Origin of the sequence: Embleya sp. NPDC056575, assembly GCF_042793325.1 — a bacterium.
Classification (GTDB): Bacteria; Actinomycetota; Actinomycetes; order Streptomycetales; family Streptomycetaceae; genus Embleya.
In genome coordinates, this window is record NZ_JBHTVA010000020.1 from 8,393 (window position 1) to 123,735 (window position 115,343).

The window sequence follows — 115,343 nt, forward strand, 5'->3', positions numbered from 1 at the left end:
GGGATGCACCCTTGCCGGCGCGGCGCTGGTCAAGATGGCGCGTTGGCGCTCGCTGCCGGTCGAGGTGCGGTGCTGCCTGTCGGTAGGCGCCGTGGCCTCGGGCGTGGCGGCGGGCGGCGCGTCTTTCGGCTCGGGATGCACCCTTGCCGGCGCGGCGCTGGTCAAGATGGCGCGTTGGCGCTCGCTGCCGGTCGAGGTGCGGTGCTGCCTGTCGGTAGGCGCCGTGGGCTCGGGCGTGGCGGCGGGCGGCGCGCGTGTTTCGGTTTGGGATGCGCCGTCGACGGCTGGGACGCGGCGTTGGTGGTCGCTGCGGGGCGCGGTGTGGCGTTGGCCGCATGTGCGGGTCGGGGCGCTTTGTTTCCGGTCGGCGCTCGCCGGGATGCTCCCCTGCCGGCCCTGGTTGTGTGCCTCGTAGGCTCGGGCGTTCGACACTGTATGAGGAGGTCGTCGTGTCCGATGAGACGTGGGGCTTTCCCGCCGTGGGGCGGCGGGTGTTGGTCAGTGGGGCCGCGCGGGGGCTGGGTCGGGCCGTCGCCCGGGCGTTCGCCGCACACGGGGACCGGGTGGTGGTGCACTACGGGTCGCGGCGGGACGAGGCCGAGGAGACGCTGGGCGGCCTGGTCGGTCGGGGACACGTACTGATCGGCGCGGACCTCGCCGAGCCGGACGCGGTCGAGCGGCTGGTGGCCGAGGCGGAGGAGGCCCTGGGCGGCATCGACGTACTGGTCAACAACGCCGCCGTCAACACCCCGCATCCGCCCGCCACGACCGACTACGCCGAGTGGGTGACCGCCTGGCAGCGGCACGTCGCGGTCAACCTCGTCGGCGCCGCCGGACTGAGCCACCTCGTCGCCCGGGGCATGATCGCGCGCGGCACCGGCGGCCGCATCGTCAACGTCGGCTCGCGCGGCGCGTTCCGGGGTGAGCCGGACCACCCCGCCTACGGCGCCACCAAGGCCGGACTGCACGCACTGGGCCAATCCCTGGCGGTGGCGCTCGCTCCGCACCGGATCGCGGTCGCCTCCGTAGCCCCGGGCTTCATCGACACCGACCGGGTGGCCCACCGCCTGTCCGGCGCCGAGGGTGCCGCCATCCGCGACCAGAGCCCGTTCGGCCGGGTCGCCGATCCGGCCGAAATCGCCGCCGCCGTCCTGTGGTTGACCTCCCCGGAGGCCGAATGGGCATCCGGCACGATCCTCGACCTCAACGGCGCCTCCCACCTGCGCACCTGAACCGACTCCGGATCGCGCGGCCCGGATCCCGGTGCCCGGGGACTCGCGTCCCGGAGAGTGGGCCCCGCCACGTCGGACACCGACGTCACCGCCGACGCGCCGGGCCGGATCCGCGAGACCCACACCGAGCCGGCGGGCGGGATCAAGGCGGTGTGGCCGGGCAAGCAGGTGGTCGTGGTGGATCCGGCCGAACAGCTGATGCCCGGCTTCCGGCCCGAGCCGCGCCGCGTACGCCCTGCGGCCCCGTCACCCCCGGGTGGGAGTGACGGGACCGTCCGGTGTACGCGCGTGCCGTGCGGCCGGCGCGGTCAGCGGCCCTGGAGGGCCTTGACGTTGTTGCCGAAAGTCCAGTTGCGCGAGCCGTCCCAGTTCAGCGACCAGGTCATCAGACCCTTGAGTGCGCCGCCGTACTTGTTCCACGCCTGGGAGACCAGGCCGGTCGACATGTAGCCGCCGCCCGCGCCCGGTTGCGCGGGAAGACCGGGGACCTGCTTGTCGTAGGGAACCTTGATCGTGGTGCCCTGGACGACCAGGCCACGGTTCAGGCAGTCGGTCTGCGCGGTGAAGCCGGCGACGGTGCCGGCGGAGTAGGAATCGCCGTTGCAGCCGTACATGTTGCCGTTGTAGTACTGCATGTTCAGCCACCACAACCGGCCGTTGTCCGCGTACTTCTTCACGATCGGCAGATACGCGCCCCAGATCGAGCCGTAGGTGACGCTACCGCCGGTGACGTAGGCCGTTTCGGGGGCCATCGTCAGCCCGAACTGCGGTGGCATCTGGGCCAGTACGCCGTCGATGATGTGCATCAGGTTGGCCTGCGAGGTGGACGGGGTGTTGATGTTGCCGCCGCCGACCAGGCCGGTCTCGATGTCGATGTCGATGCCGTCGAATTGGTACTTCTTCAGGATCGGCACCACGGTCGCGATGAACCGGTCCGCCACGGCACGGGAGTTGAGGTCGATGCCGGCTGCGGCGCCGCCGATGGACATCAGGATCGTGGCGCCGGCCGCCTTGGCCTGGCACATCTCGGCCGGGGTGGCCACCTTCACCGTGGAGTCCATGCCGTCCTCCCACAGGACGGTGCCGTCGCCGAGGATGACCGGGAACGCCGCGTTGAGCACGTTGTATCCGTGCGCGGCGATGCGCGCGTCGGTGATCGGGATCCAGCCGAGGGGTGGGTGTACGCCGTTGATCGCGCCGTCCCAGTTCTCCCAGTAGCCCTGGATCACCTTGCCCAAGGGCTTCGGCTTGCGCGGACAGAGATCGTCCGGCGGGTCGGCGGTGGTGGCGGTGGCCTTCGCCAGGTGCGGACGGCCGCTGCCCTGAATGCCGTCCGGGGTGGACGCGGCGACGGAGCCGCCCACCGCGAAGGCGACCGCCAGGGCGACCCCAAGCAGGCGTGAGGTCCTGCGCTTCATGCTCGATATCCTTCCGGCCGTTCGAGCGCGGCCGGGCACGGAAGGAACGTCCTGCGTGGCACGCCTACCTCCCGGGCGGGGACGGGCCCGGAAACTCACGTGGTGCAACACCAAAACGCTAAAGTGGTCCAGACCTCCAGGTCAACAGGTCCAGACCACAGTCAAACTCCGTCAAACAAACCGCACCGGGAACGTAGACCGCGGCGCGGACGCGGAACGCGGAGCCGACGCGCGAGGTGGGGTGCGGCGGGGTCAGTGGGGTGGGGTCGGGGGGTGGTAGATGGCGGTCAGCCAGATGTGGAGCAGCGTCGTTACCGCTTCCGGTTCGGATAGGGAGGGTTGGTCGGCGGCGAGCGTGGCCAGTAGGACTCGTTCGTTCATCGAGGTGAGTGCGATGGCCAGGTCGCGGGCCGGGGGGCCTTCGGGGGCGGCGCCTCGGGTGCGTTCGGCGGTGATGGCCGCCGTGGCCCGGCGGATCCAGTTCTCCATGACGCGGGCCCACAACTCCTGTACCTCGCGGTTGGTGCCGTGGGCTCGGGCCGCGGCCAGGGTGACCGCGCGGTGGGCCCGAAACGTCGCGAAGAAGGCGTCGATCGCCGATCGCCAATGGGCCGTCGGGTCCGCCGGCAGGTCTTCGAGCATGCCCTCCGAGCCGGCGTCGGCCTCGGCCACCACCCGGTCGATCAGGCTGAGCAGGACCGCCTCCTTGGAGGCGAAGTAGAAGTAGAAGGTGGGTCGCGAGATGCCCGCCCCGCGGGCCAGGTCGTCGATGGAGATCTCGTCCAGACCGCGCCCGCCGAGCAGTCGCTCCGCGGTGGCCAGGATGGCCCGCTCCCGATCGTCGCCCGAGGGACGCGAGTCGCGCCGACCCCGACGCGGGCGGATGCTGTCCTTGGCGGGGGTCTCGGTCACCCCCGAACCCTATCGCCCGTCGAACGTCTCGACACTGTGTTGACTGGCTCGACGCCGCGTCGATACCGTTGCCTACGCTACCGCCCGGTAGCCGTGCGCCGCACCGGCGTTCGCTCGGGTGTCGCACCCGTCGCCCACTGTCGGGCGCCCCTCGCGGAATGGGGAACGGCATGGCCAGGGAACACGTCGACGTACTGATCGTCGGGGCGGGCCTGTCCGGCATCGGCGCCGCCTGCCACCTGCGCCGACACTCCCCGGGCAAGTCCGTATCGATCCTGGAGGGCCGCGACGCGATCGGCGGCACGTGGGACATCTTCCGCTACCCCGGGATCCGTTCCGACTCGGACATGCACACCCTCGGCTACTCCTTCCGGCCGTGGACCGCGCACAAGGCGATCGCCGACGGCGCGGCGATCCGCGACTACATCCGCGACACGGCGCGCGAACACGGCGTGGATCGGCTGGTGCGCTTCGGGCATCGGGTGCTGGGCGCGGAGTGGTCGAGCGACCAGGCCCGGTGGACAGTGCGCGCCGCCCGGCGGCCGGTCGCACCCCCGACGCAGGCGCCCTCGGCGACGCCATCGCCGGACCCCGCCGACGAGGCCGCATCCGCACCGGGCGACGAGGCACGTCCCACCGAAGTCGTCGAGTTGACCTGCTCGTTCCTGTTCGTGTGCACCGGCTACTACCGCTACGACCAGGGCTACACCCCCGACTTCCCCGGCATCGAGAACTTCGCCGGACCCGTCGTCCACCCCCAGGCGTGGCCCGAGGACCTGGATTACACCGACAAGCGCGTGGTGGTCATCGGCAGCGGCGCCACCGCCGTCACCCTGGTCCCCTCGATGGCCGACACCGCCGCGCACGTGACCATGCTCCAGCGCTCGCCCACCTACGTGATGGCGCTGCCCGCACGCGACGCAGTGGGCCGACGGCTGCGTCGAGTGTTGCCGAACCGCGTCGCGCTGCCGCTGATCCGGGCCAAGAACATCGGCCTCACCATGCTCGCGTTCCACCTCTCGCGCGGCGCGCCGAGGCTGATGAAGTCCGTGCTGCGCAGGGGCGCCATCCGGCAACTGCCCGAGGGCTACGACGTGGACACCCACTTCGCGCCCCGCTACGACCCGTGGGACCAGCGCATGTGCTTCGTGCCCGACGGCGACCTGTTCGCCGCACTGCGCGGCGGCCGGGCGTCGATCGTCACCGACACCATCGCCGGTTTCACCGGGACCGGACTGCGTCTGGACTCGGGCGCCGAACTGTCCGCCGATATCGTGGTCACCGCGACCGGCCTGAACATGCTGGCCATCGGCGGTATGACGTTGACCGTCGACGGGACCGCGATCGAACTGTCCGAGACGGTCGCCTACGAGGGCATGATGCTCTCCGGCGTGCCCAACTTCGCCCTGACCCTCGGCTACACCAACGCCTCGTGGACGCTCAAGTGCGACCTGGTCAGCCGCTACGTATGCCGGCTGCTCAACCACATGGACGCGCACGGCTACCAGGTGTGCGTGCCACAGGCTCCGCCCGCCGACACGCCGCTCGCACTGTTGTTCGATCTGAAGTCCGGCTATGTACTGCGCGGCACCGCGACGTTTCCCAGGCAGGGCCCGACCACGCCGTGGCGGCTGCACCAGAACTACCCGCGCGACGTACTGCTGCTCAGGCACGGTTCGCTCCGGGACCGGGGGATACGCTTCGGCCGCGCCACCGCCCGGCCCCGCCCGGCCGAGATCACCACGCCCCGCTGAACGTCCCCCGCACGGCGGGCGGTTTCGGGACCGGTACGGGAGAACCGACCCCGGAAACGGGTCGTTCGCTCAGCCGTTCGCCGGCCGCACGGCACCCGGTCCGGGATCCTCGCACGGATCCTCCCGGATCGTGTCGATCGGCACAGGCCTCGCCGCCGTGACGCGGCTCGCGCGCCGGATGTGACCGATCGGCGCGAGAACCCTCCGACCCGACTCGTGCTCGCCCCGGGCCCGTGGGCGGCCCGGCGGCGAGTGTTTGGGGTGTGTGCGCTCAGCCGCGCGGTGTGCTGCGGCTCGCGCGCCGCAGGATCCACGGGACGGTCAGGTGGTGGATCGGCGCGATCGCGCCCCACACCACACGGCCGACGCGCCGCTCGTGGCGCACCCGGGTGATCCACACGACGGCGTCGTCCCGGACAAGCAGCGTGTTGTGCGCCGTGACCAGGCGCGAACTCGCCGTCACGGTGCACGAGTCGGCGTCGGACGTCGCGATCGACCAGCCCAGCACGTGCGTCGGCGACGGTCGCGGTCCCAGCCGCAACCCGAGCACGAGGGTCCATCCGATCAGCAACATCCCGCGAAACACGGCCGGCGACCCCTCGAACGCCGCCCGGGCCCACTGCTCGGGGGTACGCGCGCGAGCCGTCGCCGTCCCGAGCTCGAACGCCGAGGCGTATTCGGCCCCCGGCAACTCCGCGCCGGGCGCCGCCACGTCCGGCACCACGATCCGCCGCACCCGCGCGCCACCCACGAAGCATCCTCCCGATACCGACATGCCGATCCGATCGATCCTAGGGCGTGCCCGACCCGGATCCGGCGCGGCCCGCCGTTCATTCGCCCTCGTCACACCTCTTCTCCCGGGCGGGTGCTCGCTTATCGTGGGTTTCATGGACAGTCTGTCGGAGCCCATCGCCGAGAATGTCGATCCGCTGCGCGCGCTCACGTTGGAGACGCTGCGTCGGCGCACCAGCATGAAGTGGCACGCCTACCCGGAGGATGTACTTCCGCTGTGGGTGGCCGAGTTGGACGTCCCCCTGGCCGAGCCGATCATCCAGGCCGTGACCGACGCCGTCCGGCTCGGCGACACGGGGTATGCGGCCGGCACCGAATACGCCACCGCCCTGGCCGGCTTCGCCGCCAAGCGGTGGGGCTGGCACTCGCTCGCGGTCGAGCGTACGGCGATCGTGCCGGACGTGATGCAGGGCGTCGTCGAGATGCTCAAACTGGTCACCGGTCCGGGTGATCGGGTCGTGGTCAACTCGCCCGTGTATCCACCGTTCTACATGTTCCTGAAGAACATGGACCGACAGGCGGTGGAGGCCCCGCTCGGCGCGGACCACCGGATCGATCTCGACGTACTGGCCGACACCTTCCGTACCGCGACGGCCGCCGGCGGACGGGTCGCCTATCTGCTGTGCAGCCCGCACAACCCGACCGGAACGGTGCACACCGAGGCGGAACTGGCCGCCGTGGCCCGGCTGTCCGCCGAGCACGGGGTGCGCGTCGTGGCGGACGAGATCCACGCGCCGCTGGCGCCACCGGACCGGTACGTGCCGTACCTGAGCGTCCCGGGCAGCGCCGACGGCCTGTCTCTGATGTCCGCGTCCAAGGGTTGGAACCTGGCCGGGCTCAAGGCAGCGCTCGCCATCGCCGGCCCGGCCGCCGCCGAGGAACTGGCCGCGCTGCCCGAGGAGGTGAGCCACGGCCCCAGCCACGTCGGCGTGATCGCGCACACCGCCGCGCTGCGCGACGGTGTCGGCTGGCTGGACGCCCTCCTGGCCGGACTCGCGGCGAACCGGCGGCTCCTGGCGGACCTGCTCGCCGAACACCTGCCGGCCGTGCGCTACACCCCCGCCGAGAGCACCTACCTGGCCTGGCTCGACTGCCGCGAACTCGGCCTGGGCGACCACCCGGCGGCGTACTTCCTCGACCGGGCCAAAGTCGCGCTGACCTGCGGCGTCGACTTCGGCACCGGCGGCGCGGGACACGCCCGGCTCAACCTGGGCACGCACCCGGACATCATTACCGACGCGATCCGCCGGATGGCCGCCGCGCTCTGACCACCACGCCCACCGCCGGGACGGCCGATCCGCGCGGACGCGGCCCTCCCGGCGGGCGCTCAGTCCGCCCGGTTCGGGCCGGCCAGATACTCCAGCGCGTGCAGCAGGTACGCGGCGGAGGGGTCGGTACGGTCGGTGCGCAGCGCCCACAGCGTGACCTCGGTCGGGAACTGTACGTCGGCGAACGCGATCACCACCCCGCTGCCGTCCAGGAACAGCCGACTGCGGGCGCTGCCGAGGTCGATCCAGGTCTCGGCGACCGCGAGGGCCGCGGCCTCGTCCGCGCAGGGCAGGTAGGCGAAGCGGCCGTCCACCAGGTCGGGCGGCAGGATCCGGGCGGCGCGGCGTACCCGGGCGAGGTGGGTCTCGAAGGCGTCCGTATGCTCCCGAGCGGTCCAGGGCAGCCGCGAACGCCACAGCAGGCAGGTGCACCACGCGGTCACCAATGCCGCGTCCGGGTCGACGGCGGACACCGCGTCGGGGCGGCCGGCGGCGTCGGGGTGCGGGCCGGTGCGCATCAGGTGTCCGGCCGCGACCCGCTCGACCACGGCGTCGGGCTGTTCCTCGCTCAACGATCCGATCCCGTTCTCGATACACACGCGCCGGAGTCGCCGACGCCCGTCAGGTCACGCTGCACAGCACGGTAGACCACCGGGGCCACCGGACCACCCACGCCCCTCCGGGGCGGGTGGGCGGGTGCGGAGCGGCTTGGGCTCCGGCCTGCTCAGCGTCCGGCTCAGGCCGGTGCGCCGACCACCCGATCGGCGGTCGACCGGCCGTGCGGGTGATGGCGGGGGCGGCCGAAGTCGACGGACATACAGCTTGGTTCGTCCGGGTGGGACCGGGCTCCCACCGGGGCGCGCCAGAGGATCTCGACCATGATCCCGTCCGGGTCGCGACCATGGACGGAAAAGCGCATGCCCTGGTCCACGCCGCCGAGCGCGTCGGCCGCGGCCAACCGGCGGTGAGCGCGTCGGAGGTCGGCGATCGTGTCGACCTCGAAGGCGACGTGGTACGGCCCTCGGCCGACGACCGCTCCCGGGCCGGTGTTGGCGATCAGGCCCAGATCGTGGCGGATATTCGACTCCGGCGCGGAACGCAGCAGGGCCATGGCCGGCCAGTGCGCGGTGGCGGGCAGGCGGCTGACCACCTCCAGGCCCACGACATCACGGTAGAACCGGGTGGAGCGATCGAGGTCGCGGACGGACATGACGACGTGGTTGATCCGACGGATCGTCACCGTGCCTCCCTGGGTGACTTGTTCGAGGCGAGCCGCACGCAACGGGGAGTGCGACGCGGGTCGTTCGACGTGGACCGCGCGACGGGGGACGCGCGTTCGGCGCAGGGGTGTGCGTTCGGCGAAGCGGAGTCGAGCGAACTCCGCCCACAGCGTAGAGTAGTCACAACGTGACCGACGGGTCACGTGTCGGATTCGAAAGCTCGCAAACACCACTGATGCAACAACTGTCACATCGGCACCCCAACCAGACTTCGGGGCGGGGTGTTTGGCGCGTTTCAATCTGCCGGCACCGCCTTCCGCTCTCCTAGGGTGACTCTCTGGATGGGCAGTACAACCATCTCCCCCGCCCATTCGTCGCCCGACCGACATCGACCCTCCGGCCACACCGGATCCCGATGTCGACCCGCGCCGGGAGAGCGCTCCACAAGAGCCCCAGGGCCTTCGGAACCCGGACGGGCCACCTCACCCGGGGTACGTCCGGGCAGTGCCGACAGTTTCCACATAGGAAAGGTTCGGTCCCTTGCAGCAGGTGAACATGGACGATCACACCGTGTCGTTCGGCGCCGCCCTGCGCCATCATCGTCGACAACAGGGCCTGTCTCTGCGGCAGTTGGCCGGGCTCGTGGCCTACAGTCCGGGCTGGCTGAGCAAGATAGAGAACGGCATGTCGACACCGACCATGCAGTTGGCCCGATTGTGCGACCGTGAGCTGGCCGCCGAGGGTGTACTGGCCGCGTTGGCCGGCTCCGCGGCCGACGACCTCCCGCCCCGCTTGCGTCCGGCCCAACTCCCGCCCTCGACCGCTGGATTCGTCGGTCGTGAACGCGAACTCCGGGATCTCGACGCGCTCCTGGCACACAGCACGGAGACCGGGCTGCCGTTGACGGTCGCCATCGACGGGCCGGCCGGCGTGGGCAAGAGCGCGCTGATGATCCGCTGGGCCGGACAGGTCTCCGAGTCGTTTCCCGGCGGCGTGCTCTACCGCGACCTGCGCGGCTCCTCCCCCGATGCCGAACCGGTGCGTCCGACCGAGGTGTTGGCCGACTTCCTGATCGCGCTGCGGGTGTGTCCGCCCGCCGTCCCGGCCGACCTGGAACAGCGCGCCGCGATGTTCCGCAGCCTGCTGGCCGGTCTGCGCATGCTGGTGATCCTGGACAACGCGGCGGACTCCCGGCAGGTCACGCCCCTGCTGCCGGGAACCGCCGGTTGTGCCGCCGTGGTGACCAGTCGCCGCCGACTGACCGGGATCGCGGTGCGCGCCGGCGCGTCCAAGATCCCGCTCGGACCGATGTCGCCGGCCGAGTCGGTGGCGCTGCTGTGCGCGGTGGTCGGCCCCGATCGGGTGCTCGCCGAGGCGGACGCCGCCCGGAAGCTGGCCCGACACTGTGCCCATCTGCCGCTGGCCCTGCGAATCGCCGCCGAACGCCTGGCCACCCGACCGCACCGCTCGCTCGCGCTGCTCGCCGAGGAACTCGACGACGAGAAAAGCCGGTTGGACCTGCTGGCCGATGCCGACGACCCGCATCTCGCGCTGCGCTCCGCGTTCTTCGGGTCCTATCGCGACCTCGACCCGGAGGCCGCTCGGGCCTTTCGCCTGCTCGGCCTGCATCCGGACGGGCGCCTGGAGGCGTCCGTCGCCGCCGGGTTGATCGGCCGCCCGCTCGGACACACCCGCCGACTGCTGGAAAGCCTGGTCAGCGTGCACCTGTTGGAGGAGACCGGCCCGGACCGGTACCGCCTCGCCACCCTGCTGCGCGCGTACGCGGCCGAACGCGCCGGCGACGAGGAGGCCCGGGTCGGCGCCGACGACCCCGGGCCGACCGCCCGCTGACGGACCCGACGGCGCCGGGCCGGCCCTGCTCACCCGGCGCCCTCGGTCAACAACGCCACCAGGCGCGGCACGGTGGCGTGCCGGTAGAACTGCCGCACCGTGATCCGCGGCAGACCGGCCGCCCGCAACTCGGCGAGCAGTCGGGTCGCCAACAGCGAGTTGCCGCCGACCTCGAAGAAGCCCTCGTCCGGCCCGGCGTCGGAACCCAACACCCGCCGCCAGATCGCCCACACCGTCGCGGCCGTCGCGGACTCGGCGGGCGTACCGGATCCGGCGGGTGTATCGGCCGCCATCGGGCCCGGACCGGTCGAGGCCGGCACCGCGTCTTCGTCCGAAGCGGACAGTGCGGCGAGCCGGTCGGTGTCGACCTTCCCGTTGACCGTCAGCGGCAGGGCCGGCACCACGACCGCCCGGCCCGGCACCATGTACTCGGGCAACACCGCCCGCGCCGCGCGCAACACCTGCGCCGGGTCGCCGCCGTCGACCAGCACCAGATACGCGTCGATCCGGGCCTCCGCGCCGTCGCCGGGGCTCGCCCCGCGGACCACCGCCGCCGCCTCGATCACGCTCGCGTGTTCCAGCAACACCGTTTCGATCTCACCCAGTTCGATGCGGTAGCCGCGCAGCTTCACCTGGGTGTCCAGGCGGCCCAGATGATCGATCCGGCCGTCCACGCGCAGCCGCCCGCGATCGCCGCTGCGGTAGACCCGCTGCCCGGTGTGCGGATCCAGCACGAATCGTTCGGCCGTCTGCTCGGGGCGGCCCAGGTAGCCGATGGCCACGCCGGCCCCGCCCACCCACAACTCGCCCGCCACCCCGGGCGGCAGCACCCGTCCCCTCGCGTCGCGCACCGACACCCACCAGCCCGGCAGCGGCGCGCCCACGGACCGCGCCTCGTTGGCCGCCCGGGTCGGGGTCAGCGGCTGGGCGGTGACGTGCACGGTCGTCTCGGTGATGCCGTACATGTTCACCAATCGGCATTCCGAGTACGAGTGCCGCTCGAACCAGGGACGCACCATCGGTGGGTGCAGCGGCTCGCCGCCGAAGACCACCAGGCGCAGCGCCAGGTCCTCGGCCCGTCTGCGGTCCACCTCGACGAGTTGGGCGAAGGCCGACGGCGTCTGGTTGAGCACGGTCACACGCCGCTCGACCAGCAGGTCGTAGAAGTCCTCGACCGAGCGGGCCGTCCAGTAGGAGACCACCACGAGGTGGCCGCCGCCGAGCAGACAGCCCCAGATCTCCCAGACCGAGAAGTCGAAGGCGGTGGAGTGGAACAGGGTCCAGACGTCGTCGACTCCCGGGGCGAGCAGGTCGCGGGTCGCGTCGAGCAGCGCGAGAACGTTGCCGTGCGGCACCTCGACGCCCTTCGGGCGTCCGGTGGAGCCGGAGGTGTAGATCACGTAGGCGGGATGCGCCGCGCCGACGGCGGGTGGGGTGAACTCGGGGTGCTCCGTCGCGCGTTGGCGGATCGTCGCGGGGTCGAGGACGGTGACGGTCCGGTCGGTCTCATCGGTCTCGTCGGTCTCGTCGGTCTCGTCGGTCTGGTCGGTCGGGAAGGTCTTCGGGTCGCCGATCACCAGGCGCAGGCCGGCGTCCGTCGCGGTGTGCCGTAGTCGTGCGTGTGGATGGCGTACGTCGAGCGGCACATAGGTGCAGCCGGCGGTGAGTACGGCCAGGAGGACCACCACGGTCTCGGCATCCGGCTCCAGGAACACGCCCACGCGGTCGCCGGGTTCGGCGCCGGCTGCTCGGAGGCCGCGGGCCGTCAGGGCGGCGCGGGCGGCCAACTCCCGGTAGGTGTACGTGCCGTCGTCGTCGGAGAGGGCGATCGCATCGGGTCGGGCGGCGGCCGTCGCGGCGAAGCGGGCGTGGATCGTGTCCGCCCGGTCGGGGGCGGGGTCGAGCCGCCGGTCCACGCCGCCCAGGCGCAGCGTGTCCCGGGTCTCGGCCGGGCTCAGCCAGGTGATCGTGGCCAGTGGCGCGGTGTCGGCGGCGGCGTGCAACTCGCTGACGACACGCGCGATGTGCCGGCAGATCCGCTCGGCGACCGAGGCGTCGACCAGTCCGGCGTCGTGTCGGCAGGTCAGCGTCGGGGTGCCGGCCGGGTCCGCCGCGGCGTAGAGCGTGAGCGGCACGATCGGGGCCAGGGACGGGCGGTAGTCGGCCCACCCGTCCGCGCCGTCGGCGGCGGTGATCAGTACCGTCCGCGGCGCGGTGCCCGGTTCCGCGGGCGCGACCGCGATCGACGCGGCGGCGGGGCAACTCGCCGCGATCAGATGCAGGTAGCGGCCGACCGTGTCGTCCTCGTCCACCCGCACGTCGTGCACATGCGACCCCAGTCGGCGGCATCGGCCGTACGGCGTCGCGGCGGCCACGGTCTCGGCGGCGACGTCCAGAACGGCGAAGCGCTGCCACGGCTCGCCCGCGTGCCGGGACGACACGAGCGCCACTGCCGCCGGAAGCAGCCGCTCGTACAGCCCGGGCAGCGCGGGCAGCGGCACCGACGCCCACCCGATCCGCCCGACCTCGCTCGGCTCCCCCAGCGCCCAGACGGGCGCGGCCTCGGGGCGGTTCGCCCGGAACTCCGGCAGTTCGGTGGCGAGCGTCGGCACAGAGGGTACGGTCACCGGGTCGGCCGGGATCGGGCCGCCGCACAACACCGCGGCCAGCCGGTGCAGCCCGTGGGGCGACACGGCCGCCCGCTGCGCGACCAGGACGAGGTCGGCGACGCCGTCGGCATACCCCAGCACCAACACCCGCAGCGACCCGGCAGCCGGATGCACCGGCCGCTCGGCCTCACGCTCCCGCCGCCGTCGGGCGAGCGGATGATCCGAGCCCACGGCCAACACCTGCCGCCACGCGACCCCGAACGTTACTCCCGGCCAAGCCTCGGCAACGCGCCGCAACCCGAGGCGCACGGTCTCCTCATCCACCCCCACCGGTAACCGCCGCACAAGACTGTGACAGTCCCGCCCCAGCTGCAATTCCCGCACAGAACGCCCCCGGCGGCGACCGGTCGACACCAAAACGCCGGTCTCGCGCTGCACTTCCGACGTATCAACCCCGCCGAACGCCACCCCGCCGGCAGGACCGGAAGCCACCCCCATGGGGCTTGAACCGGGAGTCACGTCGACAACAGCGGACGCGGTCGCCACGCCCAAGGCAGTCGAACCGGCAGCCGAGCCAGGGGCGGCCGACACAACGGCGCCATCCCCGACCGTGGACCCGGAAGCCGCATCGACGGCCCCTGACCCGATGCCCGTGTCCGACGCCATCGACCCGGCGCCCGCGCCCGCGCCCGCCGTAGCCGTTCCCGCCACGGCCATCCTCGGCTTGGGGCGAAAGCCGCCCACACTGCCCACACCGCCCGCGTCGCCCGCCGCGTTCGTGTTCGTCGCCTCGCTCTTTCGCATCCGAGCCTCGTTCTTCATCGGACCGTGAACCCCCCGTCCACCGCGAGCAGGCTCCCCGTGACCTGGCGGGCCTCGTCGCCGGCCAGCCACAGGGCCGCGCCGGCCACATCGGCCGGTTCGACGAGGGAGTTGGTCGGTTGGGCCTGGACGAAGGCCGCCTCGTGTTCGTCGGCCGGGACGTCCAGGGAGCGGGCGATCTCGCCGAGCATGCGGCCCTCCAGGAGCGGGTCGTCGCGTACCGACCCCGGGCACAGCGCGTTGACCCGCACCCCGTAGGGCGCGTAGTCGAGCGCCGCCGCGCGGGTGAGGCCGATCAGGCCGTGCTTGGCCGCGACGTAGGCGGCGAAGTTGCGGTAGCCGACCATGCCGGCGGTCGAGGAGACGTTCACGATGCTGCCGCCGCGCTGTTCGACCATCACCGGCGCCACCGCCTTCATCAGCCGCCACGCGCCGCTCAGGTCGACGTCGAGCATCAACTGCCACTCGTCCTCGCGGATTTCGTGGATTGGCTTGCCGGAGGGCGCGGCGATACCCGCGTTGTTGAGCAGCACATCGATGCCGCCGAACCGGTCCAGGGCCAGGTCGATCGCCCGGTCCACCGTCGACGCGTCGGTGATGTCCGCGACCGAGGTGACCACCTCGACACCGAACTCCGAGCACTGGCGGGCGGTTTCCGCCAGTTGGGCGGGAGAGGCCAGCGGATACGGCACACCGGGGTGGTCCGAGGCGACGTCGAGCAACAACAGGTCGGCGCCCGCCTCCGCATAGCGCACCGCGCAGGCCCGACCCAGCCCCCGACCCGCCCCGGTGATCACGGCGGTCCTGTCCGCGAGTCGCGGTGCGCCGTCCTCGTGCCGGCCCCGGATCGGTGCCGCGCTCATCGGCTCGGACCCACCGGTTGGCCCACCGTGGCCGCGATCAACCGCAGCAGCGCGTCGGCCTGTTCGGTGGGATACATGTGTCCGCCCGGGAGTTCGGCGGTGAGCAGCGGCGCGGTGGTGACCGCCTGCCACTGCCCGACCTCTCGCGCCGAGACCATGTCGTCCGCACTGCCGCGCACGGTGAGGATGGGTGCCGGCAGCGGCCTGTCGACGGTCGGCCGGTAGCCCTCGTGCATCTCGGCGTCCGCGCGCAGCACGGGCAGCAGCAGTTCGCGGAACTCCGGGTCGTCCAGCGCGGCCGGTCGATATCCGACGAACTCGGCGATCCCGTCCAGGAATTGTTCGTCGGACAGGCCGGTGACCTGCCGCCGGCGCGATTGGTGCGGGCCGTGCGAGCCGCTGACCACCAGGACCGCGACGCGGATGTCGGCGGTGTCGATCAGGCGATGCGCCAACTCGTATCCCAGGAAGGCGCCCATGCTGTGTCCGAACACGGCGATCTCGGTACGACCCCGCAGCGCGGCCAGCACGCGCGGGGCGAGTTCGTCGATCGCGGCGCCGATGTCCCGGTGCGGCGCGTCGTCGATCAGCTCCTCTCGGCCCGGCAGTTGCACCGGCACGATGCTCAGGCCGTGCCCTTCGCGCCCCCACCAGGTACGGAAGATCGAGGCGCCGGCACCGGCGAAGGGCAGGCACACCAGCGGCAGGGGTTTCATCTCGGCTCCGTTTCGCATCCGCGTGTTCTCCGTTGCCACCCGCACGGCGGGCGTCCTGCTCTCGGACCCGGGCCTCGCGGTCCCGGGTCCGGACCGTTCACCCGCGTCTGCGGGCGGCGGCCAGGTCGGCCAGGCCCTCGCGCAGGGCCGGTTCGGACTCGGGGGGAGGCGGGCGGCGGCTCGCGTAGATCGTGTTCAGATACGCCGCGCCCAGGTCCGGGCAGATCACGCCGATCTCGCGCAGTTCCGGATCGCCTCGGGCGGCGACCACCGCGCCCAGGAGCGCGGCGCCGGAGGAGCCGCCCAGGGTCAGGCCGGTGGCCGCGCGCACGACCCGGCACGCCGGCGCGGCGTATTCGTCGTCGACGCGCACGCATACGTCCCAGTCGCCCGGGCGCAGGAACGACGAGTGTCGTCCGGAGCCGAAGCCGGGGATCTTGGCCGGCCGCGCGCCGCGTTCGCCGCCGGTCGCCACCGAACCGACCGCATCCACGCCGACGATCGTGGTGTTCGGGTGGGCGCGCCGGAAGTAGGCGGACAGGCCCGCGAGGGTGCCGCCGGTGGAGATCGCCGCGACCACCGCGTCCGGGCCGACGGCACCGATGGCGCGACCGATGCCTCGGGCGAGTTCGGGTCCGGTCCAGCGTTCGTGCACGTTCGGGTTGGCGGGGCTGGCGTACTGGTCGGTCCAGCGCATGCGCCGATCGGCGGCGAGGATCCGGCGCACCATGCGCAGCCGTTCGGCGACCGGGTTGCCGGCGGCCGTCGGCTCGACCAGGACCACGTCGGCGTCCGCGTCCGCCATCAGGGTGATGCTCCGGCGCGGGGTGTCGCGGTCCACCACGAGGGTGCACCGATAGCCTCGGGCGCGGCAGATGCCGGCCAGCGCGACGCCCAGGTTGCCGGAGGTGGACTCGACGATCGATCCGCCCGGCTCCAGACCGCCGCCGTGTTCCAGGTGCTCGATCAGGGCGTGCGCGGTACGGGCCTTGATCGATCCGTACGCGTTGGCCCCTTCGAGCTTGAGCCACAACCGGCGGCCGATGCCGCACACGGGCAGTACCAGCGGCACGAGCGGGGTGCCGCCGATCCCGAGTCGGCCGGCACCGGCGGTCGGCAGGGGGAACTCCGTTCCCAGGCAGGGTGGTCCGGTCGGTCCGCGATTCATCCGCTCCGCTCCCCCGCCCGTGCCCGGTAGTAGCCGAACCGGAGTTCGGCGGTGTGTCGACCCGCGTGGTCGCGCAACCACAGGTCGGCCGGTCCCGGCAACATCTCCGAGACCACGATCGGGCCGTGCGCCCGGTCGTAGTGGCGCGAGAACAGGTCGGCCAGCACCGGTACCCCGAAGTCCACGAAGATCGGCTTGGGTTCGCCGGCGAAGCGCACATACACCTGGTCGGGGAACCCGTACCGGTCGCGCAACCGGAGCATCCGGGTGCGGTTGGCCGGGTGCAGGCCGCTCCAGGATCGCGGCGCGGGTGCGGGGATCCGCCAGGTCTCGCGGTGCACGACGGTGCGGCCGATGGTCAGCCGGGGCAGGTGCGGGACGTCGTCGAGGGCGCGGAACATGTCCTCGGCGCCGATCAGTCGGGCGCCGGTGAACGGCGTGAAGATCGACTCGACCTCGTCGCCCCAGGACGGCAGCGGCGGTCTGGTCAGCAACACCCGACCCAATGTCGGGCACTCGAGGACGAGTTCGCCGTCGTCGAGGCGCACTCGCAGGTCGGCCGCGCGGCCGACTCGTCCCGGCGGGCGGGGGCTGGTGCCCAGGAACTCCACCTCGGGCAGGACCTCGGCGCGGGCCAGCGTCTTGCGTCCGTGCGCCAGGACCGGATCGCAGATCCGCGCGTCGGTCAGCCCCTCGATCAGGCCGCCGATCTCGGCCTCGAATCCGGCCCGGTCCGGATGCAGCGCCGGCCACAGGCCCTGAAGCAACTGGTCGTGCAGGCCGTGTACCTCGCCGACCACGACGGTGAACGCGTCGGCGTTGATCGCCGCCTCGTCCGGCGCGGCGACGAACAGGTCGGCGCCCGCCACGCACCATGTGTCGAAGTCGACCTCGGCCGCGGCCCGTTTCGCCCAGTCCATGTCGAGTCGCACCCGGGGCCGGTCGGCGTTGGCGCGCAGCCGGTCGGTGAGCGCCGAGGGCCCGTCCATCCGGGTCCGGTCGTCGAGCTTGCGCAGCCGCTCGCCGAGCCCGGCCGCGTCGGCGGCGGCCAACACCCGTTCCAGCGGCACGCTTTGCCCGCCGAACGTGTCGGCGAACCACTCGGTGATCTCGGCGACCAGCCGTCGCCGCCGGGCCAGCGACAGTTCGAACAGCAGGTCCAGGAGCACCGGTGCCTCGTCGGTGAGATACCGGTGCAGCGGGCGGCCGAGGTCGAAGCGCGGCCAGGGGAAGCGTCCGTCCTCGACCAGGATCGACCGGTCGGCGTAGTGCCGACCCGCGTCCTTGTCCGCCGCGGCCCCGGTCACCTCGGTGAACGTGCGCCCGACGGCGGACAGTGCCTCGCGGCGCGCGGCCAGGGACGGCGCCTCGTGGAACCGGCGTCGGCGCAGCTCCAGTTCGGCCAGCACGCCCCGCCACCGCCGGCCCGCCGGGCCGGACAGGCGTGCGGCGAACTCGGTGAGCGGGCGCAGCGGATCGATCAGGCCGACCGGGACGGTCAGCCCGAAGCGCACCGAGCCGCGCCGGTCCAGGCCGCGCAGCAGATCGAGCGTGCCGTCGAGGTCCAGGTCCTCGGCGGCGGCCAGTTCGGCGGCGGTGGTCCGTCCGTCGCAGCGCGCGAACAACGCCCGCTCGGCCGCCGTCCGGGGCGGCTCGACCCGTTCGTCCAGGGTGATCGGCCACCGGTCGTAGCGGACCGCGAACTGCCGTCCGTCCCGCTCGACCAGATTCGGCGGCACGCGCGGCGCCACTTCGGCGAGCACGTCGGGATCGGCGCTCATCACGTCGGCGATCGCCTGCGCGGCCCAGTGGGTCCAGGCGGTCGCCAGGCGCACCGGGGCCGGCTCCCCGAGGTCGAGCCGGAACGGCTCGTCGGGGCGTACCCGGGCCCAGGCGACCGGGCCGAAGAAGCTGGTGCTCTCGTTCTTGGCGCACATGCGCTGGAGGTACATCGCGGCCAGCAACACCCGTCGCCGGTCGGCCGAGCGCGGCCGGTTCGGGTCCGGGTCGGTCCGCAGCCAGTGGTGCAGGCGTTCGTAGGCTCCCCGGCTGGAGAGCAGGACGGCCTCCAGGAAGCGCGGATCCGCGCAGGTGTGCAGCAGGCGGCGCACACACTCGGCGATCGGGTCCGCGTCGGCCTGCCCGCCCGCGACGGCGGCCTTCCCGCCCGCGTGGGGATCGGCCGGGTCCGGGACGCGCAGGTCCTCCAGCAACTCGTAGGGAAACCCGGTGGATTTGACCAGCGCCCACCCGGACAACCGCCAGGGCCCCGCGGTCGCCGGCGCGGACGCGGGCACCGATCCCGCCTCCGGCCTCCGCACCGCCGGGACGTCCGTCTCGTCGCCCATCCCTAGTCGTCCTCGTACAGGAAGTTCTTCCAAACGGTCATCATGTACGCCAGCGCGCGTTTTTCGATCGTGGTCAACTCCGGGTGCCAGACGTCGAAGAGCAGCACCGCGCGGCCCGACTCGGCCTCGTTCCACACCTCGTGCTCGAACGAGTCGTCGAAGACGATGGCCCGGCCCTCGCTCCAGGTCCGGGTCTCGTCGGCGACCCGCATCCGCCCGCCGTCGGGCACCACCAGGCCCAGATGACAGCGCACCCGGGCGTTGATGAAGCCGCAGTGCGGCGCGACATGGGTGCGCGGGCCCATGATGGAGAAGTAGCACATGCCCGAATCGGCCACCCCGTCCGGCTCGGACAGCACCTTCATGGTGCGCGGGCAGCGGGCGATGTGCTCCGGGTAGGAGCGGCCGAGCAGGTGGAAGTAGTACGCGTTCCAGTCGCCCGCCTCGGCCAGGTTCCCGGAGTTGGGGTGTCGGACGGCGTCGGCGGGGACCAGCCCGCCGACCGTCTCGAACTCCTCCCGGATCGCGGCGTATCCCGCCTCCAGGTCGGCGATCCAGGGGAACTGACGCCGGTCCCACCACGGTTGCGTGGTGAGGCCGGGCAGCAGGACTTCCGGGCGCTGCACCGCGTCCTCGTCGGCCGGCTCGCGCCACGAACTGACCTCCAGGCCGTCCAGGATCCGGGTCAACCGGGACCGGTCCAGGTGCTGTTCGTCGATCCACCGGTCCAGGAACGGCCGACTGTCGTTGACCCACGCGGGCATCCCGCGCTCCTTTCTTCCGTGCCCACCAGGGGCGTTCGGGTGTGCTCAGGACCGACGCGAGGGACGTTCCGGCCGGGACGACGGACGTTCCGGCCGGGGCGCGGCGAGGTCGGCGGCTCCCGGGTCGACGTCGGCATCGCCGGTGCGCGGCAGCCTGGTCGGGACGTCGAACCGGGCGCCGACCGCGATCAGGTCGGCCACGGTCGCGCGCGGCAGCGGGATCCCGGTCGCGCGGGCCTGTCGGCTGCGATGTTCGGGGGCGCCGGGGACGGTCGCGTGTGCCCCGGCCGCCTCGGCGTCGGCGATCAGCGCGGCGGTGTCCGCGATCATCGCCCGATACGGTTCCAGGCCGCCGAACGCCTCGGGGTCGATCGCGATCAGACAGACGCCGGCGATCTCGCCCGCGCCGGTGGAGTCGGGCGGGCGCTGCGAGCCGGCCAGGGTCGGCGTACCGTCGCCGATCGCGGCCAGGCCGCCGAGCAGGGCCGCGCCGAGGGCCAGGCCGAAGCCCTTGTGCGCGGCCACCGGGCTGCCCAGCGGCAACAGCGCGCCGCCCGCCAGGTAGTCGGCCGGGTCCCGGCTCGGACGCCGTCCCGCGTCCACGACACACCCCTCGGGCAGTGCCTCGCCGCGCGCCGCGGCGGCGGTGATCTTGCCTTCGGCGAGCAGCGCCATCGACACGTCCACCACCACCGGGTGATCGGTGCCGGGCACGCCCAGCGCCCAGGGGTTGGCCGCGAGGAACCGCCCCGAGCCGCCGGGCGGCGCCATCACGCCGACGCCCGGGCCGGCCGCTCCCACGGTGAGCATCCCGACCAGACCGGCGTTCGCGAGCAGTTCGCAGTAGTGCCCGAGCCGACCGATGTGGCCACAGTGTCGGACGGCCACCACCCCGACGCCGTGTTCGATGGCCAGGGAGGCCACCAACTCGCAGGCCATCCGGGCCGAGTAGTGCCCGAACCCGCGGCGCGCGTCGAGCAGTACGCTCGCCCGGCGCCGGCGCAGCACGTGCGGCCGGGCACCGGGTATCAGGTCGCCGCGCTCCGCCTCGGCGACGTATTGCGGCAGCCGCAACACGCCGTGCGAGTCGTGTCCGGCCAGGTTCGCGCCGACCAGGTGTTCCGCGACCTCGCCGGCCACCTGTCCGCCGGCGCCCATGCGACGGCAGACCGAGTCGACGAACAGGGTCAACTCGGCGGGCGGTACCCGGATCGCGTCCGCGTCGGTGGACGCCGGGCGGGTCGGCGGCAGCGGCGGCGCGGTCGACGGTGCGGGGCCGGGCGCCCTCGGGTCAGTCCACATCGGACGTCCACATCCGCATCACGAACTCCATCGCCCTGCGCTCGACATCGGTCAGATCGGGGTGCCAGGTGTCCACCAGCAACACCGCCCGGGGGCGGTCCGAGTCGTTGGCCACCTCGTGCTCGAACGAGTCGTCGAAGACCGAGCATCGGCCCTCCCGCCAGGACCGGGTCTCGGTGCCCACCCGCATGCGACAGTCCGGCGGCACGATCAGGCCGAGATGGCAGCGGATCCGGGTGTTCACGAAACCGCAGTGCGGCTTGACCCGGGTTCGCGGCGCCAGCACCGAGAAGTAGCAGATCCCGGCGTCGGCCACCCCGGGCACCGCCGCCAACGCCTCGGCCGTGGCCGGGCATTGCGCCAGATGCTCGGGGAAGGTGGTGCCCATGGTGTGGAAGTGGTACGCGTTCCATCCGCCGGTCGCGGCCAGTTCGCGCTCCTCGGGGTGACGGTCGATCCCGTCGCTCGCGAACCGCTTCTCGAACTCGTCGCGGATGCGCGGGTATCGGCTCTCCAACGCGTCGACCCACGGATACCGGTCGGGGTCGTGCCAGGGCGAGGCGGCAAGTCCGGGCACCAGGATCGCGGGGGATTGCAAATGTCCGGCCCGGGATCGCACCGGGTCGTCGGGATCGAGGCCGCGGTGGATGCGTTCCAACTCGCTCGGGTCGATGCCCTGTTCGGCCGCCCAGCCGGCCAGGGCCCGGGCGCTGTCCTGCGGCGTGGGCTCACGCATCGTGTTCGTCGCCTTCCGCTCAGCTCGCCGACGGGCGCGCGGCGGACTGCCGCGCCTCGGCCTCGGCCCGCCGGGCGAGCCGGTCACGCAGGCTCTTGGGACGCATGTCGGTCCACACCCGTTCGATGTGGGCGAGGCAGTCCTCCCGGGACCCCTCGACATCTACGCCGTCCACCCGCACGATCCGCCAACCGACCGGCACATCGCGGCCGACCGCCCAGATCGAGTACTGCTCCTCGTCGTTGATCACGACCGACCAACGGGTGTCCTCAACCGTCATGGTTGTTCTCCACTCATCACGTTGTGGTGCGTTTCCGATGAAGTGGCGGCCGGTCGCACCGGTCGCGAGGGGGTGTCCGCGGGGGCGAGGATCGCCCGCGCCAACACGTCGGTCACGTCCACGACCGGGACGCGGCCCGCCCGGGCCGGGGCGATCACCGACAGTTCGGTACAGGCCAGCACGATGCAGTCCGGATCACCCGTCCGGCGCGGCAGCAGGCCCTCGATCCAGCGGGCGAACTCCCCGCGCAGCGCCTCGACCGGGTCGCCGCGCTTGACCCGCTCGATGAAGTCGTCGGTCTCCGCCTGCCGTGCCGCGTCCGGGTAGCGGGCGATCGTGTCGGGCGCCAGGTGCGGCTCGTACAGACGCAGTTCGGCCGTCGCCTCGGTGGCCAGCAGCAGGGGCCGACGCAGCCGGCGGCGGCGCAGCGCGACACCGGTCTCGGCGAGCAGGTCGAAGACGGGTACGCCGACCGCGTCGCACAGTTCGGTCCGATAGGCGTGTGTGGTCGCCGACGGAATCGCGATCGCGTCCGCACCGGCGCGTTCCAACTGCTTCACGGTATGGAGGAGTTGCGGCAGCGGACTCTCGCCCCGTCCGAGCAGGTGCTCGATCCGGCTGGGCATCGGTTCGGAGACCAGCACCGCCGCGGGGTAGTCGGCGTCGTCGCTCGCGCCGGACAGGCGCAGCAGACGTTCGTAGAAGTACACGGACGCGAGCGGGCCGACGCCGCCGACGATGCCGATGCGTTTCATCAAGGCCGAGCCTCCTCGGGGAGCGATGCCGATCCGGCGGATCCGTCGGGACACAGCGCGCTGTCCACGCCGATGCGCAGCAGCCGGGCGAACTCGGGCACGTGTGGCGGGTTGGCCAGGTCGTGGTGGGTGCCCGGCACCGGCACCACGTGCAGCGCGGCGTGCGTACGGCGTCCCCAACTCGCGGGCACCACGGCGGGGTTGGTCAGCGTCGGGTGCCGCTCGCTCGCGGTGAACAGGTGCAGCGGGGCGCGTACCCGGGTGGTGGAGCGATGGCCGTCGGCGGCGCGCCCGTTCGCGGTGAACACGTCGATCATCCGGCGCAGCGTGCCGGTGTCGGCGTAGCGGGACAGCCGGTCCCGCGCGGTGAGGTGTCCGGCCAGCAGGGTGAGCACCGCGTCGTCGTCGGCCCGGCTCAGGCCGGAGCGGGTCAGGCCCTGGGTGATGCCGAATCGGGCCAGTTCGCCGGTGTTCGCGTACCACTCCTCGACCTCGTCCTCGCCGAACGCGCGCGCGTCGATCACCCCGACGAACGCGACCTCCTTGCCGGCGGCCTCCAGGAGCGCGGCCATCTCCACCACGACATTGCCGCCGAACGACCAACCCGCGAGCAGGTAGGGGCCGTTCGGGGCGACCTTGCGAATCTGCTCGACGTAGCGCCGTGCCATCTCACCCAGGTCGGTCAGCGGGGCGGTGTCGCTGCTGTATCCGATCGCCTCGATCCCGTAGACCGGGCGCCAGTCACCGAGTTCGCGCACCAGGTGCACGTAGCAGCACACGTCGCCGGACTGCGGGTGCACCAGGAACAGCGGCGGTCCGGGCAGGTGCTCGTCGCCGAGTGGGACCACCAGGTCGGGTCCGTCGGGCGAGGGCTCGGCCAGGGCGGTGGCGGCGGCGGCCAGCCGTTCGACGGTGGGGTTGCGGAAGAGGGTGTGCAGCGGTAGGTCCAGGCCGGTCCGGCGGCGGATCGTCTCGACCAGTTCGACCGCCTTGAGCGAATGGCCGCCGAGTTCGAAGAAGTCCTGGTGCACGCCGATCGGGGCCCGACCGAGCACCTCCTCCCAAACGCCCAGGAGCCGCATCTCGACCCGGTTGCGCGGCATCACCACCGCCTCGCCGGAATCCGGCTCGGGCGCCGGCGGGCGGGCGGCCAGGGCCCGGCGGTCGAGTTTGCCGTGCGCGGTGGTGGGCAGCGCGTCGAGTGCGGTGTAGTGGCCGGGGCGCAGGTGCTCGGGCAGTACGTCGGCGATCGCCCGGCGCAACGCGCGCAGGTCGGGCGGGCCGGCGGCGCCGACCACGTATGCCACCAACTCGACGCCGGCCGGCCCCCGGTGCGCCACCACGGCCGCCGCGCGCACCTCGGGCCGGGCCAGCAACGCGGCCTCCACCTCGCCGGGTTCCACCCGCACACCGCGCACCTTGACCTGGTCGTCGCGGCGGCCGTGGAAGATCAGCCGGCCGTGGAAGTCGACCCGGGCCAGGTCCCCGGTGCGGTACCACCGGCTGCCGGGCGGCCCGTACGGGTCCGGCACGAAACGCTCCGCGGTGGCCGCGGGCGCGCCCGGGTAGCCGATCGAGACCCCCGGTCCGCCCAGGTGGAGCTCGCCGATCGCGCCGGTGGGCAGCGGCCGACCGGCGGCGTCCAGGACCAGTGCCCGGGTGCCGGGCAGCGGTGCGCCGATCGGGATCGACCCGGCGTCGAGGTCGGCGTCGGTGACGCGCCGGAACGTGGACGTCATGGTGCACTCGGTGGGCCCGTACTGGTTGACCACCACGATCCCGGTGCCCAATCGGCGCACCCGGCGCAACACCTCCACGCTCGGCTCCTCGCCGCTGAGCAGGATCAGTCGCAACCGGCTCACGGCCGGCGCCGCGTCGGCATCGCCGTCGGCGACCGCGGTCAACACCCCCAGCAGCGAGGGCACCACGGACAGCAGCGCCGTCACCGCGTACCGGTCGATCGTGGCCAGGATCGCCCTCGGGTCGCGTGCGTGTTCGTCGGCCGGCAGCACCAGACGGGCGCCGGCGGCGAGCGTGCCGAAGATGTCCCGGATCGCCGCGTCGAAGGAGACGGCGGCCACCTGGAGCACGGTGTCCTCGGCGCCGATCCCGAACTCGGCGGCGAGCAGGCGCAGATACCGGCTCGCGGCCGCGTGGGTGGTGGGCACCGCCTTGGGCAGGCCGGTGGAGCCGGAGGTGAAGGTCACGTAGGCGAGGTCCGCCGGGCCGGCGGGGGAATCCGGAGGGTTGTCGGCCTCGATGGTCGACGCGGACACCACCGCCGACCCGGCGAACCGGTCCGTCGCGCCGCCGGTCGGTGGCGCCTCGTCGGTCAACACCAGGGACGCACCCGCGTGGGTCAACAACAGCCGGACGCGCTCCGCGGGTTGGCTCGGGTCGAGCGGTACGGCGGCGGCGCCGGTCCGGAACACCGCGAGCAGGCCCACGACCAGCTCGATCGACCTGGGCAGGAGCACGCCGACGAACACGCCCGGCCGGGCGCCGGCCGCCCGCAGCCGCCGGGCCAGGCCATTCGCGCGCCGGTCCAACCGGGCGTAGGTGAGCACCTGTTCGCCGAACTCCAGGGCCGGGGCCGTAGGCCGTTCGGCGGCGCGGGCGGCGACCAGGGTGTGCAGGCACTCGTCCTCGGACCCGGTGGGCGCCTCGATCGGCGACAGGCGTTGTTCGGCGGCCGGATCGAGCAGTTCGGGTCCCGCCGCCGGGCGGAACGGGCTGGCGAGGGCCGCGGTGAGCACACGCCGGAAGGTGTCCGCGATGCCGTGCGCGGTCGTGGGGTCGTAGAGCGCCGTGGCGTAGGCCAGCGAACCGGTCAACGTGCCGTCGGGGCGTTCGGTGAGGGTCAGGCCGAGGTCGAACTTCGCGCTGTGGTGCGGGATCCGTACGGATTCGGTCCGCACCCCGGGCAGGTCGAGCGCATCGGCCTCGTCCCGGTCGAGCGCGAACATGATCTGGAACAGCGGGTGTCGGCTCAGTTCGCGCTCCGGCCGCAGCTCCTCCACCAGCCGCTCGAACGGCAGGTCCTGATGCGTGGTCGCGTCCAGGACGGTGGTGCGCACCTCTCGCACCAGGTCCGCGAACGCGCGATCCTCCCCGGCGGGCATCCGCAGGACCAGGGTGTTGACGAACGGGCCTATCAGCTCGCCGAGTTCTGGATACTGACGGCCGCGCCCCGCGGTGGGGGACCCGAGCACGACGTCCGTACTCCCGGAGAGCCGGGCCGCGGTGACCGCGAACGCGGCGCACAGGATGACATACGGCGTGGCCCCCAGCTCGTGCGCCACCTCGACCGTACGCCGCGCCAGGGTCCGCGGCAGCTCGAAGTCGACCGAGGCGCCTTCCTCGTCGAACATCGCCGGCCGGCGTCGGTCGCCGGGGATCTCGGTAGCGCTCGCTCCGGCCAACTTCGCGCGCCAATAGGCGAGATCGGCCGCCCCCGAGGCGGTATCGGCACGCTCCCACGCGGCGAAGTCGGCATACTGCAGCGGCGGTCGGGCAGGCTCGGGCGGCATCGATACCGGCGCCGATCCGGACCCGGACCCGGACCCGGCGAGCGCCCGATACCCGGCACCGACCTCCGCCCAGAACAGCGGCAACGACCAACCGTCGACCACCGCGTGGTGCATGACCACGACCAACAGGTGGTCCTCGGCGCCGATCCGGATCGGGGTGGCCCGGAACAGCGGCCCCCGCGCCAGGTCGAACGGCTCGGCGCAGCGCCGCCGCGCCTCGGCGAGCGCCGCCGCTTCCGCCTCGACCGGATCCGCCGCGCCCGGGTCGTACACCTCGTCCCACGGCGCCCACACCGGGTCGGTCACCTGCACGGGGCCGTCGGGGCCGGCCGTGAACCGCCCGCGCAGCACGTCGTGTCGAGCCAGGACGCCCTGGACGGCCCGGCGCAGCAGGGCCGGATCCACCCCGCCGCGCAGCCGCAGGACCGACGCCACGTTGTAGTCGGCACGTTCCGGGCGCAGCCGGTCCAGGAACCACAGTCGCCGCTGGAGGAACGACAGTGGCGCCGGGCCCGGTTCGGCGCGCCGCGGGATGCGCTCGACGGGCCGATCCGGGTCGAGCGCGGCGGCGAACTCGCGCACCGTGGGCCGGTCGAACACCAGTCGCACGGGCGCCTCCACCGCCAACTCCTCGCGCAGCGCGGCGACCAGGCGCGCCGCGCGCAGCGAGTGCCCGCCCAGTGCGAAGAAGTCGTCGTGCGCGCCGACCCGTGCCACGTCCAGGACCCGCGCCCACACCTCGGCGATTCGCGACTCCCGGTCGCCGACGGGCGCGACATACGCGGCGCTCGTTCGGGATGAGGGCGGGTCGGGCAGCGCGCGGCGGTCGAGTTTGCCGTTCGGCGTCAGCGGCAGCGCGTCGAGTTCGACGATCAGCGCCGGCACCAGGTATTCCGGCAGGCTCTCCCGCAACCACTCCCGGGCGAGCACGCCGGGGTCGCGGTCGTCGTGCCCGGCGCGGCGCACCAGGTAGCCGACGAGTACCCGGTCCAGCCCCTCGCCGTGCACCCGCACCGCCGCTCGGGCGATGTCGGGGTGGGCCAGCAGGCGGGCCTCGATCTCGCCGGGCTCGATGCGATGGCCTCGGATCTTGACCTGGTGGTCGGCCCGGCCGAGGAAGTCCAGCCGGCCGTCCGCGCGGTAGCGGACCAGGTCGCCGGTGCGGTACATCCGGGCCCCGGCGCGGCCGACGCTCGCCGCGAAGGGGTCGGGCAGCAGCCGCTCGGCGGTCCGGCCGGGGTCGGCGGCGTAACCGCGCGCCAGGCCGAGGCCGCCGATGTACAGCTCGCCGACCACGCCGATGGGCACGACGGCGAGGCGGTTGTCGAGTACGTACAGCGACGTGTTCGGCAGCGGGCGGCCGAGCGGTGGGGCGGCCGGGTCGGGGGTGCCCGGCCCGGGCGTGGCGGGGGTGAACTCCACGGGGTGCGCGGCGGACCAGATGGTGGTTTCGGTCGGGCCGTACACGTTCCACAGGCGCGCCACCCGTGCACGGATGCGCTCGGCGAGCGGTCCCGGCAGTGCCTCGCCGCCGCACAGTGCCCGGATCTCGCCGCCGGGCCAGCCCGCGTCCAGCAACATCGCCCAGCCGGCGGGGGTGGCCTGGACCACCGTGGCGCCGGCGTCGGTCAGCGCGGCGCCGAGCCGGCCGCCGTCCGCGAGCACCGCCTGCGGGAGCACCTGGACCCGGGCGCCGGCCGCGAGCGGGACGAGCAGTTCCAGCACCGCGATGTCGAACGAGACGGTGGTCAGCGCGCCGACCACGGACGAGCCGTCCAGGGCCAGGCGTTCGATCATGTCCCGGGCGAGGTTGGCCACACCCCGGTGGGTGACCATGACGCCCTTGGGCCGGCCGGTGGAGCCGGAGGTGTGGATCAGGTAGGCCACCTGGTCCGGGTCGGGTGCGGGGGCGGTCGGACGCGGGGCCGTCGCGTGGGTGGGGACGGTGTCGAGGTCGAGCACCGGCACCCCGAGGTCGGCCCAGGGCATGGTCCGCGCGGTCGCGGCGTGGGTGAGTACCAGCCGGGTCTCGCTGTCCGCGAGGAGGGCGCCGATTCGGGCCGTGGCGTGGCTCGGGTCGATCGGCAGGTAGCTTCCGCCGGCGCGCAGGACTCCGAGCAGCGCGATCACCAGGTCGACGGAGCGGTCGAGGCACACCGCGACCACACCCTCGGGCGGAAGGCCCAGGGTTTCGAGCCGGGCGGCCAACCGGTCGGCTCGCTCGATCAATTCGGCGTAGCTCACCGTACGCTCGCCGCAGCCGAGCGCGATCGCCCCGGGGGTGCGCAGGGCCTGCGCGGCGATCAGTTCGGGCAGCGTGGCGCCGTCCGGGTCGCGGAAGTCGCCGCGTCCCCAGTCGTGGACGAGGGTGGCCGACTCGGCCGGGTCGGCGAGCGGGAGCCGGGCGGGGGGCAGGTCCGGGTAGGCGGTGGCGGCGTGCAGGAGGCGGACGTATCCGGCGGCCAGGCGATGGATGGTCGCGGACTCGAAGAGGTCCGGGTCGAAGACGATCGATCCGGTGATCGGGGCTTCGGGGCCGGCCTCGGTCAGGGTGAGCGCGAGGTCGAACTTCGAGGTGGTGACGGGCAGCGGGACGGGACGAAGGCGGACGCCGGGCCGGGTTCGCGCATCCGGCGCCGATTCGTGCTGGTGTGCGAACAGCACCTGGAACAGCGGGTTTCGGCTCAGGTCGCGGCGGGGGTGGAGGTGTTCGACCAGGTGCGCGAACGGCAGGCGCTGGTGGGCGTACGCGCCGAGCGCGGTCTCGCGCACCCGGCCGATCAGGTCGATGAAGCTCGGCGAGTCGGCCAGTTCGGTGCGCAGCACCACGGTGTTCACGAACGTGCCCAGCATCGCTTCGAGTTCGGGGCGATCCCGACCGGCGACCGGGGTGCCGACCGCGATGTCGGTCTGCCCGCCGAGCAGGGCGAGTTGTGCCTTGAAGCCGGCGAGCAGGGTCATGAACGGCGTCGCGCCGTGTCGGACGGACAACGCGCGCACCCGGTCGGCGGTCGCGGTGGGCAGGGTGAAGCGCACCTCGGCTCCGGCGCGCTCGCTCGCGGAGGGCCGGGGATGGTCGGTGGGCAGCGTGAGTTCGGGCAGCCCGGCCAGTCGTTCGGCCCAGTAGCGCAGGTCGGCGGCCTCGGTCTCGGCGGCTCGGGCACGCTGCCAGGCGGCGAAGTCGCAGTACTGCCGGGCCGGCGCATCCGTGGACAGCGGCCGGCCGGTGTGGGCGGCGGCGTAAAGGCGCGCCAGTTCGTCCCAGGTCCGGGCCATGCCCTGCCCGTCGGTGGCGATGTGATGCACCGTCAGCAGCACCAGCGCGGAGCCGTCGACGCAGCGCACCACGGCCGCGCGCAGGGGCGGCTCCCCGGCCAGGTCGAACGGGCGGTCGGCGAGGCCGGCGACCCTTCGGGCGAGGCGGCGCAGGGCGTCGGGGTCGGCCGGGTCGCCCAGTTCGGTGCCGTCGACCGTCTCGATCGACACCGGGCCCGCGGGCCGGAGCACGGGCCGGGGCAGGCCGCCGACCTCGGTGAAGACGGTACGCAACACCTCGTGCCGGGCAACCAGCACGGTGAGTGCGCGGCCGAACGCGTCCGGGTCGAACTCGTCCCGGAACCACATGCATTGCGGCACGTTGTATTCCGGGGCCCGGCCCAGGATGCGGTCCACCAGCCAGACCCGCTCCTGCTCGAACGAGGCCACGATCGGAGCATCGGCCGGACGCCGGGGCAACGATCCCGAGTACGCGTCCGAGGAGTCGGGCCCGGGGTCGGCCAGCCGCGCCCGGGCCGCGCGCAGTCGTTCCGCCAGGCGCGGGTCACGCGCGCCGGTGCGCTCAGTCATCGCAGTCCCCGGCGGGTGTGGCGTCGTCGGTCGGTTCGCCGAGCAGTTCGGCCTCGACGGCGGCGGCGAGCCCGGCGATCGTCGGATGTTCGAAGAGCAGCACCAGTGGCAGTTCGGCGTCCAGGGCGCGGCGCAGTCGGGAGACGATCCGGGTGGCCAGAAGCGAATGGCCGCCCAGGGCGAAGAAGTTGGCGTCGGCGTCGTCGGCGGCCAGGAATTGCGCCCAGACCTGGGCGACGAGGAGTTCCGCGTCGGTCTCGGGGGCGCGGATCGGGCCGCGTGTCGGGGCCGATTCGGCGTCCCGTTCCGGTACGGGCAGTCGTCCGCGGTCGACCTTGCCGTTCGGGCTCAGCGGCAGTGCGTCGAGCAGGGTCAGGCGGGTGGGCACCAGATACGGCGGCAGCCGTTCGCCCAGGTAGGCGCGCACGTGTTCGGGCTCGGGGCCGGTGCCGGCGGCGGCCACGAGGTAGGCGAGCAGGCGGTGGTCGCCGGGGGTGGGCTCCCACTTGATGACCACGGCGTCGGCGACGTCCGGGTGCGCGACCAACATGGCCTCGATCTCCCCGAGTTCCACCCGGATGCCGCGAATCTTCACCTGGTGGTCGACCCGGCCCAGGAACAGCAGTTCGCCGTCCGGGCGGCGGATCGCCCGGTCGCCGGTCCGGTACAGCCGCTCCCCCGGGGTGTCCGGATCGGGCACGAACGCCTCGGCGGTGCGCCGCGGGTCGTTCCAGTAGCCGCGCGCCAGACCCGGTCCGCCGACGTGCAGTTCCCCCTCGACGCCGACCGGCACCGGCCGCAGGTCGCCGTCCAGGACGTGCACCCGGTAGTTGTCCAGGGGCAGGCCGATCGGCACCGTGTCGGCTTGCGCGTCCTCGGGGCCGCAGACGTGGTGGGTGGCGTCGATGGACGCCTCGGTGGGCCCCCACTGGTTGTGCAACCGGGCGCCCCGCGCGTCCAGATGTGTTCGGAAGCGGGCCACCAGGTCCGGGCGCAACGCCTCGCCGCTGGAGACCACCACCCGCAGCCGGTCGAGTCCCGCGGGCCCGGCGGCGTCGAGTTCGTCGAGGAACAGGCCGAGCATGCTGGGCACGAACTGGAGCACCGCGACCTCGTGTTCGACGGCCGCGCGCAGGATCGCCCGGGGGTCGCGGTGCAGGCCGGGTTCGAGCATGACCACGGTGCCGCCGACCAGCCACGGCCAGAACAGCTCCACCGCGGAGTCGTCGAAGCTGAGCACGGTCTTGTGCAACACCCGGTCGCCGACGGCCAGACCGTGGCGGCGGTGCATCCACCACATGCGGTTGACCCAGCCCCGGTGCGGGTTGGCCACACCCTTGGGCTTACCGGTCGAGCCGGAGGTGTAGTAGATCGAGACCAGGTCGTCGGGATCGACCCGGACGTCGGGCGGGGTGTCGGACCGGGCGTCGGGCGGCGTGTGCGACCGGTTTTCGGGTGCGGTCGAGTCGACCGTGATGGTACGGATCTCGGCGTCGGCCGGCAGCGTGTCGCCCGCCGAGGCGTCGACCACGCAGATGTCCGTGCCCGCCTCGTCGAGGAGTTGTCGGGCCCGGGCCGGAGGCAGGTCGGGGTCGAGCGGTAGGTAGGCACCGCCGGCCTTGAGGATCCCGAGCAGCGCGACGGCCAGGTCCGAGCCCCGGTCCAGGCGCAGGCCGACCGGGAGGCCGGGGCGGACCCCGTGTGCCACGAGCCGGTGCGCGAAGCGGTTGGCGCGGCGGTCGAGTTCGGTGTAGTCGAGGCTCTCCCGCCCGGCGATCACGGCCGTGGTGTGCGGAGTGCGACGGGCCTGCCGGGCGAACAGGTCGTGCAGGCAGTGGTCGAGGTCGTGGTCGACGGCGGTGTCGTTCCATCGGGCGTACGGCTCGGCGCCGTCCGCTGCCGCATGCCGGGCATCGCCGATCGTGGGGGACGCGAGGACCCCGGCCCGGTCGGGCGCGGCCCCGGGGGCGTCGGGCGTCCCGAGGCGGGCTTGCCGGCCGAACCCGCCCACCGGCGCGTCCGGTCGCTCGACCAGCGCCGCGAGGAGTTGGACATAGTCGAGGGCCAGCCGTTCGATCGTGGCGGGGTCGAACAGGTCGGTGGCGTAGTAGACACTGCCCAGATACGCGTCCCCTCGCTCGGCGACGGCGATCTCCAGGTCGAGTTTGGCGGCGCGGAAGGGCACCGGATGCGGCGCGACCGCGAGTTCCCCCCAGTCGGTGGGGGCGGGGTTGACGTCCGCCATCGAGAACATCAGCTGGAACAGCGGGTTGCGGCCGAGGTCGCGCTCCGGCCGCAATTCGTCGACGAGCTGCTCGAACGGCAGGTCCTGGTGCGAGTAGGCGGCGGCCGCGTCGGCGCGGGTGCGCGCGATCAGGTCGGCGAAGCCCAGCGCGGGATCGAGATCGACACGCAGGACCAACGTGTTGACGAACAAACCCATCAGTCCGTCGAGTTCGGGGCGACCGCGTCCGGCGACGGGGGTGCCGACGGCGATGTCCCGGGCCCCGGTGCGCCGCGCGACGAGCACCTGGAAGGCGGTGAGCAGGGTGATGAACGGCGTGCTCTCATGGGTCCGGCTCAGGTCGAGGAGTCGGCGGCGCAGGTCGGCCGGGATCTCGAAGTCGAACTGCTCGCCCCGGCCGGACATGACGGGCGGGCGCGGGTGGTCGCCGGGCAGTTCCACCGAGGTCAGTCCGGCCAGGTGGGTGCGCCAGTAGTCGGCCTGGGCCCGCCGGGCCGGGTCCGCCGCGGCCCCGCTCTCCCAGGCCGCGTAGTCGGCGTAGCGCAGTGCCGGCGGATCCGGTTCGTAGCGCGCGCCCAGCCGGTATCGGTCGGCCAGTTCGCGGCACAACACCTCGCCGGACCAGCCGTCGGTGGCGATGTGGTGTACGACCAGGGAGAGGATGTGGTCGTCGTCGGCCAGCCGAACCAGCAGCGTGCGCACCGGAGGTGCGGCGGCGAGGTCGAACGGTCGGCCGAGGTCGTCGGCGATCGCCGCGTCGGCGGCGGGCAGCGCCTCCTCGATCGGCAGGGGCCGCAGGTCGACTTCGCATGGCTCGATCGGCGCGGCCGGTTCGACGAGTTGGCGTGCCTCGTCGTCGCGGAGCACATAGCGGGTGCGGAGGATGTCGTGCCGGGCGACCAGCCCGGTGAGCGCGGTGCGCAGCCGATTCGGATCCAGCGGGCCGGTCAGGCGCAATGCGACGGGCAGGTTGTAGTCCGGTCGGTTCGGCCAGAGTTGGTCGAGGAACCACAACCGGCGCTGGGCGAAGGACAGCGGCACGAGGTCGTCGGCGGTGGTGGTGCGCGCGATGGTGTGCTCGTCGCGGTCGTGATCGGGCCCGGTGAGCCGGAGCCGTGCCTCGGTGGCCATGCCGGCCAGGAACGCGGCGGGCGTCGGGTGGCGGAAGACGTTCTTGACCGGCACCTCGATCGTGTGGTCCGCGCGCAGCCGACCGACCAGGCGGATCGCCGCCAGGGAGTTTCCGCCGAGTTCGAAGAAGCTGTCGTCGAGGCGCACTTCGGGCACGTCGAGGGTGCGGGCGAACAGCGCGCACAGGGCCCGTTCCTCGGCGGTGCGCGGGGGGCGGGAGGGGTCGGCGAGGTCGAGGGCGGGCAGCGCCGCCTCGTCGACGGTGCCGGCCGGGGTGCGCGGGAGAGCGGGCAGCGGGACCAGGGCGGTCGGCACCAGGTGCGCCGGCAGCCGGTCGGCCAGGAACACCCTTAGGTCGTCGTCGAGTTCTTCGTGGCCGGTCGCCGACACCACGTATCCGATCAGGATCTCGCCGAGGTGTTCGTCGTCGCGGTGCACCACCACGGCATCGGTCACCCCGGCGTGTTCGGTCAGCGCCGCCTCGATCTCGGCGGGTTCGATCCGCCGTCCGCCCAGGCGCAGTCGCCGGTCGCGCCGGCCGACGTGGTCCGCGCTGCCGTCGGCCCGGCGGTGGAAGAGGTCGCCGGTGCGGTACATCCGCGAACCGGGTGGGCCGTACGGGTCGGGGACGAAGCGCTCGGCGGTGAGCGCGGGTCGACCCAGGTAGCCGGACGCGATCCCGGGCGCGGCCAGGCACAGTTCGCCGATCATGCCGACGCCGACGAGGGTGCCGGTCTCGTCCACGAGCCGGGCTCGGGGGCCGCCGGCGGTCGGTGGGGCCTGGGAATCCGGTGCATGCCCGGTGTCCACGCCGGCACCGCCCAGCAGCCGGGCCCACGGCGGATATGGGTCGGACTCGTCGGTGGGTCCGGAGGAGCGCGGGATCGGCTCGCCCGGGTGATCCGGGGCGGTGAGCAGGTCGCGGTGGCTCGTACACACGCCGACGAGGGCGCCGGTGGGGTCGCTCGTGTAGGTGACGCAGGCGATCTGGTCCGCGTCGATCCCGACGGGTGCCGAGCCGGTGGGTGCCGCCGTCCCGGCGCGGATCGTGTCGGCCACCCGCATGACGCGCGTCGCGGGGCCGACCAGGGCGCGGACCCGTGCCGCCCGCTCGGGGTGGTCGACCAGTACGGTGCCGGCGCCGCTGTCGGCGAGGATCGTGGCCAGGCGCCGGTCGGGCAGGGACGGGTCGAGCGGCACGTACGTCCCGCCGGCCTCGATCACGCCGACGGTCGCGGTCACCGCGTCGACGGCGGCTTCCAGGAGCAGGGCGACGGGCGCCTCGACGTCGGTCAGCCCGGCTGCGAGGGCCCGGGCGCGCCGGGCCAACTCGCGGTATGTCAGCGCGCCTTCGCCGACGGCCGGCGCCTCGGGGTCCGCCGCGACCCGGGCGTGGAAGGCGGCGACCAGGGTGTCGTGTTCCGGGTGGGCGTCCGGCGCGATCGGGCGCAGGTCCGCGAGTTCGGCGTCGTCGAGGATGGTGAGCGCGCCGAGCGGGCGGTGCGGGTGGGCGACGGCCTCGCGCAGGAGACGGACCAGTCGGTCGGCCATGCGCCGGACGGTGTCCCGGTCGAACAGGTCGGTGGCGTACTCCACGGTGGCGTCGATCCGGTCCGGGCGGCCCGTCTCGGTGCGGTGCGGGAAGAGGTGGAACGCGAGGTCGAACTTGGCGGATCGGGTGTCGGCCAGGGTCCACGGGTCGGCCAGTCCGGGCAGTCCGGTGATCGCGTCGGGGGTGTTCAGCAGGCCGAGCGAGACCTGGAAGATGGGGTGTCGGGACAGGCTGCGGACCGGGTTCAGTTTCTCCACGAGCAGGTCGAACGGGACGTCCTGGTGCGCGTAGGCGGGCAGCCACGACCGGTCCGCCCTGGCGAGGAGTTCGGCGAAGGTGGGGTCGCCGGAGGTGTCCGTGCGCAGCACCACGGTGTTGACGAAGAAGCCGATCAGGTCGTCGAGGACGGCGTCGGCGCGGCCCGCGATGGGGCTGCCCACCACGATGTCCTCGCCCGCGCCGAGTCGGGTGAGCAGGCCGGCCAGACCCGCGTGCAGCGCGACGAACAGCGTGGTGTGCGCGGAGCGGGCCAGCTCGTCCAGGGCCGTGCACAGGTCGGCGGGCAGTTCGAAGGCGTGCACGTCGCCCGCGTGGCCGGCCACGATCGGCCGCGGACGATCGGTGGGCAGTGTCAGGCCGGCCGGAAGGCCCGCCAACCGCGCCGTCCAGTAGGCGAGTTGCCGGCCCAGCGGGCTGTCCAGGTCGTTCTCGTCACCCAGTTGTTCGCGCTGCCACGCCGCGTAGTCGCGGTATTGCAGTGGCAGCGGCGCGGTGTCGGGCCGGGTGCCGCGTATTCGGGCGGCGTAGGCCCGACCCAGGTCGCGGGTGAGCGTGGTGAGCGACCAGCCGTCGGCGCTGATGTGGTGGACCACCACGAGCAACAGGCTCTCGTGCGGGGTTCGGATCAGCTCGGCCCGGATCGGCAGCCGGGTGGTCAGGTCGAACGGGGCCCGGGCGGCGCGGGTGATCTCGGTATCCACGGCGTCGGCCGCACAGTCGGTGACGGGGATTCGCACCCCGAACTCGTCGACGTCGAGGATGTGTTGGTGCGGTACGTCGTCGTGCGCGGGGAAGACCGTGCGCAGACTCTCGTGACGTTCGATCACATCGCGCAGCGCGGCCCGCAGGGCTTCGAGGTCGGGCTCGGTGTGCAGGCGGAACAGCAGCGGGATGTGGTAGTCCGGGTTGGCGCTGCCCTCCAGGCGGTTGACCAGCCACAACCGCCGCTGGGCGAAGGACAGCGGGATGACGTCGGGGCGTGGCCGGGGGGTCGGCGGCGGGCGTTCGGCGGTCCGGGCCCGGGCCGCGGCGTCCAGACGGAGGGCGAGTTCGGCCGGAGTAGGCGCCTCGAACACGTCGACCACCCGCAGGAGTCCGGCTCCGGCGGCGGCGATCCGGGCGACCGCGCGCGTGGCGAGCAGCGAGTGGCCGCCGAGCTCGATGAAGTTGTCGTCGATGCCGACCCGGTCGAGGCCGAGCAGGTCGGCGAACACCTCGCACAGCAGCTCCTCGACGGCCGAACGCGGCGCGCGGCCGTCGACGGCGTGCGTGGGGGCGGGTAGCGCGGCCGAGTCCACCTTCCCGTTGGGCGTCAGCGGCAGGGCGTCCAGAACCACACAGTCGGTCGGCACCATGTAGGCGGGCAGGGTCGCAGCCAACTCCCCCAACACCCATCGTCCCCAACCCGGTTCGTCGGTACGGGGGTTCGCGTCGCCCGTCGGAGTGTCCCGGCGGGGGACCAGGTAGGCGACGATCGTCTTGTCGCCGTGTGCGTCCGGCACGGCCAGCACGGCGGCGCCCGCGACGTCGGGGCGCAGGAGGAGGCGGCTCTCGATCTCGCCGAGTTCGATGCGGAACCCGCGTACCTTGACCTGGCGGTCGCGGCGGCCGACGAATTCGAGCAGGCCGTCCGGCCGCCGGCGCACGATGTCGCCGGTGCGGTACATCCGCGCGCCGCCGCCGGCGAACGGGTCGGGTACGAACCGGTCGGCGGTGATCCCGGGGCGGCCCCGGTATCCGCGCGCCACGCCCCGCCCGCCCAGGCACAGTTCGCCGTCCGCGCCGGTCTCGACCGGGTCCAGCCGCTCGTCCAGGACGTAGGTGCGCACGCCCGCCATCGCCGAGCCGATCGGCACGGGGGCGCCCACCGGTTCGGTCGGCACGTGGAACGCGGCGAAGATGGTGCCCTCGGTGGGCCCGTAGACGTTGACCACGGTCCCGGCGCCGCCCGCCCGCAACGCGCGCGAGACGGCGAGCGGGGAGGCCGCCTCACCGCCCATCCACACCTGGCCGATGCCCGCGAAGACCGCCGGATCCTGCTCGACCATCACGTTGAACAGGGAGGTCGTGACGAACGCGCAGGTGACGCCCTCCTCCTTGATCAGGCGCGCGACCACGCCGGCGTCCACCTCGCCGGGCGGGGCCACCACCACCCGGCCGCCGCGAAGCAGCGGCATCCAGATCTCGAACACCGACGCGTCGAACGCCAGCGGCGAATACTGGAGCACCCGTCGATCCAGTCCGTCCGACCAGCACGGATCCGCCGCGAACGCGACCAGGTCGCGGTGTTCGATCTCGACGCCCTTGGGCACGCCGGTGGAGCCGGAGGTGTGGATCACGTATGCGAGCCGGCGCGGCGATCGAGGCCGCGGGGGCGCCCCCGCCACGGATCCGGGCGGCGCGACGGGTGCGGTCGCCGCGAGCCCCCGCGGCGCCACGGCGTCCGCGAAGCACACCACGTCCACCCACTCGGCGCAGAACTCGCGGACCCGCGCCGCTCGTTCGGCGGTGTCCACCAGGACCAGGCCGATACCGCACTCGTCCAGGATCAGCCGCAACCGGGCCGCCGGCGAGCGGATGTCCAGCGGTACATAGGGGCGTCCCGCCTTGACCGTGCCGACCATGGCGGCGACGACGTCGACGCCCCGGTCCATGAACACGCCGACCGGCGCCTCGTCGGCCAGTTCCGGCCCGCACACCTCGCAGTCGTCGACCAGATGGGTGTCCGCGCCGCGAGCCTCCAGGAACCGGCGTACCGCCTCGGAGGATTCGTCGAGTTCGCGGTAGTCGACCGCCCGCTCCGCGCAGGTGATCGCGGTCGCGTCCGGGTGTTCGGCGACGCGCGCCGCGAACACCCCCACCAGATCGTCCGGTTCCCGCGACGCGTGATCGTCCGGTTCCCGCGAGGCGTGCGACAACGCAGTTCTCCCATCGCCGATCCGGGCCCGGGACGAGGTTCCCGGGGCCGACTTGCGCATACGCGTGTGCTCGGTGGATTCAGGGGGTTGGATGGGTTCCGGGGTCTGGTCACCCGTCCGGCCCGCACCGGCGATGACGCATGCGGACCACCATCGACCGGCGGCCGGGAGGGCGAAAGTGTTGCCCTGTTGCCCGTTCGAGGAAACACCTCCCCACGTGCGACGGCACGCCGAATCACGGCTCCCACGAGGACTTTCGCCGTGTCGCGGGCCGGCGCGACGGGTCGCCCGGTGCGGCGCTGTTTCCTCGTTTGGGCAACAGGGCAACACTTTCGCCCCCCGGGACCCTCACCGATGGTGGACGCCATGCCCGTGCGACGGCACGTGCGGCGTCATGGGGGATCGTTCTGCGGCCCACGCGCGGGATTTCGGCCGTCGGCGGCCTGATGGCACGTCGGGGACCGACCTGGAGGGCCGATGACCAATTCCGTCGACGAAGAACCGACCTCGGCCGGCGCGGACATCAGATTCCACGACGCGGGCGGCGGCGCCGCGCCGGCGATCTTCCAGGAACTCCTGAGTACGCGCAGGCACCGACTCGCGACGGACCTGGCCGCCGGCCGCACGGCGACCCGGTACTTCCCGGTGCTCTCCGTCCTGGCGCCCGTGATGACCCAGGCCGAGGGCGAGATCACCTACCCCGGCGACCCGATGTGTCTGTACGCCGCGCTCAGCCTCGCCGTGCACCGCGCCGTCGCCGACGCGGGGCGGCTCCAATGCGCCGAACACTACAACGACCTGGCGCCGGAGTGGACCCGATTCCCGGACCACGCCTACCGAATGACGGCCGGCCACGACGGCTACCGCGACTACGGTACCGACCCGAACACCGACCAGACCGTCTTCGACCCCCGGATCTGGGACGAGACCGCCCGGGTGCGCTGGATCCGGCTGCTCCGCCGGGTACGGCCCAGGGTCGTGCTGATCAGCGCGGTCTCCCCGGCGCACCGCTACGCCCTGGAGATCGCCGGCCTGGTCCGCACCGAGGTCCCGGACGCCTTCGTGGTGCTCGGCGGACGCCACGCGGACGAGACGGTGATCCGGGTACCGCATCGGGAGCGCCTCGTGCTCGCCCCCAGCAGTCCGCTCGCCGTGATCGCCGACGGGCGCGCGCCCCGGGTGTTCGACGCGGTGATCACCGGTGAGGCGTACCACGCGCTCGACCTGCTGATGCGCGCCCTGGCCCTGGCCACCGACCTGGATCGGCGCTGGGTCGACCGCGATCGGGTGTTGCCCTGCCTCCAGGGGCTGCTCGACAAGGAGGGTCCCTCGGTGGGCAGTTCCGTGATCGTGCTGCTGTCCGCCTCCGGGTTCGACGTGCTGCCGCAGGACGGATCCTCGCTCGATCTGGGCTCGTTGCCCTCGCCGTACGAGGCGTTCGCGATCCGCTCGCGCTTCCCGATCTTCACGCACGCCGACGGCGGTATCCGACGCACGGCACACGTGATGGTCTCCAACGCCTGTCCCTATCACTGCAATTTCTGCTCGGAGTCCTCCACGCTCGGCATCGGCCTCAAGCGGTTCCGGGAGGATCCGGTCGGCCGTGCGCTGGAACGCGTGTGTGAATACGTCGGCTACGGTGCCGAGGCGCTGTTCTTCGACGACTCGGTGTTCTGGAGCGGGCGTTCGCGTGACATCGCCGAGTTCTGCGGGCGGTTGCGGGAGTTGCGCGGGAGCGAACCGGCGGCGTTGCCGGTGCGCTTCGCCCGGCTGCTGCCGGAGCCGGACGATCCGGCCCGGCTGCGAGACCTCGAATGGGGTGCCCAACTCACCGTGGACACCCTGATCGCGCTGCGGGAGCGGCACGCGGCGAGCGAGATCCTGAACCGGATGCGCGAGGCCGGCTGCTCGTATGTGTACGTCGGCATCGAGAGCATGTCCACGCAGGTGATGGACCACATCCACAAGAACCTGCGGCGCGGCACCGACCGGCCGTGGGCGCATCGGGTGCGCGAGGCGGTGTCGCTGGTCAAGCGGCACGGGATGCGGGTGGGCACCTCGGTGTTGTTCGGCCTCGACGGCGAGACGCGCGGGAGCATCGACGAGACGATCGAGGCGGTGGGCGGCCTGATCGACGCACGCCTGATCGATCTGGCCAGCCCGAACATCCTCACCTACCATCCCGCCACGCCGATCACCCGCGTACACGGCATGCACGATCGGCTCGACTACCACTCGCCCCGGGTGGACAACCGGCGCCCCTACACCTACTTCGAGGAGGCCTTCCCGGGCGTGGTCTCGGTGGTGCTGGCCGAGGACGACATCTGGCACATCCACCGCGAGACGGAACGCCGCTGGGGGGCGGTGCGCAACGACTCGTCGCCGCTGCTCGGGGAGGGGGACGGGGTCGGGGCCGAGGTCGCGCCGGAGGAGGGGGAGGGCGAGGCGGCAGGCGACCGGGACGACGGGACGGGCGGGGCGGGGCCGGGCGGCAGGCCCGGGAGCACGGAGCCGGCCGGCGGTATGCCCGGCGGCGCGCGGGTCGTGGCCGGTTTTCCACCGGGCGTGGCCGCCGCTGCCGAGGAGTCCGGCCGATGAGCGCGGACGCGGCCCCGGCGGCCGACTTCGAGCCCTTGGACCCCGCCGGGCACGAACCCGCCTTCGGGTGCGAACCCGTCTTCGGACACCGGGTGTTCGACGCGCTCGACCCGGATGTCCTGGCCCGTCGCGACGGGGAGAAGTGGGCCTACGCGCCCGAGGACACGTTGTCCGCGTGGATCGGCGACATGGACTTCCCGATCGCGCCCGAGATCCGCGCCGCGCTGATCCGGCGGATCGACGGCGACCTGGGCTACCCGGTGTGGTTCGACGGGACCGAAGGAGCGCCGCTGGGCGAGGTGTTCGCGGCCCGGATGAAGCGCCGGTTCGGCTTCGCCGCCGAGCCGACCCACCTGCGCCTGTTCACCGACGTCAACCAGGCGATGTCGGCGGTCCTGCACCTGGCCACGCGCCCAGGCGACGCGGTAGTCCTGCACACGCCCGCCTGCCCGCCGTTCGTCGACGACCTGCGCCGGATGGACCGACCGCCGCTGACCGTGCCGATCGAGGAGGGCCTGCACGGCTGGACGCTCGACCCGGACCGGGTGGCCGCGACGCTCGACCGGGCGAAGCGTTGCCGGGTGTTGTTCCTGGTCAATCCGCACAATCCCACGGGCCGGGTGCTGCGCCGGGACGAACTCGAAGGACTGGCCGAACTCGCGCTTCGGCACGACCTGTTGGTGATCTCCGACGAGGTGCACGCGGACCTGACCCACCCGCCGCACCTACACATCCCGTTCGCGTCCCTCGGGCCGGAGGTCGCCGCCCGCACGGTCACCGTGACCTCGGGCAGCAAGGCGTTCAACCTGGCGGGCATCCGCTGCGCCGCCGCGCACATCGGCCCGCCGGAGCTGCGGGACGCGGTGGACGCCCGGCGGGGACTGCTCTTCGGCCAGGTCGGCGTGCTGGCCGTGGCCGCCTTGGAGGCGGCCTGGTCGGAGGGCGACGCGTGGCTGGACGAGGTACGCGTCCTCCTCGACCGCAACCGCCGCCGTCTCGCCGCGGGGCTGCCCGAGGGCATCCGCCACCACTCCCCCGAGGCGGGCTTCCTGGCCTGGCTCGACTGCCGCCCGCTGGGCCTGGGCGACGACCCGTACGTCTTCTTCCGCGACCACGCCAGGGTCCTGCTCTTCTCCGGCCCGTCCTTCGGCCCCGAAGGAAGCGGCTTCGCCCGTCTGAACTTCGCCACATCGGCGGGAGTCCTCGACGAAATCCTGAACCGCATGCACGCGGCGCTCCGCGCGCCCGGCCGCATATGAGGCGTGCGGCGCCGGCGGCGAGCGTCGTTGCCGGGTCACCCGCGCATCGTGATCGCAACGTGTTGCGTTGGCTGGTCGCGTATACGGCCTCCGTGGTCGGTGACAGCGGGTTCTTTCTCGCCCTGGGGTGGGCCGCCAATCAGCACGGTGGGCCCGCTCGGGTCGGGTTGGTCATGGCGATCGCGGCGATCCCCCGCGCGGTGCTCATGCTCGGCGGCGGTGTGGTCGCCGACCTGTTCGGGCCACGTCGGGTGGTGATCGGCAGCGATGCCGTGCGCTGCCTGGTCGTGCTCGCCGCCGCCGCGGCGCTGGCGTTGTCCGCACCCGGGCTGTGGCTGCTGATCGCCGTCGCGCTGGTGTTCAGCGTCGTCGACGCGTTGTTCATGCCGGCCGTGGGCGCGCTCCCGCCGCTGCTGGCCGCGCCCGGGGAACTGGTCCGGGTCCAGGGCATGCGCGCGCTGTCCATCCGACTCGGCCAGACCGCCGGGCCGCCCCTGGCCGGCCTCGCACTGGCGCTCGGCGGCCCGGCCGCCGCGTTCACCCTCGCGGGCGGGCTGTTCGCGCTCTCCCTCGTGATGCTGCTCGCGGTACGGATACCCGGCGCCGGATCCACCCCCACCGCGACGGACGCCCCCGCCGGCGGCCGTTCGCGGGCCGCCGCGTGGCGCGAACTCACCGACGGCCTGGGCTACATCCGCCGCCGCCCGCTGATCCGTCGTCTCGTCCTGGCGAGCGCGCTCATCGAACTCGGCGCCGGCGGACCGCTGAACGTCGGCATGGTCGTCCTGGCCGACACACGCGGCTGGGGCGCCTCGGGCGCCGGCTGGCTCGCGGGCGGGTTCGGTATCGGCGCGGGCGCGAGCGCACTGCTCCTCACCGTGACCGGCCGGCTGCCCCGAGCCGGCGCCGTCCTGATCGCCGCCCTGGCCGCCGGCTCCGCGGGCCTGGCCGGTCTCGGCGCGACCACCGTCCTGCCGATCGCCGTCGCCGTCGCGGCCTGCGCCGGCCTGCTGTTCGGCCTCAACGGCGGCCTGAGCCACGCCCTCGTGCAGACCGCGACCGAACCCGCCTACCAGGGCCGGGTCGCCTCCGTCCTCAGCCTGACCGCCTTCGGCCTCGGTCCGATCGCCTTCCCCCTGTTCGGCGCCACCGTCGCCGCCACCGGCCCGGGCCCCGCCTACGCGGTCTTCGCCGGGATCAGTGCCCTCGGCGCCGCCGTCGGGCTGACCTCCCCGATCGTTCGCCGCGCCGAACTCCCGCGCTGAGCACGAGCGGACCGCCGCACCGGTCGGCAAAAACCGACGTCGGCGCCGCGTCCCGCGCATCCACTGTTGACCTTTTGGTCCAGACCACTTAACGTCCTAGAGGCGTTTTGGTCCAGACCAATTTCGCCGGCGACCGCTTCTCGACCGTGATCGACGTCCCCGTCGCGCGGTCACCCCGGTGAGGCGCGCACGTGCACGGTTCCGCACAGCCCTGTTCCACGCACGCAGGGAGAGAGCCATGTCCCCACACCCACGCCCGGTCCGCGGCACGCTCCGCGGCAGATTCCGCAACAGCCTGCGCAGCCGCGCGGCCGTCCTGATCGCCGTCCTGGCCCTGCCCCTGGCCGTACTCACCGGTCTCAACGCCGGCGCCGCGCAGGCGGCCGGCAAACTCACCGCGACGTTCTCCGTCCAGGACAACGGCTCGTGGTGGAAGGGCACTTACGTCGTACACAACGGCGGCACCGCCGCCGTCACCGGCTGGCAACTGGAGTTCGACCTGCCACCCGGGGTCACCGTCAACGGCAACTACTACGGCGACGCCACCGTCACCGGCAGCCACGTCTCGGTCAAGAACGCCTACTACAACGGCACCATCGCCGCCGGCGGCAGCACCGACCCGTTCAGCTATTGGTTCGTCGGCAACGGCCCCGCCGGCACGCCCACCCACTGCACCGTCAACGGCGACAAGTGCGACGGCACCCCCGACGTCCCGCCCACCGCACCCGGCACACCGCACGCCACCACCATCACCGCACACTCCATCTCGCTCGCCTGGACCCCGGCGGCCGGCGGCGACTACCCGGTGACCGACTACGAGGTGAGCTCCGGCGGCACCACCGTCGCCACCACCACGTCCACCACCGCCACGTTGACCAACCTGACCCCGGCCACCGCGTACACCTACGCGGTCCGGGCCAAGGACAAGCGCGGCAATCCGGGCCCGGCGAGCGCACCGGTGACGGTGACCACCGTCGACCCGGCGAGCGACCCGACCCCGCCGACCGCGCCGGGCACGCTGCGCAGCACCGGCAAGACGTCCGCCACCGTCGCCCTGGCCTGGAACGCGTCGACGGACAACGTCGGCGTGGCCGCGTACGACGTCTACCGCAACGGCACCCTGGCCACCACCGTCGCCGGCACCGCCACCGCGGCCACCGTCGACGGCCTGTCCCCCGCCACCGCCTACACCTTCACGGTCAAGGCCCGGGACGCGGCGGACAACTCCTCGCCCGCCTCCAACGCGGTGGACGTGACCACCGACGACATCGCCGGCGCCGGCAAGAACCTGCGTGTCGGCTACTTCGTCCAGTGGGGCATCTACGGCCGCCAGTACTTCGTGAAGAATCTGGACACCTCCGGCTCGGCCGCCAAACTGGACGTGATCAACTACGCCTTCGAGAACATCGATCCGGTCAACCTGACCTGCATGGCCGGCGTCACCAAGGGCACCACCGCCAACCCGCAGGACCCCGACCAGGGCACCGGCGCGGGCGACGCGGACGCCGACTACGCCCGGCCGATGTCGGCCTCGCAGTCGGTGAACGGGGTGGCCGACGACGGATGGGCCAAGCTGCGCGGCAACTTCAACCAGATCAAGCTGCTCAAGGCCAAGTACCCGCACCTGAAGGTGGTGGTCTCGCTCGGCGGCTGGACCTACTCGAAGTTCTTCTCCGACGCGGCGGCCACCGAAGCGTCCCGGCAGAAGTTCGTCAAGTCCTGCGTGGACACCTGGATCAAGGGTGACCTGCCGGTCTACAACGGCGCCGGCGGCCCGGGCACCGGCGCGGGCGTGTTCGACGGCATCGACATCGACTGGGAGTGGCCCGGCTCGCCCGACGGGCACGCCGGCAACCACTACAACGTCAACGACAAGCAGAACCTGACCCTGCTGCTCGCCGAGTTCCGCAAGCAGCTCGACGCCACCGGCGGACAGCGCAAGCTGCTCACCGCGTTCACCCCGGCCGACCCGGTCAAGGTGAACCAGGGCTGGGACCTGTCGAAGATCTTCGACTCCCTGGACGTGGCCAACATCCAGGGCTACGACTTCCACGGCGCGGGCAGCGACAACTCGTGGGAGCCCAACCGCGCCGGCCACCAGGCCAACCTCTACACCGACACGCAGGACCCGTACCCGACCCACTTCAGCATCGACGACGCGGTGAAGATCTACACCGACGCCGGGGTCAATCCACGCAAGCTGACCATCGGCTTCCCGTTCTACGGACGGGGCTGGCAGGCGGTGGCCGACGGCGGGGTACACGGCGAGTGGCAGTCCGCGAACGGCGCCGCACCGGGCCAGTTCGCCGAGGAGGCCGGCACCCGCGGCTACCAGAACCTGCTGAGCAGCGTGCCGAATCTGACCGTCTATCACGACGCGCAATCCGTCTCGACCTACGGCTACACCGGAGCCGGCGGACAGTGGTGGACCTTCGACGACGCCTGGTCGATCGGCCAGAAGACGGCCTACCTGAAATCCAAACACCTACTCGGCGCGATGATCTGGGAGATGTCCGGTGACACCCCCAACGGAGCGCTGATGACGGCAATCGACAACGGCCTCAAGTAGGCCCACAAAGCGCCGACTTCGGCGCCACACACCGCACACCGACCGTACCGCCGTCCGGGGCCACCGGGCGGCGGTACGGCCGTCTTCCGCGTCGCGGGCGAGCGAGTCGCGGGCGCACATTCGAGGGAACGGAGCCTGGTGTTCATGATGACCGGAGGAGCACACTCTTCGGGTCATCATGCGCAAATGCCTCAGGGGGGACGTTCATGACCACACCGAGCAGGAAGACGGGCGAGGGAAGCGGCAGCGGTGGCAGCTCGTCGTCCACGTCGAGTTCCACGTCGATGCCGTCGTCGACCCCACCGGCCCCGGTCACCCCGCGGGTCGCCGCGAGCACCCATCTGGCGACCTACGCGGCGGCGCCGAACTCGTACACCATTTACTGGGAGGACCGCGACTCCTACCACACCAAGGCGATCCGGGTGCCGATCGGCGGCGTCGAGTTGATCCTCAACCTGCACTTCGGCGGCGAGGACGACGTCTGGTTCGGGTTCGGCAGCGCCTACGTCCGCGACCAGACGGGCAACGAATGCAACATCAACGCCCTCACCACCGCGGCCCAGCGGCAGACGATCCGCGACCAGATCGAGGGCGACTTCAACACCCGGTGCCTGCACGCCTATTCACACCGGCTCGACGGCACGCCGCCGGATTGGCGGCAGCGGTGAGCCGCACCTGAGCACCCATCACCGGCCCGGACGCCCGGTCGGCCCGCCCCGGGCCGGCCGGGCTCCTCACGCCTCCGGGACGCGGCCCAGGCCGCCGATCATGGTCAGGCCCACGTAGGCGGATTCGTCCGTCACCGGGGTGTCGGGACGCCAGTGCGGCAGCAGCACCACGCCCGGCTCGACCGGTTCGGTGCCCGCGAAGAAGCCCTCTATGGTCGCTCTACTGCGGAAGCGGCCACTGCCGAGGGTGGACAGGAACAGGTGCTCCAACTCGCGCCCCTCCGGCGTGGAATCGCAGAAGTGGGTGATGAACAGGTAACTGCCCGGGGCCAGGGCCTCGCGGTAGGTGCGCACCAGCTCCGCCGGATCGTCCGCGTCCGCGAGATGGTGCAGCACCGCGACCATGAGCAGCCCCAACGGCCGCTTCAGATCCAGGAGTTCGGTGATCTCCGGCCGGGTCAGCACGTCCCGGGCGTCCCGCACGTCGGCGTTCACCACCCGGGTGCGATCGTTTTCCGCCAACAACGCGCGGCCGTGCGCGAGTACGATCGGATCGTTGTCCACGTAGACGACCCGGGCGCGCGGATTCTCCTCCCGCGCCACCTCGTGGGTATTGCGCGCGGTGGGTAATCCCGACCCGAGGTCGAGAAATTGATCGATGCCCTCCCGGGCCATATAGCGCACACCGCGCTCCAGGATCGCCCGATTCACCCGAGCACCCGTACGGGCGTTGGGCATCACGGCCATCGCCTTGTCGGCGATCACCCGGTCGATCGCGAAATGATCCTTGCCGCCCAGGATCGCGTCATAGACGCGCGCGACACTGGGCACCCCCATGTCGACTCCCCCCGGTCCCCACTCGGGTGAAGTCTCCATCTCCGTCTCGTCGTTCGACGGAACCCACCACTCCTCGGACACAGTTGCCCCCCGACCGACTCATCCTCGGCGCCACTGCGGTCCCTACCGTCCACACCGGTGACATCCGCGGATCCCCGCCTATGTCCCGGAGGCTATCCGCCAACCGCCCGGATAATCCGTCACATCGCCACTCCGTTCCGCGACTGTTACCCCACGGATGGTGATCTTGTACCGGCCGCCGTGGCACTACCGCCGAGGCCGGGGCCGGATCCGGACGTGGAACCCGAAGGCGACACCACCCGCGGTCCCCGCCATCAGCGCACTCAGCAGCCATTCCCGACTGCACGCCGCGAGTACCGCGATCAGCACCGCGACCGCCGCCGGCGGCCCCCACAGGAACACCTCCCGGCGCGCGTCGCGACCGCGCTCCACCGCCATCCACGCCCTCTTCCGCCCGGATCGACACCGACCCGGCAAACACGCCGATCTCGGCGGCGCCGCCCCGAACACCCACCGAGGCATCGGCTGCGCGCAGTGTACGCGCGCGCCACCGACACCCCGTCGACCGCCGCGTCACCGGCGGGTCGCCCGACCCGGGGATCAGGCGAATCCCGCCACCGGCCGCGGCGTGTACGGGCGTTCCAGCCGGTCCACCTCGGCCGCCGTGAGGGTCAGCGACAGGGCCGCGACGGCGTCGTCCACGTGTACCGGCTTCCCGGCGCCCACGATCGGCGCGGTCACCCCGGGTCGGCTCGCGATCCACGCCAGCGCGACCCGGGCCCGCGATACCCCGCGCTCCTCGGCGATCTCGGCCACCGCCTCGACGATCGGGCGATCCGCCTCGCCGTACAGCGTTTTGCCGAACTCGTCGGTCTCGCTGCGAGCGCTGTCCGCGCCCCAGTCGCGGGTCAGTCGCCCCCGGGCCAGCGGGCTCCACGGGATCACCCCGACGCCCTGGTCCGCACACAGCGGCAACATCTCCCGCTCCTCCTCGCGGTAGAGCAGGTTGAGGTGGTTCTGCATGGAGACGAACCGGGTCCAGCCGTGCCGCTCGGCGGTGTACTGGGCCTTGGCGAACTGCCACGCGTACATCGAGGACGCGCCGATGTAGCGGGCCTTGCCGGCCTTGACCACGTCGTGCAGCGCCTCCATCGTCTCCTCGATGGGGGTCGCGGTGTCCCAGCGGTGGATCTGGTACAGGTCCACGTAATCCGTACCCAGTCGGCGCAGCGAGTTGTCGATCTCGGTCAGCACGGCCTTGCGGGAGAGCCCGGCCGCGTTCGGCCCCGGCCGCATCCGCCCGTTCAGCTTCGTGGCGATCACGATCTCGTCCCGCCGCGCGAAGTCCGCCAACGCGCGCCCGACGATCTCCTCGCTGGTCCCGTCGGAGTAGATGTTGGCCGTGTCGAAGAAGTTGATCCCGGCTTCCACGGCGCGCCGAATCAACGGCCGAGCCGCGTCCTCGGGCAGCGTCCACGGATGGCTGCCACGCTCGGGCACCCCGTAGCTCATACACCCGAGACAGATCCGCGAGACGTCCAACCCGGTGCTGCCGAGCTTCACATACTCCATAACCGCGCCACCTCTTCCCGTAGGCCCCGGACCGCCACGAACATATCCCGCGACCGCGAAACCCCCGGCCGGGGCCCGCCGAAACCGGATCGAAGGGGTGGGACGCCTCGGCCGACCGTCCCCCGTGCGGTCGGCCGGGGCGGGCTCGGGGGTGGTCAGGCCGGGATGCCGTCGCGTTGGTTGCGGGCCAGGACGGACAGGAGTTCGTAGCCGACGTGGGCCGCGGCGATGCCGGTGAGTTCGGCGTGGTCGTAGGCGGGGGCCACCTCGACGATGTCCGCGCCGACGACGTTCAGGCCCACCAGTCCGCGCAGGGTGTTGAGGAGTTCGCGGCTGGTCAGGCCGCCCGCTTCGGGGGTGCCGGTGCCGGGGGCGTGCGCCGGGTCCAGGACGTCGATGTCGACCGAGACGTACACCGGGCCGGTGCCGAGCCGGCGCCGCATCCGCTCGACCACCGACGCGACGGTGGCGTCCTGGTAGTCGTCGCTGTGCACGACCTGGAAGCCGAGCACGCCGTCCTCGCGCAGGTCGTCGGGGCCGTACAGCGGCCCGCGGATGCCCACGTGCAGGCAGCGGGTCGGGTCGAGCAGGCCCTCCTCCGACGCGCGGCGGAACGGCGTGCCGTGGGTGTACGGCTCGCCGAAGTAGGTGTCCCACGTGTCCAGATGCGCGTCGAAGTGCACCACCGCGACCGGCCCGTGCTCGGCGGCGACCGCGCGCAGCAGGGGCAGGGCGATGGTGTGGTCGCCGCCGATGGTGAGCAGTCGGGTGCCGCTCGCGGCGAACTCACGGGCGGCGGCTTCGAGCGTGGCGATCGCGGCGCCGATGTCGAACGGGTTGACCGCGATGTCGCCCGCGTCGGCGACCTGCAACTCGGCGAACGGCGACACGTCCAGCGCCGGGTTGTACGGCCGCAGCAGCTTCGAGGACGCGCGCACGTGCGCCGGACCGAAGCGGGCGCCGGGCCGGTAGCTGACACCGGTGTCGAACGGCACGCCCACGACGGCGACATCGACCCGCTCGACCTCGTCGGCGCGCGGCAGGCGCGCGAAGGTGGCGGGGCCCGCGAAGCGCGGAACGCGCGTGGCGTCGATGGGTCCCTGGGGGGCGCCGGTCATCGCTCGGTCCTTTCGGTGGTGTGCTCGTGCGAGTTCGAGTTCGAGATCACGTTCGAATCCGAGTCGGAGTTCGAGTCCGCGTCGGGTGCGGGAGGCGGGGGCGGTTCGAGCACCGGCCCGTACAGTTCGGGCCGTCGGTCCGCGAATACGTCGTTGTGGGCGCCGATCCGCTTGTCCCGGGCCTCGGTGAGTCGGCAGTGGGCGAGCAGCAGGTGTTCGCCGTCCTCGGCCGGCGGGCCGGCGAGGGGGAAGCCGTCCGGGTCGACGATGATCGAGCCGCCGACCCAGGACGTGCCGCGTTCGGGGCCGGCCCGGTCGCAGGCGGCGACGAACACCCGGTTCACCGCGGCGTTCGCCTGGACCCGGACGTCCTCCGCCGGCCGCTCGCCCGCCGGCCGGGGCGCGTACGGCCAGTTGACCGGCGCGCACAGCAGATCCGCGCCGCGCAGGGTCGCGGTCCGCACCCATTCGGGGAACTCGACGTCGTAGCAGACCAGTACCCCGATCCGGCCCGCGTCGGTCTCCACCACCGGCGGCAACGCGTCGCCGGGCACGAAGAGTTCGCCCTCGCGGCCCCACAGGTGCGCCTTGCGGTAGCACGCCCGTACGCCGCTCGCGTCGACCAGGACGGCCGAGTTGCGGATCGCGCCGTCGGCGTCGCGTTCGGCGAACCCGCCGACCACGATCACCCCGAGCCGCCGGGCCGCCTCGTGCCAGCCGGTCACGGTCGGCCCGTCCACCGGCTCGGCGTAGCCCGCGGCCTCGGCGGCGTCGCGCATCACGTAGCCGCTGTTGGTCAGTTCGGGCAGGACGATCACGTCGGCGCCGGCCGCCGCGGCCCGCTCGATCGCGGCCAGCGCCGCGCGCCGATTGCCCTCGACGTCGCCGACGGACAGGGCGATTTGCGCGCAGGCCACCACGGTCGCCATCGCGTCGCCGGTACGGTCGCTCATGTCAGGCCCCCGACCGCGCGTCGGCGCCTTCGAGTTCGGCCTCGCTCGCGCGCTCGGCAGCGCGCTCCGCGGTCAGGTCCAGGTCGCGGCACAGCCAGGCGTACAGCGCTCCGCCGACCAGCAGTCCGACCACGAAGGACAGGTCCGCGCCGTCCAGCGCGTCGGCCACCGGGCCGGTGAAGAACGAGGTCTTGAAGAACGGGATCATCGCCGCGAAGCCGACCGCGTAGGCGGTCAGTCCGCGCCGGGACCAGCGCCCGTAGATGCCGCGCGGGTCGAAGATCGCGGTGACCGCGTAGTGCCCTCGACGGACGAGGTAGAAGTCGACGAGGTTGACCGCGGTCCACGGGATGAGGCCGTAGAGCATCATGAGGATGAAGTCGTTGAAACTGCCCAGGTAGTCCTCCGGCAGCACGATCGCCACCACGAAGACGATCGCCTCGATCGCCACGATGCCGATCACCCGCACCCGTACGGTCGGGCGCACCGGCCGGAACGCGTCGAGCGCGCTGGTCGTGGTGAGCATCGCGCCGTAGGCGTTCACCGCCATGATGCTGATCAGCGCGAGCGCGGACACCAGCACGGCGAACGTCCCGAAGCCCGGCACGATGTCGTTGCCCACCTGCCGCACCGCCGCGATCGCGTCCGGGTCCGGCAGCGCCGAGGCGAGCAGCGCGCCCAGCGACATCAGCCAGGCCGCGGAGCCCGCGGCGCCCGCGTACGTCCACCAGATCACCTTGCGCGCGGGCACGTCGGCGGGCAGGTAGCGGGAGTAGTCGGAGACGTAGACGGCGTAGCTGATCTGGTATCCGGCCGCGCCGGAGAAGACCACCAGGAACGCGGTCCAGGACATCCCGCCGCCGGCGGCGGGCGTGGACACGTCGAGGTTGACGATCGCGCCGATGCTGAGCACGCCGAACACGGCGATCAGGACGTACGTCAGCCAGCGCTGGACCAGGTGCAGCAGGTCGTGGCCGACCACGGCGAGCACGATCGCGATGGCGATCAGCACCGCGTACCAGAGCGTGGAACCGCCGGGCAGCACGGTCTGCAGGCCCTGGGTGGCCAGCACCACGTTGAAGACGTTGAAGCCGACGTAGACGAACACGACCGCGACGAACGGCACGATCGCGCCGCGGATGCCGAACTGGGCGCGCGACTGGATCATCTGCGGCAGGCCCATCCGCGGGCCCTGGTTGGCGTGGAACGCCATGAAGAAGGTGCCGAAGCAGGCGCCGAGCACCACCGCCAGGATCGACCAGCCCAGGCCCAGGCCGAGGGCGGGGCCGATGAAGCCGGTGACCATCGTGGTCAGCACGAAGTTGCCGGTGAACCAGAACGGACCCTGGTGCCAGACCCTGCCGTGCCGTTCCCGGGCGGGGACGTAGTCGATCGAGCGGGTCTCGATCGCCACGCCGCCGGGGCGGGGCCCGGGGGCGGACGCGGTGTCGGGGGTGCTCGCGGCCCGTACGGCCGTCGCGGGCGCAGAGGCGGAGCGAGCGGCGGCCGGGGCTGCGCGTGATGGCCTGGTGGCGTCCATGGGCTCTCCTGCGGTCCTGCGTCCTGCGCGGTCGACACGTCGGGGTCGACGGTCGGTGGGTGACGCCTGAAGGTACGCCCGGTTAACAACCGTAAACGATCGATATGATGTCGAATCTGATTGGCGAGGGTGGACACTATGTCCATGCCCATATCGCACTCGACCGACCTTCCCGGCGTTCTGCGCATTTCCGACCTGGTGGCCCTCCCCGAATTGCGCCTGGCCGTGGTGTCCGGTGCCGAGCGCCTGGACCGCCGGGTCGAGGCCGCGCATGTGTCCGAGCTGCTCACCCCCGGGCAGTGGCTTCAGGGCGGCGAGCTGTTGATGACGATCGGCCTGCTGCTGCCGATGACCGATCGGGACTGCGCCGCGTACGTGCGCGATGTCGCGGGTGCGGGCGCCTGCGCGCTGGTCCTCGGCCTGGGGCGGGAGCTGCCCCACCAGCGGGCGCCGGAGCCGCTGATCCGGGCCGCCGGGGATGCCGGGCTGCCGCTGCTCACCGTGCCCGACGAGGTGCCGTTCATCGCGGTCACCAAGGCGGTCTTCGCGGCCCGGGCGGCGCAGCAGCGGTTGGCCCTGGAGCACGCCTTCGAGGCGCAGCGGCGGTTGACCATCGCGGCGGCGTCGGGCAATGGCGTGCTGGCCACGCTGCGGGCGTGGCGGGTGGCGACCGGGGTGGACGCGATCGTCGCCGACCCGGTGGGCCGGCTGGTCGCGGACAGTCTGGCGGGCCCGCCCGAGGCGCCGGGGGCCGACGGCTCGCCGGACGCGGTGGCGCTGCTGGCCGCCAGTACCGATCTGATCCGCCGGGTGGCCGCGCGCGGGCTGCACGGCAGCGGGAGCAGCAGCGACGCCGAGGGGGTGCGGGTGGAGGTGCAGCCGCTGGGCGCCCGGCGGCTGCGCGGGCTGCTGGTGCTGGCGGGGCCGGTGGAGTCGGCGGCTCGGCTGCTGGTGTCCGGGCTGGTGTCCCTGCTGTCCTTGGAGCTGGAGCGGCGGCATCTGGCCGACGAGCCGGTACGTCGCCGGCGGGCCGCGTTGTTGGGCCGGCTGCTCGCTCCGGGGACCACGGCCGAGCAGGCGCGGGACGTACTGGCGGCGGCGGGGCTGGCGGCGGGGTCGGTGCGCGGGGTGGTGGTGGGTCTCGACGTGGGGCCGGGGGACGGCGGGGATCCGGCGGTGGGGGACGCGGCGGACGCGGCCGAACTGGCGGCCGATCTGGCTCTGGCGTTGCCCGGCGGGCTGGTCCGGGTGGCGGGCGGGGTGGTGGAGGCGGTGTTCGGGGCGGATCTGGACGTGTACGCCATCCTCGGCCGGTTCGCGCCCGGGCGGCCGGCGGGCGTCGGGCCGGCGGTCGAGCCGGACGCGGCCGGGTCGTCGATCCGCCAGGCCCGCAGTCTGCTGGCGGTCAGCCGGGCGGCGGGGCATCCGGTGGAGGCCCGGCACGGGACCGCGAGCCGGTTGCTGCTGGGGCTTGCGGACGCGCGCACGCTGGCGGGCTACGCGGACGCCGTGCTGGGGCCGATCGATGCCGCCGATCCGGGGGGCGAGTTGGTCGCGACGCTGGCCGTGTGGCTGGAGACGGGCGGGTCGTGGGACGAGACGAGTCGGCGGCTGGACGTGCATCGGCACACCGTGCGCAATCGGGTGGACAAGGCGATGCGGGTGGCCGGGCGGCGGGTGGAGAGTGGGGACGATCGGTTCGATCTGTGGCTGGCGGCCCGCATCCGTCGCGACAGTCCGGGTTGATCGTCCCCACACTCGGCCGTGGGGCGGCTTTTGGCCTCAAACGCCGGCCGGGCTTTTGGCCTCATATGCCGGCCCGGCTCTTTGGCCTCGAACGCCGGCCGGGCTGTTTGGTTCAGGTGCCGACCGGGCTGCTTGGGCTCGACTGCCGAACCGGATGCTTGGTTCGAGTGACGGTTCGGCTGATCGGGGGCCGGGGTGGTCCAGGGTCAGCCGACTACCGCTGGGGCGGATTCGTTGGGGCCGGTCGAGGTGTTGGGCTTGGTGGGTTGGAGTCTCCTGGTTTTGGTGGGGGTTTCCGAGTCGAGGTGGCCGCCGTCCGGGGCGGGGGGCGTGTTGCGGGTGAGCAGGTTGTCGAGGGCGAAGCTGCCGGCTCCGAAGACGACGATCAGGAGCAGGGACCAGCAGAACAGCACGGACAGTTCGCCGCCGTTCTGCAGCGGCCACAGGTCCTCCTTCTGGTGCTCGGTGAAGTAGGCGTAGGCCATCGAGCCGGAGGACAGGAACGCGGCGGCGCGGGTGCCCAGCCCGAGCAACACCAGCCCTCCGCCGACGAGTTGAATGACTGCCGCGTACCAGCCGGGCCACTCGCCCGCGGGGACGGTGCCGCGCCCGGTGTCCGGGAAGCCGAACAACGACGCGGCGCCGTGGCAGGTGAACAGCAATCCGATGACGATTCGGAACAGCCCGAGGACATGGGGTTTCGCCGATTCGACGGCGGCGTGCGGAACTGGGGACATCGGACGCTCCTGGGGGACGGATGCGGGAGATTGGTCCAGACCAGATTCGAGCGGCCGGCCCGGTAGCGACAATGCCGGACTCCGCAACTGTCACAAAATGGCACAGCGCCCGCGTGGACACCGAGGGCCGAACGGGCGACGCTGCCGGTGCCGCCGACTTCCGGGACGGCGGACACCGCTCCCGGGCCGTCGCGCCCGGGAGCGGCGCGCGAACCGGCCTCGGGCGGCGCCCGATCCGCCCCCGACGGGCGCCGGCGCCGAACACCTCTGCCGGCGCGCGCCATCGGTCGGCGCCGGCGCGCAATTGCCCGGCAACCCCCTTTCACCGGGCTTTCGTTCGTTCTGCGGATCGGCTCGGACATCCCGGCCATCCGGTCGGTTCACCGTCGCCGAAGGCCGCCCCGCACCCCGGCCGTCGGCGACCTCGACGGGTGACGTGACGGTGACAACAGGGGAGCAACGAGACCCAAGTTTCGTTTGACGTTCGGTGGATTCGCAGGGACAGTGTGTGTGCGCACCGATGCGAACAGTTGCCCCAGCCGCTATCGGGCGTTTCCTGGTCGACCCCGCACCCCCTTGCGAGGAGTGATCCGTTCATGGGCGTTTTTGCGGCGAAAGCTCACGACCGAATGATCCCGGAGCGGTGGGCCGACTGTCCGAGGGCGCCGCATCGGGGCTCGAACTCCCGCACCTGGGCCGCCACTTGGTCTCGCGGGAGCCGGCCGCATCCCGTGCCCTGATGCCTCGGGCCCGCATCCGCCCCGAGCGGCCATGACCCGCTCACGGACACCCGCCCTCCCGGACACCGGTCCGGATCGTGTCGGGGCCCGGCACCGGGTGACCGGAATGTCCGCGAACCGGAAGCGGAGGCGCCGCTACCGGCCGATCGGGACCCGATCGGCCCGGACCGGGCGCGAACCCCCATCGGATCCGCCGATCCCGGACCACCCCGTCCCGGACCGGCCCACGACCCACCGGCCGCCGGAACCGACCGCGTCGACGCCGCCGCAACCCTTCGCCCGCGGCTCGCCCGCGGGCCCGCTCGTCGCAAGTCCTCCCCCGCCGACCATCGTTCAGGGATCACTACCCGTGTTGCGATTACTCCGCCGTCCCGCTCACGTCGCCCACGCGACCCGCGCCGGCCGGCCGAACCGGCTCCTCCCGACGTCCGCCGCACCCCGTCGGATCGCGGCCGTGACCGCCGGTCCGCGGCACCCGTCGACGCCGAACCCGCCCGCGCACACCCGATCGGGCACGAGGGGCGAACACGGATGATGAGGATACGTCCCTCCCGCAAGGCGAGCGCGGCCGAGGCGAGCGCGGCACAGCCGACCGCCGACGTGCCGCCCGACGCCTCGCCGCCCACCGGCACGGTCTTCGCGTCGCCGCCCGCCGTCGACCCGAACTCCCGTCCTCCGCTGCGGATTCGATTCGTCGCCCGGATCCGGCCCCGGGTCCGGCCCCGGGTCCGCGGGCTGATCACGCTCATGGTCGTCGTGCCCTCCGCGGGCATGGTCTTCTTCGCCGGATCCGCGATCCTGGACATGGTCGAGCAGGCTCGGGCCGCCGACCACGCGCACGACCTGGTCCGCGTCTCCGCCGACGCGGGCGAGGTGGGCCGCCGGCTCCAGGCCGAAAGCGCCGCCGCGGTCACCCTGCTCTCGCGCGGCCCCGGACCGATCACCAGCGCCGACTACCGCACCGCGATCGCCGCGAGCGAGACCGCCATCCGCCGCTACCAGGACCGCCGTCGCGGCCTGGAACCCGTCTCCACCGCCGAACGCGACGCGCTGGCCGCCGTCGACGTCGCGCTGCGCGGCCTGCCGGGCCTGCGCGTGCAGGTCGACCAGCGCGGTGTGGCCACCTCGGCGGCGGCCGTGCGCTATTGGGCCTGGATCGGCACCACCGTGGACCTGCGCGCGCGGGTCGCCCTCGACCCGGGCGTGTCCGGCGAGACCGCCGGCCGGCTGCGCGCGATCACCGCGCTCGCCCAGGCCCGGGCCGCGCTCGGCCAGCAACAGGTCACCGTGCTGCGCTCGTTGGGCGCCGACCCGCTCGGCGGCCCGGTCCTCAAGGCCTCCTCCACCGCGCGCGCCGCGCACGACCAGGCGCTGGAGGCGTTCGCGGTGACCGCGCCGTCGAAGTGGCGCGAACAACTGGCCCGATCGTTGTCCGGCCCGGAGATGATCCGCGTCGCGCAGACCGAGGACGCGCTCGCGCGCGGCCCGCTCGAACCCGAGATCTGGCGCGCGGCGCTGGCCGAACGGGCCGACCGCCTATGGTCGGTGGAGCAGGAGGCCGACGCCGACGTGGCCCGCGAGGTGGCCGATGTGGCCGACCACCGGTGGTGGCTGGCCGGCATCCAGGGCGCGGTGCTGATCGGCGCGGTGCTCGCCGCCGCCGCGGCCGCCGCCTGGCTCGGCCGACTGCTGCACCGGCGCCTGCGGACCCTGGCCGAGCGGGTCACCGTGATGACGCAGGAGACGCTGCCCGCCGTCGAGGCCGACCTGCGCCGGCGCGACGCGCTGGCCCCGCACGAGACGGGTCGGGCGTACGCGCTCAAGATGCTCGGCGCCAAGCCCGAACGCGAGCGCGGCGCCGACGAGATCGCCGACCTGGCCCGCGCGCTGACCACCCTCGCGTACAGCACGGTCGAGCACAGCGCCTCGCTGGTGCTGGCCCAGCGCGAGTACAACGACGCGCTCGGCGACGTCGCCCGGCGCATCCGGGTGCAGACCAGTCGGGTCAGCAGCGCGCTCGACCGGCTCCAGGAATCCAATCTGACGGTCGATCAGCTCGGTACGGTCTTCGAGGTCGACCACGGCAACGAGGGCACCAAGCGGCTCGCCGACTCGATCGCCGTGCTCAGTGGGCAACCGCCGAACCGGCTGTGGCCGGACACCCCGCTCTACGAGGTGGTCCGCGCCGGCGCCCAGCGGGTGACCAGCTACGAACGCCTGCCTGACATCGCGTTCAAGGGCATCCCGACTTCGGTCACCCTCGCCGGCGACACGGTCGGCGCGGTCACTCAGATCATCGGCGAGATCGTCGACAACGCGGCCCGCTTCTCCGGCCGGCACGAGGTGGAGATCACCGCCGCGCGCACCGAGGCGGGCGTGTTGGTACGGATCCTGGACCAGGGCGTCGGCCACCACGACCCGGACCTGCTCAACCGGCGGCTCAAGGCCGACGTGGACGCGCTGCCGTCGCTGCGCCAGACCGGTCTGACCGTGGTCGCGCTCCAGGCCCGCCCGCTGGCCATCGACGTCGAACTGCGGCCCGGCACCGAGGGCGGCACGGTCGTCGACATCGTGCTGCCGCACGCGATCATCGCCTCCGTCGGCCGACACCGCCGCCGGGTGGACAGCGGCGCCCGGCCGATCGCACCGCGACCCGCGCCCGCCGCCATCGGCGTCGGCGCCAACGGCGGCGGCCCGAACGCGGGCGACCCCCACAGCCCCTTCGCGAGCGGCCCCAATGGCCGCGGCCCGTTCGCGAGCGGCCCCAACGGCCACAGCCCCTTCGCGGACGGCCCGTACCCGCTCACCGCCAACGGCAGCGGCCCCGCCGACGCGCTCGGCGACACCGCGAACGGCGCCGACCCGCACCTGCCCGGCCCGATCTCCGGCGGCCCGCTCCCCGCCAACCTCGCGCCCGAGTTGACCGCCCAGGGCCTGCCACGGCGGGCACGGCGCACGGGCCAACCGACCCAGTTCCGTCGTAGCGCCCCACCCACCCGTGACATCGCGCAGGCCAGCGCCGCCGCCGCCTCCTTCGGCCGCGGCGCCCGCGATCTGCCCTTCACCCGGACCCCCAAGGAATCCCCATGACCGAGCCCGCCGTCGACCAGAGCGTGCTCGACGACTTCATGCGCCAGTTCGTCCACGACCACGCACCCGACGTGTTGCACGCGGTGGCCGCCAGCGGTGACTCGCTGCTGGTCGCCCAGGCCGCGCTGCCCGGTCGAATACGCCCCGACGAGGCGTCGCAGGCGGCATGGCTCGCGAACGCCGAGAAGATCGCGTCGAGCGCGCCCGGAGCCCTGCTCATGCAGGACTACAGCGCCGACCTGATGGGCCTGGGGCCGGTCAGTGTGCTGATGTCGCAGGCCGAGCACGGCCTGCTGCTCACCATGGGCAACACCGCTCCGGGCCCGGACGGACAGGTCCACCCCTCCGCGCTGATCGTGGCGACCACCTGGAACGCCGACGTCGGCGAGCTGATCCGGGCGATGCACGCGTTGATGGAGCGGGTCGGCCCCTCGCTGACCCCGCTCGCGCGCGGCCGCGGCCTCCAGCCGCAACCCACGCGCATGCCCGCCCCCAGCCGGGTCTTCTGATCCGAACGGCCCGGCTGCCCCACCGAGCGATCCGGCCATCCGCCCGGGTCGCCCGGCGTACTCGCGCGCCCGGCCCACCGGCCGATCCGGCGCATCGCGCCCCGCGTGGCTCCCGCACGTCCCGGGACGCACCCGAGATCCGCGTCCCGCGCCGTCGCGGGTGAGCCGCCGAACCGAGAGGGGGTTCGACCCGTATCGCGCGCCCGATTTCGCGCACCCCGTTTCGCGCATCCGGCCCGCGCCACGACGGTCGGCACCCGGCCCGTCCGGCGGCACCCCGTCCACGCTCCTTCCGTCCGTGCTCTTCCAGTCCGAGAGAGAGACCGACATGCGCAGCTCGATTCGTAGACGGATCCGCTCCACTCGCACCCCCGTGGCCCTCGCCACCGGGCTCCTCCTCGTGCTGTCCGCGTGCTCGGGCAGCGCGGCCGGGAACGACAAGGGCAAGGCCGCCGACGAGGTGGCCAAGATCGGCCTGCTCACCCCGGCCACCGGCCCCTACGCCGCGGTCGGCGAGGACACCCGCGCCGGCCTCGAGCTGTACCGGGACACGCACGGCGGCAAACTCGGCGGCCTCAAGGCGGACATCGTGGTGCGCGACGAGGGCGCGGGACCGCCGACCGCCGTTCCGGCCGCCACCGAACTGGTCAAGCAGCAGAACGTGTTGGCCGTCACCGGCATCGTCAGCGGCGGCAGCGTGGCCGGCGTGTTGCCGATCGCCGCCGCCAACAACACCGCGCTGATGGGCGTGGCCGGTCGCCCCGAATTCCCCGACCCCAAACTGACCGCGCACGTCTGGTCGTTCAACACCCAGTCCTACGAGGCCGGCGCCGCCGCCGGGCCCTGGGTCAAGGAACACGTCAACGGCCCGGTCTACGCGATCGGCCCGGACTACCAGGGGGGCTGGGACCAACTCAAGGGCTTCACCGAGTCGTTCACCAAGGCCGGTGGCACGCTGGCCAATCCGGACGGCAAGACCACGTTCACCCCGTTCCCCGGCACGCAGAACTTCCTGCCCTACCTGAACAAGATCGCGCAGAGCGGCGCCAAGGCGGTCTACACCTTCTACGCCGGCACCGCGGCGGTCGACTTCGTCAAGCAGTACCGGGCGTCCGAGGCTGCCAAACTCCCGCTGTACGCGAGTGGTCCGCTGACCGAGGGACGTCAGCTCGACGCCCAGTCCGACGCCGCCGCCGGCATCACCACCTTCGCCACCTACGGCGCGGATCTGGACAACCCGGCGAACCGCGCCTTCGTCGCCGCGTGGCAGCAGCGCCACCCCGACCGCAGCCCGACGATCTACGCGGTCGCCGCGTGGGACATCGCCCGCTCCCTGGACAGCGCCATCGGGTCGGTCCGCGCCCAGAAGAAGCCGCTCACACCCGAGGCGGTGAACACCGCCCTGGGCAATGTCGGTCAGATCGACAGCCCGCGCGGCGTGATGCAGCTGAACCCGGCCACCCATTCGCCGGTGCAGCAGTGGTACCGCTTCGAGGTGCGCAACGACGGTCCCAAGCGGGCCAATGTCGCGGTCGAGCAACTGGCCGTGCTGGGCGGCTGATCCGCCCTCCCTCCCACCCTCCACCCCACCCACGCGAGGAGCCGGCCTTGTACGCGTTCGCCGAAGCCGACGACATCACCTACCAGTTGGAAACCCTGCAACGCCTGCTCGACCCGACCACCCGAATGGTGCTGGACTCGCTCGACACCCCGACCGGCCAGGAGTGGCTGGAGATCGGGTACGGCCTGGGCAGCATCGCCCGCGAACTCTCCCGCCGGATCGGCCCGTCCGGCGCCGTGCACGCCACCGACCTGGCCGCACGCTCGGTGTCGGCGCCGACGGGTGGCGCGCCCATCCACACCTTCCCGCTCGACCTGCGCACCGACACCCTGCCGCCGCGCCCGTTCCTGGGCATCCACGGCCGGCTGGTGCTGCTGCACATCCCCGAGCGTCGGGAGATTCTGACCCGCCTGGTCGAGGCCCTGGAACCGGGCGGCGTACTGGTTTTGGAGGACTGGTTCTGCCCGACCGCCCCACGCGTGCTGAACTGCGCCGATTCGACCGATGCCAAGATCTTCACCGAGGTGGTCGAGGGCATCCTGGCGGTGCTGCGCAACCGGGGCGCCGACCTCGAATGGGCGGCGTCCACGCACGAGGCGTTCGCCGAGGCGGGGTTGACCGGGATCCGGGCGGTGCGTACCGAACCCGATTGCGCGGGTCCGGGCCCGGCACACCGCCTGTACGCCTGCAATGCCCGGCAGCTTCGACCCCAACTGCTCGCGTTGGGTGTGGCCGATGAACTCCTGGACCGCTTCCAGGAGATCGTGCTCCAACCGGACCTGGTCACCACGGGTTGGCGGCTGATCTCCACGGTCGGCACCAAGCCGGGCGAGCACTGACCGTCGACACCGGACCGGCCGACCACCCAGCGCCGGCACCGCGTTCGACCACCTTCCGGCCCGAAGCCGGCCGGCTTCGGGCCGGCGGCGTATGCGCCCGGCACCGACGCGTGCGGTGCCGGCCCGTCACAGGTGGTGGAACGTCGGGTGCGGGTGCATCAGGAAGTCGTGGTGGGAGATGTTCCACGCGTAGGCGCCGGCCATCGCGAACACGACGCGGTCGCCGACCGCCAGCCGGGCGACCGGTCGGCGGCGGGCGAACACGTCCTTGGGGGTGCACAGTTGGCCGACCAGGGTGACCTCGGCGGCGGTCGTCCGCGGGCGCGGCCACGGATGCGGCCACGGGTGTGGGCTCTCCAGGACCGCGAAGGGCTGGTCGTGTCCCTTGGCCGCGGGCGTGCGCAGGTGGTGGGTGCCGCCGCGGAGCACCGCGAAGGCCGCGCCGTGGCTGTGCTTGAGGTCCAGCACCTCGGTGGCGTACCAACCGCAGTAGGCGGTCAGCGCCCGACCCGGTTCGATGCGCAGGGACAAGTCCGCCCGGTCGACCAGGATTTCGGCCAGCCCGGCGCCCAGGCGGTACCAGTCGAAGCGGGCGGTGGGGTCGGTGTAGTCGACCGCCATGCCACCGCCGACGTTGACCTCGGGCAGGCAGACGCGGTGCCGCTCGGCGACCGTTCGGGTCCAGTCGACGATCCGCGCGGCGACGGCTACCTGGGTGTCCGCGTCCAGCCCACTGGCCAGGTGCGCGTGGATCCCGCGCACCCGGACCCGGCCGGCGTCCGGACCGCGCAGCAGGTGCAGGCACGCCTCGGCGTCGTCCGGGTCCAGGCCGAACGGGGACGGATCGCCGCCCATGGTCAGCGCGGCGCCGCGCAACAGGGCGCCGTCCAGGGGCAGGTTGACCCGCAGCAGTACATCGACGTCGCGGTCGGGCGTATGCCGGGTGGCCAGCACGATCAGGCGGTGCAGTTCGGCCCGGCTCTCCACGTGGATGCGCTCGACGCCCGCCCGCAGCGCGGCGATCAGCTCGGCGTCGGTCTTGCCCGGGCCGCCGAAGGCGATCCGGGCATCGGGCACGTGGGCGCGTACATGGGCGAGTTCACCGCCCGAGGAGACCTCGAAGCCGTTCACCGTACCGTCCAGCGCGGTCAGGATCTCCGGCGTCGGGTTGGCCTTTGCCGCGTAGTACACCTCGACCCGCTCGGGCAGCGCGGCGCGCACCGCCGCCGCGTGTGCCCGCAGCCCGGTCCGGTCGTACAGGTACGCGGGCAGCGCCTCGGGGGCGAGGTCGGTGACGTGGGCGCGGATGTGCGGGGGGATCATCGGGTGCTCCGGACGGGGGCGCGGGGTGTGCCGTCGGGGATCGGCTCGACCGGCGGCGCGGGAATGCGGACGTACTCCGCCTCGCGGTCGGCGCGCCGTTCCCAGCGGGCGAGGAGGTTGGCCTTGGCGGGCAGCGGCGCGCCCGCGAGCAGCGCGCGCAGTTGTTCGGGATCACCGTGTTCGGCGGCGCATTCGGCCAGGACCGCGCGGACCTGTTCCCAGCAGCGGGCCTCCAGGTGCGGATGGACGTCGACCAGCGCGGCGAGCATTTCGGCGATGTTGTTGACCAGCAGGCAGTAGACCACCCGGTCCCAGCCGCGCCGGGCGTCGTAGGTCATCGGCGCGGCCACCGACGGTGGCAGTGCGGCCAGCACGGCGGCGTGCGGCCCGGGGAGCAGCTTGGTCCCCTCCATGTCGCGCATCAGCACCTGCCGGGGTCGACCGCCGGCGTCCACCGCGACCAGGACGTTCTGGAGGTGCGGTTCCAGGACCACGCCGTGCGCGAAGTAGTGGGCCAGCACCGGCGGGACGAGCAGCCGCAGGTAGTCCTCCCACCAGCGCAGCGCCTCGTCGGGCCCGGCGCCGTCGAGCAGTCGGGACAGGTGCGCGGACCCGGTCGGGTATTCGGCCGCGACGGCGGCGGCGAGCAGCGGCGTGGTTGTGGGCCGCAGCCGTGCGTCGAGCCCGTCGCGGACGATCACCCCGAAACCTTCGAGGAGTTCGGGGGCGAGGTCCGGCGACAGGCTGCGGTAGGCGGGCTCGCCGAGGATGGTGAAGTCCGGGAAACGCGCGGCGGTGCGGGCCGCGATCGGGGCCAGCGCCCGGGTGAGCGCGACGGCGCCGGACAGTTCGTAGGCGGCGTTCTTGCGGACGCAGTTGGTGATGCGCACGTTCAGGCTGAATTTGAGGAACACTCCGGCGCCGGCGAGGGTGCGTACCGACGCGGTCGCGGCGAAGCGGGGGCCGGCCTCGCCCAGGTCTCGGATGTCGCCGCGGAGCAGTGCGGCGCGCAGGCGCGGGTGGCCGGCGAGGAGTTCGTACTGCCACGGGTGTGCGGGCAGCAGGGTGTAGCCGGCCGGAACCGGGCCGAGCCGGTCCAGGACGGCGGTGTCGGCGGCGGATATGCGTTCCTGGGCGACGAGTTCGCCGCGTACGGCCAGGTGTCGCAGCCGGAACTCGGCGCGGGCCTCGGGGGCGTAGGCGGCCCAGGTGGTCGGGTCGGTGCCGCGTGCCTTGGGGGTGGGGTGGAAGCGGTGTCCGAACAGCAGCGCCTGTTCCGACTCCAGGTAGCGCGACGCGGGAGGCGCGGCGCGGCGGGCCAGCCCGGCGGCCACGCCCGCGTGGCTGGACGCGAGTTGGCCCAGGAACTCGTCGTTGGGCACACCGGTACGCGTGCCCAGTTCGCGGTGCACCCGCCGGCCCAGCTCGGACCAGGACAGCGCATGCCAGCCGGGCCCGCGTCGTTCGCTCACCGGCCCGGTGAAGCGGTGGTCGCCGAGGAGGGAGGTGCGTCGCAGCCGGACCCGCAGTTCGGTACCGGATCGGGCCAGCCACAACCGCAGGTGACCGCCGTCGGGCTCGACCACGCTGTGCCGTTCGGGGCCGCAGACCTCCCGAAGCAGGCAGTTGAGCAGGGTGTGCGCGACGGCGTCGTCGGCCGAGGGCGGCGCGGGCGGGGCCTGGGCGGCGGGGGCCGCGGTGGTCGTGGGTCGGGCCGACTGCGGCGACATGGGCGACTCCGGCGGTTCTTGGCAGGTGCGAGGTGCGAGGTGCGGGATGCGCGGTGTGCGGCTCGGGGCCGTGGGGTGGGCGGGCTGCTCCGGCCGCTACGGGGTTTCGGCCGGCGGGCGCAGGTAGTTCGGTCCGGTCGTGTAGTGCTTGTTGATGTCGGCCGCGCCGGAGCGCTCCTTGGTGAGCAGGGTCCCGGCGGTGACCATCGCCTTGATCGGGAGCCGGTCCGCGTCGAGGATCCGGCGGCGCAACCACGGATCCGCCAGGTCCGCCAGCCGGTCGCGCACCAGGTGCAGCAGTTCGGCGCGTTCGGGGTCCGACAGGGCGAATGCCAGGGCGCCGGCGCACAGATGCACGGTGATGGTGACGAACAGGTCGGCGAGCGGCCCGTCGTCGGGACTGTAGGTGCGCGGGTCGTCGAAGCCGTCGTGCTCGACCGGGCAGCGGGCCCGGTTGATCCGGGGGCCGTCGTTGTCCTTGAGCAGCAGGCGCACGGGTCGGTCGTCGGCGAGTACGAGGGAGAGGTTCTGCGGGTGCGATTCGAGTGCGACGCCGTACCGGAACAGTGTGGTCTGCCAGTCCAGGAGCAGCGTGAGGTAGGCGTCGAGCAGCGCGAACCGATCGCCGCCGTACCAGCGTTCGGCGACCCGGTCCAGGACGGATGTGCCGTCGTGCACCCGGGCGAGCAGGGCGGCGACCGGGAGTACGAGGGCGTCGTCGGGCAGGTTCGGGTAGCGGCGCACCAGGACGGCGAGCAGTTCGTGGCCGGCGTGCAGGTGGGTCTGTTCGTCCGCGAGCAACACCCGCTCCCGTAAGCGGGGTTCGTGGTCCAGGACGGCGGCGAGCAGGCGTTGTCCGGCGGCGCCGTCGACGAGGGTGCCGGGTTTGATGGTGCGTCGGTTGCGCATGCCGAGGGTGGCGATCGGCAGCGGGAGCTTGAGGTGTACGCCGGGGTGGTCGAGCACGGCGACGGTGCGCATCGACAGGGTCGGGCACACGTCCAGGTGGGCCGGCGCGGTGGGCACGGCCGGGTCCGGGAGCCGGTCGAGGGTGAGGGGGTGTACGGGCAGCGCGAGCCGGCTGTGTTCCAGGTCGGGTCGGCCGAGTGTGGTGGGGGTGGGCCACCAGTCGGGCAGGGTGCCGGTGAGTGTGGCCGCGTCGTGCGGGAGCAGGGCCCAGCGCAGTCGGAAGGTCGGGTGGTGTTCGGGGGCGTAGCGGCGCAGCGCCGCCTGGTCCAGGCCGGAACGGGCGCGCGGGGTCGGGTGGATGGGGTGGTCGAGGTGTGCGGCGAGGGTGTCCAGGGCCGGGCCGGCGTGCAGTCCGGTCCAGGTGCTCGGATCCGGGCCGTGGTCGGCGGCGAGCCGGGCACGCACGGCCGGGAGGGCGTCGGCCATGACGCGGCCGGCCCGGGCCGACTGGCGGCACTCCTCGGCGAAGTCGTCGAAGCCGGACCGGTCGCGGGGGTCGGCCAGGTCGCGCAGGGTGGCCAACACGGCGTCGGTGGTGGTCAGTCGGGTGCCGTCGCGTTCGGCGAGCAGGAGCGGTTCGCGGGCCGCGTACTCGCACTGGAAACCGTCGGGTCGCACGGGTATCAGCCAACTCGTCGTGCCGTGCGGGGCCTTCAGCCGCAACCAGGTGCCGTCGGGCCGGTGCAGTGTCTCGGCGGTGGAGCGCAGTCCGAGGATGTCCTCGCGCAGCACGGCGTCGAGCACGCGTCGCAGTTGCTCGCCGGCGGGGGTGTTCGCCGAAGCGCCGCGCGGGGCCGGGTCGGGTGACGCCGGGTCGGCGACGGCGGGTTCGGTCACGGGGCGATGCCCCACGTGTGGTCGGCGAGGAACGCCTCGGCCGCGTGGTCGACCGCCGACCGGTCGGTACCGATCGTGCGCAGCACGCCGAGGTAGTCCCGGTTGGAGTGGTGCAGTTCGTGTCGTTCGCCGATCGCTCGCAGCGGGTGGTAGTCGGTGCGCACACCCGCGTCGGAGGTGGTGTCCTCGCGGCCCGGAGCGGTGGTGAGCACGCCGGCACGGTCCGCGCACGGCCAGTCGATGCGGGCGTGCCGGTCGGTGTGCGCGCCGAGGTCGGCGGGGAGGTCGTCGCCGAGGTGCACGCGCAGGATGTACTCGAAGAGCGGGATGCCCAGGACGTCGGCGAGCAGCAGGTCGCACTGGTCGCCGATGGCGCGGTAGTTGACCTCGATGATCCGGGGGCGGCCGTCCTGGAGCACGAACTCGGTGTGGCAGGCCCCGAATCCGACGCCGAGCGCGTCGAGCCGGGCCAGTACGCCGGCGGTGCTCGCGGCGGGTGGGTGGGGGACCAGATCCAGCCGCAGTTCGATGAAGTGTGGTGGCGGCGACAGGTGGGTGTGGAATCCGGCCACGACCCGTGTGCCGTTCCGGTCGCCGAGCGTTTCCAGGGTGTACAGCTCGCCGCTCAGGAACTCCTCGACCACCAGCGCCGCGCCGGGCCGACGGGAGCGGATCTCGGCGCAGCGCGCCAGGAGTTGCCCGTCGTCGGCGACCAGCACCACGTCTTCGCCCGCGACGCCCTCGCGGGGTTTGACCACGCACGGGAACGGCGGGTCGAGCGCGAGCAGTTCCTTCGCGTCCCGCTCCGGCGCCAGTTCGACGGCCCAGACCGGGTCGACGCCCGTCGCGGCCAGTCGCCGGCGCGTGTGTGCCTTGTTCTTGGCGTGCAGCGCGGCCCGCCAGTCCTTGGCCGGGAGATCGAACCATGCGGCGGCCAGGGCGGTTTGCACCTGGAGGTGGTCGCTGTTGCTGAACACCGCGTCGGGGCGGGGGCCGTCGGCGATCCGGTCGATCACCGCGCGAAAGTCGCGGACGTCACACTCCACGACCTCGACGAAATCCCGGCTGCCGCACACCGCGAGGTGGGCCGGCGCGTACGCGGGGTCGGTGAGCAGGGTGACGTCCAGGCCCAGGCGGTGGGCGGCGGGCAGGAAGCCGTCGGTCACCGAGTCGGTGGGGTTGAGCGCGAGCAGGTACAGCCGCATGCGTGATCGCCCCCTCGGACACGTCGACTCGTCGATCCGGACGCCGGGTCCGGGCACGCCCCGCCCTCGGCGAACAACCCCGCCACCGGGCGCCCCGACCCGGACCGGGCGGGGCTCGGACCAACTTAGGCTAGCCATACCTCCTGGCCAAATCCGGCCCTTGCCAAGCCCGTTCGGCCCAGTGTCGGCGCGTCGCGGGTGATCGTGAATCCGGCCCGGTTAGGCTAACCTAACTCCGACATCGTCCCGTGTCGTCCACCGGTCGACCCGTGTCCGAGAGGGCGAGTTCCCATCACCACCGAACGTGAACGTCGTGCGCGGCTGTACCGGCCCTTCCACCTCACCGTGGTCCGCAACATCCCGATCACCCGCAACGCGGTCCGGATCACCCTGACCGGCCCGCGCCTGGCGAGCTTCGTGCCCGGCGGACCGGATCAGCGGATCAAGCTGTTCGTCCCGCGCGAGGGTCGCCCGGCACCCCGGATCACCCGGGCGGACCTGACCTGGCGCGAGGCGTGGGCGCGGATCCCCGAGGCGGACCGGCCGTACCAGCGCACCTACACCGTGCGCGCGCACCGTTCGGATCCGGTCGAGATCGACATCGACTTCGCGCTGCACACGCCCGGCGGGCCGGCGTCCCGTTGGGCGCGCGCGGCCCGCCCCGGGGACCCGATCGAGGTGCTGGGGCCGACCGCCGCCCGCAACGGGGGCTACAGCTTCGAGCCGCCGGCGGGCCGGCGCCTGCTTCTGGTCGGGGACCACGCGGCGCTGCCGGCGATCGGGTCCATCGTCGAGTCGTTGCCGGCCGACGCCGAGGGGAGCGTGTTCGTCGAGGTGACCACCGAGGCGGACCGCCAGCGGTTGGCCGCGCCGCCCGGCGTACGGGTGAACTGGCTGCACCGGGGTGGTGCGCCGGCCGGGGACCACCGTCTCCTGGACGCGGTCCGCGACGCCCGGCCGCCGACCGAGCACGGCTACGCGTGGCTCGCGGGCGAGGCCGGCCGGGTGCGGGCGCTGCGCCGCCACCTCAAGGACGAACGCGGCATGGACCCCCGCGCGATCGCGTTCATGGGCTACTGGCGGGTGGGCCACACCGAGGAGACCGCGCACACCGAACCGGGCACCGCCGCTCCGAGGGTGCAACTCACCCACTGATCCGGCGACTCCGACACGACGGGTGAGCCCGAGCGCGAGGCCCGGGCCGAGTGCAGGTGGGACGGCCCGAAAGGCCGCGCTCGGCACGCCGGGGGTCGGTGGCCGGCTGGGCGCGACCTGCGGTGGAGCCACCGAGAAAGGGCCGGGCGAGGCCGGCGGGCACGGTTCGCGCGGTCACCCTCGGCGGCGGTCGCGGCGCGCCGGCCGTGTATGCAGGGCGAGCGGCTCACCCGGGGCGGTCGGACCGGGTCCGTTCCTCGCGCATGCGGCGGGCGATCACCCGCAGGTCGATCCAGGCGATCACGGCCGTGAGGCCGCATACGATCGCCGCGATCAGCCAGAGTGTGCGCACGTTGTCGGCGACGTCCCCGGCGGCGGCCACGGCGCAGGCCGCGCACGCGATGACGAAGAAGGGCAGCGCGATCCTGGACATGACCCGACGCGCGGGGAGGTCGCTGCGGGGATGGGCCGCCTCGCTGCCGGGAGGGCGCCTGGTCGAAGCGCGACGTCGCGCGTTCATACCTTTCGCATACCCGACGGCACACCCGCTACGCGGTCGCGTGCCCGGGCGTTTGCACGGGTTGGTGCACGGGAGGACGCTGGAAACGTACGTGATCGAGTCCTCCGCGACGCCCGAGGCGAGTGTCGAGCGCGATCCGTACCGAAACGCAGGTGAGATCGATGCGCATGCTTCTCTCCGCACGGATGAACACCGAGGCGGGCAACCAGGCCGTCGCGGACGGGTCGCTGGGCAAACGGATCCAGTCCATCGTCGAGCGGGTGAACCCCGAGGCGGCCTACTTCGCCGCGTTCGAGGGCGACCGTACGTGTCTGCTGGTGTTCGACATGCAGGACTCCTCGCAGTTGCCGTCCATCGCCGAACCCTTCTTCGAGTTGGGCGCCAAGGTCGCCGTCCGGCCGGTGATGAACCTGGACGACCTGCGCACGGGCCTGGCGTCGCTCGGCTGACCCGGCGCGACGCGCCGGGCCGACGCCGCCGATAGGGTCGGACCCGGTCCGGCCGGGCGAGCCGCGCGACGGGGGCCGCAGGAGAGGGGGCGCACGTGTTTCGGGTGGCCGTGATCGACGACTATCAGGGGCAGGCCGCAGCGCTCGACTGCTGGGGCAAACTGCCGGACGACACCGAGGCGGTCTTCTTCCCGGACCATGTGCGCGACCCCGACACGCTGGTCGAGCGCCTGTCGGGGTTCGACGCGGTGGTGGCGATGCGCGAGCGCACCGCGTTCCCGGCGGAACTACTGGCCCGGCTGCCCGCGTTGCGGCTTTTGATCACCACCGGGATGAACAATGCCGCGATCGACGTCGAGGCGGCGCGTGCCCGGGGCGTCACCGTCTGTGGCACGAGTCTGCTCCCGCATCCGGCGGCCGAGTTGACGTGGGCGCTGATCCTCGAACTGGCGAAGGGCACCCGGGTCGAGGAGGCGAGCCTGCGGGCCGGCACCTGGCAACGCGGCGTGGGCGTCGACCTCGCCGGCGCCACGCTCGGCGTGATCGGTCTGGGAAAGCTGGGCACCCGGGTGGCCCGGGTCGGCGCCGCGTTCGGGATGCGGGTGCTGGCCTGGAGCAGCAACCTCACCGCCGAACAGGGCGCGGCGGTCGGCGTCGAGGTGGTGGCCAAGGAGGAGTTGTTCCGGCGCGCCGACTTCGTCACCGTGCATGTGCGCTTCAGCGAGCGCACCAGGTCGCTGGTCGGCGCGGCCGAACTCGCGCTGATGCGCCCGACCGCGTATCTGGTCAACACCTCGCGCGCGCCGATCGTGGACCGGGACGCGCTGCTGGCCGCGCTGCACGAGGGCCGGATCGCGGGGGCCGGGCTGGATGTGTACCCCGTGGAGCCGATCCCGGCGGACGAGCCGATCCTGGCCGCGCCCAATACCGTGCTCACCCCGCACATCGGGTATGCGACGCGGGACAACTACGAACTGGCGTACGCCGAGGCGGTCGAGGACGTCGCCGCCTTCCTCACGGGCGTGCCGGTGCGGGAGTTGTAGGTCGTCGGCGTCGGCGGCTTAAGGTCGTGCGCATGCTCATCTGGATCAACGGCCCCTTCGGGGGCGGCAAGACGCAGACGGCGCACGAGCTGCACCGGCGGCTGCCCGGCAGTGTGGTCTGCGACCCGGAGGAGGTCGGCTTCGGGCTGCACCGGATGACCCCGCGGGCGCTGCGCGGCGACTTCCAGGATCTGCCGGCGTGGCGGCAGGGGGTGTACGAGGTGCTGGATCTGACCCTGGCCAGGCATCCGGGGCCGGTGTTGGCGCCGATGACGGTGATCGAGCCGGAATATTTCCGGGAGATCGTCGGCCGGCTGCGCGAACGGGGCCACGACGTGCGGCACTTCGCGCTGTTGGCCGAGCGGGGCACGGTATTGCGGCGGCTGGCCGAGCGCGGCTTCGGGCGGGCGGTGCGCGTGGTGGCGGGCCGGGAGGCGCCGCTGCGGCGGGAGAGCTTCGCGGTCGCCCGGCTCGATCTGTGCCTGGAACGCCTGGCCGGCCCGGAGTTCGCCGAGCACATCCACACCGACCACATCGACACGCCGAGGGTGGCCGACCTGATCGCCGCGTCGACCGGGTTGACCCTGGCGCCCAACACCGACTCCCCCGCGCGGGCTCGGGTACGCCGGGCCTGGACGGGGTTGCGGCACATCCGCTTCGTCTAGCGCGTGTCCTCGATCGCCGGTCGGGTCAGATCCGCTCCCGCGGCCCGTCGGGCAGGAGGGTGGTGAGCGGGAACGCGGTGGTGTGGTCCTGGGGGCGGGACAGGTGCAGCGCGGCGTGGAACCAGCCCGCGGATTCCCGGCCTTCGGGGTCCTCGGCGGCGGCGATCACCGCGTCGACGGCGTAGCGCTGTTCCCGTTCGCTGGTGAAGCGGCGTTGCGGGAAGGTGTGCGGGCCGAACTTCTCGGTGACCAGGCCGTGGGCGGTGAGTCCGTCGGCGATGGCTCGGTAGGAGCCGGTGCGCAGCACGAACGCGGCCACCCACACCGCTGCGGGGGCGTCGGTCAGGAAGGGGCGGAAGCTGCGCGGTGACAGGAAGCTGGCGCCGCCGGTGACGGTGATCAGGCCGACCGGGCGCGTGGCGGCGAGCAGTTCGGGCGAGGGCGGCGCGAGCTCCAGGTTCTCGGCGAACCCGGCGTCGAGCAGGCCGACGGCGCGCGCGTAGGCGATGGCGTTGGCCGCCACGTCCAGGCCGATCACGGGCACCGCGTCGGCGCGGCGGCGGGCGGCGTACCACGCGCGGTCGGCCTCGATCAGCTCGGCGGTGTCCATCGCGGCGACGGGCGCGGAGCGGTACCGGTCGTACAACTCGGCGAGGGTCACGTCGTGGTTGAGCAGCGCCGCGTTGATCCCGTACGAGCAACACATGTCCAGGACCGCAACGCCCGCGGCCCCCTCGGCCCGGGTGGCGACGAGCCGCCGAAACACGTCCTGCGCATGATGCGGCGTCTGATAGCCCCACGCCCCGAGCGCCCGAAAGAACCCCCGGGGATCCGGCCGATCGTAAATATCGTCGAACGAGGTCATGGCCTCGGTCTCAACCCCACCACTCACCACACCAACCCCTCTCCTCCCCCCAACCCTGCCCACCCCCCAAACCCCCAAAGCCTCCCCCGCCGAACGAACACGAGAAACGCCCGGCACACAAGACCGCAACCACGAGGCGGCCCCGGCCGCGCGGGACGGGCGCGGAGCGCACGGGAGGGCGCGCGCCAGATGCGGACCGGCCCGAGCGGGCACGGGAGGAGCACGCGGGCAGGTGCGGAGCGGCCCGAGCGGGCGCGAGGGCGGGTCCGGGACCGGCCCGAGCAGGCGCGCGACAGGTGCGGAGCGGGCGCGGAACCGGCCCGGGCGGACACCGGGCAGGGCAGATGCGGAACCGGGCCGGGCGGGCAGACGCGCGGCAGGACCGGGCACGGGCGAGCGCGGGCGGACACGCGGCGGGTGCGGGGCCGGGCACGGGCGGACACGCGGCAGGGCAGATGCGGAACCGGGCCGGGCGGGTGGGTACGGGGCGGGTGCGGAACCGGGCCGGGCGCACACGCCACAGATACGAAACCGGGCCGGGCGGACGCCGCGGGGCAGGTGCGGAACCGAGCCGGGCGCACACGCCGCGGACGCGGAACCGGGCCGGGTGGGTGGGTGGGTGCGGGGTGGGTGCGGGACCGGGTCTGGGTGGGTTTGGGGTTGTGGGTGGGGTGGGGGGCGTTTCGGGGGTTCGTGGGTGGGTGACACTGGTCGGAGGTATCCCGCCGGCGAGGAGATCCGTGAGCACCGACGCGCAGCCGCCCGAGTCCGATCCGCCCAGCACGTCGAGTGATCGCGTGCATCCCGCGCCTGCCGGGTACGACGTCGCGCCGGGGGCCGGGGAAACCACCCTTGCCCGGGTCGATGGGCTGCGCGTGGCCGCTCGGCGGATCGATGGCCCGGCGGAGCCGGCCGACCCGCCCGATCGGTGCTGGTTCGGCGAGATCCGCGAGACGCCGCTGGGGGCCCGGGCGGTCTTTGGTGACGTGGCCGGCGATCCGCTGTGCGCGCCCGATCTGGCGGCGGAGGTGCTCGCCGCGTTCGGCGCGGTCGCCGCCGAGTTGCCCGCGCTGACCGAGGTGTCCCACCGGATCGCGCTGGCCCTGCGCGAGGACCACGCACGCGGCCATCGCCCCCTGGTCCGCCTCCTGCTGGTCGAGCGCGCCGGCGGCCCGACCGGGGACGGCTCGTTGACCCTGGTCAACCGCGGCTATCCGAACCCGCTCCTGATCGTCGGCCGACGGGTGCTCGGGCTGGAACCCATGTACGCCACCCCGCCGATCGGCGCGCTGACGCCCGGCACGTTCCGCCCGCCGGAGCTGACCGTCGCGGCGGGCCGGGGCGAGCGGGTGCTGCTGTACACGGACGAACTCGCCGAGGCCGCGGGCGCGGACGGCACGCGCTACCCGTTCGCCGAGCGCGCCCCGAGCCACGTGGGCGGCGACTTCGCCGACGCGTTGCGGCGCCTGGCGGCCGACATCGAGGCACACTTCGCCCCGGCCTTCCCCGGCGACGCGGCGCTGTTCCTGATCGAACCGGGACCGCTCGGCACCTGACGAGGCCCTACCCCACCGTCCCCCGCATCGGCGTCGGCACCAGCCGCGCCGCGTCGAGCGACCGGCGCGCCGGGCCGCTCCCGTGCACCCCGTACAGCCGGAGCTGGAACATCGCGTCGAAGCGCGCGTCGCCGTCGGCGAGGTCGATCGCGCCCACCTCGGACAACCGGCGCAGCCGATAGCGGAACGTGTTCGGGTGCACGTGCACGGCCGCCGCGGCGGCGGTCACGTCGCCGAACGTGTCCAGCCACGCCGCCAACGTCTCGGTGAGATGGGTGTCGTGTTCGGCGTCGTAGGCCCGCAGTCGGGAGACCGGTCCGGCCGGCGCGTCGTCCGTGGCGGCCACCCGGTCGGCCACCTCGACCAGCAGCGACGACACGTACACGTCGCACAGCCTGGCCACCCGCAGCGGGGATCGGCCCGAGCGCAACACGCGCAGCGCACGATCGGCGTCCGCCCGGGACGAGGGTAGGTCGACGGCGCGGGCGGCCACCCGGCCGATGCCCACCACCGCCTCGATCCGCCCGCCGATCCGGGCCAGGAACTCCTCGGCCAGCCGTACCGCCCGCGCGTCCGACTCGGTCGGCAGGATCGCGTAGGTGAAGCCGCCGAGCCGGGCCGTCGCGGTCCGCGGGTGTACCGCCGCCAGGTGCAGCGCCAGCGCGTCGACGATCCGGTGCTCCTCGGCGGTGCGTTCGGCCGGTGCCGCGTCGCCCACCACCGCGAGCGCGAGCACGCACGCCGGCTGGTGCGCCAGGCCGAGTCGGCCCGCCGCGTCCACCGCCGCCGGCCCGCCCTCGAGGACCGTGGCCAACAGGTCGGTGCGCAACCGGCGCTCCACGTCGGCGCCCGCCCGTCGGCGCAGCAGGTGCAGCGCGACCACCTTGGCCGCCTCGATCAGCGACCGCTGCAGCTCGGCGGACAGCGGCCCGCGCACCACGACCCAGATCGAGCCCAGGATCTCGTCCCCGGCGCGCACCGCGATGGCCACCCGGGGCATGTCCGAGACGCCCGGCAGGTACACCGGCCCCTCGCTGCGATACAGCGCCTGGAACGCGCCGCGCTCCTCCAGGATCCGCAACCACTCGGCGGGCACCTGGCGGTCCAGGATGGTGGCGATCCGCGGCTCGTCCGCCTCGTCCTGACGGCTGGAGAAGGCCAGTACGCGCCCGCTGCGGTCCTCCACCGTGACCGGTCCGTCCAGCAGCGCGGCAATCGCGTTGACCAGCGCGAACAGGTCGCCGGAGGGCGCGCCGTCCAGGGTTTCGCCGGTCTGTGTGCTGCCGATCTCGTCCACCGCGAGCAACGAGCGCAGCAGCGTGGTGACCTGGGACCAGGACGCCCCGGGGGTCAGCGCGAGCACCACCACGCCGGTGCGCGCCACCGCGTCCCGGATCTCCGCGTCCACCGCGAGCGGCCCGCGCACCACGACGGCCGAGGCGGCCAGCGCCGCCGCGCGGTGCACCAGGGTGGCGATCGCCGAGGACCCGTAGACCGCGACGCCGAGCACCACCGCGCCGGGCGGGTGCGCGGGTTCGTCGCCCGGGTCGTGGATGAGGACGCCGGTGACCTCGCGGTTCGGGTCCGCTTCGCCTGCGGCGACCTCGAACAGGGTCGAGCCGAGGTCGTCGATGATGCGCCCGAGCACGGCGCGCGGACGCGCGGTCATCGCGGGGCCGTCAGGGCACAGGCGAGCACAGCGGCCCGGGCGGATATCGGCCGGTTGTCGGTCAGGTCCGTCACGAGGGGATCCATTCGGTCGACACGAGCCCCCGTCGAACGCACCGGAGCGGCCGTGTCGCCGGTGGCCGATCCGTGTGCGGGAGTCTAAACGATCTTGGGTCGAAAGTGGGGAAATCTCCGGCCCACGCCCGGTTCGAGACGACGGCCGCACGTGCCGCCGAACCGAACCGGACCATGTACGTCACGGCCCTTCGGGCCGAACCGAGCACAGGTGTGCTCAGTCCCCGTCTCGTCGCCGGTCCACGACATAGCCCCCGAGCCGCCCGAAGCCGCGCACCACGCGACCCTCCCCCATCAGGCCGCCGAGCACCTCGCGCACCGCCAGCCGCCACGAGAGTGCGGCGTCCGGATCGGTACGCCGCAGGGCGTCGATGTCGCGCGGCACCCGGACGATCACCACGTCGGCATCGGTGCGCCCGAGCACGGGTCGGCCATCGGCCCCCACGTCCAGAGCGACCGCGACCCCCTCCTCCCCCGGAGCGGCCGCGTCGTCCACCGGCTGCGGGATCCCCTCGCAGGCGAGGGCCACCCGAGGGGCGGTCAGATCCCAGCGCACCAGCAGCCGATCGGTATGGTCACCGGCGTTGAACGCGTCGGTCAGACGCCCGTAGAAGTCGACCAGATACTCGGCGGGCACCGCACCGAGCTTGGCCAGATTGAAGAACGCGTTGCGCCCCACCAGGGGGTCGAACGTCCAGCTGATCCGGGTGATCCCGCGGTCCAGGCACCAGGCGCGCTGGTGCACCTTGAGCGCGTGGCCCACCTCCCGTCCGCGCGAGCGCACGTCCACGCCCGCGATGTGCGAGTGCAGGCCGTCGGTGGCGAGCAGAGCCACGCAGGCGCCGGTCAACCGGTCGCCCTCGTAGGTGCCCGCCACATAGCCGCCGGCATGCGCCAGGACCATCAACAGTTCGGGCAACATCATCGGGTTCGCCGAGTCCACCTGCCAGATGCCGTCCAGCAGCCTGCACACCTCGGACACCTCGTCCAGCGTGTGCAGTTGGCGGATCTCGACGTGCGCCGCACGAGCGGCGCGGACGGCCGCCGCGGTCGCGCGGTCGCGGAGCGCACCGGAATCGGGTGCGGGCTCGGGTTCGGCACGGTACAGGTCGCCGCCCATCCGCGCGCCCGCCGGTGTCGGGGTCATAGGTTCCCGGTCTCCGTTCCCTCGTCCGCGTCGGAGGCGGCCCGCGCCGCTCCCCCGGTCTGCGCGCCCTCGGTGACCGCGCCCTCCGGCAGCGGCTCGCCGATCCGCGGTACGCCCGACAACAACGCCCGCGTGTACTCGTGTTCGGGGTCCTCCAGGACCTGTGCGGCCGGCCCCTCCTCGACCAGGACACCCCGGTCCATCACCGCGATCCGGTCCGCCAGGTAGCGCACCACGGCCAGGTTGTGCGTGATGAACAACATCGCGAAGCCCAGCTCGCGCTGCAGGTCGCGGATCAGGTTGAGCACCGCGCCCTGGACCGAGACGTCGAGCGCGGAGGTGACCTCGTCCGCCACCAGGACCGCCGGTCGCGCGGCCAACGCGCGGGCCAGCGCCACCCGTTGCCGCTGGCCGCCGGAGAGCGCGCGCGGAAGTCGGGTGCTCATCCCCGGGTCGATCCCGACCAGGTCGAGATACCGGGCCACCTCCTCCACGCGCCGCGCCCGGTCCTCGCGCGGCAACGCCTCGGCCACCGAGGCGCCCACGCTCAGCCGGGGGTTCAGCGACGCGAACGGGTCCTGGAACACCAGTTGCACCGGCCTGCGCCCGGGCCGGCGACCCTGGTCGACGCCGTCCACCAGGACGTTGCCCGCGGTGATCGGCACCAGCCCGACCGCGGCCCGGCCGAGGGTGGACTTGCCCGATCCGGAGCCGCCGACCAGGCCGACCACGCGGCCCGCCGGCACCTCCAGGGACACGTCGTCGACGGCGGTCACCGCCGAGCGGCCACGGCCGTAGCGCACCGTGATGTGGCGCAGTTCGAGCGAACCGGACGTGCCGGCCCCGGCGGGCGCTGCGTCGGCCTCGGCCGCGACCGGGGCAACCGTACCTGCGGCTTTCATCGAACCTCCTCCAGTTCCTGCACGGCGGTGGTGATCGGGTCCCAGCACGCCACGCGGCGTCCGGGGCCGATGCGTTCCAGGACCGGTTCCTCGGTCCGGCAGCGATCGCTCGCCCGGGCGCAGCGCGGCGCGAACGGGCAGCCCACGCTCTCCTCGCCCGGCTCCGGCGGCCGGCCGGGAATGGTCGCCAGCGGGACGTCCCGGTCGGTGGTCATGGTCGGCACCGCGCCGATCAGCGCCGCGGAGTACGGGTGCGCGACGCCGTCGGCCAGGTCGCCGACCGGCAGTTCCTCGACGATGCGGCCCGCGTACATCACCACGACCCGGTCGCACACCTGCGACACGACGGCGATGTCGTGCGAGATGAGCAGCAACGCGGCGCCGGATTCGGCCCGTACGTCCCGCAGCAGGGCCAACACCTGGGCCTGGACGGTGACATCGAGGGCGGTGGTCGGCTCGTCGGCGATGATCAGTCGGGGCTCGCCCATCAGGCCCATCGCGATCATCACCCGCTGGCGCATGCCGCCGGAGAATTCGTGCGGGCGCTTGGTGACCCGCTGTTCGGGGTTGATGATGCCCACCGCGCCCAGTCGGGCGACCGCTCGGGTCAGTGCCGCCGCGCGGCCGGCGCCGTGGTGCACCTCGGCGACCTCGGCGAGTTGCCGGCCCACGGTGAGCGCCGGGTTGAGCGAGGCCATCGGGTCCTGGAACACCATGGCCAGCGAAGTGCCCTTGGGCGCTTGGCGGTTCAGGTCCCGGTCGGCGAAGCGCAGGGTACGGGCGCTGACCCGGCCGGGGTGCGGGACCAGTCCGGCCGCGGCCAGCGCGGTCAGGCTCTTGCCCGAGCCGGACTCGCCGACGATGCCGACCGCCTCGCCCTCGGTGACGCTGAGGCACACATCGTGTACGGCGGTGTGTCCGGGGAAGCGCACCCGCAGGTGGTCGACGTGCAGCAGAGCCGACTCCGCCTCGGCGGCGACTTGTTCGTCGGTCGAGACGACCGGCTCGGCCTCGGGCCGGTTCGCGCCGCGGCCACCGCTGGCACCCGCGACCACCTCACCGATCAGGCCGAAGGTGATGCCGGTCAACACGATCGCGGCGCCCGGGCCGACGGCCGACATCGGGTCGACCATGACCCGGTCGAGTTGTTCGTTGAGCAGACGCCCCCAGTCGTAGTCGGGCGCCTGCACGCCCAGGCCGAGGAAGGACAGGCCGGAGAAGGCGACCAGGATGCCGGCGGCGACCTGGGCGACGAACAGCGCGACCGGCTCGGCGATGTTGGGCAGGATGTGCCGCACGATGATCCGGAACCGGCCAACACCCAGGATCCGCGCCGCGGCCACATAGTCGGTGCCGGCGATGGAGGCGGTCAGGTTCTGCACGAGCCGGGCGGTGGCGGGGGCCGCGCCCAGGCCGATGGCGAAGGCGGCGGAGAAGGTGCCGACGCCGAAGATGACCGCGAGGAAGAGCACGAACAGCAGGCCGGGGAAGGCCACGAGCAGGTTGACCGTCGCGGTGATCAGCCGGCCGGCGCGCCGGCCGAGCACCGCCGGAAGCACACCCAGGATCAGCCCGCCGAGCACCGCGATCAACGTGGCGAACAGGGTCAGTTCGAGGGTGAGTCGGGTGGCCACCACCACCCGGGCGGCGATGTCGCGACCGAGCGCGTCGGTACCGAACAGGTGCTCGGAGCCGCTGTGTCGGCCGATCGCGTCGGTGTCGATCCGGTCCGCGGTGTCGCCGGCCAGCATCGGGCCGAAGATCGCCACGAGCAGGATCAGGGCGCTCAGGATCGCCGTGGCGATCCCCATCGGGGTGCGCAGCGCCTGGCGCAGTCTAGGGGCCTTGGACATCGTCAGCTCCCGCGAATCGTGGACTTGGGGTCGGCGACGGCGACGGCGAGGTCGACCGCGAAGTGGATCGCGAGCGCGGCGGCTCCGTAGACGAGCACGATGCCCTGAACGAGCGGATAGTCCTTCTGCAGGATCGCCTGGACGATGGTCATGCCCAGGCCGGGCCAGGCGAAGACGTTCTCGATCAGCACGGTGCCCGCGAGCAGGCTGCTGAGGATCAGGCCGCCGAGGGTGAGCGAGGAGGTGAGCAGGTTCGGCAGCGCGTGCCGCAGGTAGAGCAGTCGGGTGGGCAGCCGTTTGGCGCGGGCGGTGCGCATGTAGTCGGTCTCGAACACGCGCAGCGCCTCGACCCGGACGATCCGCGACAGCGCGGCGATCGGGGTGATGGCCAGGGCCAGTACGGGCAGCACGTAGGAGTCGGGCCCTTCGCGCAGCGCCACCGGGAACCAGCCGAGGCTGACGCCGAACACCGAGGCCAGACCGACGGCGAGGAGGAATTCCGGGATGGCCACGATCGCCCCGGTCGAGGAGGCGAAGGCCAGTTCGCTGCGGCGCCGGCGGCCGTTGAGGGTGAACACGGCCATCGCCATGCCCAGCGGGATGGACACCACCATGACCAGGATGAACGCGTAGATCGCGATCTCCAAGGTGGCGGGGAGCCGGTCGCCGATCATGCTCGACACCGAGACCCGGGCGGTGATCGATTCGCCGAGGTCGCCGTGGAAGAGCCCGCTCACGAAGTGTTTGTACTGGGTGATCAGCGAGTCGTTCAGGCCCAGTTGTTCCTTGCGGGCGGCGACCGCCTCGGGGGTGGCGTTCATTCCCAGGGCGCCGCGGACGGGGTCGCCGGGGACGAAGTGGATCATCGCGAACGCGGCGGTCACCAGGGCGGCCAGCGAGACCACCAGACGACCGGTGCGCCGCAGGAAGAAGGAAGTCCAGGGACCGAGACGGAAGTCCGTCACTCGGCCGGACAGGGTTGCGGTGCTCATCGGCCACCGACCTTGTGCAGGGAGGACGGCACCACGCCGCCACCGTCGAGTTCGAAGCTGTAGCCTCGAACGAAGTAGGGAGTCATCGAGTCCACGAACGTCACCATGTCGGCCCGCTTGATCAACGCGGACTCGGCAGCCGTCCATTCGGGGCAGCCGGCGATGTCGGGCTTGGCCATCGCCTCGCCCACCAGGCGCCGGTATTCGGGGTTGTCGAACGATCCGAAGTTGAGCCCGTCGGGGGGCTTGGGGCCGGAAACGAACGGGACGAACTGGTCGGGCGAGGTCACCGACACCGGTGCCCACGCGATTTCCCACTGACCGCCCATCAGGATCGACGCGTTCGTCGACGCCGTGGTCGGTTGGATGCTCACCTTCGCCCCGAACGACTTCCACTGCCTGACCGCCAGTTCGACGGCCGAGACGAGTTGGCTACCGAAGATGCCGGGATAAGGCATCGAGATCGACAGCTGTCGGCCGTCCTTGCTCCAGTACCCGTCGGACTTCTTCCAACCGGCCTCGCGCATCAGCGCGGCCGCCTGCTCCAGGTCATGGGGCGGGAGGTTGCCGGTGACCGAGTCCTCGGTACAGGGCGGGCTCATCGTCACGCCCAGCCGCTGCGGGGCCATGCCTTTGCCGCCGGTGGCCACCGCGCCGATCTGTTTGAGGTCGAGCGCGGACAACAGCGCCTTGCGCAGCCGGAGATCGGAGGTGACCCGATTCGATGCCTCGTTGAAGATCAACATGCCCATCGGGTCCCGCTCGATCACCGCCTTGATCCCGGCCGCGGTCAGCCGCGCCCGGTCGGCGCCGAGCACCGTCGCGATGTCGATCTGCCCGCCGAGCAGCAGGTTGGCCCGGGTGGACTCGTTGCCGACGATCTTGAAGACCACCCGGTCCGGCGACTTGGTGTTGTCGGTGCCCGCCGGGCCCCAGGCGTAGCCGGCTCGCTTGACGAAGGTGAAGTGGTCGCCCGGGACCACCTCGCTCAGCCGGTAGGGTCCGGTGCCGTCGGAGGTGTGCGCCAACTTGCCCGAGTCCTTGAGCGATGAGGGACACACCAGGCGCAGCATCGAGGTGCCGCGGACCAGGAACGGGGCCGGCAGCGAAGCGTTGAGGGTCACCGTGTTGGCCTCGTTGTCGGCGGTGGCGGTGACCCCGGGAGGCACCATCAGGCCGTACAGCGGCGACTTGTTGGCCGGGTCGACGATGTGGTTGTACTGGGCGGCGACATCTGCCGCGGTCAGCGGCGCGCCGTTCTCGCACGTCACGTCGCGTCGGAGGGTGAAGGTCGCCGAGTTCGCGTCGGAGGTCCACTTCTCCGCGACGCCGGAGACGATTCGCCCGTCGGATTGCACGTTGACCAGCGAGTCGTAGGCGAAGCGGTTCATCATCACCGCGTACGAGGTCAACGTGGTCAGCGGGTTCATGTTGTTGGGGTCGCTGGGGAGTGCGATGGTGACCGTCTCGCCGGTCCCGGAGCTTCCCCCCGAGCCGCTTCCGCCGCACCCGGCGGCGAGCAGGCCCAACGCGAGCGCCGCGGCGGCCCCGCGCGAGGCCCGTCTCATCGCGCGCCTCCGCTACAGGTGTCGACGCCGACCCGCTCGGCACCGGGCGTGGCGGCCGGCTCGCCGACCACCATCCGGGGCAGCGCGCGGGTCATGTGCACGAAGCGCGCCCGGTCTCCGTCGCCCACGAAGGCGTACTGTTCGTGCTGCCCGCCCTTCGCCTCGACGGCGATCAGCGTGCGGGCGTCGCGGGCGACCAGTTCGGTCGTCCGGACGCTCTCGCCCATCATCTTGGCCGCGGTGCCCAGGGTGCGCGTGGTCAGCTCGAAGCCGCGCTCCGACTCGACCACGTCCATCGCCAGTACCTGCGACGCGTAGCGACCGACGAAAAAGCGCGCGTCCACCACCGGCGGGTCGACGGGCGGCACCGCGGGCTCGGGCATGGCGACACCCGCGGTGCTCGCCAACACCTCGCGGACCAGCTCGTACATCACGCCCAACTCGCCGCCGTTGGTCAGGATCGCGATCGAGACGCCGCTCTCGGGGGCCACTCGCAGGATCGCGGCCTGGCCGAGGGTGCCGCCGTCGTGGCCGATCACCGGACCGCCCGCCCAGTCGAACAGGTTCCAGCCCAGGCCCCACGCGGTGCCGACCGCGCCGATGTCGGGCACGTCCACCTGCGACTCGCGCATGGCCAGGGCCGACGCCTCGGACAGCAGGCGGGTGCCGTCCGGCAGCAGGCCGCGCGCGACGTGCGCGGCGGCGAACGCGACCAGGTCGGTCGCGGTGGTGGTCAGCGTCGAGCCGGCCGGCGCGTTGGAGCGGGGCAGTTGCCACACGGGCGCCTTCACCCTCGTCCCGTCGGGGCCCTCCACGTGCCCGATCGCCACCCGGTGCAGGATCGCCTCGGCGGCGCCGGTCGCCACCCGGGTCAGTCCGAGCGGGACGGTGATCCGCTCGCGCAGCGTGGCCTCCCACGTCTGCCCGGTCAGCACCTCGACGATCCGACCGAGGGCGACGTATCCGCTGTTGCAGTAGGAGAACATCTCGCCGGGCGCGAACAGTCGCCCGCCGTGGTCGGCCAGATGCCCGACCAGCCCCGCCACCGCGTCGTCACCGGGACCGAAGTCCTCGAATACGTCGCCCTCGAACCCCGCGGTGTGGCACAGCAGTTGACGAACCGTCACGCTCGCCGCGGCGGCCTCGTCGAGCAGCTTGAAGTCGGGGAGGTAGGTGCGCACCGGTGCGTCGAGGTCGAGCACGCCCTCGTCGACCAGCTGCATGATCAGCGTCGCCGTCCACACCTTGGTGATCGAACCGACCTGGAAGATCGACTCGGTCGTGGCCGGGTATGCGATCTCCGTGTCGAGCACGCCGGTGGCGGCCGCGACCGTCTCGTCGCCCATTCGTACCGCGACGCTCGCGCCGGGGATGTTGCCACGCTTGGCCAGCTCGCCGAGACGGGTCGCTAGGTACTCGGGAGTCGGCAGCACCCGGGCAGCGGCCCCGGACACATCGGATCGTCCCATCGTGGGATACCTCCTCGGAAGGCGGCGGCGAGTGCCGCAGAGGACGATCACGGTAGGCAGCGTCACAAACCCCCGAATCGTCGTCCCGGACGAAGAACGGTCGGCGAACCTGTTCGAATCACCGACGCCGAGCCATACCCCGGGGGACGATGCTCGGCAGGGGCCGCCGCGGGGTCGTGAACCGGACCGGCCGAGGTCGCACGACACGCGCGCACCACCTTCTCGCGGGCGACCCGTCCGGCCGCGGACCCGCCCGCACCGCCTCCCCTGGCACCCCACATAGGCGCCGAACGGCAACCACCACCGGCGACCGGCCCTTCGGGGCATCCGACCACCCACACGGAGCGGACATGAGCACCGATCGAGGGCCGGTAGAGCCCACACAGCGCATCCGGGCGATCTTCGACGCGGCTCGGGTCGACGGTTTCCTGCACGTACGCGACCTCGACACCGCCGAAGAGGTCGCCTACCAGGCCGACGACCCGGTCGTGCTCGCGTCGGTCCTGAAGGTGCCGATCGTCCTGGAGTACGCCCGCCAGGCCGCCGACGGCCGGCTCGACCGGGCCGGCCGGCACCTGGTCACCGCCGCCGACCGCGAGGGCGACGGCATCGGCACCGACGGCTGTATGTACGACGTGGAGATGAGCGCGCGTGACCTCGCCTTCATGATGATCACCCAGAGCGACAACGCGGCGACCGACATCGTGCTGCGCCTGGTCGGCCGGGACAACGTGCGGGCCACCCTCGACGCGCTGGACTGCCGAGACACCTCCGTCAGCGGCTGCAAGGACCTGTTCGAGTCGGTGTTGAACGACCTGGGTGTCGACCCGAGCGGCAACGTCGACGAGCAGGTCGCCCGGGCCACGCCCGAGCAGATCCGCGCGCTGACCGTGCGCGACCCGAAGCGCACCGCCGCGACCACCCCGCGCGAGATCACCAAGCTGCTCGCCGCGATCTGGCGGGACGAGGCGGGCTCCGCCGAGGCCTGCGCCGAGGTGCGCGACATCATGGGCCGGCAGATCTGGCCGCACCGGCTCGCGTCGGGATTCGCGGACGAGATCCGGGTCTCCGGCAAGACCGGCACCCTGTGGGGCGTGCGCAACGAGGTCGGCGTGGTCGAGTACCCCGACGGCAAGCGCTACGCGGTGGGCGTGTTCCTGCGCCTGGAGTCGCTGGGCTTTCGCGCGCCTGCGGCCGATGCCTCGATCGGGCTTGCGGCCCGCGCGGCGATCGACCACCTGCGCGCCTCCTGACCGGGGCCGGGTCCGGCGGCGCGTGCCCTGTCGCCGGACCCGATACCCCGACCCGCGTCCCGACCCGTCGGCCGGCCCTCACGGCGGGTCAGGACGCGGGCTCCTCCGGCGTGCGGGCCACGTACACGGTGTTGGTGGCCGTACCGCCCTGGAGCGGGTTGTCGAAGTCGACGACGTGCGCGGCCGAGTCGGCGAAGACCTCGCCGAGCACCGCGCCGAACTCCAGGTCCGGCGGGTCGTTGGACCACAGCGCGAACACCCCGCCCGGACGCAGCCGATCGGCCAGCGCACGCAACCCGGCGGGCCGGTACAGCGCGGCGTGGCTCGGGTGCAGCACATGGCGCGGGGAGTGGTCGACGTCCAGCAGGATCGCGTGGAAGCGCCGACCCGGCACCCGCGGGTCGAACCCGCGCGCCTCGCCCGCCAGTGCGAAGAAGTCGCCCTGGACCAACCGGCAGCGGGGATCGCCCGCGAGGCCGGCGCCGAGCGGGACCAGGCCGCGCCGGTGCCAGTCGATCACCTCGCCGAGCGCGTCGACCACGATCAGGTCGCGTACACGCGGATCGTCCAGCGCCGCGCGGGCGGTGTAGCCCAGGCCCAGACCGCCCACCACGACGTCGAGTTCGACGTCGGGCAACTCGGCCAGGCCCAGCCGGGTCAGCGCGATCTCGCCCGCCGTGAACAGGCTGGACATCAGGAACTCGTCGCCGAGCTTGACCTCGTGCACGTCCTCGCCGGAGACCGGGTCGCGCCTGCGGCGCAGACTGATCTCGCCCATCGGCGTCGTCCGCCAGTCGAGTTCCTCGAAACGCGCGCTCATCCGTGCACCCTCAACCGTGTCGATACCATCCACCGGCCGCGCCGATGGGCGGAAGCCTATGGTTTCGGGCGCTTCGCCGCCGTCGGGCTCGCCGTCGGGCGGGCGGCGGGCCCTCCAGCCGGCCGGTCGGCCCGTAGCCGCCGCTCGGGTTGCCGGGCCGGTCGCCCGTAGCCGGCCGGGGCGGCGATCAGCCCCAGGCGGCGCGTTCGGCCTCGCGCGGGGCGAGCACGGTGGTCGTGGTCGGCGCGTCGAACACCCGTACCGGCCGCCGCGCGTCCCACGGTTCCCAGCCGGGATCGCCGGTCTTGGCGAACCGCACCCAGGCGGCGTGCATCTCGTCGGCGAGGGACTGCGGCGGCGCGTCCCCGGTGAGCGAGGTCCACGCACCGGAACCGAGCCCGTCGAAGACGAACGGCAACTCCATCGCGTGCGCGGCGCCGAGGTCGCGCACGGGGCTGCGCCAGGCGAACTCGTAGACGTGGGTGGCGACTCCACGATCCAGCCGGGCATCCGCGAGGCGGTTGATCGGCAGCCGGACCAGCAGATCCGTGGCCAGCGCGCCGAGCAGTTCGCCGCGCCCGGCGCCGGGTCGGGCCGCCCGGTACGCGGCCAGGATCCGCCGGCCGATCCGGAACTTCAGCCGCGCGCCCGCGAACAACACCGGTCCGACCCGATCGAGCAGGCCGGTGGGCACGAACCACAGCCGGTATTCCTCGGTGTTCGAGCCGAGCAGCAGCCCGATTCCGCAGCCCGCGCCGGCGAGCAGGGCCGCCTGCGGGTGGGCGGGCACCAGGTCGTCGCCGATCGCCAGGGCGAACCCCGCGCCGCCGGTCATCGGTGTGCCGCCGGCGGTGACCGCCTGTTCGGCGGCGACCAGTTCGTCCGGCGGCACCTCGGCGAACGCCGCCCGGGACCCGGCACGGCCCAGCCGCTCGGCCACCAGCGCGGTGATCCGCCCGGCCTTCGCGGGCGGCAACGCGTCCGGCATCCCGCTCTGCAGGATCGCGCGCGCGAACAGCGCCTCGGCGTCCGGGTGCGCGACCAGCGCTCCGAGCAGGATCGATCCGGCGGACTCGCCGAAGACGGTCACCCGCGCCGGATCGCCGCCGAAGGCCGCGATCTCCGCCTGTACCCAGCGCAGCGCCGCGACCACGTCGGCGAGGCCGACATTGCCCGGCGCGCCGTCGAGCACGGAGAAACCCTCCGACGCCAGCCGGTAGTTCACCGCGACGTACACCACGCCATCGCGGGCGAACGCCGCTCCGTCGTAGCCGGGCAGCGCGTTCGCCCCGTGCGCGAGCGAGCCGCCGTGCACCCACACCATCACCGGCAGCCCGCTCGCGTCGGCCGGCGCCCAGATGTTGAGGTTGAGGTATTCGTCGCCCTCGATCACCACCGTCGGCAGCAGTTCCCCCAGGGCTGCCCGGTACGGCGCCTGCGGCGCGGTCGGGCCCATCGTGCCGGCGTCGCGCACCCCGACCCAGCCCGGGTGCGCGACGGGCCGCTCGAAGCGCGACTGCCCCACCGGCGCGGCGGCGTACGGAATACCCAGCCAGCGGTGGACGCCGTCGGCCAGGGCCACGCCCCGAAGCGATCCGGCGGAGATCGTCACCGTGGCCCGCCCCCGCTCGGCTTCCGGGGGAACGCTCATGACTGGCCATCCGATCCGCGGGTCGACCCGCTCGACGATTCCGGCAGATCGGCCGAGGGTAGCGAAACGGGCCGCCGCGAGGCCGCGGCCGTCCGGCCCTCGGGCGGCGCCGGAACGGGCTCTACCACTTCGGATTTTCCACGCATTCCGGCCACGCATATCACCATTCGATGACACTGTGTTGCCGGGTGGACACCGACCGCCATGCCCGGTCGATCACGCCCCGGCCGAAACGTTCGCGAAGTGGGAAGGGATCGACGTGAGTTCACACGAAACGCACACGACCAGCCTGTATCCGGAAGTGGACGAGGCGACCTTGGCACAGTTGGTCGAGGCGTTGGAGAGCGGGGACACCACACGGCTCGCGCCCGCGCGGGCCGCCGAGATCGAGGAGGCCCGGGCGCTGGTCCGGTTCAGCCCGGTGCGGGTGCCCGGTGCGGGCGGCACCGAACTGGACGGCGCGCTCTGGCTGCACCCCGGGAACCGGTCTCGGCCGGTGGTCGTGATGCCGTCCCCGTGGACGCACTTCGGCTGGCTCCTCTACGTGGCCCAGGCAACCCGGTTCGCGCTCAGGGGATATCACGTACTGGCCTACACCGCCCGGGGGTTCGGCCTGTCCAAGGGCGACGTCGAGGTGGCCGGCCCACTCGACGTCCAGGACGGTATCGCGGCGCTCACCTACGTGTTGTCCCGGATCGAGGGTGAGGCCACCGGCGTCGGCTTCCTCGGCGACTCGTACGGGTCGGGCATCAGTCAGTTGGTGGCCGCGCACGATCCCCGGGTGACGGCGGTGGTGGCCCTGAGCACCTGGGGCGACCTGGGCGCGGCGTTCTACGAGAACGAGACCCGGCACATCGCCGCGGTGGAGACCCTGCGCAAGGCCGCGGACGAGAAGCGGCTCAGCGAGGACACCCGCACGCGGTTCGACAACGTACGCGACAACGAGGACATCGAGGGCACGCTGGAGTGGGCCAGGGAGCGCTCGCCCATCCACCACATCGAGGCGATCAACAATCGTGAGCAACCACTGCCCGTCCTGTTCGCGAACGCGTGGCACGAGACGCTGTTCCCGACCAACCAGCTGCTGACCATGTTCAACGCGCTGACCGGCCCCAAACGACTCCTGCTGTCCATCGGCGACCACTCCGGGCCGGAGATGTCGGGCATCATCGGCCTGCCGAACCGGATCTGGGAAGACGCCCACCGGTGGTTCGACCACCACCTCCTGGGTGTCGACACCGGCATCGACCTCGAGGACGAGGTGGTCACCGAGATCATGTGGAGCAAGGCCCTGGAGGGGCAGCCGACCTGGGGCGCGGTCACCGGACGCACCGAGCGGCTGTACCTGTCCGCGCCGCGGAACGGCGGCGACGGCATCCTGTCCGACAAACCCGGCTCCGACGGGGAAGTCGCCTTCCGGGCGGGTACGGACACCCCGGCCACCGTCGCGGACAAGATCATCGGGACCGGGAACGCGGAACTGGCCGGCAATCCGAAGATCTACCCGACCGCCGAGATCGAGCGGGCGCACGCGGGCGTATGGGCCACCGCACCGCTGCCGGTGCCGGCCAAGCTGCGCGGCGTGCCTCGCCTGCATCTGACCTACACGGTCGACGCGCCCGAATCGACGCTGATCGCCTACCTGTTCGACGTCGACGCCGAGGACAACGCGCACATCATCACGCACGCGCCGTTCACCGAACTGCGCGGCGAGAGCGGCCGACCGGTCTCCGTCGACATCGCGCTCCAGGCCACCGGCTACGACGTGCGGGCCGGCCACCGGGTGATGCTGGTCATCGACACGATCGATCCGTTCTACGGCGACGCCACCGACGCGGACAGCACGATCTCGCTCGCCCTCTCCGACGAGGATCCGTCCCATCTGGAGCTTCCGCTGAGCTGAATCGGCACGCCGGTCGCCCGGCCCGTCCGGGTCGGGCAGCCGGTGCGCGAACTTCGTGGAGACATTCTCCGTTGAGCGCAACTTCCCTGTCCGATAAGGAGTTTGACAGATTTTGCCGACCTCGCGAAGCCGCATTGTTCGGGACACTGCGGACGTGTGAGCGTTTGCCGATCGGGCACGAACCCGGCGGTCACGCTCGTCGGCGGTTCGCTCACGTCGCGAATACGCGTACGACGAAGGCCGGTTCGTGGTCGAGGTTTACCTTCCACTCAAGGAGCCTCGATGAATCGAAAAACGGTGACGGCCGGGACTGTCCTGGCCGTACTCGCCGGATTGGCGGTCTCCACCACCGCACAGTCGGCGTCCGCCGACCCGTCTCCCCCTCCCGGCTCGCAGGCATTGGCGGTAGCCGCCGCCGACCAGGCCGTCTCCAGCGGTCTGGACACGCTTGCCAAGGGTCCCGACGAGCAGTACCGGCGCCAGACGGTGACCCCCTGGGTCAACGGTCTCTACTCGGTCGCGTACGAACGCACCTACCACGGCCTGCCGGTCGTCGGCGGGGACGCGGTCGTGCTGGCCGACAACCAGGGCCGGGTCCGCGCGACCCAGTCCGCCACCGGCACCCGCATAGCCGCGAAGACCACGGCCACCATCGACGCGAGCGCCGCGGAGGCGACGTCGAAGGCCCGGCTCGCCGCCGTGGACAAGGTGGAATCGCACCGCCTGGTCGTCCGGGTCAAGGACGGCGTGAGCAACCTCGCCTGGGAAACCGTGGTCGTCGGCAGGACCGCGACCGCGCCCAGCCGCCTGCACGTCTTCGTCGACGCGAGCACGGGCACGGTGCTCGACCAGATCGACGACGTGAAGGCCGGCAGTGCGAACAGCCAGTGGAACGGCCCGAGTCCGCTGACCATCGACACCACCAACTCGGGCGGCACCTACTCCCTGCGCGACCCGAACCGGCCGGGCCTGACCTGCGCCGACTACAGCACCGGCACGATCTTCTCCAAGTCCACCGACTCCTGGGGCAACGGCCAGGCGTCGAGCAAGGAAACCGGCTGCGCCGACGTCATGTGGGCGGCGCAGAAGGAGTGGAACATGCTCCGCGACTGGCTGGGTCGCAACGGGCACAACGGTACGGGCGGCAGTTGGCCGGTCAAGGTCGGTCTGAACGACGTCAACGCCTACTGGGACGGCTCGTCGGTCTCCATCGGCCACAACCAGGCCAACCAGTGGATCGGCTCGATGGACGTCGTGGGCCACGAGTTCGGCCACGGCCTGGACCAGTTCACTCCCGGCGGTGCCGGAACCGAGCCGGGTCTGGGCGAGGCCACCGGCGACATCATGGGCGCGCTGACCGAGGCGTACACCAACGAGCCCTCGCCGTACGACACCCCCGACTACACCGTGGGCGAGGCGGTGAACCTGGTCGGCCAGGGCCCGATCCGCTACATGTACAAGCCCTCCACCAACGGCGACCCCGACTGCTACAGCTCCTCCATCCCGAACACGGAGGAGCACGCGGCGGCCGGACCGCTCAACCACTGGTTCTACCTCCTCGCCGAGGGCACCAACCCCGGCGGCGGCAAGCCGACCAGCCCCACCTGCAACAGCACCACCCTCACCGGCGTGGGCATCCAGCAGGCCGGCAAGGTCTTCTACGGCGGCATGCTGCTCAAGACCAGCGGCATGACCTACAAGAAGTACCGCACCGCCACACTCAACTCGGCCAAGACACTCGACGCGACCTGCGCACTGTTCAACAAGACCAAGGCCGCCTGGGACGCGATCAGCGTGCCCGCGCAGACCGGCGACCCGACCTGCACCGGCGGTCCCGCGCAGAACGACTTCTCGATGAGCTTCAACCCGAACTCGGGTACCGTACAGCCCGGTTCGTCGATCACCGCGACCCTGGGCACGACCGTCACCTCGGGTAACGCGCAGTCCGTCTCGCTGACCGCGGCCGGACAGCCGGGCGACGTCACCGTGGCCCTGAGCCCGAACCCGATCCAGTCCGGCGCCTCCTCGACGCTGACCGCGACGGCCGCGGCGGGCGCCGCGAACGGCACCTACGTGATCACCGTCACCGGTACCGGGCCCAACGCCACGCACACCGCCCAGTACACCCTGACCGTCGGTACCGGCGGCCCGGGCGGCGACGCGATCAAGAACGGCGGCTTCGAGGACGGCACCGCCAACTGGACGCAGAGCGCGAACGACATCACCAACAGTTCGCAGAACGCGGCACACGGCGGCACCTGGTACGCGTGGATGATGGGCTACGGCTCCACCGCCACCGAGACCCTGTCGCAGTCCAACGTCGTGATCCCCAACACCGCCGCACCCACGCTGAAGGTGTGGATCAAGACCACGACCCAGGAAACGGGGTCCACGGTCTACGACACGCTCAAGGTGCAGATCAACGGCACCACCCTCGCCACCTACTCCAACGTCGGCGCCACCGGTGCCTACGTGCAGCGCACGGTGAACCTGAGCGCCTACAAGGGCCAGACGGTCACCCTGCAGTTCGCGGGCGCCGAGGACTCGTCGCTGACCACCACGTTCCTCGTGGACGACGTGACGATCTCCTGACCGCGCGCGACCGATGACGGCCCTGCTTCCGGCGCCCCACGCCGGGAGCAGGGCTTTCGGGCGTACCGGGCGCGGGTTCGGCCGCCCGCCGATCCGGCGACCATCTCGCCCACGGTGGCCGGACACCACGACCGCGGGCAACCGCACCGCGTCCCCCGAAGCTCAGGCCGCCCGGTGCAACTCCCTGAGCATCGCGGAGATGTCCGCGTGCCCGCCCTCCACGCTCCGCAACCCGGCGATCAGCGTGTCGACGGCCAGTTGCACGATGTCGTCGACGGGGACGTCGCCGTGGGCCAGCCAGTCCAGGCTGATCTCGTCCAGGTATCCCACCCATCCGCGCAGCGCCGCGCGCAGGACCGGTGGCGGCGGTGCCTCGGATTCGAGGTCGAACAGTTCCAACACCAGGTCCACACCCGCCTGCCGGGCGGACTCGAAGATCCGCCGCACGTCCGCGTCGCCCAGGCCGGGGCGCATGAAGCCGATGAACGTCTGGGTGTGGCTGCCGATGTACTCGAAGTGGCGCCGGACCATGCCGTACAGGCGCGCCTCGGCGGTGACCTCGTCGGGGCGGGCGCGCTGGTACGCCTGGATGTCCTGGGCCACCTGGCCGAGTGCTTCCAGGTAGATCCCGCGCTTGTCCTTGAAGTAGTAGAAGAGCAGGCCGTGCGCGACACCCGCGGCGTCGGCGATGTCGGCGATGAAGATGTCCTCGTAGGGCCGCTCCGAGAAGAGCGCGACCGCCGCCTCCAGGAGTTGCCGACGGCGCTCGCCGCGCCGACCGGTGCCGGGGCCCGTGCCCGTGCCCAGCCGGTTCGACGTGCGCTTCTTCGCCGGCGCGACCGCCGCCGCGGCGCGCTTGCCGGCTCGCGGTCGAGCCGCCTTTTCCTCTGCTCCCTCAGCCATTCGCCGAGCATATCGAGCCGCGAGGAGTCGTCCGCGGCAACTCTTTGACTTGAAATCAAAGTCTGGTTAACGTTGCGGCCACATCGACGGACGACGTCCGGCCGAGGTGGCTCGACGACGCGCTCGATGCCGCTCGATGCCCCTCGGCCGGCGCCGCTCGGCGCCGCACGACGACGCCGCACGACGACGCCGCGTGACCAGGACAAGGGGAGTGCCGATGAGCGTGGCAGACGTGGACGTGCTGGTGGTGGGCGCCGGTCCGGCGGGCCTGAGTACCGGCGTGCTGCTGGGGCGACTGGGCATCTCGACCCGGGTCGTCGAGCGCCGGGCGGCCGGCTCCGCCCACCCCAAGGCGCACGTGGTCAACGCCCGCACGATGGAGCTGTTTCGCCAGTGGGGCGTCGCCGACGAGGTACGCGACGCCGCGCTGCCGCTCGACCGGGGCATCGGCGTCGGGTGGGTGACCCGACTGACGGGGATCGAGATCGGTCGCATCACCGCGGCCGACGCGCCCGACGAGTGGGACCGGTTGTGCGCCGATTCGAGCGAGGCGCTGGTGTCCTGCCCACAGGACCGGATCGAGCCGATCCTGCTCGCGGCGGCCCGGCGGCTCGGCGTACAAGTGGACTTCGGCGTCGAGGCGACCGGGCTCGGGCAGACCCCGGCCGGCGTCGACGTGCGGGTGCGGCGCGCGGCGGACGGCGGTTCGGAGACGGTGCGGGCCCGCTACGTGGTGGCCGCCGACGGGGCCCGCAGCCCGGTCCGCGAGCTTGTGGGCATCGGGAACGACGCGGTCGCCCCGGTCGGACACCTGCTCAACGCCTATGTCGACGCCGACCTCGGCCCGTACACCGGCGGCCGGCCGTACGCGCTGTGGTGGATCCTCAACGCCCGGACGCAGGGCGCGATGATCGCCCTCGACGGCAAACGGCGCTGGACCTACAACTTCGCGTTCGACCCGGAGCGGGAGAGCGTCGCCGACTACCCGCCCGAGCGCTGCGCGGAGCTGTTCCGCGAGGCGGTCGGCGTGCCCGACCTCGCGGTCACGGTGCGCAGCGTGCTGCCGTGGAAGTTGGAAATCGCCATCGCCGAGCGGTTCCGGGCCGGCCGGGTCTTCCTCGTCGGCGACGCGGCGCACCGATTCCCGCCCACCGGCGGCTTCGGGATGAACACCGGCATCCAGGACGCGCACAACCTGGCCTGGAAACTGGCCGCCGTGCTGCGGGGGTGGGCTGGCGAGGAACTGCTCGCCGGCTACGAGGACGAGCGTATGCCGGTGGCCCGGGTCAACGCCGCGCAGAGCATGCGCAACGCGGAGCGGATGGCGGGCACCGGCGCGCTGTTCACCGATCCCTCGGTGTTGGCCACGATCGAGGACGCCGCCGGGAAGGACCTGCGCGCCGCGCTGGCCGCGGGGATCCCCGCGCAGCGCGACCACTTCCTGTTCCAGGGGCAGACGTTCGGGCACGTCTACCGGTCGGCGGCGGTGGTGCCCGACGGCACGCTCGCGCCGCGCTCGACGGTCGCGGAGTACCGGATGGACGCGCACCCCGGCGCGCTCGCGCCGCATACGTGGTTCCGCACGCCCGAGGGAGCGCGGCGGGCCACGGTCGACCTGTCGGCGGACACGTTCGTGCTGCTCGCGGGTGCCGAGGGGCGGGCCTGGGTCGAGGCGGGCGACGTCGCCTCGCGTCGGCTCGGCGTACCGATCGCGGCGTTTCGGGTCGGCGCGGACGGCGACCTGGACGCGGAGGCGGACGGCTGGCGACACGTGTGGGGGATCACCCCGCACGGGTGCGTGCTGGTCCGCCCGGACGGCCACGTCGCGCTGCGTGTGCCGGGCGCGGGACCGGACGGCGTGGCGGACCTGATCCCGGCACTGCGCGCCGTCCTCGGCCGCACCGAGGCGGGCGCCCCGGCCGACGCCCCCGATCCGGCCGATCCCGTCTTCCCCTGAACCCGAACCGCTGTCCACCCCATCGAGAGGGATACCACGATGACCCCCAAGCTGCGCCTGGCGCACACCGTGTTGCAGACCAACCGCAGGGCCGAGATGTGCGACTGGTACGTGCGCGCGCTCGACGCCCATGTGGTGCACGAGACCGCGATGATCACCTTCCTGACCTTCGACGAGGAGCACCACCGGCTCGGCCTGATCGCCGCCCCGGTCCCGTTCGCGGAGCGCACGCCGACGACCGTCGGACTCGCGCACACCGCCTACACGTTCGCAAGCCTGGCCGACCTGCTGGACCGGTTCGCCGTGCTGCGCGCGGCCGGTGTCCGCCCGCACGTGTGTGTCGCGCACGGCCCGACCACCTCGCTCTACTACCGCGACCCCGACGGCAACACGGTCGAGTTGCAGATCGACAACTTCGCCGGCGCCGAGGAGACCACCGCATACCTCACCGGACCCGAGTTCACCGCCGATCCCGTCGGTCCGGCGTTCGACCCCGACCGACTGCTCGCCGACTTCGAGCGCGGTGTGCCGATCGCCGAACTCACCACGCGGACCTGGGCGGCGGCCGGAGCCGTACACAGCCACCCGCTGCTCGCGCTGACCGGCGACGAACCCGCCCGACCGGTATCCGCCGAATGACCGCCATCTTCGTCGACCCGCCGCGTCGACCCGGGGCGCCGACCGCCCCGAAGCCATCGGCCGGCGTCGATGCGCGCGGTGACCGCGGCGCGTCCGACGACCGGTTCGGCACGCCGGACGGGCGGGTCCTGCTGTCCGGCGTGCAGGCCCTGGTCCGGCTGATCCTGGACCAGCGCCGGGCCGACGCCGCCGCGGGAGCGAACACCCGGGCCTACGTATCCGGCTATCAGGGCTCGCCGTTGGGCACCGTCGACCTGGAGTTCGCCGGGCAGTCCCGGCTCCTCGACGAACTGGGGATCGTCTTTCGGCCCGGCGTCAACGAGGAGTTGGCGGCGACCGCCGTCGCGGGCAGCCAGCTCGCCGCCGGACACGACGACGGCACGGTCGACGGGGTCCTGGGCGTCTGGTACGGCAAGTCGCCGGGCGTCGACCGCGCCGCGGACGCGATCCGGCACGGCAACCTGGTCGGCACCGGGCCGGCCGGCGGCGTACTGATGCTGGTCGGCGACGATCCGGCGGCCAAGTCCTCCACCGTGCCCGGCGCCTCGGAGGCGCTGCTCGCCGCGCTCGGCGTGCCGGTGTTCTCGGCCGGGGACATCCAGGAGCTGCTGGACCTGGGCCGGCACGCCATCGCGTGTTCGCGCGAGTCGGGCCTGTGGACCGCGCTCAAGGTGGTCACCCGGGTCGCCGACGCCACCGCGACCGTCGACGTGGGCGGCGAGCACGCGCCCGACGGGCCGCCGGCCGGGCCCGGACACACGCCCGACGCGATGATGATCGGCCCACGACTGCTCGGCATGGAACGCGATCTGGTCGAGACCAGGCTCGCCCGGGCCCGCGCGTACGGCCGACGACACGCGCTGACCCGGCTCACCTCGCCGGCGCCCGACGCACGCCTCGGCGTGGTCACCGCCGGTACCGCCTACCACGATCTGCGCCAGGCCATGGATCATCTCGGCGTCGAGGACGCGCTGGTACGGGTGCTCAAGGTGGGCATGATCCACCCGATCGACGCGGAGGCGGTCCGCGAGTTCGCGGTCGGCCTCGACGAGGTGCTGGTCCTGGAGGAGAAGGGCCCGTTCCTGGAGCCGCTGGTCAAGGAGGCGTTGTACGGCGCGCCGAGCACCCCGGCGGTGACCGGCAAGCACGACCCGGCCGGCGCGGCGCTGGTCCCGCTCGCCGGCGTGCTGGACGCGGGCGTGGTCTCCCGGGTGCTCACCGCCCGGCTGCTCGCGCACCACGATCTGCCCGACCCACGTGCCGGCGGCGACCCGGTCCCCGCCGCCCGGCGCACGCTGCTGCCGCTGGTGGAGCAGCGCACCCCGTTCTTCTGTTCGGGCTGCCCGCACAACATTTCGACGAAGGTGCCGGCCGGCACCCTGGTCGGCGCGGGCATCGGCTGCCACGGCATGGTCACGGTCAATCCGCAGGACCATGGCGAGATCACCGGCCTGAGCCAGATGGGTGGTGAGGGGGCGCACTGGATCGGCATGGCGCCGTTCCTGGCCCGGCCGCACCTGGTGCAGAACATCGGCGACGGCACGTTCGCGCACTCCGGCTCGCTGGCCGTGCGCGCCGCGGTGTCGGCGGGGGTGAACATCACCTACAAGCTGCTGTACAACGACGCCGTCGCGATGACGGGCGGCCAGACCGCCCAGGGCCGGCTGTCGGTGCCGGCGATCACCCGCCTCCTGGAGGCCGAGGGCGTGCGCCGGATCGTGATCACCACCGAGGACGTGAAGCGGTATCGGCGAGTCCGCCTCGCGCGCATCGCATCGGTCCGGCCCCGCGAGGAACTGGACGCGGTGCAGCGCGAGTTGGCCGCGCTGTCCGGGGTGACCGTGCTGATCCACGACCAGTTGTGCGCGATCGAGAAGCGCCGCGGGCGCAGGCGTGGCGAACTCGCCGATCCGGCCGAGCGGGTGCTGATCAACGAGGCGATCTGCGAGGGCTGCGGCGACTGCGGCGCCACGTCGGGCTGCCTGTCGGTCGAGCCGGTGCCGACCGAGTTCGGCCGCAAGACCCGGATCCACCAGTCCTCCTGTACCAAGGACTTCTCCTGTCTGCGCGGCGACTGCCCGGCGTTCCTGACCATACGGCCCGGGCGCAGCCGCTCCCGGCCTGCCGGGTCGGCCGGGTCGGCGGGGTCGCCCAGGCCGGCCGGGCCCTCCGCCGCGCCCGCCGGTCGGCTGCCCCAGCCGCCGGAACTGCCGCTCCCGCAGCCGCGCGTGGGCACCGACGACCTTCGGATCCGCCTGGTCGGCATCGGCGGCACCGGGGTGGTCACCGTCGCCCGGGTCCTCGGCGCCGCGGCGGCGCTGGCCGGTCTGCACACCGCCGGGCTGGACCAGACCGGGCTGAGCCAAAAGGCCGGTCCGGTGGTGTCCGACCTGCGGATCTCGGCCACGCCGGTGACCGGCTCGGCAACCGTGTCGACCGGTGGTGTCGATCTGCTGCTCGGCCTCGACGTGCTCGGCGCCGCGGCGGCGGCCAACCTGGCCAACGCGAGCCCCGAGCGCACGGTGGCCGTGGTCGACACCGGCCTGGCGCCGACCGGCCGGATGGCCACCGACGTCACCACGCCCGCGCCCGATCCCACCGCCGCCCTCGCGGTGATCGACGCACACACGCGGGCGGCGGACAACGTCCGGATCGACGCGCGCGATCTCGCCGAGCGGGTCTTCGGCGACCACCTGCCCGCGAACGTGATCATGCTCGGCGCGGCCTGGCAACACGGCCTGCTGCCCGTCCCGTTGGCCACGATCGAGGAGGCGTTCCGGCGCAACGGCACCGCCGCCGAGCGTAATCTGCTCGCGTTCGGCTGGGGTCGCGCGGCGGTCGCCGCCCCGGAGGCGGTGGGTGAGCTGCGCCGATCGCACGACGGCCGACCGCGGCTCACGGCGGTCGCCGCCGCCCTGGTCGACCGGGTCGCCGACGCCTCGGGCGAGTTGCGCAGGCTGCTGACCATCCGGGTGCCGGAGCTGATCGCCTACCAGGACGCCGACTACGCCCGGCGCTACGTCGACGTGGTCGCCCGGGCGCACGCGGTGGCGGCCCGGCGGCTCGCGGGCGACACCGCGCCGGCCGAGGCGGTGGCCCGGGGGTTGTTCAAGTTGATGGCCTACAAGGACGAGTACGAGGTGGCCCGCCTGCATCTGGCCTGGCTGGCCGGGTCGCCCGCCGACGAGACGTTCGCGATCCACCTGCACCCGCCGGTGCTTCGGGCCATGGGCATGAACCGCAAGATCCGCCTGGGTCCGTGGAGCACCCCGCTGTTTCGCCTGCTGTACGCCGGTCGTCGGCTGCGCGGCACCCGGCTCGACCCGTTCGGGCCCGCCGCGGTGCGCCGCACCGAGCGGGAGTTGGTCACGGAGTACGTCGAGCATGTGCGCCACGCACTCGACCGGCTCACTCCCGAGACCCGGGACGTGGTCCTCGAACTGTGCGAACTCCCGGACACGGTACGCGGATACGAGCAGATCAAGCTGGCCGGCGTGGCCCGCTTCCGCGAGCGGGCCCGGGTGCTGCGCGCCCGGCTCGCCGAGCCCACCCCATCGACCGCCGGAGCCGAACATGCTGCTGCACCTGGTACTCGCGACGTGGAAGCCTGACGTGCGCGCCGAGGACGTCGCGGAACTCGCCGCGTCGGTCCGCCGGTTCGCGGACGACATCCCCGAAGTGCTGCTCGTCCGGGCCGGCGCCGACCTGGAACTCCAGGAGAACAACGCCGATTTCGGGATGGCGGCGGTCTTCGCGGACCCCTCGGCCCTGGGCGCCTTCGCCGCGCATCCCGCGCATCTCGCGGTGTCGCGACGGCTGGCCACGATGGTCGCCTCGGTCACCCGCCTGCAATTGCCCCTCGCCGACGACGATCCGATCGTCGGCCGGCCCGCCCCCGTGAAGGCGTGAGGAGCCCCATGCGTACCGCCACGATCGACGACCGCCTGCACATCCTGGTGGATGCCGGCGCGATCGACGTACACACCACGAGCGGCGGCCGGTTCGCCCCGGACCCCGACGCCGCGTTCGAGCACTGGGACCGGCTGCGGGACTGGGCGGACACCCTGGACCCGGCACGGGCCGTGCCGGTGGACGGGGCCCGGGTGGGTGCGCCGGTGCGGCGACCTCGGCAAGTGTTCGCCGTGGGGGCCAACTATCGCGACCACGCCGCCGAGGCGGGCTTCGAGATCCCGGCCTCACCCGTGGTGTTCGGCAAGTTCCCGAGTTGTCTGACCGGGCCGTACGACCCGGTGACGCTGACCGGGGCGACGGTGGACTGGGAGGTGGAACTGGTCGTGGTCGTCGGCCGTTTCGCACACGATGTCGCCGCCGAGGACGGTTGGGCGTATGTCGCCGGGCTGACGGTGGGTCAGGACCTGTCCGACCGTACGGTGCAGTTCGACGGGCCGATCCCGCAGTTGTCCCTGGCCAAGTCCTGCCCCGGGTTCGGCCCGCTCGGCCCGGCGCTCGTCACCCCGGACGAGTTCGCCGACCCCGACGACCTGCGGCTCGGCTGCTCGATCGACGGCACCACGCTCCAGGACGGCCGTACCCGCGACATGGTCTTCCCCGTACCGGAGTTGATCGCCCGGTTGTCGGCGCACTGCACGCTGCTGCCCGGCGACCTGATCTTCACGGGCACCCCCGCCGGGGTCGGCGCGGTCCGTCGGCCGCCGCGCTTCCTGCGTCCCGGCGAGACGCTGGTCAGCCACGTCGAGGGCATCGGCGAACTTCGCAACCCGATGACGGCGCCGCCGATCCGGCCGTGACCACCCCGACCGGTGGCCTGCTCCGGCGGGGTCCGCCGGTCGGGCGTGTGCCGGTCGATCAGGGGCCCACCGCGGCCAGCCCGGCGGCGTCGCGGCGAGCGGCCCGCGGGGCGCCGCCGGTTCCGGCCGGGGTCGCACGGCGGTGCAAAGTCGCGGCCTCGCGGGCGTAGCGGTGCACCGGGAACTCGTCGGCCGCCGCGCCGAGGATCCGTACCGCCGTCGTGCTCGTCTCCATCGCGGCCTCCACGGCGACCAGTTCGGCCACCGACGCCTGGCGGGTGTACGACAGGCCGGCATCACGGCGGCGGGCGGCGTCCAGGTACATCGCTCGGGCCGAATCGATCGCGCCCGCGCATTCGGCCAGGACCCCGCGGTCGGGTCGGGCGGCGCGGTCCGTCGCGATCTCCAGCGCCGCCTGGGCCAGTCCGGTCGCGCACGCCGCCGCGCCGAGCCGGCCGGCGTCCAGGATCTCGAACGCGATCCGCAGGCCCCGGTCCCGGACGCCGATCAGCCGTTCGGGTTCCAGGTACACGCCGTCCCAATAGGCGGTGGTGGTCGGGAAGGCGCGCAGCCCGAGCGACTGCTCGGGCGGGCCGAAGTAGAGGTATTCGTCGGCGCCGGGCGCCAGGAAGCACGAGACGTCGGGCCGCGCCGGGCCGGTGCGGGCGAACACGGTGTGGAAGTGCGCCCGGCCGCCGTGCGCCAGCTCGACCTGGGTGCCCACCATCAGGTGACCGCCCCTGGTCCGCTCGGCCCGGCAGGCCACCGCCGACGGGTCGGCGCCCACGTGCGGCTCGGCACGGCCGTGGCCGCCCATCAGCGCACCGTCGAACATCCCCGGCAACCACTGCTCGCGCTGCGCGTCGGTGCCGTGCACGGCCGCCGGCAGGCACGACAGCGTGTGCACGTGTACCGCGTCGGCGAGCCCCACCCAGCGCGCGGCCAACTCCTCCAGGACCTGGAGGTAGACCTCGTACGGCTGGCCGCCGCCGCCGTAGCGCACGGGGTAGGGGAGCCCGGAAAGCCCGGCCCGGCCCAGCGCGCGGAACAACCCCGTGGGGTAGCGCGCCTCGGCCTCACAGGCGCCGGCCCGAGGCGTGAGCTCGCGATCCGCGAACGCCCGCGTGCGCGCGATCAGGTCATGGGCGGCATCAGAGGGGAGCAAACGGTCGACAGGCACGGGCGCCTCCCAGGGCCGACGGACGGCCCGGCCAGAAATCCGGGTCGGACGCCGAACCCGCACGACACCCCCCGCACCGGAGCAGCCCGAACCAACCCCGGGAAGCCCGGGACACGTGGGCACGGTAGAGCGCCGGCCCCCACCCACAAATCGTCCATCACGACAAACCCGACCCCCCTCCTTTGTCGCCCCCACCCACCCCCGGCCCCGGTCCCACCCACCGCCCACCCCCGCCCCGCCTCCGCGAACCCTCGCCGCGCTGCCCGTGGGCCCTTGTCCGTACCCGGAGGTGTGCGCGAGCGTTCGAAGAGGGTGTGTCGTCGTGGCTTTGTGCCCGGTTACGGAAACCATCGACAGCATTGGTCATTCGGACGAAGCACTCGGTGCGCGCCGCCGCCTAGCGTCGCTGACACACCGACCGGAAGGATTCGACATGGGTTCCGACCTGCACACCCGCGCCGTCGTCGCGGATACGCACAACGACCTGTTGATGGCGGTGGTCGAGCGACCACCCGGACGTTGGGCGAGCTTCTTCCGTGAGCAGTGGTTGCCACAACTCCGCGAGGGCGGGGTGGACGTACAGGTGCTGCCGGTCTTCGTGGACGACCAGTTTCGGCCCGAGGGGGCGCTGCGCCGCACGCTGCGTATGGTCGAGTGCGCGCACGCCATCGCCGAGGGCAACCCGGACGACGTGCGCCTGTGCCTGAACGGCGACGACATCGACGCGGCGCTGGCCGAGGGCCGGATCGCCCTCGTCCTGGCCCTGGAGAGCGCCCCCGGCGTGGACGCCGACCTGGAGCTGTTCCGCACCCTGTACCGCCTCGGCGTCCGGGTCGCCTCGATCGCGCACTGGGGACGTTCCCCGCTCGGCGACGGCAGCGGCGAGGACGCCACCGGCAGCCGGCTCACCCACGCCGGCGTCGAGGCGCTGCGCGAGATGGAGCGGCTCGGCATCGTCTTCGACATCTCCCACCTGGGCGCCTCCGGCGTCGCACACGTATTGCAGGAGGCCACCCGCCCGCTGCTCGCCAGCCACTCGGCGGCCCGGGCGCTGTGCGACCACCACCGGAACCTGACCGACGAGCAGATCCGGGGCGTGGCCGCCACGGGCGGTGTCGTGTGCGTCAACTTCGTGCCGGACTTCCTGAGCACCGAGCGCGCCGAGCAGACCATCGACCGCGTCGTCGACCACATCGAGCACGTGATCGACGTGGCCGGCATCGACCACGTCGGGATCGGCCCCGATTTCCTGCGCGAGGTGCTGGCCGACATCACCCCGCCGTGCTGCGAGGGCGTCGACTACACCGGCGTGGACACCTCGACCACCTTGCCGGGCCTGGACGGTCCGGCCGAACTCCCCGCACTGACCGAGGCGTTGGTCCGGCGCGGCCTCGGCGAGAAGGAGATCATGGCGATCTTGGGCGGCAACGTACAGCGGCTGTTCCGCGCCGAGTTGGGGCGGGCCCGATGACCGGCCCGACGACCGACCCCACACCCGGCGCCACGAGCGCCGTCTCCGCCTTCGACACCGACGCCATGCTGGCCGATCTGGCCGAGCTGGTGACGTGCGAGTCCTTCTCCGCCGACCTCGCCGCGGTCGCCCGCAGCGCCGAGGTGGTCGCCGCGCAGGGCGCGCGCCTACTCGGCGCCCAGCCGCGCCGGATCGTGCTCGAAGGCGTGACCCACCTCCAGTGGATCTTCGGCACGCCGCGCGTATTGCTGGTCGGCCACCACGACACGGTGTGGCCGATGGGCTCGCTGACCACCCATCCGTGGTCGGTGCGCGACGGGATCGCCCGGGGGCCGGGGTGCTTCGACATGAAGGCCGGCCTGGTCCAGATCTTCCACGCGCTCGCCTCGCTGGACTCGCTCGACGGGATCGGCGTGCTGATCACCGGCGACGAGGAGGTCGGCTCGACCAGCTCGCGGGGGCTGATCGAGGACGCCGCACGCGGCTGTGCGGCCGCGTTCGTCCTGGAGGCGTCCGCCGACGGCGGCGCGCTCAAGATCGCGCGCAAGGGCGGCTCGCAGTACGAACTGGTCGTGCACGGCAAGGCCGCGCACGCCGGTCTGGAGCCGGAGAAGGGGATCAACGCCGCGATCGAGGCCGCGCACCTGGTGCTCGCCCTCGACGGCCTGGCCGACGTGGTCGACGAGGGGGCGGCAGGCGACTGGCGCACCACGGTGACCCCGACCGTGGTGCGGGCGGGCGCGGTGTCCAACACGGTGCCGCCGCACGCGGCGGTGACGGTCGATGTACGGGTGCCCACGCGCAAGGCGCAGGACCGGGTCGACGAGCTGATCCGCGCGCTGCCCACGACCGTGCCGGGTGCCCGGGTCGAGGTATTGGGCGGCGCCAACCGCCCGCCGCTGGAGGACACTTCCTCGCGCGCGCTGTTCGACCTCGCCGGCCTGACCGCGGCCCACCTGGGCCTGCCGCCGCTGCGCTCCGCGGCGGTCGGCGGCGCCTCCGACGGCAACTTCACCGCCGGCGTCGGCTGCCCCACCCTCGACGGCCTGGGCGCCGTCGGCGGCGGCGCGCACGCCGACCACGAACACGTGATCGTGGCCGAACTGGCCCCGCGTGCCGCGCTGCTCGCGGGCCTGATCGACGCGGTGCGGCGATGAGCGCCCCCGTGCTCAGCGCCCCGGCCATCCGGGAGCTGCACGAGCTCGACGAACTCGAGGCCGTCTGCGCGCTGTTCTGCGAGATCTGGGGCACGCCGGCGAACAACCCGCCGATCAACGTGGAGCAGATGCGCGCGTTGTCGCACGCGGGCAACTACGTCGCCGGCGCCTACGCCGACGGCCGGCTCGTCGGCGCGACGGTCGCCTTCTTCGGCGCGCCGATCGCCCGCACCATGCACTCGCACATCACCGGCGCGCTCCCCGGCCACGCGGCGGGCCTGGCGCTGAAGCTGCACCAGCGCGACTGGGCGCTCGATCGCGGCCTGCACCGGATCACCTGGACGTACGACCCGCTGATCGCCCGCAACGCGCACTTCAACCTGGCCAAGCTCGGCGGTGTGATCGACGCCTACCTGCCCAACTTCTACGGCGCCGTGGACGACGCGATCAACGCCGGCACCGACACCGACCGCGCCATGGTCGGCTGGGACCTGGCCGAACCGCGCGTGGCCGCCGCGGCCCGCCGCGAGTCGATCCCGGTGGTCGTGCCGCCCGGCGCGGTGGCCGCGCTGACCGACCACGACGGCCGGCCCTCGCTCGGCCGCACCGACGCCGAGGACCTGCTCGTCGGCGTCCCGGCGGACATCGAGAAGTTGCGGCACACCGACCCGGCCGCGGCCCGGGACTGGCGACTCGCGCTGCGCGAGGTGCTGGCCGGGCTGCTCGCCGACGGCGCCCGGGTGACCGGCTTCCACGGCCGGTCCCGATACGTCCTCACCCGCGGGCCGGTCGCATGACCTGCCACCGAACCACTTCGAACCGATCAGGAGTCCAGGCACCATGAAGATCAACGCAATCGAACTGCGCCGGATCGCGATGCCGCTGCGCGCGCCGTTCCGCACCTCCTTCGGCGTCGAGACCGCCCGCGACATCGTGCTGGTGCGCGTGGTCACCCCCGAGGGGGAGGGCTGGGGCGAGTGTGTGGCGATGTCCGAGCCGCTGTACAGCTCGGAGTACGTGGACGCCGCGCTCGACGTGCTCAAGCGTTTCCTGATCCCCGCGCTGCCGGAAAAGGTGGACGCGCGGGCGGCGAAGCGGGCGATGAAGCCGTTCAAGGGCCACCGGATGGCGAAGGCGGCGCTGGAGACGGCCGTGCTCGACGCGCAACTGCGGGTCTCCGGTGAGTCGTTCGGCTCCTTCCTGGGCGCGTCGCGCGATCGGGTGCCGTGCGGGGTGTCCGTGGGCATCATGGACTCGATCCCCGAACTCCTGGAGTCGGTGAGCGGGTTCGTCGAGGAGGGCTATGTCCGGATCAAGCTGAAGATCGAGCCGGGCTGGGACCTGGCGCCGGTGCGCGCGGTGCGCGAGCGGTTCGGCGACGATCTGCTGCTCCAGGTGGACGCGAACGCCGCGTACACGCTGGCCGACGCCCGGCAGCTGGCCAAGCTGGACGACTTCGACCTGCTGTTGATCGAACAGCCGCTGGCCGACGACGACCTGGTGCAACACGCAGCGCTGGCCAAGCAGTTGAAGACCCCGGTCTGCCTGGACGAGTCGATCGAGTCGGTCGAGCACGCCGCCGCCGCGATCACCCTGGGCGCGGCCTCGATCATCAACATCAAGCCGGGCCGGGTCGGCGGCTACCTGGAGGCCAAGGCCATCCACGACCTGTGCGTGGCGCACGGCGTGCCGGTCTGGTGCGGCGGCATGTTGGAAACGGGCCTGGGCCGCGCCGCCAACGTCGCCCTCGCCGCGCTCCCCGGCTTCGTGCTCCCCGGCGACACGTCGGCCTCGCGCCGCTACTTCGCCACCGACATCACCACGCCGTTCGAACTCGCCGACGGACACCTCGACGTGCCCACCGGCCCGGGCCTGGGCATCGACCCGATCCAGGACATCCTGGACTCGGTGACCACGTCCAGCGAGTGGATCAAGTTCTGAGACGTCGGGAGCCTTCCCCGAGCACTCGCTGAACGACCCGCGGCACCCGGACGATCGACCGGTCGTCGGATCACCATCCGATCCGACGACCGGATCGTCCGGGTGCTTCGGCATGCGCATCGGGCGCCGAACGTGTCCACCGGCTCCGGCACGGGGCCGCCATCCGCATCATGAGACACGTTGGACGAGGCGTGGCGGGTGTGCGAACTTCGATGTCATGCGGCGTCGGGCGATTATTACCGACAGCGTGCCGACACCGGGCTGACCAGGACGACCATTCCCTGCGGCCCACCGTCCGCACGCAGACCTCTCGCGCTTCGCGAGGGGTCTTTCTGTTTTCTCCGACGGTTCGCCTCGAAACCGCGCACCCTCCCCCCACCCACGACAGGAGCACAGCGACCCATGGTCGACGACGGCACCCAGGTCCTCGATGTCGCTCGGTCCACCCCACCCGGCCCACGGCTCGGCCCACCGGACCGGCCCCGAACCGCCGACCCGGAGATCGCCCACCTGGTGGCCCGCATGCGCCATCACCAAGGCTCGCTGGCCCGGGTCGCCTCCGTCCTCAACAACCACGGCGTCCACCGACTGACCTACACCTCGACCGACCTCGGCGCCGCCATGGTGGAGGTGAGCGTGCATCGGCGCGATGCCGCCCGGGTCGAGGCCAGACTGCGCCGGCTGGTGGAAGTCACCGAGGTGACCCGCCTGTCGGCCGACTGACGCGCGCCGCCGCCGAACCCGCGGCCCCGCCCACACCCGGGCGGGGTCGCGCCGATTCCCGGTTTGTCACCCGACTGGGCCTTGCGCCGGGTATGTGCGGTTGGCCAGCGTGTAGGGGCGCGCGCGACTGGCAGAAGTATCGCGTCGTGGCGAGCGGCCGACCCCCGTGGGCGTGTTCGTCCCGGCGGCGAGGACGCACGACGGCGACGGGAGTGTTGTGAGCGACCGCAACGGCAGCGGCAGGACGGGCGATGCGATCGTCCGACTACGGATCCACCCGGCCATCGGCATCGCGCGTGTGGGCAACAGCACGCGCCGCGACGGCTGGTTCCTCGGTCCCGAGACGCCGAACCCGCCGGTGTCCCCGGCGGGTTCGTTCAAGGATCCCGACGGCGCGATCAAGCGGCAGGCGGCCCGGTTCCGTCTGTACGGCTACACCGCCGACGGCCGGGTGGTGCGCGAGGTGACCACCGCCGACCCGGGCACCAGGATCACCTGGGGTGTGCACGTGGCCAACCGCAAGGCCGGCTGGTACGAGTTCCATCTGCCGCTGGACATCCCCGACTCCCGCGACCCGGCGGCCAAGCCGTCGGTGCGGCGCAACCCCCGCGTGGCCGACCGGAGTTCACTGGTGATCGATCCCGGCCGCAAGACCCTCGACGCGGCGAGCGGCGCGACCGTGCCGTTCACCGGCGGTCGTTTCCTCGGCCGGGTCGACGTGCCGCTGGGCGAGATGCACGCGGACGAGGCGGGCCGGTTGGTGGTGCTCGGCGGACACGGCACGTCCGGCTCCCCCGACCACACACCGCTGAACTCGGTCACCAACAACGACGGTTGGTACGACGACATCTCCGACGGGCCGGTCACCGCGATGGTCACCGTCGACGGCATGCCGATCCCGGTGGATCCGGCATGGGTGGTGGTCGCGCCGCCGAACTTCGCGCCCGAGGTACGCACCCTGCGGACCCTGTACGACCTGCTCTTCGACGTGTTCGTCTCGACGGGGCGACTGCCGTTCCCGGCCGAGGTCTCCTTCGGCGAGCACATCGAGCCGATCCTGCGCCGGTTCTGCGAACTCCAGTGGGTCAACGCGGGGTTCGCGGCGCAGTTCGGCTGGGCCGGTCCGGAGCACTTCCTCGATCCGGACAACCTGGCCCGGCTCGGGAGCCCGGCGGCCAAGTATCGCGAGTTGCGCCGGCAGGTGTACACGGCGCTGCGCGACTACGGCCGCGACGACAAGTCGCCGATGCCGTGGCCGTGGTTGTACGGGGACGGGATGGCGAGTGTGCCGCGCACGGTGCGGCAGTACATGACGTTGTCCCCGACCCAGGACCGGCTGCTGCTCGCGTGGTCGCGGGGCGAGTTCGATCCGGCGCCGTTCCCGGGTCACCCCGCGCGGGTGGAGGACGCGCCGCCGGCCGCGCAGCCCGGGTTGTTGGATCGGGCCGCACTGGACTTCTGTGTGGCCGACGCGTTCCATCCGGGGATCGAGGTGACCTGGCCGATCCGGCACGCGTCGATGTTCGCCGAGCCGTTTCGGATCCTGCCGCGTGCCGAGGGCGCGCCCGATCCCGACTACGGCGACACGCTGACCCCGGACAAGGCACTGGCCGCCGACGGGCCGTTGCACGCGCAGGGCCCGGGCGATCTGAGCCGCTGGATGGCGGTGCCGTGGCAGACGGACACCGCCGGGTGTCGGGCCGGATACGAGTCGCAGGCCGGGCTCGGGCCGCGCTACGACCCGTACGTGCCCACGTTCTGGCCGGCGCGCGTGCCGAACCATGTGCTGAAGCAGAGCGACTACGAGAAAGTCAACCGCCCGGACGGCGACGGCTCGGTGGACCGCGAGGCCGCCTTCACGCACCGCGCGGTGTGGTTGCGCGGCCTGACCGGGAACACCCCGCAGGAGCAGCGCCGGCAGATGGTGGACGGCTGGTACAAGCTGGGCATCGTCGAGACCCGCCCCTACACCGTGGGCGACGGGCGTTTCCCGAAGGTGATGCGGGTCGAATCGACGCCCGAGCCGCCCTTCGATCAGGCCGCCGACACCCACAACCTGGTGAACGTGCACGTCCCGGCGCGGATGGAGGTCGAGACGGCGACGGTGTCCGTGGTCGAGGCGACCGGGCACGACGCGGCGGAGGTGACGGTGGGCTACATCGACAACATCGACCCCTACCTGGACACCCGGTGACCGCGGCCGGGGCGCCGCCCGGCCGTCGGCGCCACGAGGTGATCGTGGCGGGCGGCGGTCCGGCCGGCGCCTCGGCCGCGATCACCCTGGCCCGGGCCGGTCGTTCGGTCCTGCTCGCCGACGCGGGTTCGGGGCCGCCGGCGATCGGCGAGGCGCTGCCGGCGGTCGCGGGGCGGTTGTTGGCCGACCTGGGTGTGGCCGGGCACGTACCGGGGCCGGGCCACCTGTTGTGCCATGCCACGCGGTCCGCGTGGGGTTCGGCGCGCCCGGCCACGGTGTCGGGCATCGCCGACCCGTACGGATCCGGCCGGCACCTGGACCGCGCCCTGTTCGACGCACGGCTGCGCGAGGGCGCCCGGGCGGCGGGCGCGGAGGTCGCCGAGCACACCCGGGTCGGCGCGCCGACGCGGCGTGCCGACGGCACGTGGTCGGTACCGCTGCGGCGCGGCGATCGGCACGAAGTCGCGGTCTGCGACCGGCTCGTGGACGCCACGGGCCGCCGCGCGAGCATCGCGACCGGCATCGGCGGCGCCCACCGCCGGACCCGGGACGCACTGGTCGCGCTGCACGTGACGCTGCCGGACGTCCCCGCGTCGTACACCGACGCGAGCACCCTGGTCGAAGCGGCCCCCGACGGCTGGTGGTACACCGCCCTCGTCCCCGGCAGCCGACTCCTGCTCGTCTACTTCACCGACGCCGACGCACCAACTCACGGGGCCGGCAGGGGCGTCGCCTTCCGCGTCCACCTCGCCGAGACCACCCACACCGCGGCCCGAGTGGCCGCCGTGCCCTTCCCCCGCGACCTGGCCCCACGCCGCGCCCCCGCCCACGGCGCGCACCTGGACCGTGTCTTCGGCGACGGCTGGATCGCCGTCGGTGACGCCGCCGTAGCCTTCGACCCGCTCTCCTCGCAGGGCATCCTCACCGCCCTGTACACCGGCCTGACCGCCGCCGAGGCACTCCACGCGAGCCTGGCGGGCGACCCGGGCGCCCTCGACGTGTACCGGGATCGCGTCACCACCCTGCTCGACGCCTACCGCCGCAACCACGGCGACGCCTACGCCGCCGAACAACGCTGGGCCGACCGCCCCTTCTGGCGCCGACGCCGATCGACGGACCAGGTCGCCGCCGTTGTTGACTGATGTGTACAGAACTGGTTGACGTCCTCTCATGAGCAGGCCGCGCGAGTTCGACGACCGGGCCGTCATCGACGCCGCGATGGCGGTGTTCTGGGAGAAGGGCTACGAGGCGACCACCACGCAGGACCTGTGCACCCGCACGGGACTCGGCCGGGGCAGCCTCTACAACGCGTTCGGCAGCAAACACCGGCTGTACGAGGAGTCGGTGCGCCGCTACGGCCGCACCCTGGCCGAGGCGCAGGTGGCGATGCCGGCCGCGCCGGGCGGCTCGGTCCGGGAGCGGCTGCGGGACCTGCTCCTTGGGATGATCGACCTCGACCTGGCCGACCCCGGCCGGCGCGGCTGCCTGGCCCTCAACGCCGCGACCGAGCCGAGCGGGCGCAGCGAGATGGTCGCGGACCTGGTGCACCGACAGTTCGTCGACCTGGAGCAGGCCCTCTGCCACCTGATCACGATCGGCCGGGCCACGGGCGAATTGACCGGCGACCGGCCCGTGCTCCAGGTGGCCCGGACCTTCCAAAGCACGTACTACGGCCTGCGCACGCTCGCCAAGGTCACCGACGACCGCGACGCACTCCTCGATGTCGTGGACGTGTCGATCTCGGCCGCCGGGCCGCTGGTGACCGCGTACGCCATCGGCATGATCGTCGGCGGTCCGGTGCTGACCGCGCTCACCGCCCGGGCGCGGCGCAAGCCGCTGATCACCGTCCTGCTCACGATCGTGGTGGTCGGGAACCTGGCGTCGGCGCTCGCCCCGAACTATCCGGTCCTGTTCGCGGCGCGCATCGTCACCTCGTTGGTCACGGCCACCTTCTTCGCCAACGCGATCGTGATCGCCGCGTCCACGGCGGCGCCGGGCAGGCAGGCGTCCAAGGTGTCCACGCTGGTCTTCGGGATGAACCTGTCGATGATCCTCGGCGCGCCGCTGGGCACGCTGATCGGCAACACGTTCGGCTGGCGGTCCACGTTCGTCGCCATCGCGGCGTGCTGCGCGCTGGGGCCAGCCCTGGTGTGGCGGCTGGTCGCGGACGTACGCGGTGCCGTGTCGGCCGGCTCGGCGGTCGCCGAACTGCGGGTGTTCCGCAGCCGGGACGTGCGGTGGGCGATCGCCGTCACGGCCGTCGCCAACGCCGGACTGCTCGCGGTCTTCACCTATTTCGCGCCGCTGCTCACCGACGTCGCGCACTTCGCGGAGGGATCCGTACCGATCCTGCTCCTGACGTACGGCGTCGGCGCGGCGGTCGGCAATGTCGTCGGCGGGCGGCTCGCCGGCCGCGCCCCGATGCGCACCCAGATCGACCTGTTGACCGCGCTCGCCGCGACCCTGGTCCTCATGTGGGCGACCGCCGGCAGCCGCGTACCCACCGCGATCCTGGTCTTCGCCGTCGGCGCCCTCGGCTTCGCGGTCATCCCCGGCATGCAGACCCGCGTCCTGACCACGGCCTCCGCCGCCCCCACCCTGGCCATGGCCGTCAACGCCTCCGCCTACCAACTGGCCGCCGCCCTCGGCGCCTGGCTCGGCGGCCACACCGCCGACGGCCCGGGCCTGCGCGCCATCTACCTCCTGGCCGCGATCATCACAACCGTGGGCATAGCCACCAGCACCTACGCCCACCACCGATCCCAAACCCCCGAGCCGGCCAAAGCCCCCTGACCCGCCCACTCGTTCGAGGGAACCACCCGAGTTCCCACCCCGCCCCCGAGATCCCCACGTAGGTTCAACCCGACGACAGCACATCGGCCCGGTTGATGGTCGGACGGGCGGTCGGCGGCAATCATGGACGAATGACGCGACGCGAGCCACGGGAACGGAGGCCACCCATGAACACGGTGACCGAACGTGCAGGCATGCCCGTCGAACAGTTCGAGGGCATCGCCCGCGATACCGCCGAAGCACTACGGCTGGAACTCATCGGCGGCAGGGTGGGGGTAAAGGCGATGCCCGACGGCGACCACGACGAGTTCGTCGTGTGGCTGATCGAGGAGTTCACTCGAAGGCAACGCGAGCTCTCGGTGTACCCGGAGCGCGGCCTCCGCGTCGAGCGCTACCGCAACGGTCGCGCGCGCCCGGACTGCACCGTCGCGCCCAGGCGCAGCTTCGCCGGGCACGGCGAGTGGGCGGATCCCGCAGCGGTGCTCATGGTCGTGGAGGTGACCTCGTTCGACCCGGACACCAACCGTCGCGACCGCGAGGACAAACCCCGGGCATACGCCGAGACCGGCATCCCGCTCTACCTTCTGATCGACCGCGACGATCGTGTACGGCGAACCGGACGGCGCGAAATACACCAACGTCGTCCACCGCCCGTTCGGCAGCCCCCTCCAGATCCCCGCCCCGATCGACCTCACCCTCGACACCGACCCCCTCCTCGATCTCGTCCGGTGATCGCGTGGGGCGGCATGGGTGCCGAGGAGTTCGAGGGAATCGAGCGGGCTGCCGACGGCGAGTTCGTGCGGCTGGAACTGGTTCGTGGCGCGATGCGGGCCACGGTGCGGGCCGATGGCGATCGTTCCGAGGTCGTGGCGTGGCTGATGCGGACGTTCGCACGACTGCGGCCGGAATACTCGCTCTACGCCGGGTACGGACTCATGGTCGAGGTCGACCATCGTGGGCGGCTCCGGCCCGACGCCCTGCTCGCGCCGGCCGGCAGCTTCGCCGGGCACGGCGAGTGGGCGGATCCCGCGGCAGTGCTCATGGTCGTGGAGGTGACCTCCGGCGAGCGGGCGCACGATCGGCGTGCCCGCGAGGAGAAACCGCTCGTGTATGCCGAGACCGCGATCCCGCTCTGCCTCGTGATCGACCGCGACGGTCGCGAGGCGGTCGTGCACGGCCGGCCCGAGAACGGGGCCTACGCCACCGCTGTCCGGCACCCCTTCGGCACCCGCGTGCACCTTCCCGTGCCGGTCGACATCACGCTCGACACCGATCGGCTGCTGAACCTGGTTCGGTGACCGCCTACCGATGGTGGGCCCGATGCGGGCCCACCGCCGGTGTCGGCTCAGGCGTTCGGGGCCTCGCGTACGCTGCGGGGGCGCATGTCGGTCCAGACCTTGTCGATGTGGGCCAGGCAGTCCTCGCGGGGGCCGGTGAAGCCTTCGGGGCGCCAGCCCGCCGGGATGTCGCGGTCGGTGGCCCAGACCGAGTATTGCTCCTCGTCGTTGATCACTACACGGCACACGGGTGTGGGTTCGTCGTCGGTGGTCATACCTTCTCCGGTTCGGGGTGGGTCGGGTTGGGCCCGGTGGATGGGGTCTTGGTGCGCTTGCGGCGTTCCTCGATGCCGATCAGGTCGTCCGGCATGGCGTCGGGTACCTCATCGTCGAAGCGCGAGACGACCCGGTGTCGGAACGAGGCGAGGGCCAGCAGGATCATCGCGGACGCGCAGATCAGGTACAGGAATCCGGTGCCGCGCCCCTCCCCCACGCCGATCACCCGGCCGACGCTGGAGGCGAGCGCGCCGTCCGGACGCAACAGCGGTTCGAGCAGGTGCACGGACAGCGGTGCGATCACCCCGAAGCCCAGCGGGAGGGTCGACCACGCCACCATCGTGTTCAGCGCGATCACCCGGCCGTGGAACCGCTGCGGCACCTTGACCTGGATGATCGTCGCGTAGATGCCGTTGAGCAGCGACAGGCCGAAGAACACCCCGAAGAAGGAGATCCCGACCAGCACCGGCGAGGGCCGCAGCCCGGCCAGGAAGGCGAACACCGCGATCAGCACCGTGGCGACCAGGATCCCGTGCATCCGCCGATGCCGCGGCCCGCCCCACACGCCCATGGCCAGCCCGCCGAGCAGCGCACCCGCCCCGGCCGCCATGCCGACCGCGCCGGCGGTGTGTACCGAGCCGAACGACAACACCAGTGGCGTCATCAGCACCAGCATCGGCGCCAGGAAGACGTTCAACAGCGCGAAGTAGAGCAACATCGTGCGAAATCCCGCGTGCCCCATCGAGTAGCGCACGCCGTTGGCGATCTCCTTGACCATGCTCTCGCGCCGGGTCTGCGCCATGGTGTCGGGGAACGGCACGAACGCCACCACCGTCACCGCGATCACGAAGGTGGTGATGTCGATCAGCAGGATCCCGCCGAGCCCGATGCCCGCGAGCAGCGCCACCGCGATCAGCGGCACCACCAACTGGGCCAGCCCGGTGCTCATTTGCACGATCCCGTTGGCGTGCCCCAGATAACGTTTGGGCACCAGCTGCGGTACCGCCGAGTTGTAGGCCAGTCGTTGGAACGTCGCGGTCAGCGACAACACCACGAGCAGGCCGTACACCGCGCCCACCCCCAGATGGCCCGACCACAGCAGCAGCGCCATCGTCACCTGCACCAGACCCGCCACGCAGTCCGCGGCCAACATCACCGACCGGCGGCTGTTGCGGTCCACCACCGCGCCCGCGAGCGGCGCCACCACGATGCCCGGCACCAGGGCCAACACCGAGAACAGCGCGAACCGGGTGAGCGAATCGGTGCGCAGGTAGATCCAGATCGGGATGGCGAACTCGGTCAGCGCCGACCCGGTGATCGAGGCCAGCTGCCCGAGCGCCACCGCCGTGAAGCGGCCCATGCTCGGCCGCACCGCCGACCGACCCGCGGTCTTCACATCCGCGACCGAACCCGGCACCGAACCCGGCACCGACTCGGCCACAGAGCCCGATTCGGCCCCGGAAACCCCGTGCAGCCACCAGCCCGCGTCCTCGCCGCGCACCGCCCGGGTCAGCGGTTCGGTACGCTCCCGCGCCACCGCCTCATGCGTGGCGGTGACGATCTCGGCCAACTCCTCGGCCCGGTAACGCAGGAAGTAGTGCCCCGCCTCGTCGATCACCACCAACGCCGTGGCCGCGGCCATGAAGTGCCATTCGCGGTAGCGCTCCTGGTAGAACTCGGTACTCGGGTCACGCTCGCCGATCACCGAGATCACCGGCGCGGCCAGCGGCGGCAGGTCCTGGGCCATGCGCTTGGTGAAATAGGCCTCCGAAGTCCGCCCGTCCTTGCGCATGTTGCGGATGATGAAGCTCACCTGCTCCTCGTCCAGGTCGCCGAGGTCGGCGCCCATCGAGGTCAGCCAGTTCAGATGCACCCGGTCTCCGCGCAGCCGCTCCAGGCCGGCGAATCGGGTCAGTGCGC

The 115,343-nt window shown here is 72.7% G+C and carries 79 protein-coding genes and 2 pseudogenes (1 of these 81 cut by a window edge); 38 read left to right on the top strand and 43 right to left on the bottom strand.

Annotation, left to right across the window (positions count from 1 at the left end; translation table 11 throughout):
• Positions 1-415, top strand: a pseudogene (locus ACFRCG_RS17790) (hypothetical protein); the annotation flags it as partial.
• Between the two features lie 34 nt (positions 416-449).
• Positions 450-1,232, top strand: coding sequence for an SDR family NAD(P)-dependent oxidoreductase (locus ACFRCG_RS17795; RefSeq protein WP_380032494.1), 783 nt, complete (start codon positions 450-452; stop codon positions 1,230-1,232).
• Between the two features lie 308 nt (positions 1,233-1,540).
• Here ACFRCG_RS17795 and ACFRCG_RS17800 read toward each other — a convergent pair whose 3' ends face one another.
• Together ACFRCG_RS17800 and ACFRCG_RS17805 are read right to left on the bottom strand one after the other, a co-directional pair.
• Positions 1,541-2,650: a chitinase gene (locus tag ACFRCG_RS17800; RefSeq protein ID WP_380032496.1), complete on the bottom strand. Its 1,110-nt coding sequence runs from the start codon at positions 2,648-2,650 to the stop codon at positions 1,541-1,543.
• A gap of 252 nt (positions 2,651-2,902) precedes the next feature.
• Positions 2,903-3,562: a TetR/AcrR family transcriptional regulator gene (locus ACFRCG_RS17805; RefSeq protein ID WP_380032498.1), complete on the bottom strand. Its 660-nt coding sequence runs from the start codon at positions 3,560-3,562 to the stop codon at positions 2,903-2,905.
• Between the two features lie 170 nt (positions 3,563-3,732).
• Between ACFRCG_RS17805 and ACFRCG_RS17810 the strand changes: the two genes are divergently transcribed.
• Positions 3,733-5,316 (top strand): flavin-containing monooxygenase, encoded by a 1,584-nt coding sequence (locus tag ACFRCG_RS17810; protein ID WP_380032499.1) that lies wholly within the window; start codon positions 3,733-3,735, stop codon positions 5,314-5,316.
• Between the two features lie 271 nt (positions 5,317-5,587).
• Here ACFRCG_RS17810 and ACFRCG_RS17815 read toward each other — a convergent pair whose 3' ends face one another.
• Positions 5,588-6,067, bottom strand: a complete 480-nt coding sequence (locus ACFRCG_RS17815) for a DUF2867 domain-containing protein (protein ID WP_380032501.1) — start codon at positions 6,065-6,067, stop codon at positions 5,588-5,590.
• 136 nt (positions 6,068-6,203) lie between these two features.
• Here ACFRCG_RS17815 and ACFRCG_RS17820 point away from each other — a divergent pair, with 136 nt between their 5' ends.
• Positions 6,204-7,376, top strand: coding sequence for a MalY/PatB family protein (locus ACFRCG_RS17820; protein WP_380032503.1), 1,173 nt, complete (start codon positions 6,204-6,206; stop codon positions 7,374-7,376).
• Positions 7,377-7,435: 59 nt separating this feature from the next.
• On the opposite strand, the gene ACFRCG_RS17825 is transcribed toward ACFRCG_RS17820, so the two are convergent.
• Both ACFRCG_RS17825 and ACFRCG_RS17830 read right to left on the bottom strand, forming a co-directional pair.
• On the bottom strand, positions 7,436-7,948 hold the full coding sequence (locus tag ACFRCG_RS17825; protein WP_380032505.1) for a hypothetical protein: 513 nt from the start codon (positions 7,946-7,948) through the stop codon (positions 7,436-7,438).
• A gap of 164 nt (positions 7,949-8,112) precedes the next feature.
• Positions 8,113-8,616: a VOC family protein gene (locus ACFRCG_RS17830; RefSeq protein WP_380032507.1), complete on the bottom strand. Its 504-nt coding sequence runs from the start codon at positions 8,614-8,616 to the stop codon at positions 8,113-8,115.
• A gap of 529 nt (positions 8,617-9,145) precedes the next feature.
• On the opposite strand from ACFRCG_RS17830, the gene ACFRCG_RS17835 reads away from it, so the two are divergent.
• Complete coding sequence (locus ACFRCG_RS17835; protein ID WP_380032648.1) at positions 9,146-10,447, top strand: helix-turn-helix domain-containing protein; 1,302 nt, start codon at positions 9,146-9,148, stop codon at positions 10,445-10,447.
• A gap of 29 nt (positions 10,448-10,476) precedes the next feature.
• On the opposite strand, the gene ACFRCG_RS17840 is transcribed toward ACFRCG_RS17835, so the two are convergent.
• Positions 10,477-13,287: a non-ribosomal peptide synthetase gene (locus ACFRCG_RS17840; protein ID WP_380032509.1), complete on the bottom strand. Its 2,811-nt coding sequence runs from the start codon at positions 13,285-13,287 to the stop codon at positions 10,477-10,479.
• Positions 13,288-13,702: 415 nt separating this feature from the next.
• Between ACFRCG_RS17840 and ACFRCG_RS17845 the strand changes: the two genes are divergently transcribed.
• Positions 13,703-13,888, top strand: coding sequence for a hypothetical protein (locus ACFRCG_RS17845; protein ID WP_380032511.1), 186 nt, complete (start codon positions 13,703-13,705; stop codon positions 13,886-13,888).
• Here the strand turns inward: ACFRCG_RS17845 and ACFRCG_RS17850 are convergent.
• From ACFRCG_RS17850 to ACFRCG_RS17900, 11 genes are all read right to left on the bottom strand, one after another.
• Positions 13,875-14,741 carry an SDR family oxidoreductase gene (locus ACFRCG_RS17850; protein ID WP_380032513.1) on the bottom strand — a complete coding sequence of 289 codons (867 nt, stop codon included), beginning with the start codon at positions 14,739-14,741 and terminating at the stop codon, positions 13,875-13,877. The genes ACFRCG_RS17845 and ACFRCG_RS17850 overlap by 14 nt on opposite strands.
• Positions 14,738-15,457 carry a thioesterase II family protein gene (locus ACFRCG_RS17855; RefSeq protein WP_380032514.1) on the bottom strand — a complete coding sequence of 240 codons (720 nt, stop codon included), beginning with the start codon at positions 15,455-15,457 and terminating at the stop codon, positions 14,738-14,740. The genes ACFRCG_RS17850 and ACFRCG_RS17855 overlap by 4 nt, the downstream gene beginning before the upstream one ends.
• A 97-nt stretch (positions 15,458-15,554) precedes the next feature.
• The gene (locus tag ACFRCG_RS17860; protein WP_380032516.1) at positions 15,555-16,625 is read right to left on the bottom strand and encodes a pyridoxal-phosphate dependent enzyme; all 1,071 of its coding nucleotides are present in this window, start codon (positions 16,623-16,625) and stop codon (positions 15,555-15,557) included.
• Positions 16,622-18,973 (bottom strand): lantibiotic dehydratase, encoded by a 2,352-nt coding sequence (locus ACFRCG_RS17865; RefSeq protein ID WP_380032518.1) that lies wholly within the window; start codon positions 18,971-18,973, stop codon positions 16,622-16,624. The genes ACFRCG_RS17860 and ACFRCG_RS17865 overlap by 4 nt, the downstream gene beginning before the upstream one ends.
• Before the next feature lie 2 nt (positions 18,974-18,975).
• Positions 18,976-19,737 (bottom strand): aspartyl/asparaginyl beta-hydroxylase domain-containing protein, encoded by a 762-nt coding sequence (locus ACFRCG_RS17870; protein WP_380032520.1) that lies wholly within the window; start codon positions 19,735-19,737, stop codon positions 18,976-18,978.
• A 45-nt stretch (positions 19,738-19,782) separates the two neighbouring features.
• Positions 19,783-21,039: an Ldh family oxidoreductase gene (locus tag ACFRCG_RS17875; RefSeq protein ID WP_380032522.1), complete on the bottom strand. Its 1,257-nt coding sequence runs from the start codon at positions 21,037-21,039 to the stop codon at positions 19,783-19,785.
• Complete coding sequence (locus tag ACFRCG_RS17880; RefSeq protein ID WP_380032524.1) at positions 21,029-21,775, bottom strand: aspartyl/asparaginyl beta-hydroxylase domain-containing protein; 747 nt, start codon at positions 21,773-21,775, stop codon at positions 21,029-21,031. Before ACFRCG_RS17880 ends, ACFRCG_RS17875 begins: the two co-directional genes overlap by 11 nt.
• A 19-nt stretch (positions 21,776-21,794) precedes the next feature.
• Entirely contained in the window at positions 21,795-22,055 is a 261-nt protein-coding gene (locus ACFRCG_RS17885) for an MbtH family protein (RefSeq protein ID WP_380032525.1), read from the bottom strand.
• Positions 22,052-22,810 (bottom strand): aspartate/glutamate racemase family protein, encoded by a 759-nt coding sequence (locus tag ACFRCG_RS17890; RefSeq protein WP_380032527.1) that lies wholly within the window; start codon positions 22,808-22,810, stop codon positions 22,052-22,054. Before ACFRCG_RS17890 ends, ACFRCG_RS17885 begins: the two co-directional genes overlap by 4 nt.
• Positions 22,810-30,186, bottom strand: a complete 7,377-nt coding sequence (locus ACFRCG_RS17895; protein ID WP_380032529.1) for an amino acid adenylation domain-containing protein — start codon at positions 30,184-30,186, stop codon at positions 22,810-22,812. Before ACFRCG_RS17895 ends, ACFRCG_RS17890 begins: the two co-directional genes overlap by 1 nt.
• Positions 30,179-38,311 (bottom strand): amino acid adenylation domain-containing protein, encoded by an 8,133-nt coding sequence (locus ACFRCG_RS17900; protein WP_380032531.1) that lies wholly within the window; start codon positions 38,309-38,311, stop codon positions 30,179-30,181. Before ACFRCG_RS17900 ends, ACFRCG_RS17895 begins: the two co-directional genes overlap by 8 nt.
• A gap of 477 nt (positions 38,312-38,788) precedes the next feature.
• On the opposite strand from ACFRCG_RS17900, the gene ACFRCG_RS17905 reads away from it, so the two are divergent.
• The 5 genes from ACFRCG_RS17905 (at position 38,789) to ACFRCG_RS17925 (ending at position 46,670) form a co-directional block, all read left to right on the top strand.
• On the top strand, positions 38,789-40,909 hold the full coding sequence (locus tag ACFRCG_RS17905) for a B12-binding domain-containing radical SAM protein (RefSeq protein ID WP_380032532.1): 2,121 nt from the start codon (positions 38,789-38,791) through the stop codon (positions 40,907-40,909).
• Positions 40,906-42,168, top strand: coding sequence for a MalY/PatB family protein (locus tag ACFRCG_RS17910; protein ID WP_380032533.1), 1,263 nt, complete (start codon positions 40,906-40,908; stop codon positions 42,166-42,168). The genes ACFRCG_RS17905 and ACFRCG_RS17910 overlap by 4 nt, the downstream gene beginning before the upstream one ends.
• Entirely contained in the window at positions 42,165-43,433 is a 1,269-nt protein-coding gene (locus ACFRCG_RS17915; RefSeq protein ID WP_380032534.1) for an MFS transporter, read from the top strand. The genes ACFRCG_RS17910 and ACFRCG_RS17915 overlap by 4 nt, the downstream gene beginning before the upstream one ends.
• A gap of 238 nt (positions 43,434-43,671) precedes the next feature.
• Positions 43,672-46,002 (top strand): glycosyl hydrolase family 18 protein, encoded by a 2,331-nt coding sequence (locus ACFRCG_RS17920; RefSeq protein WP_380032536.1) that lies wholly within the window; start codon positions 43,672-43,674, stop codon positions 46,000-46,002.
• 206 nt (positions 46,003-46,208) lie between these two features.
• Positions 46,209-46,670: a hypothetical protein gene (locus ACFRCG_RS17925; protein ID WP_380032537.1), complete on the top strand. Its 462-nt coding sequence runs from the start codon at positions 46,209-46,211 to the stop codon at positions 46,668-46,670.
• Positions 46,671-46,736: 66 nt separating this feature from the next.
• Here ACFRCG_RS17925 and ACFRCG_RS17930 read toward each other — a convergent pair whose 3' ends face one another.
• The 6 genes from ACFRCG_RS17930 to ACFRCG_RS17955 form a co-directional block, all read right to left on the bottom strand.
• Positions 46,737-47,546: an SAM-dependent methyltransferase gene (locus ACFRCG_RS17930; RefSeq protein ID WP_380032538.1), complete on the bottom strand. Its 810-nt coding sequence runs from the start codon at positions 47,544-47,546 to the stop codon at positions 46,737-46,739.
• 228 nt (positions 47,547-47,774) lie between these two features.
• Positions 47,775-47,966, bottom strand: coding sequence for a hypothetical protein (locus tag ACFRCG_RS17935; protein WP_380032540.1), 192 nt, complete (start codon positions 47,964-47,966; stop codon positions 47,775-47,777).
• 162 nt (positions 47,967-48,128) lie between these two features.
• A complete protein-coding gene (locus ACFRCG_RS17940; RefSeq protein ID WP_380032542.1) occupies positions 48,129-49,100 on the bottom strand; it encodes an aldo/keto reductase in 972 nt (323 codons plus the stop codon).
• Positions 49,101-49,255: 155 nt separating this feature from the next.
• Complete coding sequence (speB, locus tag ACFRCG_RS17945) at positions 49,256-50,218, bottom strand: agmatinase (protein ID WP_380032544.1); 963 nt, start codon at positions 50,216-50,218, stop codon at positions 49,256-49,258.
• Positions 50,215-51,171: a nitrilase-related carbon-nitrogen hydrolase gene (locus ACFRCG_RS17950; protein ID WP_380032546.1), complete on the bottom strand. Its 957-nt coding sequence runs from the start codon at positions 51,169-51,171 to the stop codon at positions 50,215-50,217. The genes speB and ACFRCG_RS17950 overlap by 4 nt, the downstream gene beginning before the upstream one ends.
• A gap of 1 nt (position 51,172) precedes the next feature.
• Positions 51,173-52,711, bottom strand: coding sequence for a purine-cytosine permease family protein (locus ACFRCG_RS17955; protein ID WP_380032548.1), 1,539 nt, complete (start codon positions 52,709-52,711; stop codon positions 51,173-51,175).
• 144 nt (positions 52,712-52,855) lie between these two features.
• On the opposite strand from ACFRCG_RS17955, the gene ACFRCG_RS17960 reads away from it, so the two are divergent.
• Positions 52,856-54,457 (top strand): PucR family transcriptional regulator, encoded by a 1,602-nt coding sequence (locus ACFRCG_RS17960; RefSeq protein WP_380032550.1) that lies wholly within the window; start codon positions 52,856-52,858, stop codon positions 54,455-54,457.
• Positions 54,458-54,663: 206 nt separating this feature from the next.
• On the opposite strand, the gene ACFRCG_RS17965 is transcribed toward ACFRCG_RS17960, so the two are convergent.
• Positions 54,664-55,194 (bottom strand): DoxX family protein, encoded by a 531-nt coding sequence (locus ACFRCG_RS17965; protein ID WP_380032551.1) that lies wholly within the window; start codon positions 55,192-55,194, stop codon positions 54,664-54,666.
• A 1,271-nt stretch (positions 55,195-56,465) separates the two neighbouring features.
• Here ACFRCG_RS17965 and ACFRCG_RS17970 point away from each other — a divergent pair.
• From ACFRCG_RS17970 to ACFRCG_RS17985, 4 genes are all read left to right on the top strand, one after another.
• Complete coding sequence (locus tag ACFRCG_RS17970) at positions 56,466-59,024, top strand: nitrate- and nitrite sensing domain-containing protein (RefSeq protein WP_380032552.1); 2,559 nt, start codon at positions 56,466-56,468, stop codon at positions 59,022-59,024.
• The gene (locus ACFRCG_RS17975) at positions 59,021-59,533 is read left to right on the top strand and encodes a hypothetical protein (RefSeq protein ID WP_380032553.1); all 513 of its coding nucleotides are present in this window, start codon (positions 59,021-59,023) and stop codon (positions 59,531-59,533) included. Before ACFRCG_RS17970 ends, ACFRCG_RS17975 begins: the two co-directional genes overlap by 4 nt.
• 328 nt (positions 59,534-59,861) lie before the next feature.
• A complete protein-coding gene (locus ACFRCG_RS17980; protein WP_380032554.1) occupies positions 59,862-61,094 on the top strand; it encodes an ABC transporter substrate-binding protein in 1,233 nt (410 codons plus the stop codon).
• Between the two features lie 47 nt (positions 61,095-61,141).
• Complete coding sequence (locus ACFRCG_RS17985; protein WP_380007037.1) at positions 61,142-61,933, top strand: class I SAM-dependent methyltransferase; 792 nt, start codon at positions 61,142-61,144, stop codon at positions 61,931-61,933.
• A gap of 126 nt (positions 61,934-62,059) precedes the next feature.
• On the opposite strand, the gene ACFRCG_RS17990 is transcribed toward ACFRCG_RS17985, so the two are convergent.
• The 4 genes from ACFRCG_RS17990 to ACFRCG_RS18005 form a co-directional block, all read right to left on the bottom strand.
• Positions 62,060-63,256, bottom strand: a complete 1,197-nt coding sequence (locus ACFRCG_RS17990; RefSeq protein WP_380032556.1) for a type III PLP-dependent enzyme — start codon at positions 63,254-63,256, stop codon at positions 62,060-62,062.
• A complete protein-coding gene (locus tag ACFRCG_RS17995; RefSeq protein WP_380032558.1) occupies positions 63,253-64,986 on the bottom strand; it encodes an IucA/IucC family protein in 1,734 nt (577 codons plus the stop codon). The genes ACFRCG_RS17990 and ACFRCG_RS17995 overlap by 4 nt, the downstream gene beginning before the upstream one ends.
• A gap of 96 nt (positions 64,987-65,082) precedes the next feature.
• Positions 65,083-66,792 carry an IucA/IucC family protein gene (locus ACFRCG_RS18000; RefSeq protein WP_380032559.1) on the bottom strand — a complete coding sequence of 570 codons (1,710 nt, stop codon included), beginning with the start codon at positions 66,790-66,792 and terminating at the stop codon, positions 65,083-65,085.
• Positions 66,789-67,997 (bottom strand): ATP-grasp domain-containing protein, encoded by a 1,209-nt coding sequence (locus ACFRCG_RS18005; protein WP_380032561.1) that lies wholly within the window; start codon positions 67,995-67,997, stop codon positions 66,789-66,791. Before ACFRCG_RS18005 ends, ACFRCG_RS18000 begins: the two co-directional genes overlap by 4 nt.
• A 345-nt stretch (positions 67,998-68,342) precedes the next feature.
• On the opposite strand from ACFRCG_RS18005, the gene ACFRCG_RS18010 reads away from it, so the two are divergent.
• The gene (locus ACFRCG_RS18010; protein ID WP_380032562.1) at positions 68,343-69,152 is read left to right on the top strand and encodes a siderophore-interacting protein; all 810 of its coding nucleotides are present in this window, start codon (positions 68,343-68,345) and stop codon (positions 69,150-69,152) included.
• Between the two features lie 226 nt (positions 69,153-69,378).
• Here the strand turns inward: ACFRCG_RS18010 and ACFRCG_RS18015 are convergent, their stop codons facing one another.
• On the bottom strand, positions 69,379-69,585 hold the full coding sequence (locus ACFRCG_RS18015) for a hypothetical protein (protein ID WP_380032564.1): 207 nt from the start codon (positions 69,583-69,585) through the stop codon (positions 69,379-69,381).
• A 248-nt stretch (positions 69,586-69,833) separates the two neighbouring features.
• Here ACFRCG_RS18015 and ACFRCG_RS18020 point away from each other — a divergent pair, with 248 nt between their 5' ends.
• The 3 genes from ACFRCG_RS18020 (at position 69,834) to ACFRCG_RS18030 (ending at position 71,829) form a co-directional block, all read left to right on the top strand.
• Complete coding sequence (locus ACFRCG_RS18020; protein WP_380032566.1) at positions 69,834-70,121, top strand: hypothetical protein; 288 nt, start codon at positions 69,834-69,836, stop codon at positions 70,119-70,121.
• 95 nt (positions 70,122-70,216) lie between these two features.
• Positions 70,217-71,164 carry a D-2-hydroxyacid dehydrogenase family protein gene (locus ACFRCG_RS18025; protein ID WP_380032568.1) on the top strand — a complete coding sequence of 316 codons (948 nt, stop codon included), beginning with the start codon at positions 70,217-70,219 and terminating at the stop codon, positions 71,162-71,164.
• Positions 71,165-71,196: 32 nt separating this feature from the next.
• Positions 71,197-71,829, top strand: coding sequence for an AAA family ATPase (locus ACFRCG_RS18030; protein WP_380032570.1), 633 nt, complete (start codon positions 71,197-71,199; stop codon positions 71,827-71,829).
• A gap of 25 nt (positions 71,830-71,854) precedes the next feature.
• Here the strand turns inward: ACFRCG_RS18030 and ACFRCG_RS18035 are convergent, their stop codons facing one another.
• Positions 71,855-72,694, bottom strand: coding sequence for a hypothetical protein (locus ACFRCG_RS18035; protein WP_380032571.1), 840 nt, complete (start codon positions 72,692-72,694; stop codon positions 71,855-71,857).
• A 740-nt stretch (positions 72,695-73,434) separates the two neighbouring features.
• Here ACFRCG_RS18035 and ACFRCG_RS18040 point away from each other — a divergent pair.
• On the top strand, positions 73,435-74,250 hold the full coding sequence (locus ACFRCG_RS18040) for a SpoIIE family protein phosphatase (protein ID WP_380032573.1): 816 nt from the start codon (positions 73,435-73,437) through the stop codon (positions 74,248-74,250).
• Between the two features lie 7 nt (positions 74,251-74,257).
• Here ACFRCG_RS18040 and ACFRCG_RS18045 read toward each other — a convergent pair whose 3' ends face one another.
• The 7 genes from ACFRCG_RS18045 to ACFRCG_RS18075 all read right to left on the bottom strand — a co-directional run bounded on the left by ACFRCG_RS18045 (position 74,258) and on the right by ACFRCG_RS18075 (position 83,924).
• Positions 74,258-75,919: a PucR family transcriptional regulator gene (locus ACFRCG_RS18045; RefSeq protein WP_380032574.1), complete on the bottom strand. Its 1,662-nt coding sequence runs from the start codon at positions 75,917-75,919 to the stop codon at positions 74,258-74,260.
• A 291-nt stretch (positions 75,920-76,210) separates the two neighbouring features.
• Positions 76,211-77,140, bottom strand: coding sequence for a GNAT family N-acetyltransferase (locus ACFRCG_RS18050; RefSeq protein WP_380032575.1), 930 nt, complete (start codon positions 77,138-77,140; stop codon positions 76,211-76,213).
• Complete coding sequence (locus tag ACFRCG_RS18055; RefSeq protein ID WP_380032576.1) at positions 77,137-78,042, bottom strand: ATP-binding cassette domain-containing protein; 906 nt, start codon at positions 78,040-78,042, stop codon at positions 77,137-77,139. The genes ACFRCG_RS18050 and ACFRCG_RS18055 overlap by 4 nt, the downstream gene beginning before the upstream one ends.
• On the bottom strand, positions 78,039-79,895 hold the full coding sequence (locus ACFRCG_RS18060; protein WP_380032577.1) for a dipeptide/oligopeptide/nickel ABC transporter permease/ATP-binding protein: 1,857 nt from the start codon (positions 79,893-79,895) through the stop codon (positions 78,039-78,041). The genes ACFRCG_RS18055 and ACFRCG_RS18060 overlap by 4 nt, the downstream gene beginning before the upstream one ends.
• A gap of 2 nt (positions 79,896-79,897) precedes the next feature.
• On the bottom strand, positions 79,898-80,887 hold the full coding sequence (locus ACFRCG_RS18065; protein WP_380032579.1) for an ABC transporter permease: 990 nt from the start codon (positions 80,885-80,887) through the stop codon (positions 79,898-79,900).
• Positions 80,884-82,455: an ABC transporter substrate-binding protein gene (locus ACFRCG_RS18070; protein WP_380032581.1), complete on the bottom strand. Its 1,572-nt coding sequence runs from the start codon at positions 82,453-82,455 to the stop codon at positions 80,884-80,886. The genes ACFRCG_RS18065 and ACFRCG_RS18070 overlap by 4 nt, the downstream gene beginning before the upstream one ends.
• Positions 82,452-83,924, bottom strand: coding sequence for a serine hydrolase domain-containing protein (locus ACFRCG_RS18075; RefSeq protein WP_380032583.1), 1,473 nt, complete (start codon positions 83,922-83,924; stop codon positions 82,452-82,454). Before ACFRCG_RS18075 ends, ACFRCG_RS18070 begins: the two co-directional genes overlap by 4 nt.
• 350 nt (positions 83,925-84,274) lie before the next feature.
• Between ACFRCG_RS18075 and ACFRCG_RS18080 the strand changes: the two genes are divergently transcribed.
• Entirely contained in the window at positions 84,275-85,177 is a 903-nt protein-coding gene (locus ACFRCG_RS18080; protein WP_380032585.1) for a serine hydrolase, read from the top strand.
• An 88-nt stretch (positions 85,178-85,265) separates the two neighbouring features.
• Here the strand turns inward: ACFRCG_RS18080 and ACFRCG_RS18085 are convergent, their stop codons facing one another.
• Complete coding sequence (locus ACFRCG_RS18085) at positions 85,266-85,997, bottom strand: spermidine synthase (RefSeq protein WP_380032587.1); 732 nt, start codon at positions 85,995-85,997, stop codon at positions 85,266-85,268.
• Positions 85,998-86,184: 187 nt separating this feature from the next.
• Positions 86,185-87,648, bottom strand: a complete 1,464-nt coding sequence (locus ACFRCG_RS18090) for a carboxylesterase/lipase family protein (protein ID WP_380032588.1) — start codon at positions 87,646-87,648, stop codon at positions 86,185-86,187.
• A gap of 259 nt (positions 87,649-87,907) precedes the next feature.
• Between ACFRCG_RS18090 and ACFRCG_RS18095 the strand changes: the two genes are divergently transcribed.
• Positions 87,908-89,551, top strand: a complete 1,644-nt coding sequence (locus ACFRCG_RS18095) for a CocE/NonD family hydrolase (RefSeq protein WP_380032590.1) — start codon at positions 87,908-87,910, stop codon at positions 89,549-89,551.
• Between the two features lie 282 nt (positions 89,552-89,833).
• Positions 89,834-91,714 (top strand): annotated as a pseudogene (locus ACFRCG_RS18100) (M4 family metallopeptidase); the annotation flags it as partial.
• Positions 91,715-92,305: 591 nt separating this feature from the next.
• Here the strand turns inward: ACFRCG_RS18100 and ACFRCG_RS18105 are convergent.
• Positions 92,306-93,046, bottom strand: coding sequence for a TetR/AcrR family transcriptional regulator (locus ACFRCG_RS18105; RefSeq protein WP_380032592.1), 741 nt, complete (start codon positions 93,044-93,046; stop codon positions 92,306-92,308).
• Positions 93,047-93,263: 217 nt separating this feature from the next.
• Between ACFRCG_RS18105 and ACFRCG_RS18110 the strand changes: the two genes are divergently transcribed.
• The 5 genes from ACFRCG_RS18110 to ACFRCG_RS18130 are packed head-to-tail and all read left to right on the top strand — an operon-like array spanning position 93,264 to position 100,411.
• A complete protein-coding gene (locus tag ACFRCG_RS18110) occupies positions 93,264-95,003 on the top strand; it encodes an FAD-dependent monooxygenase (protein WP_380032593.1) in 1,740 nt (579 codons plus the stop codon).
• A gap of 39 nt (positions 95,004-95,042) precedes the next feature.
• The gene (locus tag ACFRCG_RS18115) at positions 95,043-95,642 is read left to right on the top strand and encodes a VOC family protein (RefSeq protein WP_380032595.1); all 600 of its coding nucleotides are present in this window, start codon (positions 95,043-95,045) and stop codon (positions 95,640-95,642) included.
• Complete coding sequence (locus tag ACFRCG_RS18120) at positions 95,639-99,253, top strand: indolepyruvate ferredoxin oxidoreductase family protein (protein WP_380032597.1); 3,615 nt, start codon at positions 95,639-95,641, stop codon at positions 99,251-99,253. The genes ACFRCG_RS18115 and ACFRCG_RS18120 overlap by 4 nt, the downstream gene beginning before the upstream one ends.
• Positions 99,216-99,551, top strand: a complete 336-nt coding sequence (locus ACFRCG_RS18125; protein WP_380032599.1) for a Dabb family protein — start codon at positions 99,216-99,218, stop codon at positions 99,549-99,551. The genes ACFRCG_RS18120 and ACFRCG_RS18125 overlap by 38 nt, the downstream gene beginning before the upstream one ends.
• An 8-nt stretch (positions 99,552-99,559) precedes the next feature.
• Positions 99,560-100,411: a fumarylacetoacetate hydrolase family protein gene (locus tag ACFRCG_RS18130; protein WP_380032601.1), complete on the top strand. Its 852-nt coding sequence runs from the start codon at positions 99,560-99,562 to the stop codon at positions 100,409-100,411.
• 58 nt (positions 100,412-100,469) lie between these two features.
• Here ACFRCG_RS18130 and ACFRCG_RS18135 read toward each other — a convergent pair whose 3' ends face one another.
• A complete protein-coding gene (locus ACFRCG_RS18135; protein ID WP_380032603.1) occupies positions 100,470-101,591 on the bottom strand; it encodes an acyl-CoA dehydrogenase family protein in 1,122 nt (373 codons plus the stop codon).
• A gap of 433 nt (positions 101,592-102,024) precedes the next feature.
• Between ACFRCG_RS18135 and ACFRCG_RS18140 the strand changes: the two genes are divergently transcribed.
• The 9 genes from ACFRCG_RS18140 (at position 102,025) to ACFRCG_RS18180 (ending at position 113,168) form a co-directional block, all read left to right on the top strand.
• A complete protein-coding gene (locus ACFRCG_RS18140; protein WP_380032605.1) occupies positions 102,025-103,062 on the top strand; it encodes a dipeptidase in 1,038 nt (345 codons plus the stop codon).
• A gap of 65 nt (positions 103,063-103,127) precedes the next feature.
• A complete protein-coding gene (locus tag ACFRCG_RS18145; RefSeq protein ID WP_380032649.1) occupies positions 103,128-104,219 on the top strand; it encodes a M20 family metallopeptidase in 1,092 nt (363 codons plus the stop codon).
• A complete protein-coding gene (locus ACFRCG_RS18150; RefSeq protein WP_380032607.1) occupies positions 104,216-105,016 on the top strand; it encodes a GNAT family N-acetyltransferase in 801 nt (266 codons plus the stop codon). The genes ACFRCG_RS18145 and ACFRCG_RS18150 overlap by 4 nt, the downstream gene beginning before the upstream one ends.
• Positions 105,017-105,059: 43 nt before the next feature.
• The gene (gene menC, locus ACFRCG_RS18155; RefSeq protein ID WP_380032608.1) at positions 105,060-106,160 is read left to right on the top strand and encodes an o-succinylbenzoate synthase; all 1,101 of its coding nucleotides are present in this window, start codon (positions 105,060-105,062) and stop codon (positions 106,158-106,160) included.
• Positions 106,161-106,562: 402 nt separating this feature from the next.
• Complete coding sequence (locus ACFRCG_RS18160; protein WP_380032610.1) at positions 106,563-106,883, top strand: hypothetical protein; 321 nt, start codon at positions 106,563-106,565, stop codon at positions 106,881-106,883.
• A gap of 217 nt (positions 106,884-107,100) precedes the next feature.
• Positions 107,101-109,077, top strand: coding sequence for a LodA/GoxA family CTQ-dependent oxidase (locus ACFRCG_RS18165; RefSeq protein ID WP_380032612.1), 1,977 nt, complete (start codon positions 107,101-107,103; stop codon positions 109,075-109,077).
• Positions 109,074-110,219, top strand: coding sequence for a tryptophan 7-halogenase (locus ACFRCG_RS18170; RefSeq protein ID WP_380032614.1), 1,146 nt, complete (start codon positions 109,074-109,076; stop codon positions 110,217-110,219). Before ACFRCG_RS18165 ends, ACFRCG_RS18170 begins: the two co-directional genes overlap by 4 nt.
• 28 nt (positions 110,220-110,247) lie before the next feature.
• Positions 110,248-111,870, top strand: coding sequence for an MFS transporter (locus ACFRCG_RS18175; protein ID WP_380032615.1), 1,623 nt, complete (start codon positions 110,248-110,250; stop codon positions 111,868-111,870).
• A gap of 167 nt (positions 111,871-112,037) precedes the next feature.
• Positions 112,038-113,168 carry a Uma2 family endonuclease gene (locus ACFRCG_RS18180; RefSeq protein ID WP_380032617.1) on the top strand — a complete coding sequence of 377 codons (1,131 nt, stop codon included), beginning with the start codon at positions 112,038-112,040 and terminating at the stop codon, positions 113,166-113,168.
• A gap of 47 nt (positions 113,169-113,215) precedes the next feature.
• Here the strand turns inward: ACFRCG_RS18180 and ACFRCG_RS18185 are convergent, their stop codons facing one another.
• Positions 113,216-113,422, bottom strand: coding sequence for an MbtH family protein (locus ACFRCG_RS18185; RefSeq protein ID WP_380032619.1), 207 nt, complete (start codon positions 113,420-113,422; stop codon positions 113,216-113,218).
• On the bottom strand, positions 113,419-115,343 hold the 3' end of the coding sequence (locus tag ACFRCG_RS18190) for an amino acid adenylation domain-containing protein (RefSeq protein ID WP_380032621.1). Its footprint extends 3,703 nt past the window's final position; 1,925 of the gene's 5,628 nt are visible here — the last part of the coding sequence; its start codon lies beyond the right edge, outside the window; it ends in the stop codon at positions 113,419-113,421. Before ACFRCG_RS18190 ends, ACFRCG_RS18185 begins: the two co-directional genes overlap by 4 nt.

What these genes read in the sequence shown, in the direction of transcription:
- ACFRCG_RS17955 (WP_380032548.1), bottom strand. Translation starts at nt 52,711, where the DNA reads ATGGACGCCACCAGGCCATCACGCGCAGCCCCGGCCGCCGCTCGCTCC.
- ACFRCG_RS18005 (WP_380032561.1), bottom strand. Translation starts at nt 67,997, where the DNA reads ATGCGGCTGTACCTGCTCGCGCTCAACCCCACCGACTCGGTGACCGAC.
- menC (WP_380032608.1), top strand. Translation starts at nt 105,060, where the DNA reads ATGAAGATCAACGCAATCGAACTGCGCCGGATCGCGATGCCGCTGCGC.
- ACFRCG_RS18070 (WP_380032581.1), bottom strand. Translation starts at nt 82,455, where the DNA reads ATGAGACGGGCCTCGCGCGGGGCCGCCGCGGCGCTCGCGTTGGGCCTG.
- ACFRCG_RS18185 (WP_380032619.1), bottom strand. Translation starts at nt 113,422, where the DNA reads ATGACCACCGACGACGAACCCACACCCGTGTGCCGTGTAGTGATCAAC.
- ACFRCG_RS18080 (WP_380032585.1), top strand. Translation starts at nt 84,275, where the DNA reads ATGAGCACCGATCGAGGGCCGGTAGAGCCCACACAGCGCATCCGGGCG.
- ACFRCG_RS18035 (WP_380032571.1), bottom strand. Translation starts at nt 72,694, where the DNA reads ATGACCTCGTTCGACGATATTTACGATCGGCCGGATCCCCGGGGGTTC.
- ACFRCG_RS18090 (WP_380032588.1), bottom strand. Translation starts at nt 87,648, where the DNA reads ATGAGCGTTCCCCCGGAAGCCGAGCGGGGGCGGGCCACGGTGACGATC.
- ACFRCG_RS17960 (WP_380032550.1), top strand. Translation starts at nt 52,856, where the DNA reads ATGCCCATATCGCACTCGACCGACCTTCCCGGCGTTCTGCGCATTTCC.
- ACFRCG_RS17855 (WP_380032514.1), bottom strand. Translation starts at nt 15,457, where the DNA reads ATGAAACCCCTGCCGCTGGTGTGCCTGCCCTTCGCCGGTGCCGGCGCC.
- ACFRCG_RS18055 (WP_380032576.1), bottom strand. Translation starts at nt 78,042, where the DNA reads ATGAAAGCCGCAGGTACGGTTGCCCCGGTCGCGGCCGAGGCCGACGCA.
- ACFRCG_RS18130 (WP_380032601.1), top strand. Translation starts at nt 99,560, where the DNA reads ATGCGTACCGCCACGATCGACGACCGCCTGCACATCCTGGTGGATGCC.
- ACFRCG_RS17860 (WP_380032516.1), bottom strand. Translation starts at nt 16,625, where the DNA reads ATGAATCGCGGACCGACCGGACCACCCTGCCTGGGAACGGAGTTCCCC.
- ACFRCG_RS17975 (WP_380032553.1), top strand. Translation starts at nt 59,021, where the DNA reads ATGACCGAGCCCGCCGTCGACCAGAGCGTGCTCGACGACTTCATGCGC.
- ACFRCG_RS17865 (WP_380032518.1), bottom strand. Translation starts at nt 18,973, where the DNA reads ATGGGCGACGAGACGGACGTCCCGGCGGTGCGGAGGCCGGAGGCGGGA.
- ACFRCG_RS18060 (WP_380032577.1), bottom strand. Translation starts at nt 79,895, where the DNA reads ATGTCCAAGGCCCCTAGACTGCGCCAGGCGCTGCGCACCCCGATGGGG.
- ACFRCG_RS17875 (WP_380032522.1), bottom strand. Translation starts at nt 21,039, where the DNA reads ATGTGGACTGACCCGAGGGCGCCCGGCCCCGCACCGTCGACCGCGCCG.
- ACFRCG_RS17940 (WP_380032542.1), bottom strand. Translation starts at nt 49,100, where the DNA reads ATGGAGTATGTGAAGCTCGGCAGCACCGGGTTGGACGTCTCGCGGATC.
- ACFRCG_RS17970 (WP_380032552.1), top strand. Translation starts at nt 56,466, where the DNA reads ATGATGAGGATACGTCCCTCCCGCAAGGCGAGCGCGGCCGAGGCGAGC.
- ACFRCG_RS18175 (WP_380032615.1), top strand. Translation starts at nt 110,248, where the DNA reads ATGAGCAGGCCGCGCGAGTTCGACGACCGGGCCGTCATCGACGCCGCG.
- ACFRCG_RS17895 (WP_380032529.1), bottom strand. Translation starts at nt 30,186, where the DNA reads ATGACTGAGCGCACCGGCGCGCGTGACCCGCGCCTGGCGGAACGACTG.
- ACFRCG_RS18075 (WP_380032583.1), bottom strand. Translation starts at nt 83,924, where the DNA reads ATGGGACGATCCGATGTGTCCGGGGCCGCTGCCCGGGTGCTGCCGACT.
- ACFRCG_RS17870 (WP_380032520.1), bottom strand. Translation starts at nt 19,737, where the DNA reads ATGCCCGCGTGGGTCAACGACAGTCGGCCGTTCCTGGACCGGTGGATC.
- ACFRCG_RS17965 (WP_380032551.1), bottom strand. Translation starts at nt 55,194, where the DNA reads ATGTCCCCAGTTCCGCACGCCGCCGTCGAATCGGCGAAACCCCATGTC.
- ACFRCG_RS18065 (WP_380032579.1), bottom strand. Translation starts at nt 80,887, where the DNA reads ATGAGCACCGCAACCCTGTCCGGCCGAGTGACGGACTTCCGTCTCGGT.
- speB (WP_380032544.1), bottom strand. Translation starts at nt 50,218, where the DNA reads ATGACCGGCGCCCCCCAGGGACCCATCGACGCCACGCGCGTTCCGCGC.
- ACFRCG_RS17950 (WP_380032546.1), bottom strand. Translation starts at nt 51,171, where the DNA reads ATGAGCGACCGTACCGGCGACGCGATGGCGACCGTGGTGGCCTGCGCG.
- ACFRCG_RS17925 (WP_380032537.1), top strand. Translation starts at nt 46,209, where the DNA reads ATGACCACACCGAGCAGGAAGACGGGCGAGGGAAGCGGCAGCGGTGGC.
- ACFRCG_RS18015 (WP_380032564.1), bottom strand. Translation starts at nt 69,585, where the DNA reads ATGTCCAGGATCGCGCTGCCCTTCTTCGTCATCGCGTGCGCGGCCTGC.
- ACFRCG_RS17880 (WP_380032524.1), bottom strand. Translation starts at nt 21,775, where the DNA reads ATGCGTGAGCCCACGCCGCAGGACAGCGCCCGGGCCCTGGCCGGCTGG.
- ACFRCG_RS18110 (WP_380032593.1), top strand. Translation starts at nt 93,264, where the DNA reads ATGAGCGTGGCAGACGTGGACGTGCTGGTGGTGGGCGCCGGTCCGGCG.
- ACFRCG_RS17980 (WP_380032554.1), top strand. Translation starts at nt 59,862, where the DNA reads ATGCGCAGCTCGATTCGTAGACGGATCCGCTCCACTCGCACCCCCGTG.
- ACFRCG_RS17930 (WP_380032538.1), bottom strand. Translation starts at nt 47,546, where the DNA reads ATGGAGACTTCACCCGAGTGGGGACCGGGGGGAGTCGACATGGGGGTG.
- ACFRCG_RS18115 (WP_380032595.1), top strand. Translation starts at nt 95,043, where the DNA reads ATGACCCCCAAGCTGCGCCTGGCGCACACCGTGTTGCAGACCAACCGC.
- ACFRCG_RS17905 (WP_380032532.1), top strand. Translation starts at nt 38,789, where the DNA reads ATGACCAATTCCGTCGACGAAGAACCGACCTCGGCCGGCGCGGACATC.
- ACFRCG_RS18120 (WP_380032597.1), top strand. Translation starts at nt 95,639, where the DNA reads ATGACCGCCATCTTCGTCGACCCGCCGCGTCGACCCGGGGCGCCGACC.
- ACFRCG_RS17800 (WP_380032496.1), bottom strand. Translation starts at nt 2,650, where the DNA reads ATGAAGCGCAGGACCTCACGCCTGCTTGGGGTCGCCCTGGCGGTCGCC.
- ACFRCG_RS18150 (WP_380032607.1), top strand. Translation starts at nt 104,216, where the DNA reads ATGAGCGCCCCCGTGCTCAGCGCCCCGGCCATCCGGGAGCTGCACGAG.
- ACFRCG_RS17915 (WP_380032534.1), top strand. Translation starts at nt 42,165, where the DNA reads ATGAGGCGTGCGGCGCCGGCGGCGAGCGTCGTTGCCGGGTCACCCGCG.
- ACFRCG_RS17920 (WP_380032536.1), top strand. Translation starts at nt 43,672, where the DNA reads ATGTCCCCACACCCACGCCCGGTCCGCGGCACGCTCCGCGGCAGATTC.
- ACFRCG_RS18050 (WP_380032575.1), bottom strand. Translation starts at nt 77,140, where the DNA reads ATGACCCCGACACCGGCGGGCGCGCGGATGGGCGGCGACCTGTACCGT.
- ACFRCG_RS17850 (WP_380032513.1), bottom strand. Translation starts at nt 14,741, where the DNA reads ATGAGCGCGGCACCGATCCGGGGCCGGCACGAGGACGGCGCACCGCGA.
- ACFRCG_RS18145 (WP_380032649.1), top strand. Translation starts at nt 103,128, where the DNA reads ATGCTGGCCGATCTGGCCGAGCTGGTGACGTGCGAGTCCTTCTCCGCC.
- ACFRCG_RS17990 (WP_380032556.1), bottom strand. Translation starts at nt 63,256, where the DNA reads ATGATCCCCCCGCACATCCGCGCCCACGTCACCGACCTCGCCCCCGAG.
- ACFRCG_RS18180 (WP_380032617.1), top strand. Translation starts at nt 112,038, where the DNA reads ATGAACACGGTGACCGAACGTGCAGGCATGCCCGTCGAACAGTTCGAG.
- ACFRCG_RS17810 (WP_380032499.1), top strand. Translation starts at nt 3,733, where the DNA reads ATGGCCAGGGAACACGTCGACGTACTGATCGTCGGGGCGGGCCTGTCC.
- ACFRCG_RS18020 (WP_380032566.1), top strand. Translation starts at nt 69,834, where the DNA reads ATGCGCATGCTTCTCTCCGCACGGATGAACACCGAGGCGGGCAACCAG.
- ACFRCG_RS18105 (WP_380032592.1), bottom strand. Translation starts at nt 93,046, where the DNA reads ATGGCTGAGGGAGCAGAGGAAAAGGCGGCTCGACCGCGAGCCGGCAAG.
- ACFRCG_RS17910 (WP_380032533.1), top strand. Translation starts at nt 40,906, where the DNA reads ATGAGCGCGGACGCGGCCCCGGCGGCCGACTTCGAGCCCTTGGACCCC.
- ACFRCG_RS18140 (WP_380032605.1), top strand. Translation starts at nt 102,025, where the DNA reads ATGGGTTCCGACCTGCACACCCGCGCCGTCGTCGCGGATACGCACAAC.
- ACFRCG_RS17995 (WP_380032558.1), bottom strand. Translation starts at nt 64,986, where the DNA reads ATGTCGCCGCAGTCGGCCCGACCCACGACCACCGCGGCCCCCGCCGCC.
- ACFRCG_RS18085 (WP_380032587.1), bottom strand. Translation starts at nt 85,997, where the DNA reads ATGAGCGCGCGTTTCGAGGAACTCGACTGGCGGACGACGCCGATGGGC.
- ACFRCG_RS18045 (WP_380032574.1), bottom strand. Translation starts at nt 75,919, where the DNA reads ATGACCGCGCGTCCGCGCGCCGTGCTCGGGCGCATCATCGACGACCTC.
- ACFRCG_RS17935 (WP_380032540.1), bottom strand. Translation starts at nt 47,966, where the DNA reads ATGGCGGTGGAGCGCGGTCGCGACGCGCGCCGGGAGGTGTTCCTGTGG.
- ACFRCG_RS18030 (WP_380032570.1), top strand. Translation starts at nt 71,197, where the DNA reads ATGCTCATCTGGATCAACGGCCCCTTCGGGGGCGGCAAGACGCAGACG.
- ACFRCG_RS17820 (WP_380032503.1), top strand. Translation starts at nt 6,204, where the DNA reads ATGGACAGTCTGTCGGAGCCCATCGCCGAGAATGTCGATCCGCTGCGC.
- ACFRCG_RS17885 (WP_380032525.1), bottom strand. Translation starts at nt 22,055, where the DNA reads ATGACGGTTGAGGACACCCGTTGGTCGGTCGTGATCAACGACGAGGAG.
- ACFRCG_RS18125 (WP_380032599.1), top strand. Translation starts at nt 99,216, where the DNA reads ATGCTGCTGCACCTGGTACTCGCGACGTGGAAGCCTGACGTGCGCGCC.
- ACFRCG_RS18160 (WP_380032610.1), top strand. Translation starts at nt 106,563, where the DNA reads ATGGTCGACGACGGCACCCAGGTCCTCGATGTCGCTCGGTCCACCCCA.
- ACFRCG_RS17845 (WP_380032511.1), top strand. Translation starts at nt 13,703, where the DNA reads ATGCCCGTGTCCGACGCCATCGACCCGGCGCCCGCGCCCGCGCCCGCC.
- ACFRCG_RS17890 (WP_380032527.1), bottom strand. Translation starts at nt 22,810, where the DNA reads ATGAAACGCATCGGCATCGTCGGCGGCGTCGGCCCGCTCGCGTCCGTG.